The sequence below is a fragment of the Serratia sp. TSA_105.2 genome, assembly GCF_052692115.1.
On record NZ_JBQZFT010000009.1, the window covers coordinates 57,006 to 142,859 of the forward strand.

Annotated in this window: 72 protein-coding genes and 1 pseudogene (1 of these 73 cut by a window edge); 40 read left to right on the plus strand and 33 right to left on the minus strand. The window is 61.3% G+C overall.

Going from position 1 to position 85,854, the window contains the following annotated elements; genetic code table 11:
* Together ACUTSC_RS20785 and glpD are read left to right on the plus strand one after the other, a co-directional pair.
* Positions 1–232 carry the 3' portion of a DeoR/GlpR family transcriptional regulator gene (locus tag ACUTSC_RS20785; RefSeq protein WP_004930797.1) on the plus strand. 527 nt of this gene lie to the left of the window's left edge, so 232 of the gene's 759 nt are visible here — the last part of the coding sequence; its start codon lies beyond the left edge, outside the window; its stop codon occupies positions 230–232.
* A 244-nt stretch (positions 233–476) separates the two neighbouring features.
* Positions 477–1,985, plus strand: coding sequence for a glycerol-3-phosphate dehydrogenase (glpD, locus tag ACUTSC_RS20790; protein WP_107227978.1), 1,509 nt, complete (start codon positions 477–479; stop codon positions 1,983–1,985).
* A gap of 59 nt (positions 1,986–2,044) precedes the next feature.
* Here glpD and glgP read toward each other — a convergent pair.
* The 6 genes and pseudogenes from glgP to asd form a co-directional block, all read right to left on the minus strand.
* Positions 2,045–4,488, minus strand: a pseudogene (gene glgP / locus ACUTSC_RS20795) (glycogen phosphorylase).
* Between the two features lie 141 nt (positions 4,489–4,629).
* The gene (glgA, locus tag ACUTSC_RS20800; protein WP_197768547.1) at positions 4,630–6,060 is read right to left on the minus strand and encodes a glycogen synthase GlgA; all 1,431 of its coding nucleotides are present in this window, start codon (positions 6,058–6,060) and stop codon (positions 4,630–4,632) included.
* A 135-nt stretch (positions 6,061–6,195) separates the two neighbouring features.
* Entirely contained in the window at positions 6,196–7,473 is a 1,278-nt protein-coding gene (glgC, locus tag ACUTSC_RS20805) for a glucose-1-phosphate adenylyltransferase (RefSeq protein WP_197768548.1), read from the minus strand.
* 15 nt (positions 7,474–7,488) lie between these two features.
* Positions 7,489–9,471 carry a glycogen debranching protein GlgX gene (glgX, locus tag ACUTSC_RS20810; protein ID WP_197768549.1) on the minus strand — a complete coding sequence of 661 codons (1,983 nt, stop codon included), beginning with the start codon at positions 9,469–9,471 and terminating at the stop codon, positions 7,489–7,491.
* Complete coding sequence (glgB, locus tag ACUTSC_RS20815; RefSeq protein ID WP_197768550.1) at positions 9,468–11,654, minus strand: 1,4-alpha-glucan branching protein GlgB; 2,187 nt, start codon at positions 11,652–11,654, stop codon at positions 9,468–9,470. Before glgB ends, glgX begins: the two co-directional genes overlap by 4 nt.
* Before the next feature lie 443 nt (positions 11,655–12,097).
* Positions 12,098–13,201: an aspartate-semialdehyde dehydrogenase gene (gene asd / locus ACUTSC_RS20820; RefSeq protein WP_197768551.1), complete on the minus strand. Its 1,104-nt coding sequence runs from the start codon at positions 13,199–13,201 to the stop codon at positions 12,098–12,100.
* A 193-nt stretch (positions 13,202–13,394) separates the two neighbouring features.
* Here asd and ACUTSC_RS20825 point away from each other — a divergent pair, with 193 nt between their 5' ends.
* On the plus strand, positions 13,395–13,988 hold the full coding sequence (locus ACUTSC_RS20825; protein ID WP_033654449.1) for a YhgN family NAAT transporter: 594 nt from the start codon (positions 13,395–13,397) through the stop codon (positions 13,986–13,988).
* A gap of 30 nt (positions 13,989–14,018) precedes the next feature.
* On the opposite strand, the gene gntK is transcribed toward ACUTSC_RS20825, so the two are convergent.
* The 4 genes from gntK to ACUTSC_RS20845 all read right to left on the minus strand — a co-directional run bounded on the left by gntK (position 14,019) and on the right by ACUTSC_RS20845 (position 18,287).
* Complete coding sequence (gntK, locus tag ACUTSC_RS20830; RefSeq protein ID WP_033649350.1) at positions 14,019–14,546, minus strand: gluconokinase; 528 nt, start codon at positions 14,544–14,546, stop codon at positions 14,019–14,021.
* Between the two features lie 101 nt (positions 14,547–14,647).
* Positions 14,648–15,964: a gluconate transporter gene (gene gntT, locus ACUTSC_RS20835; protein WP_443016441.1), complete on the minus strand. Its 1,317-nt coding sequence runs from the start codon at positions 15,962–15,964 to the stop codon at positions 14,648–14,650.
* A gap of 340 nt (positions 15,965–16,304) precedes the next feature.
* On the minus strand, positions 16,305–17,300 hold the full coding sequence (gene gntR, locus ACUTSC_RS20840) for a gluconate operon transcriptional repressor GntR (RefSeq protein WP_445653533.1): 996 nt from the start codon (positions 17,298–17,300) through the stop codon (positions 16,305–16,307).
* Positions 17,301–17,591: 291 nt separating this feature from the next.
* On the minus strand, positions 17,592–18,287 hold the full coding sequence (locus ACUTSC_RS20845) for a pirin family protein (RefSeq protein WP_130018323.1): 696 nt from the start codon (positions 18,285–18,287) through the stop codon (positions 17,592–17,594).
* A 389-nt stretch (positions 18,288–18,676) separates the two neighbouring features.
* On the opposite strand from ACUTSC_RS20845, the gene ACUTSC_RS20850 reads away from it, so the two are divergent.
* Positions 18,677–19,192, plus strand: coding sequence for a GNAT family N-acetyltransferase (locus ACUTSC_RS20850; protein ID WP_197773630.1), 516 nt, complete (start codon positions 18,677–18,679; stop codon positions 19,190–19,192).
* Positions 19,185–20,366 (plus strand): P1 family peptidase, encoded by a 1,182-nt coding sequence (locus tag ACUTSC_RS20855; protein ID WP_197773629.1) that lies wholly within the window; start codon positions 19,185–19,187, stop codon positions 20,364–20,366. Before ACUTSC_RS20850 ends, ACUTSC_RS20855 begins: the two co-directional genes overlap by 8 nt.
* Positions 20,367–20,425: 59 nt before the next feature.
* Here the strand turns inward: ACUTSC_RS20855 and iolE are convergent, their stop codons facing one another.
* From iolE to iolD, 4 genes are read right to left on the minus strand one after another with little or no spacing between them, the layout of a single operon-like run.
* Positions 20,426–21,322 (minus strand): myo-inosose-2 dehydratase, encoded by an 897-nt coding sequence (gene iolE, locus ACUTSC_RS20860; RefSeq protein ID WP_197773628.1) that lies wholly within the window; start codon positions 21,320–21,322, stop codon positions 20,426–20,428.
* A 60-nt stretch (positions 21,323–21,382) separates the two neighbouring features.
* Complete coding sequence (locus ACUTSC_RS20865) at positions 21,383–22,267, minus strand: sugar phosphate isomerase/epimerase family protein (RefSeq protein WP_004930845.1); 885 nt, start codon at positions 22,265–22,267, stop codon at positions 21,383–21,385.
* Positions 22,268–22,307: 40 nt separating this feature from the next.
* Positions 22,308–23,321 carry a Gfo/Idh/MocA family protein gene (locus ACUTSC_RS20870; RefSeq protein ID WP_033649354.1) on the minus strand — a complete coding sequence of 338 codons (1,014 nt, stop codon included), beginning with the start codon at positions 23,319–23,321 and terminating at the stop codon, positions 22,308–22,310.
* A 41-nt stretch (positions 23,322–23,362) separates the two neighbouring features.
* Positions 23,363–25,303, minus strand: a complete 1,941-nt coding sequence (iolD, locus tag ACUTSC_RS20875; RefSeq protein ID WP_197768554.1) for a 3D-(3,5/4)-trihydroxycyclohexane-1,2-dione acylhydrolase (decyclizing) — start codon at positions 25,301–25,303, stop codon at positions 23,363–23,365.
* Positions 25,304–25,851: 548 nt separating this feature from the next.
* On the opposite strand from iolD, the gene ACUTSC_RS20880 reads away from it, so the two are divergent.
* Positions 25,852–27,783 carry a bifunctional 5-dehydro-2-deoxygluconokinase/5-dehydro-2-deoxyphosphogluconate aldolase gene (locus ACUTSC_RS20880; protein ID WP_445653534.1) on the plus strand — a complete coding sequence of 644 codons (1,932 nt, stop codon included), beginning with the start codon at positions 25,852–25,854 and terminating at the stop codon, positions 27,781–27,783.
* A 203-nt stretch (positions 27,784–27,986) separates the two neighbouring features.
* Positions 27,987–28,823 (plus strand): MurR/RpiR family transcriptional regulator, encoded by an 837-nt coding sequence (locus ACUTSC_RS20885; protein ID WP_004930856.1) that lies wholly within the window; start codon positions 27,987–27,989, stop codon positions 28,821–28,823.
* A 41-nt stretch (positions 28,824–28,864) separates the two neighbouring features.
* Here ACUTSC_RS20885 and ACUTSC_RS20890 read toward each other — a convergent pair whose 3' ends face one another.
* From ACUTSC_RS20890 to ACUTSC_RS20905, 4 genes are all read right to left on the minus strand, one after another.
* Positions 28,865–29,203, minus strand: coding sequence for a type II toxin-antitoxin system RelE/ParE family toxin (locus ACUTSC_RS20890; RefSeq protein WP_049202849.1), 339 nt, complete (start codon positions 29,201–29,203; stop codon positions 28,865–28,867).
* A 14-nt stretch (positions 29,204–29,217) separates the two neighbouring features.
* Positions 29,218–29,487: a hypothetical protein gene (locus ACUTSC_RS20895; RefSeq protein WP_004930864.1), complete on the minus strand. Its 270-nt coding sequence runs from the start codon at positions 29,485–29,487 to the stop codon at positions 29,218–29,220.
* A gap of 174 nt (positions 29,488–29,661) precedes the next feature.
* A complete protein-coding gene (gene iolB / locus ACUTSC_RS20900; protein WP_049202850.1) occupies positions 29,662–30,483 on the minus strand; it encodes a 5-deoxy-glucuronate isomerase in 822 nt (273 codons plus the stop codon).
* Positions 30,484–30,560: 77 nt separating this feature from the next.
* On the minus strand, positions 30,561–32,066 hold the full coding sequence (locus ACUTSC_RS20905; protein ID WP_197768559.1) for a CoA-acylating methylmalonate-semialdehyde dehydrogenase: 1,506 nt from the start codon (positions 32,064–32,066) through the stop codon (positions 30,561–30,563).
* 556 nt (positions 32,067–32,622) lie between these two features.
* Here ACUTSC_RS20905 and ACUTSC_RS20910 point away from each other — a divergent pair.
* Together ACUTSC_RS20910 and ACUTSC_RS20915 are read left to right on the plus strand one after the other, a co-directional pair.
* The gene (locus ACUTSC_RS20910) at positions 32,623–34,065 is read left to right on the plus strand and encodes a sugar porter family MFS transporter (RefSeq protein WP_443003280.1); all 1,443 of its coding nucleotides are present in this window, start codon (positions 32,623–32,625) and stop codon (positions 34,063–34,065) included.
* Between the two features lie 32 nt (positions 34,066–34,097).
* Complete coding sequence (locus tag ACUTSC_RS20915) at positions 34,098–34,934, plus strand: TIM barrel protein (RefSeq protein WP_197768561.1); 837 nt, start codon at positions 34,098–34,100, stop codon at positions 34,932–34,934.
* 36 nt (positions 34,935–34,970) lie between these two features.
* Here the strand turns inward: ACUTSC_RS20915 and fetB are convergent, their stop codons facing one another.
* The 4 genes from fetB to ACUTSC_RS20935 form a co-directional block, all read right to left on the minus strand.
* Positions 34,971–35,744, minus strand: a complete 774-nt coding sequence (gene fetB / locus ACUTSC_RS20920; RefSeq protein WP_033645324.1) for an iron efflux ABC transporter permease subunit FetB — start codon at positions 35,742–35,744, stop codon at positions 34,971–34,973.
* Complete coding sequence (gene fetA / locus ACUTSC_RS20925) at positions 35,731–36,408, minus strand: iron efflux ABC transporter ATP-binding subunit FetA (protein WP_197768563.1); 678 nt, start codon at positions 36,406–36,408, stop codon at positions 35,731–35,733. Before fetA ends, fetB begins: the two co-directional genes overlap by 14 nt.
* 190 nt (positions 36,409–36,598) lie before the next feature.
* Positions 36,599–36,886 carry a FaeA/PapI family transcriptional regulator gene (locus ACUTSC_RS20930; protein WP_197768564.1) on the minus strand — a complete coding sequence of 96 codons (288 nt, stop codon included), beginning with the start codon at positions 36,884–36,886 and terminating at the stop codon, positions 36,599–36,601.
* Positions 36,887–36,959: 73 nt separating this feature from the next.
* Positions 36,960–37,241, minus strand: coding sequence for a hypothetical protein (locus ACUTSC_RS20935; RefSeq protein WP_443003277.1), 282 nt, complete (start codon positions 37,239–37,241; stop codon positions 36,960–36,962).
* Positions 37,242–37,992: 751 nt separating this feature from the next.
* Here ACUTSC_RS20935 and ACUTSC_RS20940 point away from each other — a divergent pair.
* The 9 genes from ACUTSC_RS20940 (at position 37,993) to pdxR (ending at position 46,911) form a co-directional block, all read left to right on the plus strand.
* Positions 37,993–38,529, plus strand: a complete 537-nt coding sequence (locus ACUTSC_RS20940) for a fimbrial protein (protein ID WP_049209131.1) — start codon at positions 37,993–37,995, stop codon at positions 38,527–38,529.
* An 88-nt stretch (positions 38,530–38,617) separates the two neighbouring features.
* Positions 38,618–39,169: a fimbrial protein gene (locus tag ACUTSC_RS20945; protein ID WP_197768566.1), complete on the plus strand. Its 552-nt coding sequence runs from the start codon at positions 38,618–38,620 to the stop codon at positions 39,167–39,169.
* A 79-nt stretch (positions 39,170–39,248) separates the two neighbouring features.
* Entirely contained in the window at positions 39,249–41,750 is a 2,502-nt protein-coding gene (locus ACUTSC_RS20950) for a fimbria/pilus outer membrane usher protein (protein ID WP_445653535.1), read from the plus strand.
* A 30-nt stretch (positions 41,751–41,780) separates the two neighbouring features.
* On the plus strand, positions 41,781–42,524 hold the full coding sequence (locus tag ACUTSC_RS20955; protein WP_197768567.1) for a fimbria/pilus periplasmic chaperone: 744 nt from the start codon (positions 41,781–41,783) through the stop codon (positions 42,522–42,524).
* 11 nt (positions 42,525–42,535) lie between these two features.
* The gene (locus ACUTSC_RS20960; RefSeq protein ID WP_197768568.1) at positions 42,536–43,147 is read left to right on the plus strand and encodes a fimbrial protein; all 612 of its coding nucleotides are present in this window, start codon (positions 42,536–42,538) and stop codon (positions 43,145–43,147) included.
* Positions 43,125–44,069, plus strand: a complete 945-nt coding sequence (locus ACUTSC_RS20965; protein WP_197768569.1) for a fimbrial protein — start codon at positions 43,125–43,127, stop codon at positions 44,067–44,069. The genes ACUTSC_RS20960 and ACUTSC_RS20965 overlap by 23 nt, the downstream gene beginning before the upstream one ends.
* A gap of 10 nt (positions 44,070–44,079) precedes the next feature.
* Positions 44,080–44,607, plus strand: a complete 528-nt coding sequence (locus tag ACUTSC_RS20970) for a fimbrial protein (protein ID WP_445653536.1) — start codon at positions 44,080–44,082, stop codon at positions 44,605–44,607.
* A gap of 107 nt (positions 44,608–44,714) precedes the next feature.
* On the plus strand, positions 44,715–45,338 hold the full coding sequence (locus ACUTSC_RS20975; RefSeq protein ID WP_197768570.1) for a LuxR C-terminal-related transcriptional regulator: 624 nt from the start codon (positions 44,715–44,717) through the stop codon (positions 45,336–45,338).
* A gap of 79 nt (positions 45,339–45,417) precedes the next feature.
* The gene (pdxR, locus tag ACUTSC_RS20980; protein ID WP_197768571.1) at positions 45,418–46,911 is read left to right on the plus strand and encodes a MocR-like pyridoxine biosynthesis transcription factor PdxR; all 1,494 of its coding nucleotides are present in this window, start codon (positions 45,418–45,420) and stop codon (positions 46,909–46,911) included.
* On the opposite strand, the gene ACUTSC_RS20985 is transcribed toward pdxR, so the two are convergent.
* Positions 46,908–47,747 carry a DMT family transporter gene (locus ACUTSC_RS20985; RefSeq protein WP_445653543.1) on the minus strand — a complete coding sequence of 280 codons (840 nt, stop codon included), beginning with the start codon at positions 47,745–47,747 and terminating at the stop codon, positions 46,908–46,910. The two genes, pdxR and ACUTSC_RS20985, sit on opposite strands and share 4 nt — an antisense overlap.
* A 372-nt stretch (positions 47,748–48,119) precedes the next feature.
* On the opposite strand from ACUTSC_RS20985, the gene ACUTSC_RS20990 reads away from it, so the two are divergent.
* The 4 genes from ACUTSC_RS20990 (at position 48,120) to ACUTSC_RS21005 (ending at position 55,000) form a co-directional block, all read left to right on the plus strand.
* Positions 48,120–49,370, plus strand: a complete 1,251-nt coding sequence (locus ACUTSC_RS20990) for an SrfA family protein (protein WP_445653537.1) — start codon at positions 48,120–48,122, stop codon at positions 49,368–49,370.
* Positions 49,370–52,315 (plus strand): virulence factor SrfB, encoded by a 2,946-nt coding sequence (locus ACUTSC_RS20995; RefSeq protein ID WP_197768594.1) that lies wholly within the window; start codon positions 49,370–49,372, stop codon positions 52,313–52,315. Before ACUTSC_RS20990 ends, ACUTSC_RS20995 begins: the two co-directional genes overlap by 1 nt.
* Complete coding sequence (locus ACUTSC_RS21000) at positions 52,312–54,492, plus strand: virulence factor SrfC family protein (protein ID WP_445653538.1); 2,181 nt, start codon at positions 52,312–52,314, stop codon at positions 54,490–54,492. The genes ACUTSC_RS20995 and ACUTSC_RS21000 overlap by 4 nt, the downstream gene beginning before the upstream one ends.
* A gap of 94 nt (positions 54,493–54,586) precedes the next feature.
* The gene (locus ACUTSC_RS21005; RefSeq protein ID WP_089186554.1) at positions 54,587–55,000 is read left to right on the plus strand and encodes a VOC family protein; all 414 of its coding nucleotides are present in this window, start codon (positions 54,587–54,589) and stop codon (positions 54,998–55,000) included.
* Here the strand turns inward: ACUTSC_RS21005 and ACUTSC_RS21010 are convergent.
* Positions 54,997–55,680 (minus strand): cyclic nucleotide-binding domain-containing protein, encoded by a 684-nt coding sequence (locus ACUTSC_RS21010; RefSeq protein ID WP_197768574.1) that lies wholly within the window; start codon positions 55,678–55,680, stop codon positions 54,997–54,999. The two genes, ACUTSC_RS21005 and ACUTSC_RS21010, sit on opposite strands and share 4 nt — an antisense overlap.
* Positions 55,681–55,841: 161 nt before the next feature.
* On the opposite strand from ACUTSC_RS21010, the gene ACUTSC_RS21015 reads away from it, so the two are divergent.
* Positions 55,842–56,783, plus strand: a complete 942-nt coding sequence (locus tag ACUTSC_RS21015) for a nucleoside hydrolase (RefSeq protein ID WP_445653539.1) — start codon at positions 55,842–55,844, stop codon at positions 56,781–56,783.
* 39 nt (positions 56,784–56,822) lie between these two features.
* Positions 56,823–57,785: an adenosine deaminase gene (add, locus tag ACUTSC_RS21020; RefSeq protein WP_445653540.1), complete on the plus strand. Its 963-nt coding sequence runs from the start codon at positions 56,823–56,825 to the stop codon at positions 57,783–57,785.
* Between the two features lie 28 nt (positions 57,786–57,813).
* Here the strand turns inward: add and ACUTSC_RS21025 are convergent, their stop codons facing one another.
* A complete protein-coding gene (locus tag ACUTSC_RS21025; protein WP_445653541.1) occupies positions 57,814–59,013 on the minus strand; it encodes an NAD(P)/FAD-dependent oxidoreductase in 1,200 nt (399 codons plus the stop codon).
* Between the two features lie 300 nt (positions 59,014–59,313).
* Between ACUTSC_RS21025 and pitA the strand changes: the two genes are divergently transcribed.
* Positions 59,314–60,816: an inorganic phosphate transporter PitA gene (pitA, locus tag ACUTSC_RS21030; protein WP_197768577.1), complete on the plus strand. Its 1,503-nt coding sequence runs from the start codon at positions 59,314–59,316 to the stop codon at positions 60,814–60,816.
* A 77-nt stretch (positions 60,817–60,893) separates the two neighbouring features.
* Here pitA and uspB read toward each other — a convergent pair whose 3' ends face one another.
* Entirely contained in the window at positions 60,894–61,229 is a 336-nt protein-coding gene (gene uspB / locus ACUTSC_RS21035; RefSeq protein ID WP_016930435.1) for a universal stress protein UspB, read from the minus strand.
* Positions 61,230–61,668: 439 nt separating this feature from the next.
* On the opposite strand from uspB, the gene ACUTSC_RS21040 reads away from it, so the two are divergent.
* The 10 genes from ACUTSC_RS21040 to ACUTSC_RS21085 all read left to right on the plus strand — a co-directional run bounded on the left by ACUTSC_RS21040 (position 61,669) and on the right by ACUTSC_RS21085 (position 72,807).
* Complete coding sequence (locus ACUTSC_RS21040) at positions 61,669–62,442, plus strand: SDR family oxidoreductase (protein WP_197768578.1); 774 nt, start codon at positions 61,669–61,671, stop codon at positions 62,440–62,442.
* Positions 62,443–62,545: 103 nt separating this feature from the next.
* Complete coding sequence (locus ACUTSC_RS21045; RefSeq protein ID WP_197768579.1) at positions 62,546–63,454, plus strand: LysR substrate-binding domain-containing protein; 909 nt, start codon at positions 62,546–62,548, stop codon at positions 63,452–63,454.
* Positions 63,455–63,721: 267 nt separating this feature from the next.
* Positions 63,722–64,159 (plus strand): universal stress protein UspA, encoded by a 438-nt coding sequence (gene uspA, locus ACUTSC_RS21050; protein WP_004930988.1) that lies wholly within the window; start codon positions 63,722–63,724, stop codon positions 64,157–64,159.
* Positions 64,160–64,358: 199 nt separating this feature from the next.
* Positions 64,359–65,702: an NADP-specific glutamate dehydrogenase gene (gene gdhA / locus ACUTSC_RS21055; RefSeq protein ID WP_197768580.1), complete on the plus strand. Its 1,344-nt coding sequence runs from the start codon at positions 64,359–64,361 to the stop codon at positions 65,700–65,702.
* Positions 65,703–66,031: 329 nt separating this feature from the next.
* Complete coding sequence (locus tag ACUTSC_RS21060; RefSeq protein WP_033636379.1) at positions 66,032–67,018, plus strand: autoinducer 2 ABC transporter substrate-binding protein; 987 nt, start codon at positions 66,032–66,034, stop codon at positions 67,016–67,018.
* A gap of 105 nt (positions 67,019–67,123) precedes the next feature.
* Positions 67,124–68,623, plus strand: a complete 1,500-nt coding sequence (locus ACUTSC_RS21065; RefSeq protein ID WP_197768581.1) for an ATP-binding cassette domain-containing protein — start codon at positions 67,124–67,126, stop codon at positions 68,621–68,623.
* Positions 68,616–69,605, plus strand: coding sequence for an ABC transporter permease (locus ACUTSC_RS21070; protein WP_015379367.1), 990 nt, complete (start codon positions 68,616–68,618; stop codon positions 69,603–69,605). The genes ACUTSC_RS21065 and ACUTSC_RS21070 overlap by 8 nt, the downstream gene beginning before the upstream one ends.
* 1 nt (position 69,606) lies before the next feature.
* Positions 69,607–70,560: an ABC transporter permease gene (locus ACUTSC_RS21075; protein ID WP_060424425.1), complete on the plus strand. Its 954-nt coding sequence runs from the start codon at positions 69,607–69,609 to the stop codon at positions 70,558–70,560.
* A 10-nt stretch (positions 70,561–70,570) separates the two neighbouring features.
* The gene (locus tag ACUTSC_RS21080; protein ID WP_148874784.1) at positions 70,571–72,208 is read left to right on the plus strand and encodes an FGGY-family carbohydrate kinase; all 1,638 of its coding nucleotides are present in this window, start codon (positions 70,571–70,573) and stop codon (positions 72,206–72,208) included.
* Entirely contained in the window at positions 72,208–72,807 is a 600-nt protein-coding gene (locus ACUTSC_RS21085; protein ID WP_197768582.1) for an SIS domain-containing protein, read from the plus strand. The genes ACUTSC_RS21080 and ACUTSC_RS21085 overlap by 1 nt, the downstream gene beginning before the upstream one ends.
* A gap of 28 nt (positions 72,808–72,835) precedes the next feature.
* Here ACUTSC_RS21085 and rsmJ read toward each other — a convergent pair whose 3' ends face one another.
* From rsmJ to ACUTSC_RS21105, 4 genes are all read right to left on the minus strand, one after another.
* Positions 72,836–73,582, minus strand: coding sequence for a 16S rRNA (guanine(1516)-N(2))-methyltransferase RsmJ (rsmJ, locus tag ACUTSC_RS21090; RefSeq protein WP_197768583.1), 747 nt, complete (start codon positions 73,580–73,582; stop codon positions 72,836–72,838).
* A gap of 8 nt (positions 73,583–73,590) precedes the next feature.
* The gene (gene prlC, locus ACUTSC_RS21095) at positions 73,591–75,633 is read right to left on the minus strand and encodes an oligopeptidase A (protein ID WP_443003251.1); all 2,043 of its coding nucleotides are present in this window, start codon (positions 75,631–75,633) and stop codon (positions 73,591–73,593) included.
* Positions 75,634–75,751: 118 nt separating this feature from the next.
* Positions 75,752–76,213 carry an HIT domain-containing protein gene (locus ACUTSC_RS21100; RefSeq protein ID WP_197768585.1) on the minus strand — a complete coding sequence of 154 codons (462 nt, stop codon included), beginning with the start codon at positions 76,211–76,213 and terminating at the stop codon, positions 75,752–75,754.
* Positions 76,214–76,300: 87 nt separating this feature from the next.
* Entirely contained in the window at positions 76,301–77,743 is a 1,443-nt protein-coding gene (locus ACUTSC_RS21105; protein WP_443003249.1) for an amidase, read from the minus strand.
* Between the two features lie 106 nt (positions 77,744–77,849).
* Here ACUTSC_RS21105 and ACUTSC_RS21110 point away from each other — a divergent pair, with 106 nt between their 5' ends.
* Positions 77,850–78,755, plus strand: a complete 906-nt coding sequence (locus ACUTSC_RS21110; RefSeq protein WP_197773656.1) for a LysR substrate-binding domain-containing protein — start codon at positions 77,850–77,852, stop codon at positions 78,753–78,755.
* Here ACUTSC_RS21110 and ACUTSC_RS21115 read toward each other — a convergent pair.
* The gene (locus ACUTSC_RS21115) at positions 78,750–79,154 is read right to left on the minus strand and encodes an ASCH domain-containing protein (RefSeq protein ID WP_049213723.1); all 405 of its coding nucleotides are present in this window, start codon (positions 79,152–79,154) and stop codon (positions 78,750–78,752) included. The two genes, ACUTSC_RS21110 and ACUTSC_RS21115, sit on opposite strands and share 6 nt — an antisense overlap.
* 135 nt (positions 79,155–79,289) lie before the next feature.
* Between ACUTSC_RS21115 and ACUTSC_RS21120 the strand changes: the two genes are divergently transcribed.
* The 4 genes from ACUTSC_RS21120 (at position 79,290) to ACUTSC_RS21135 (ending at position 84,047) form a co-directional block, all read left to right on the plus strand.
* On the plus strand, positions 79,290–80,132 hold the full coding sequence (locus ACUTSC_RS21120) for a 23S rRNA (adenine(2030)-N(6))-methyltransferase RlmJ (protein ID WP_004931012.1): 843 nt from the start codon (positions 79,290–79,292) through the stop codon (positions 80,130–80,132).
* A gap of 130 nt (positions 80,133–80,262) precedes the next feature.
* Entirely contained in the window at positions 80,263–81,615 is a 1,353-nt protein-coding gene (gorA, locus tag ACUTSC_RS21125; RefSeq protein WP_197768586.1) for a glutathione-disulfide reductase, read from the plus strand.
* A gap of 156 nt (positions 81,616–81,771) precedes the next feature.
* The gene (locus tag ACUTSC_RS21130) at positions 81,772–82,266 is read left to right on the plus strand and encodes a molybdopterin-dependent oxidoreductase (RefSeq protein ID WP_141972010.1); all 495 of its coding nucleotides are present in this window, start codon (positions 81,772–81,774) and stop codon (positions 82,264–82,266) included.
* On the plus strand, positions 82,263–84,047 hold the full coding sequence (locus ACUTSC_RS21135) for an ATP-binding protein (protein ID WP_197768587.1): 1,785 nt from the start codon (positions 82,263–82,265) through the stop codon (positions 84,045–84,047). Before ACUTSC_RS21130 ends, ACUTSC_RS21135 begins: the two co-directional genes overlap by 4 nt.
* Here the strand turns inward: ACUTSC_RS21135 and ACUTSC_RS21140 are convergent.
* Positions 84,037–84,888, minus strand: a complete 852-nt coding sequence (locus ACUTSC_RS21140) for a helix-turn-helix domain-containing protein (RefSeq protein ID WP_197768588.1) — start codon at positions 84,886–84,888, stop codon at positions 84,037–84,039. The genes ACUTSC_RS21135 and ACUTSC_RS21140 overlap by 11 nt on opposite strands.
* Before the next feature lie 455 nt (positions 84,889–85,343).
* Positions 85,344–85,854: autotransporter outer membrane beta-barrel domain-containing protein (locus ACUTSC_RS21145; RefSeq protein ID WP_445653542.1), on the minus strand; the 511-nt coding region annotated here is incomplete at its 5' end.

Below are 85,854 nucleotides of genomic sequence, written 5' to 3' on the forward strand. Positions count from 1 at the left end.
TATGGACGGCTCGCTGCTCGAATTCGACTATCATGAAGTGCGCACCAAACGCGCGATTATCGAAAATTCCCGCTGCGTGATGCTGGTCACCGACCACTCCAAATTCGGCCGCAACGCCATGGTCAACCTGGGCAACATGAATCTGATCGACTACCTGTTTACCGATCAGCTGCCGCCGCCGAGCGTGATGAAAATCATCGAGCAGTACGACGTGCAGCTGGAGCTGTGCTGATCCGCTGTTAACCTGCGGGGCGCGCCGCCGCCCCGTTTCCCGCCCTCGCCCTCTTATCGACAGCCGTTTGCGCGCTCGTGCCATGTCCACATCATTTATGTGACTATCATCACCAAACTGTTACCTCTATCACGCCTAAATGTTTTTGTTTGGTTAAGTCTTGGCTTGCTTGTTGGTTTTTGATTACAATCATGAGCGAAAACGAACATGAAAGAGCTATTTCGAACATCTGGAGGAAGTTGACGTGGAAACCAAAGACTTGATCGTTATCGGTGGCGGCATCAACGGTGCCGGCATCGCGGCGGATGCTGCCGGGCGCGGGCTGTCGGTACTGCTACTGGAAGCGCAAGACTTGGCCTGTGCTACGTCTTCCGCCAGTTCCAAACTGATCCACGGTGGCCTGCGCTACCTGGAACACTACGAATTCCGCCTAGTGAGCGAAGCGCTGGCCGAGCGTGAAGTGCTGCTGAAGCTGGCGCCGCACATCGCGTTCCCGATGCGCTTCCGCCTGCCGCACCAGCCGCACCTGCGTCCGGCCTGGATGATCCGTATCGGCCTGTTCCTGTACGATCACCTGGGCAAACGCACCAGCCTGCCGGGCAGCAAGGGTTTGCGCTTTGGACCAGAGTCGGTGCTGAAGCCTGAACTGAAGCGCGGTTTCGAATATTCCGACTGCTGGGTCGACGATGCACGCCTGGTGGTGCTGAACGCGCAGGAAGTGGAAAAACGCGGCGGCGAAGTGCGCACCCGCACCAAAGTAACCCGCGCATGGCGCGAAAACGGCCTGTGGATGGTGGAAGCGGTCGATATCGACAGCGGCAAAACCTTCACCTGGCGCGCCAAAGGCCTGGTGAACGCCACCGGCCCGTGGGTGAAAAACTTCTTCGACGACGGCCTGAAGCTGAAATCGCCTTACGGCATCCGCCTGATCAAAGGTAGCCACATCGTGGTGCCGCGCGTGCACGATCAGCCGCAGTCTTACATTCTGCAGAACGAAGACCACCGCATCGTGTTCGTGATCCCGTGGAATGACGAGTTCTCCATCATCGGCACCACCGACGTGGAGTACAAAGGCGATCCGAAAGACGTGAAGATCGACGAGAACGAAATCGCTTATCTGCTGAAAGTGTACAACGATCACTTCAAGAAGCAGCTGGGCCGCGACGACATCGTCTGGACCTACTCCGGCGTGCGTCCGCTGTGCGACGACGAATCCGATTCACCGCAGGCGATCACCCGCGATTACACGCTGGACGTGCACGACGAACAAGGCAAGGCGCCGCTGCTGTCGGTCTTCGGCGGCAAGCTGACCACGTACCGCAAGCTGGCCGAACATGCGATGGAAAAACTGGCCCACTACTACCCAGGCTGCGGCCCGGCGTGGACCAAAAACGCCACGCTGCCAGGCGGTGACATCGGCGGCGATCGCGACGGCTACGCGGCCAAACTGCGCCGTGCACACGGCTGGCTGCCGGAAGCCCTGGCGCGCCGCTATGCCCGTACCTACGGCAGCCAGAGCGAACTGATCCTGGCCGGCGCCAACGGCCTCGCCGATCTGGGCGAAGATTTCGGCCACGGTCTGTATGAAGCCGAACTGCGCTACCTGACCGAGAAAGAGTGGGTCGTAGAACTGGCCGACGCCATCTGGCGCCGCACCAAGCTGGGCATGTGGCTGGACGAAGCGCAGCAGGCGCGAGTGCAAGCCTGGCTGGCAGAACACGCGAAAACGAAAGCGCTGTCTCTGGCTTCCTGAGCCACAGCGTAACGAAAAAGGGCCGGTTATCCGGCCCTTTGCTTTTTTCCTCTCCCGCTTTACAGCTTCACCGGCTGAATGTGCCAGATTTCGTCCGCGTATTCCTGAATGGTGCGATCGGAGGAGAAGTAGCCCATGTTGGCGATATTCAGCACCGCACGCCGCGTCCACTCGTCCTGATTGAGATACACCTCGTCCACCTTGTCCTGCGTGTCCACATAGCTGCGGTAATCCGCCAACAGCTGATAGTGATCGCCGAGATTGACCAGCGAGTCGAACAAATTGCCATAGCGTTTCGGCTCTTCCGGGCTGAACACGCCGGTGGCGATCTGCGTCAGCGCCTGATGCAGCTCAGGGTCTTGCTCATAGTACTGCCGCGGGTTGTAACCATTGCGGCGCAGTTCCTCGACCTGCTCGGCGGTATTGCCGAAGATAAAGATATTCTCCTCCCCCACGTGCTCGCGCATCTCGACGTTGGCACCGTCCAGCGTACCGATGGTCAGCGCGCCGTTCAGCGCGAACTTCATGTTGCTGGTGCCCGAGGCCTCGGTGCCCGCCAGCGAGATCTGTTCCGACAGATCCGCCGCCGGGATAATGATCTGCGCCAAGCTGACGCCGTAGTTCGGAATGAACACCACCTTCAGCTGGGTATGCACGCGCGGATCGTTGTTGATCACTTTGGCCACGTCGTTGATCAAGCGGATGATCTGCTTGGCGGCATAGTAGGCCGACGCCGCCTTGCCGGCGAAGATCACCACCCGCGGCACGCGCTCGATCTCCGGATCGTCCAGCAGACGGTTATACAGCGTGATGACGTGCAGCACGTTGAGCAACTGCCGTTTGTACTCGTGGATGCGCTTGATCTGCACGTCGAACAGCGCATCCGGGTTGACCACCACGTTGAGCGTTTTGGCGATGTACAGCGCCAGCCGCTCCTTGTTCTGCCGCTTGGCGCGCTGCACCGCCTGCAGGAAACTCGGGTAATCGACGTTGGCTTTGATCTCGCTCAGTTGGCTGAGGTCGGTGCGCCAGGTCTGGCCGATGCAGTCGTCCAACACCGCCGCCAGCGGCGGGTTAGCCAGCGCCAGCCAACGGCGCGGCGTCACCCCGTTGGTTTTGTTGCAGAAACGATTGGGGAACAGCCGGGCGAAGTCGGCGAACAGCGACTGCACCATCAGTTCGGAATGCAGGGCGGAAACGCCGTTGACCTTGTGGCTGGCCACCACCGCCAGCCACGCCATGCGCACCCGGCGGCCGTTGGTTTCGTCGATGATCGAGACCCGCGCCAGCAGGTCGTTGTCGCCCGGCGCCACCTCCTGCACCATCTTGAGGAAGTGATCGTTGATTTCGAAAATCAGCTGCAGATGGCGCGGCAAGATGCGGCCAATCATGTCCAGCGGCCAGGTCTCCAGCGCCTCGCTCATCAGCGTGTGGTTGGTGTAGGAAAACACCTGCTCCACCACTTCCCAGGCGTCGAGCCACTTGAATTTGTGCTCGTCGATCAGCCGGTGCATCAGCTCGGGAATCGACAATACCGGGTGGGTGTCGTTGAGGTGAATGGCGATCTTGTCCGCCAGGTTGTCGAAGGTTTTGTGCATCAGCCAATGGCGATTGAGAATATCCTGCACCGTGGCCGACACCAGGAAATACTCCTGCCGCAGCCGCAGCTCACGCCCGGAGGAGGTCGAGTCGTCCGGATACAGCACGCGCGACACGTTCTCCGAGTGGTTTTTATCTTCCACCGCCGCGAAGTAATCGCCCTGGTTGAACTTGCCGAGGTTGATCTCGTTACTGGCCTGCGCGCCCCACAACCGCAGGGTGTTGCATCGGTGTCGAAACCGGGGATCACCTGATCGTAGGCGATGGCCACGACCTCTTCGGTCTCGAGCCAGCGCGCCTTGGCGCCCTCCTGCTGCACGCGGCCGCCGAAGCGCACCTTGTAGCGGGTGTTATGACGCGGAAACTCCCACGGATTACCGTACTCCAGCCAGTAGTCCGGCGATTCCATCTGCTGGCCGTTGACGATGTTCTGCTTGAACATGCCGTACTCGTAGCGAATGCCGTAGCCGCGCCCCGGCAGCGCCAGCGTCGCCAGCGAGTCGAGGAAGCAGGCCGCCAGGCGGCCCAGACCGCCGTTACCGAGCCCGGGATCGTTCTCTTCCTCCAGCAGCTCCGCCAGGTTCAGCCCCATCTCGTTCAGCGCGTTGTCGATATCCTGATAGATGCCCATCGACAGCAGCGCGTTCGACAGCGTGCGACCAATCAGGAACTCCATCGACAGGTAATACACCTGCCGCACGTCTTGAGACAACTGGGCGCGGTTGGAACGCAGCCAGCGTTCAACCATGCGATCGCGCACCGCGAACAGCACGGCGTTCAGCCAGTCGTGCCGGTTGGCGATGGCCGGATCCTTGCCGACGATAAACATCAGCTTATAGGCGATGGAGTGTTTCAGCGCTTCCACACTGACCGTAGGTGAGGTGTAACTAAACGGTGAAGTCATGGCTTTTTAATCCCTTGTAGGGAGCCCAGCCATTCGCCGCGGAATAGCTGGCCCCGCTGAACATGGACGCGGTACGCCGCGCCCCGACAATCTACCCTTATGGCTGCCCGCCGTGCGTCAACCCGAGACGCGAAACGCGGGCTACAAGCGTTGATAAAGCGATAAATACTCTTTTGCCGCCACCGGCCAGCCGAAGTCCACGCTCATGGCGTGGCGCTGAACGTGGCGCCAGTGTTTCGGCCGGCTCCACAGCACCATGGCGCGGCGGATGGCGTTGCCCAGCGCAACGGCGTCGCAATCGTCGAACACGAAGCCGCTGGCGGTGCCGTCGGCCAGGTTCTCCAGCGCGCAGTCCACCACCGTGTCCGCCAGCCCACCGGTGCGGCGCACCAGCGGCAGCGTGCCGTATTTCAGGCCGTAGAGCTGCGTCAGGCCGCAGGGCTCGAAGCGGCTCGGCACCAGAATCACGTCGGCGCCGCCGATGATGCGGTGGGAGAAGGATTCGTGATAGCCGATCTGCACCCCTACCTGCTCGGGATAATCGGCGGCGGCGGCCAGAAACGCCTGTTGCAGCACCGCATCGCCGGCGCCCAGCAGCGCCAACTGCCCACCCTGCGCCAGCAGTTCAGGCAATGCCTGCAGCACCAGGTCCAGACCTTTTTGGCTGGTCAATCGGCTCACTACCGCGAACACCGGCAGCGATTCGTCCACCTTCAGCCCCATGGCCTTTTGCAGATGCAGCTTGTTTTTGACCTTGCTTTTCAGATCGTCGGCGTCGTAGCGGGCACTCAGCCGCGGGTCGTGGGCCGGATCCCAAATCTTGTCGTCCACCCCGTTGAGGATGCCGCTCAGCTTGCCCTGCCGCTGCCGCTCCTGCAGCAGCCCCTCCATGCCATAGCCGAACTCCGGCCGGGTGATCTCGCGCGCATAGGTCGGGCTGACGGCGGTCACGTGGTCGGCATAAAACAGCCCGGCCTTGAGGAACGACATCTGGCCGTAGAACTCCAGGCCATAAACGTCGTAAAACGACGCCGGCAGCCACAGCTCGGTCACGTGATGGCCGGAAAACAGCCCCTGATAGGCCAGGTTGTGTACGGTGAACACCGAACGCGCCGGGTGGCCGTTGGCGGCCAGATAGGCGCAGCTCAGGCCGGCGTGCCAGTCGTGGGCGTGCACCAGCTGCGGGCGCCAGTAGCGATCCAGCCCCTTGGCCAGCTCGCAGGCCATCCAGCCCAGCAGCGCAAAGCGGCGGTGGTTGTCGGGGTAGGCGTACATGGATTGATCGTGGTACGGGCTGCCCGGCCGGTCATACAGCCAGGGCGCATCGATGAGATAGATGCCCACGCCATGATAGGTGCCGTAACGCAGGCCGACCCGGCCGGCGAACGAGTCGATTTCCGCCACCAGCGAGGTGTCGAGGATGCCGTTGCGTACGTCAGGGAAAGCGGGCAATAGCACCCGAACATCGGCGCCTTCGGCGATTTGCGCCGCCGGCAACGCGCCAACCACGTCTGCGAGTCCGCCCGTTTTCAGCAGGGGGAACATTTCAGAACATACGTGTAAGACCTGCATTATCACTCCTGAAAGTCGGCCGAAGGCCTCTGGATAAGAAATAAAGCAGGCTTGCCGCTGTTATGCGTGCCGCGTTGCGCAAGCCATCGAACCGTTCATCAGGCGGCAGGCTATCGTTCTGCCGCCCACGTTAACTCACAATTTTGACAACATTTCGCGCGTCACCAGCACGATGCCGCCTTCCGAGCGATAAAAGCGCTTGCTGTCCTCATCGGCGTTTTCCCCGATCACCATGCCCTCCGGAATGTGGCAGGCGCGGTCGATGATGCAGCGCCGCAGGCGGCAGGAACGGCCGACGTTCACGTCCGGCAACAATACGGTAGAGTCGATGGTGCAGAACGAGTTCACTCGCACGCGCGGGAACAGCACCGAATGCACCACCACCGACCCGGACACGATGCAACCGCCGGACACCAGCGAGTTCATGGTCATGCCGTGGCTGCCGGAGCGATCCTGCACGAACTTGGCCGGCGGCAGCGGCTCCATGTGGGTGCGGATCGGCCAGGCGCGGTCGTACATGTCCAGCTCCGGCGTCACCGACGCCAGATCGAGGTTGGCGCGCCAATAGGCGTCCAGCGTGCCCACGTCGCGCCAGTACGGCGGCAGATCGGGATTGGACGTCACGCAGGACAAGGTAAACGGATGCGCCCACGCCGCCTGTTGCGTGGTGATTTTCGGGATCAGATCCTTACCGAAATCGTGGCTGGAGCCGGGGGTCGACATATCCTCTTCCAGCAACTGGAACAGGTAGGCGGCATTAAAAATATAGATGCCCATGCTGGCCAGCGACATATCCGGGTTGCCCGGCATCGCCGGCGGATCGGCGGGTTTCTCCAGGAACTCGATGATGCGGTCGCTTTCATCCACTTTCATCACGCCGAATTCGCCGGCCTCGCTGCGCGGCACCGGCAGGCAGGCCACGGTGCACTGGGCACCTTTCTCGACGTGGTCGATCAGCATGCGCGAGTAATCCATCTTGTAGATATGGTCGCCCGCCAGGATCACCACGTATTCGGCCTCATAGCGGCGGATGATATCCAGGTTCTGGTACACCGCGTCGGCGGTGCCCTTGTACCAATGTTCGGTGCTGAGGCGCTGCTGGGCCGGCAGCAGGTCGACGAACTCGTTCATCTCTTCGTTGAGGAACGACCAGCCGCGCTGAATGTGCTGTACCAGCGTGTGCGACTGGTATTGGGTGATCACGCCGATGCGGCGGATGCCGGAGTTCAGGCAGTTCGACAGGGCGAAATCGATGATGCGGAACTTGCCGCCAAAGTGGACGGCGGGCTTGGCGCGGGTGGAGGTCAAATCTTTCAGACGCGAGCCGCGGCCGCCGGCCAGGATCAGCGCTACGGATTTAATCGGCAACTGGCGCGCCAACATCAGGGGGTCTTTATTTTCAAACCTAACCATAGCGGACTCCTTTTATTATTTCCGTACCAGAACGCAAAGCGAGCGCGCGTCCTGGTGCCAGGCGGGTAACACCGCCCGTGAGCCTTCCTGAGTGAACGGAGCGACAACCTGCCAATCGCCTTCCGGCAACCTCATCTCCACCGTTTGCGGCGTGGCGTTGACCAGCAGCAGCCAGCGCTGCGACAGCAGGATCTGCATGAGCAGATCGCCCTGCTCCCACTGCTGCGCGTCGAGCGGCTGGCCTTGCGCGTTCAGCCACTGCACGCTGCCATCGTCCTGCTGCCACCAGCGATCCTGTTGCAACGCGGGGATCTGGCGGCGCAGCGCGATCAGGGCCGCGACGTAATCGGTCAGCGCGTCATCCGCCGTGGACCAGTCGAGCCAGGTGGTGGCGTTGTCCTGACAATAGGCGTTGTTGTTCCCCTGCTGGCTGTGTCCCTGTTCATCGCCGGCCAGCAGCATCGGCGTTCCCTGGGACAGCAACAGCGTGGCGAGCATCGCCCGCTGGCTGGCCCTGCGGCGTTGCACAATGGCGTCGTCGGCGACCAGGCCTTCCACACCGTGGTTGTTGCTGAAATTACGATCGCTGCCGTCGCGGTTGCCTTCGCCGTTCGGCTGGTTGTGTTTCTCGTTGAAGCTGACCACGTCCTGCAGGGTGAAGCCGTCATGGGCGGTCAGCATGTTGACGGTGGCGTATGGCGCTCGCCCGCGCTGGTTGTACACATCGCTGGAGGCGGCAAAACGCCGGGCGAACTGGCCGAGCGACACGCCGCTCTGCAGCCAGAAACGGCGCATGTCGTCGCGGTAATGGTCGTTCCATTCGGCGAAGCGGCCGGGGAACGCCCCCACCTGATAACCGCCGGGGCCAACGTCCCAGGGTTCGGCGATCAGCTTGCAGCGCGACAGCACATCGTCCGCCAGCATCGCCTGGAACAGCGGCGCATCGCGATCGAACCCCGGCGTGCGGCCGAGCACGCTGCCCAGATCGAAACGGAAACCGTCGATGTGGCACTCCCGCACCCAAAAACGCAGGCAATCCATCACCCAGGCCACGCCCTGCGGCTGATCCAATCGCAGGGTGTTGCCGCAGCCGGTGTCGTTGACGTAGTCACCCTCCGGCGTCAGCCAGTAGTAGCTCAGGTTATCGATGCCGCTCAGCGACAGCATCGGCCCGTCCCTGTCCAGCTCGGCGCTGTGGTTGAACACCACATCCAGGATCACCTCGATGCCGGCTTGGTGCAGCGCCTTGACCGCATCGCGAAATTCGTTCAGCGGCGTGCACTCGGTGCTCAGGCTGGCGTAGCGGTTGTCCGGCGCATAGGGCGCCAGCACGTTATAGCCCCAGTAGTTGATCAGCCCCAGCCGCTGCAGGCGCGGTTCGGAGGTATGCTGCTGCACCGGCAGCAGTTCCAGCGCGGTGATGCCGAGGCGTTTGAAGTGGGCGATCATCACCGGGTGCCCCAGCGCGGCGAAACTGCCGCGCAGCGCCGGCGGGATTTTCGGGTGCAGCAGCGTCAGGCCGCGCACGTGCGCTTCGTAAATCACCGTCTGCCCCCATGGTGTGGCGGGCGGGCGATCGTCCTGCCAGTCGTAGCCTTCGTCCACCACCACGCATTTCGGCATCAGCTCGGCGCTGTCGTGCGGATCCGGCCGATCGTAACCGCCGTGCAGGTGCGGGTGGTCCGCCACCGGCCCTTCCACCGCGCGCGCGGCCGGATCGAGCGCCAGCTTGTTGGGGTTGAAACGCTGCCCGCTCGCCGGGTCGAACGGGCCGTAGACCCGGAAACCGTAACGTTGCCCCGGCCTGCCGCCCGGCAAATAGCCATGCCAGATATCGCCGCTGCGCGCCGGCAGCGGCAGGCGCACCTCGCGCTGCTGGCCGTCGAACAGGCACAGTTCCACCCGCTCGGCGTGCGCCGAATACAGGGTAAAGTTGATGCCTTCGCCGTCGTAATGGGCGCCCAGCGGCGCGGCGAGGCCGGCCGTCAGCTCCGTCATGACGCCTCCCGCAGCAGATAAATGGTCGCCAGCGGCGGCAGCGTCACGCAGATGGAAAAGTCGCGGCCGTGGCTGCCGACCGCTTCGGAAGAGACCCGCCCCTGATTGCCGGCGTTGCTGCCATGATAGTGGTGCGAATCGGTATTGAGGATCTCGCGGTAGCCGCCGGCGCGCGAGAGGCCGATGCGGTAGCGGTAGCGCGGCACCGGGGTAAAGTTGCTGATGGCGATCAGCTCATTGCCCTGCGAATCGTAGCGCGCGAAGGCGAACACCGAATTGTCGTGATCGTCAACCACCAGCCACTCGAAGCCGTCCGGGCGGTAGTCACGCTCGTACAGCGGCGCCTGCTGCCGGTAGCAATGGTTCAGATCGCGCACCAGCCGCTGCACGCCGTTGTGCCAGTTATCCAACCCCTCCAGCAAATGCCAGTCGAGGCTGGTATCGAAATTCCACTCGCGCCCCTGCGCAAACTCGCAGCCCATAAACAGCAGCTTTTTGCCCGGATGCGCCCACATAAACCCGTAGTAGGCGCGCAGGTTGGCGAACTTTTGCCAGGCGTCGCCCGGCATGCGGTCGAGGATCGATTTTTTGCCGTGCACCACTTCATCGTGCGAGATAGGCAACACGAAGTTCTCGGTATAGGCATACAGCATGCCGAAGGTCATCTGGTTGTGGTGATACTTACGGTGCACCGGATCGCACTTCATGTAATTGAGCGTGTCGTGCATCCAGCCGAGGTTCCATTTGTAGTGGAACCCCAGACCGTTGGCGTCCGGCGGCAGGGTGACGCCGGGGTAGTCGGTGGACTCCTCCGCCAGCGTCACCGCGCCCGGCTGCGCCTGGCCGATAGTCTGGTTGGTATAACGCAGGAAGGCGATCGCCTCCAGGTTCTCGTTGCCGCCGTAGTAATTCGGCACCCACTCGCCGTCGGCGCGGCTGTAGTCGCGATAGATCATCGACGCCACCGCATCGACCCGCAGCGCGTCGATGCCGAAGCGCTCCAGCCAATACAGCGCGTTGCCCGCCAGGTAGTTGCGCACCTCGTGGCGGCCGTAGTTGTAGATCAGCGTATTCCAGTCCTGGTGGTAGCCCTCGCGCGGATCGGCGTATTCGTACAGCGCGGTGCCGTCGAAATTCGCCAGGCCGTAGGCATCGCTCGGGAAGTGCCCCGGCACCCAGTCGAGGATCACGTTGATGCCCGCCTCATGCGCCGCCGCCACGAACGCCCTGAAATCGGCCGGCGTGCCGAAGCGCCGGGTCGGTGCATACAGCCCCAGCGGCTGGTAGCCCCAGCTGCCGTCGAACGGGTGCTCGTTGATCGGCAGCAGCTCGATATGGGTGAATCCCATGTCCTTCACATAGTCGATAAGCTGCACCGCCAGCTCGCCGTAGCTGAGCCAGAAGTGGTTATCGGTGTGGCGGCGCCATGAGCCGAGATGCACCTCGTAGATGGCGATCGGCTGATCAAAATCGTTGGCGCGGCGGCGCGCCTGCGTCGACGGCACCACCTCCGGCAGCGGCGCCACCAGCGAGGCGGTGTCCGGGCGCATCTGCGCCTCGAAGGCGTAAGGATCGGCTTTCAGTTGGGTATTGCCGTAGCAATCGACGATTTCATATTTGTACAACTGGCCGGCCCGCACGCCGGGCAGGAACAGCTCCCAGATGCCGTTTTCACGCCGCAGACGCATCGGATGGCGGCGGCCGTCCCAGAAGTTGAACTCCCCCACCACCGAGACGCGCTGGGCGTTGGGCGCCCAAACGGCAAAGCTGACGCCGTCGACGTCATCCAGCGTGGCGAGGTGAGCCCCCAGGCGTTCATAGGGGCGCAGGTGCGTGCCCTCGGCCAGCAGCCAGCTGTCGATATCCTGCAGCAGCGGGCCGAACCGATAGGGATCCTCGACAGTCTGTTGGTGATCGCGCCAGCTGACCTGCAGCTGATAGCGGAAAGGATTTTTGCGCCGCGGCACCACGGCGCTGAAGAAGCCGCGCGGATCGTCGCAGTTCAACTGCACCAGCCGCCGGCCGGTTTGCTGTTCCACCAGCCAGACAGCGCCGGCGTCCGGCAGCAGCGCGCGCACCTGCAGACCGTTATCGGTCACATGCATGCCAAGCAGAGCAAAGGGGTCGGCGTAATGGCCGGAGATGATCTGATCAATCACGTCACGATCGGGAAGTACAGGCATAGTCTTCTTCCTTAGATTAACAGCATGATCTAAGCACGGCTTGTTGGTTATTCCTTGGCCGTTTTGGTCATCATGCAATGCATTCGGTATCCAAAGCGTGATTGCGGTCGGTTATTGACCAATCTTTACTCTGCCGACCTGAATTTCGCTCTTTATGCTTATTTTTTGAAATATTTCAGTCATGGTGAAAAATTGTTCGCCCATGCGTTAAGCATAGCCAATGTCTGTTAAAAACTGCTCAGCATTGCTCAGGAAAATTCTTCATTAAGAAAACTGCCAGCCCGGCGGCTTCTGCATGCGGCGGCCGACGAGGAGATATACGGGGTAGAGCCCGGTGAAACGAGGCTTGGGATGACGTTGCCCGACGCGGTGCGCGGCGAACAAAAAAGCGGAAAATAAGGCTTTAGGGGGCTGAAAACAGCCAGCCCCCTGAAAGCAAGGGTTTATAGCAGGATGCGCAGCATGCGGCGCAGCGGCTCGGCCGCGCCCCACAGCAGCTGGTCGCCCACGGTGAACGCCGACAGGTACTCCGGCCCCATATTCAGCTTGCGCAGACGGCCGACCGGCGTATTCAGCGTACCGGTCACCGCCGCCGGCGTCAGTTCGCGCATGGTCAGCTCGCGGTCGTTCGGGATCACGCGCACCCAGTCGTTGTGGGTCGCCAGCATCTGCTCGATTTCCGGCAGCGACACGTCTTTTTTCAGCTTCAGGGTGAACGCCTGGCTGTGGCAACGCAGCGCGCCGACGCGCACGCACAGACCATCGACCGGGATCACGCTGCCGGTGTTCAGAATCTTGTTGGTTTCCGCCTGGCCTTTCCACTCTTCACGGCTCTGGCCGTTATCGAGTTGCTTGTCGATCCACGGGATCAGGCTGCCGGCCAGCGGCACGCCGAAGTTATCGGTCGGCAGTTTGCCGCTGCGGGTGGCCTCGGTCACCTTGCGCTCGATATCCAAAATGGCGGAAGCCGGGTCCTGCAGCTCCTTCGCCACGTCGGCATGCAGCATACCCATCTGGGTCAGCAGTTCGCGCATGTGGCGCGCGCCGCCGCCGGAAGCCGCCTGGTAAGTGGCGACCGACGCCCACTCCACCAGATCGTTGGCGAACAGACCGCCGAGCGACATCAGCATCAGGCTGACGGTGCAGTTGCCGCCGACGAAGGTTTTGATGCCTTTGTCCAGGCCCTGCTGAATCACCGCGTGGTTGACCGGATCCAGGATGATGATGGCATCGTCCTGCATGCGCAGCGAAGAGGCCGCGTCAATCCAGTACCCCTGCCAACCGCTGGCGCGCAGCTTAGGATAAACTTCGTTGGTATAATCGCCGCCCTGACAGGTAATAATGATATCGAGCGCGCTCAGCGCGTCGATGTCATACGCATCCTGCAGCGTGCCCTGCTGGCCGCCGAAGGACGGCGCGGCGGAACCGTGCTGCGAGGTGGAGAAAAAGACCGGGCGAATGGCGTCGAAATCGCGCTCTTCCGTCATGCGTTGCATGAGAACCGAGCCGACCATTCCGCGCCAACCGATGAAACCAACGTTTTTCATAATATCTGTGTCCCGCCCGGATAAGGGCTTATGTAGGTGATAACGAGTTGTGTGCAATATCTCCTCACCTTACAAAATGTCGGCGCGGGCGCAAAGTGAATTTATTCGATGGCTGGGGATTTCCCAGCAATCCTTCTTATAGGCAAGGACGCGGCCGAAAAGGCCGAGGCGTTTTCCCGATCACGAGGTCACCATGACAGAGATGATTTCCGCTACGGTATTGCTGTTTTTAATTATGGATCCGCTGGGCAATCTGCCGATTTTCATGTCGGTGCTCAAGCACCTGGAGCCGCGCAGGCGCCGGGTGGTGCTGATCCGCGAGCTGCTGATCGCCCTGCTGCTGATGCTGATCTTCCTGTTCGCCGGCGAAAAAATTCTGGCGTTCCTCAACCTGCGTACCGAAACCGTCTCCATTTCCGGCGGCATCATTCTGTTTCTGATCGCCATCAAGATGATTTTCCCCACGCAGGAGGGGAACAGCTCCGGGCTGTCCGCCGGCGAGGAGCCGTTCCTGGTGCCGCTGGCGATCCCGCTGGTGGCCGGGCCGTCGATTCTGGCGGCGCTGATGCTGCTGTCGCACCAGTATCCGCATCAGCTGCCCCATCTGGTGGCGGCGCTGTTGATCGCCTGGGGCCTCTCTGCGGCCATTTTGCTGATGTCGAACCTGTTCCTGCGCCTGCTGGGCAGCAAAGGCGTCAGCGCGCTGGAACGGTTGATGGGGCTGATTCTGGTGATGCTGTCGACCCAGATGTTCCTGGACGGCATACGGGCTTACATGAAGCTGTAGGCGCCTGGCGGCGCCGACGACGGCCCGCGCTTAGCGGGCGGTGATGCGGTTGATGCAGGCGAGCGTATCGGCAACCACGCCGTCCAGCGGCTGGTTGATGTCGATCGCCTGCACATCCGGCTCCTGCTCGCCCGGCTCTTCCAGCGTGGCGAACTGCGAAACCAGCATCTGCGGTTTGAAGAAGTGGCCTTTGCGCTGTTTCAGGCGCTCCTCAATCACCGTTTTATCCCCTTTCAGGTAGAGGAAATGCAGGTTGCGATTGCCTTCGCGCAGGCGGTCGCGATAGCTTTTTTTCAGCGCCGAACACACCAGCAGCGACACCGGATTGGTGCGTTGCATGGCGAAGATGGCGTCGTTGAGCGCAGCCAGCCACGGAGCGCGATCGTTGTCGTCCAGCGCATGTCCGGCGGCCATTTTGTTGATGTTGGCGCGCGGGTGCAGGTAATCGCCGTCCAGCATGGCGGCATCGGCTTCACGGGCGACGGCGCTGGCCACGGCGGATTTACCGCTGCCGGACACCCCCATCAGGATAAATACGTGATTCTGCGGATTACTCATTGTGTCATGCCCTTATGGGAACTGGCGCGAGCGCGCCAAATGCGTCCCAACTGATAAAGATACTCTGGAACGCCGACGCCCCGCAGGGCGTCGGATAACGATTATACGACCGTCGCCAGCAGCAGGCAGCCCACCAGGCCACACACCGAGATGATGGTTTCCAGCACCGACCAGGATTTGATGGTTTCCATGATGCTCAGGTTGAAGTACTCCTTGAACAGCCAGAAGCCCGGATCGTTAACGTGCGAGAAGATAACGCTGCCGGAACCGACCGCAATCACCATCAGCTCAGGGCTGACGCCGGTGGTGGCGATCAGCGGGGCGACGATGCCGCCGGCGGTGATCGCCGCCACGGTGGCGGAACCCAGCGCCAGACGCAGCGCGGCGGCGATCGACCAGGCCATCAGGATCGGCGAAACGTTGCTGCCTTCCATCAGGCCGGCGATGTACTGCTCGACGCCGCTGTCCACCAGCACCTGTTTGAAGGCGCCGCCGCCGCCGATGATCAACAGCATCATGGCGATGATTTTAATCGAGTCGGTGATGGTACCCATCACTTCATCCATGGTGCGGCCGCGGTTCAGGCCGAAGGTGAAGATAGCGATCAGCACGGCGATCAGGGTCGCCATCACCGGGTCGCCGAAGAACTCGGCGAAGCGCAGCAGGCTGTGGCCCTTCGGCAACACCATTTCAGCCACCGCGCGCAACGCCATCAGGATCACCGGCACCAGCGACGTGGCGACGCTGACGCCAAAGCTCGGCATCTCTGCTTCGGTAAAGGTTTTCGGGTTGTACAGGCCTTCCGGCACCGGCTTGTCGATGCCTTTCAGGAAGCGGGCATAAACCGGGCCGGCCAGGATCACCGTCGGGATCGCCAGCAGCGTGCCGTACAACAGGGTTTTACCCATGTCGGCATGGAAGATGGTGGCGATGGCCGTCGGGCCTGGGTGCGGCGGCAGGAAGCCGTGGGTCACCGACAGCGCGGCGGCCATCGGCACGCCGACGTACAGCAGCGGGATGCGCGCGGAGGCGGCGATGGTGAACACCAGCGGCAGCAGCAGCACGAAGCCCACTTCGTAGAACAGCGCGAAGCCGACGGTGAAGCCGGTCAGCACCACCGCCCATTGAATGTGTTTTCTGCCGAACTTGTTGATCAGCGTGGTGGCGATGCGCTGCGCGCCGCCGCAGTCCGCCAGCAGTTTGCCGAGCATGGCGCCGAAGCCCATGATCAGCGCCAGGCTGCCCAACGTGCCGCCCACGCCGGCCTTGATGGAGCCGATGACTTTATCGACCGGCATACCCTGTGCGATCCCGACCGCCAGAGCAACCAGCACCAGAGAGATAAAGCCGTTCAGCTTGAAGCGGATCATCAGCAGCAGCAGCAGCGCTACGCCGCCTGCAACAATCACTAATGGCATAATTTTTCTCCAACCTTTTATCGCGACTCTCTTTACGATAGGCGTAAAGCGTGCGGTTGTTTTATTTTTAGGCTCTGTCCCGGTGTTTAAGAAGAGCTGTAGGTGTTGTTGAGTCAGAGGTTCAGTCTTGCAGCAAGATGACCGCACACTCGTTGTTACCGGTATCATGATACCGGTAACAGAATAAGCACCGGAACCGGGTAAGCGGCTAAAATTCGCGTTCTGGGACAGAGATCAAACTTATGCCGGCAATGAGCGGCGGGCTTACAGGCGGGATAACCCGCGCGCCTCAGGGCGCGCTGCAAAAAGAAAGGGTGTTAAAACAGAACGTTAAAATGGCTCAGATACTGCCGCCGGGGATCACGGTGAAACCGACGTCCACCATGCGCGGGCACACCGTTTCGCCGCGCAGCCGGGCCAGCAAGCGCTCGGCACCGATCTGCCCCATGCGTTCGCGCGGTGTCAGCACGCTGGCCAGCTTCGGCACCATCACCTGGCCGATATCATGGCCGTGGAAACCGGCGATCGCCATGTCCTGCGGGATCGACAGCCCCTGCCGCTGGCACTCGAAGGCCGCACCGATCGCCAGGTCGTCGTTGGTGCAGAAGATACTGTCGATCTGCGGATAGTCGCGCTGCGCCAGGCGCAGCAGCTCGCCGCCGGCGGAATAGGAGGAAGAACGCGCGGTCATGATGCTGTACGGCTCCAGGCCGGATTCGCGCATCGCCTGCTCATACCCCTGCTGCTTGATGAGGGTACGCTCATCCTGACGGGCGCCGAAATAGACCACGTGACGGTGGCCGTGCGCGATGATCTGCTGGGTCATCTGGCGCGCCGCCTCGAAGTTGTTGAAGCCCACCGCCAGATCGATGCACGGCGAGACGCAGTCCATCAGCTCCACCACCGGAATGCCCGCCACCTCGATCATTTTCATGGTGCGCGGCGTGTGATGGCGCTCAGACAGGATCAGGCCGTCGATATTGTAAGAAAGCAGCGAGGTCAGACGCTCTTCTTCACGCTCCGGCAGGTAGCCATAGTGCGCCAGCATGGTCTGGTAGTTGTGCGCGTCGGTAACGCTTTCGATACCGCGCAGCACTTCGGCGAACACCTGGTTGGTCAATGACGGCAACAGCACGCCAATCGCCCGGCTGGTGGCGTTGGAGAGGATGTCCGGCGCGCGGTTGGGGATGTAGCCCAGCTCATCCAGCGCGACGGCGATTTTTTGCTGCAGGGCGGCAGAAACCTGGTCGGGATTGCGCAGATAACGGCTCACCGTCATCTTGGTCACGCCCACCTTATCCGCCACATCCTGGAGTACCGGCCGTTTTTTCTTCATTATCAATGAACTGACTAACCGTGAATGGGCAGTCATTTTAGCAAAAAAAACGGCGGGCCGATATTGTCGGTTATGCGACGGTCAACGCAAAAAAGGGCTCACATCGTGAGCCCTTCATACGGTGACAAAGGGGAAAAAGCGTGGTTTTTCCCCTTTGTGATTGTCAGCCGAAAATCAATAAATTGATTTTCCTTGTTTTTATATGCTGCCGGCTTTCAGTCGGGCAACGTCATCAGGCTTGTCGTTAACCTCAATGGCTCACATCGTGAGCCATTGAAATTTACCGCTTAATCACACCGGCGGCAGATCGAACAGCAGGATTTCGCTCTCTTCGTCGGCCTGAATCGTCAGCGCCGATTCATCCCACACTGCGAATGCGTCGCTGATGCCGGCGGCCTCGCCGTTGACCGAGACTTTGCCGCGCACCACCTGGATCCAAATGCGACGGCCGGCGGCGATCGGATACTCACCCTGTTCGCCTTTATTCAGCGCCCAACGCGACAGCGTCATATCCTGGAACACCTTCAGCGAACCGTCGCGCGCATCCGGCGACAGCACCAACTGACGGCCCTGCGGCGCGTCGAACATGCGCTGCTCGTAGCGCGGCTCCAGCCCGACCTGATCCGGAATGATCCAAATCTGGTACAGGTGCAACGGACGATCCTGATTGGCGTTGTACTCGGAGTGACGCACCCCGGTGCCCGCGCTCATGATCTGGAATTCGCCGGCCTGGATCTGCTCCTTGTTGCCCATGCTGTCCTGGTGTTCCACCGTGCCGCTCAGCACATAGGTCAGGATTTCCATATCTTTATGCGGGTGGGTACCGAAACCCTGCCCCGCGTCGATCACGTCTTCGTTGATCACACGCAGCGCCGAGAACCCCATAAAGTTCGGATCGTAGTAGTCGGCAAATGAGAAGGTGTGCCAGCTATCCAGCCAGCCATGATTGGCGTGGCCGCGGTCTTCCGCTTTACGTACATAAATCATATTCAACTCTCCTCAATGTTTTTTTACAGTCTAGTCCTGCGGGCAGAATAAGAAAGCGTAAAAAACTCATGCCTCTGTTCAAAAATTTCGATGGAATGAAACGACGGATGGGCAACGGATTTGTTGAAGGCGGAAGCGGTGAAAAAAGGGCAAAAAAAAAGCCAGCACCCGAGCTGGCTAAGTAAACACTGGAAGCAATGTGAGCAATGTCGTGCCTTCGCAGCGAGAGTATCAAGGGTTGATGCCCTCCCCGGAACGCATCGCAATAATAATCATTATCATTCGCACCTGTAAAGCGTTTTTTTTGACCCGTTCAAATAATATTGACTCAAGGCAGTAAACGGATAAATTCAGAGGTTATTCAACCGGTAAGCAACAGGAGCAGCGAGATGAGCGAGATCGTGATACGCCACGTGGAAACGACGGATGCGCAAGCCCTGCATCATCTTTATTCTCAAACGCCCGTCTATCGCGATACGCTGCAGCTCCCGCTACCATCCGTCGAGTCCTGGCAGAAGCGCCTCGCCAATCCCGAACCGGGTACGCATAATCTGGCGGCCTTCATCGACGGGCAGCTTGCCGGCCAGTTGGCCGTCATGCTGAATCAGCGCGTGCGCCGCCGCCATGCGGCCACCTTCGGCATCGGCGTCGATCCGCGCTACCACGGCAAAGGCATCGGCAGCCGGCTGATGCAGGCGATGATTGATCTGTGCGACAACTGGGCGGCCATCGAGCGCATCGAACTGACGGTGTTCACCGACAACCCGGCGGCCATCGCGCTGTACCGCAAATTCGGTTTCGAGATAGAGGGCACCAGCCGCGCCTATGCCATGCGCGACGGTGTGCTGGTCGACGCCTACCATATGGCGCGCTTGCGCTCCGGGCAGCCGCACGGCGATGCGTAATCGTCCCCACCCGCAGGGGCCGCTGCGCCGGCCCCTGTGCATCAACCGCCGAACCTTTTTACAAGCGCTGGCCGGCCTGACCGCCGCCGCCGGCATATTCTCTCCTCTCACCCCATTAGGTGCCGCTATGCCAACTTCCGCCGCCGGGCGCCCAGGCGCCCGCAACCTGATTACCGATGTGCCGGGCCTGAAGGTCGGCGTGGCGCAGGACAGCCGGGTGCGTACCGGCGCGACGGTTATCCTGCCGGACAGACCGGCGATCGCCGCCGTGGACGTGCGCGGCGGCGGCCCCGCCACCCGGGAAACCGACGCGCTGGGTGAAGACAATTTGGTGCAGACCGTCGATGCGCTGACGTTCAGCGGCGGCTCGGTTTACGGCCTGGCGGCGGCGGACGGCGTCGCAGCCTGGCTGGGGCAACAGGGCCGAGGCTACGCGCTGCGCCCGGCCCCCGGCGTACCGGTCTCCCCTATCGTGCCCACCGCCTGCCTGTACGATCTGGCCAACGGCGGCGACAAAAACTGGCAGCTCACGCCGCCGTATCGCCAACTGGGCATCGATGCGGTCGGCAAGGCCGGATTGGACTTTCCGCTGGGCTCCTTCGGCGCCGGCTACGGCGCCATGACCGGCATGGGCAAGCTGAAAGGCGGCCTCGGCTCGGCATCTATCATTGCCGCCAATGGCGCTACCGTCGGCGCACTGGTGGCGGTCAACAGTTTGGGTGCGGTGGTCGCACCCGGCACCCGCGCCTTCTGGGCGACCCCCTATGAAATTGACGGTGAATTCGGCAACGGCGGCGCAGCGGCGCTGGCTCAACTGCGCGCGCAGGGCGAAGACTGGATGGAACAAGAGCCGCAGGGCGGCAGAAAGAACACCACCCTGGCCTGCATCGCCACCGATCTGGCGCTGACGCGGGTGGAGTTGAAACGGGTGGCCATCATGGCGCAAGACGGCATGGCGCGCGCCATCCGCCCGCTGCACAGCCCGTTTGACGGCGACGTGGTGTTCGCCCTGTCCACCGGGCAACGCGAGGTTCAGGGCAGCCGTGAACTGGCGGTGCTGCAAATCGGCGCGCTGGCGGCGGACACCCTGGCCCGGGCGATCGCCCGTGGCGTGCATGCCGCCACGCCGTGGCCGGGCAGCCAGGTCGCAACCTGGCAAACGCTCGGCGGCTAACACGCCGCCATCAAAAAAGGGGCGCCGGTGGCGCCCCTCGATCTTTCTTGACTCGCCGCTTAAATGCCGGCGGTATCCCGAATATAGCGGCGCGCTTTCACCGCATACTCGAACGGGTTGGCCAGCGCCGGATCCTGCTCGGCCTCCACCACCATCCACCCTTTGTAACCACGCTCATCCAGCAGCTTGAACACCGGCCTGAAGTCGATCACGCCATCACCCGGCACGGTGAAGGTGCCCTTCTTCACGCCATCGAGGAAGCTCAGCTTGTTGGCTTTTACTTCCGCCACCACCTCATCACGCACGTCCTTCAGATGGACGTGGTTGATGCGCGGCAGATACTTCTCCAGGATCGCCATCATCGCCTGCTGGCTGCCTTCCGAATAGTAGGCGTGTCCGGTATCGAACAGCAGGTAAACGTCGTCGTTGACCATGCTCATGTAGCGATCGATTTCGGCCGTGGTCTGAATGCCGGTGCCCATGTGGTGGTGCAAACACACCTGCATGCCTTTACCGGCGGCGATCTTCGCCAGCTCGTTGTAACCGTCGGCCACGCGCTGCCACTCTTCATCGCTGAAGTACGGCTTCTCTTCGAATACGCCTTTGGTGGTGCCCTGAATGCTCTTGCTCTGCTCGGAGCAGCCGATCACCCTGGCGCCCATGGCATGCAGGAAATTCATGTGGTTGATAAATTCATCGATGGTTTTGTCTTTCTGGCCGTCGGCGAAAAAGGTGCTGAACCAGGCATTGCAGATCTGGATGCCGCGAATGTCCAGCATCGGTTTCAGCACCGCCGGATCGCGCGGGTATTTGCTGCCCACTTCGCTGCCGGTGAAGCCGGCCAGCGCCATTTCGCTGACGCACTGCTGGAAGGTGTTTTCCTTGCCCAGATCGGGCATGTCGTCGTTGGTCCAGCCGATTGGCGCGATGGCCAATTTCACGTTGTCTTTATTCATGGTCTGCCTCGGTCCTTGGAGGGCCGCCGGTGCAAATGCCGCCCGGCGAGCCGAATAAGATTATTTGCCCAACAGCTCTCTTTCGATGCGCTCTCTGGTCGCCACCGCCTGGCTCGGCATCTTTTCCGGGTAGCCGAACAGCGAGGTGCAGATGATCGATTCTCCGCCGACCTTGAAGCTGCGGTTGGCAAATTCCATGTCGCGCAGCGTCTGGAACAGGGCGTCGAAATTCACCTCGCCTTCGCCGATGCCGACGTGCTGATGCACCGCAGCATCAACGCCCGGCGGGTTGACGATATAACGGCAATGCTTGGTGTGATTCATGGTATCGGCGATCAGCACGTGGGAAAGATCGTCCCCGGCGTACTGCAACATGCCGGCCACGTCACCCTGCCCCTTGTCGTAGTAGAAGGTGTGCGGCACGCTGTAGAGGTATTTGACGTGGTCGCTGCGCAGCGATTTCACCAGATCGGCGGTTTCGTTGCTCAGCTCACAGAAGTCCCACGGATGCGACTGGATCTCCATACGGATGCCCTCGCGCTCGACGATCGGCAGCAGCTCCTCCATCGAGCGATACCACAGCTCCTCGCAGATCTCCGGTTCGTTGGGGTTGCCCGCCAATTCGGTGTTGATCACCTGCACGCCCATTTCCACCGCGATTTCGATCATCCGCCGCCAGTTTTTGACCGCCGCCTGACGGCGATCTTCCCCCGGCCCGGACCAGCGATACACCACGATAAATGAGGAGATCTCCACGCCGGTCGCTTTCAGGGCGTTTTTATACTCCGCCATGATTTCGCGGCTGGCCTTCGGATGCTTGTAAAACGGGTTGATCTGCGGGTGCGGCGACTGCTCGATGTATTTGTAGCCCCAGTCCGCCACCTGTTGAACCATTTTGGTGACGCCCAAATCCCGTATAACGTCGACATCAAAAGCGATCTTCATGGTCACTCCTCTGCAATCGTGGGTGCGTGGTGCAAGCCGGTTATTTGTTGTAAAACGCCGGGCGCGCCGGCAGGGTCACCGGCACGATTTCGCCGCTGAGCTGGGCCGCCACGCAGGCGTCGGCGGTCACCGCGGCGGCGTAACCATCCCAGGCGGAAGGCCCGGTCAGCTTGCCCGCGGCCACGTCGTTGATGAAGCCCTGCAGCTCGACGTCATAGGCGTCGATAAAGCGATCTTTCCAATCGGTCAGGATTTCGGTCGACAGGCGGGCGCCGCTGCGCATCTGCACCGAGGACGGCTCCGGCAGTTTGGCGATGCCGGTTTCCCCCACCACTTCACACTGAATGTCGTAGCCGTACTGGCAGTTGACGAAGATTTCGACGTCGATGCGCGTACCCTTGGCGGTTTCAAACAGCACAATCTGCGGATCTTTCAGGTGCGGGAACGCCTTCGGGCTCTTACGCGGGAACACCACCTGCACCGACACGTAGTCATCGTCAAGCAGCCAGCGCAGCACGTCGATTTCGTGGATCAGGGTGTCGGTGATCGCCATATCGGTGGTGTAGGCCTCGCCGACCGTCGGGTTGCGGTGCGCGCAGTGCAGCATCAGCGGTTCGCCGATCTGGCCGCTGGTCAGCACCTGTTTCAACGCGCGATAGCCCTGGTCATAAGGGCGCATAAAGCCGACCTGCACCAGCCGCTTGCCGTGTTTCGCTTCGGCATCGACGATGTTTTTGCAGCCCTGCGCGGTCACCGCCAGCGGCTTCTCGCAGAACACCGGTTTGCCGGCGGCGATGGCCGCCAACACGAACTCTTCGTGGCTCGGCCCCCAGGAAGTGACCAGCACCGCCTGCACGTCGGCGGCCTTGATCAGATCGTGGCCGTTGTCATACACCCGCGCATCCAGCTGCAGATCGCTCACCACCTTGGCGGCGTTGTCGCGATTGATGTCGTTCACCGCCACTACGCGGGCGCCCTGCAACACTTTGCTGCAGCGACGGATATGATCGCGGCCGATGGCGCCGGTGCCGATAACCCCAATGTTCAATGTCATTTTCGCTACCCTCTGGAAAGTGTGTTGTGTTCGAAAACGAATCAGTAATCGCGCGCCTTATCGATGTTTTCCTGCAGCTTGCGCGCCACTGCGACGATTTTCTCGCTGTCGGCCACCTGAGCGCCGCCCACGCGCCACCAGCTGAGATACTTGTGCACCATGGTCTTCGGCAGCACCTTGATGTCCAGCAGCGTGGACACGGTCTGCCTGCGGGCGTCGGCCAGCGCATCGAGCAGCTGCTGCTCGGTGGTGACACGATAGGTTTTACAGCCGTAAGCCGCCGCCAGCATGGCGAAATCGACCGGCACCAGTTTGCCGTCGAGCTTGCCGCCCTCTGGATTGCGGAAGCGGAATTCGGTGGTGTAGCTGTCCATGCCGTGTTCCATCTGCAAATTATTGATGCAGCCGTTGGTCATGTTGTCGAACAGCACGACGTTGATCTTGCAGCCTTCCTGAATCGAGGTGACCAGTTCGGAATGCAGCATCATGAAGGCACCGTCGCCCACCATCGCGTACACTTCGCGCTGCGGCTCGGCCAGCTTGACCCCCAGCGCGGCGTTCACCTCGTACCCCATGCAGGAGTAACCGTATTCCACGTGATAACCCTGCTCGCCGCGGTTGTGCCACACCCGCTGCAGATCGCCCGGCAGGCTGCCGGCGGCGGCGACGATCACGCTGTCCGCCGGCAGCTCGCGATTCAGCACCCCCAGCACCCGGCTCTGGGTCAGCGCGGAATCGGTCTGGGCGATAAATTCGGCGAACACCCGCTCGCGATCGAGGTGATCGTCGATCTCCGGCACAAAGCCTGCGCCGCCGTATTCCACCGCGTAAACACGCTCGGTCTCTTCACGCTGGGCACCGCGCGCCACGGCGATGGCGTCGCCCCAGCCTGCGCGATAATCAGCCTGCGCCAGTCGCGCGCCCAGTTCGCTCAGGGCCTCGCGGGCGTCCGCCAGCACCTGCACGCCGTCGAGCTTGCCGGCGTCAAAGGCGCTAACGTTGATATTGAGGAAGCTGACGTCCGGGTGTTGGAACAGCCATTTGGACGAGGTGGTGAAATCGGTGTAACGGGTGCCGACGCCAATCACCAGATCGGCCTGCCGGGCCAACATGTTGGCCGCCAGGCAGCCGGTTTCGCCGATGCCGCCGAGGTTGAATTCATGGTCGCTCGGCACCGTGCCTTTACCGGCCTGGGTCTCGGCGAACGGAATGCCGAAGCGCTCGGCGAATTCGCGCAGCGCCCGCCCGGCCTGCGAGTATTTCACGCCACCACCGCACACCAGCAGCGGTTTGCGCTTGGCGGTCAGCAGCGCCAGCGCGTCCGCCAACATACCGTCGGTCGCCGGACGGCGATCGAGCCGATGCACGCGTTTTTGGAAGAAATAGTCGGGATAGTCGTAGGCTTCACCCTGCACGTCCTGCGGCAGACACAGCGTCACCGCGCCGGTATCCGCCGGATCGGTCAGCACGCGCATCGCGTTGATGCAGGCGCTCATCAGCTGTTCCGGCCGCACGATGCGGTCCCAGTATTTGCTCACCGCGCGGAACGCGTCGTTGGTGCTGATGCTGAGATCGTAAGATTGTTCGATTTGCTGCAGCACCGGATCCGGCTGGCGGGAAGCGTAAACGTCGCCCGGCAGCAGCAATAAAGGAATGCGGTTGGCGGTCGCGGTGGCCGCGGCGGTGATCATATTGGCTGCGCCGGGGCCGACCGATGAAGTGCAGGCGTAGATCTGCCGGCGCAGTTTCTGTTTGGCGAAACCGATCGCCGCATGGGCCATGCCCTGCTCGTTGCGGCCCTGATGCACCCGCAGATCGCCGCTATCCTGCTCCAGCGCTTGCCCCAGCCCCAGTACGTTGCCGTGGCCGAAAATCGCGAAAATGCCCGCGACGAATTTGGTTTCCACGCCATCGGCCAGCAGATACTGGTTATCGAGGAATCTGACGAGCGCCTGCGCCATGGTTAGCCTGATCTTGCCCATTTACTCTCACCCTTTAGATTGAGGGCCGCCCCGGAAAGGGCTCGCGCCGAGCCGACAATCCCGTGTTTGTATTACGCGGCGGCAGCTATTATCTTGAGCAGGCGATGCCCGCTGCTCACGAAGTCGACAACCTGAAACGTGAAGCGATTATAAACAAATATATTTTTCATAAAATCACGTTACAGAAGAAACATTTCATTTTGCGATAAAGATCGCATATTGCATGAAAAGCCCGTTTCATCTCGTGATTCAGCTTTCACTGGCTTCGCGCCGCGCACCAGCCGATAGAAGCCGTTAGCACACGAGCTGACAGCCCTTTATCCTGACCTAACCCCCCTTTTCTGCGCGCGCCCGGTCGCCGTCTTATGGCCGCTTCATCGGCTTTTCCCGTTCCCCTGCCGATGTTTTAAATGCATCACATTTTCGGGGTGTAAATTTCATTCTATATTGAAATTGAAATTTTCATTCTCCATACTGACCACATGCTTCCTGCAGGGCGCCACGCTCGGGCCGCCGCCGGAGTTTTGCTTAAACAGAAGGAAACGGGTATGGCTACACAAGAAAAACAGCTTGATGTCATTTGTCTCGGGCGCATCGCCGTCGATTTCTATGCTCAGCAGATCGGCGCGCGGCTGGAAGACGCCGGCACATTCGCCAAGTACCTCGGCGGCTCTTCCGGCAACGTGGCCTACGGCACCGCCATTCAGGGGTTAAAATCCGGCATGCTGGCGCGGGTCGGCGACGAGCACATGGGCCGCTTTCTGCGTGAAGAGCTACAGCGCGTCGGGGCCGATACCCGCTGTCTGATCACCGACAAACGTCGGTTAACCGGCCTGGTGATCCTCGGCATCAAGGATCAGGAAACCTTCCCGCTGATCTTCTACCGCGAAAACTGCGCGGACATGGCGCTGACGCCGGACGACATCGACGAGGCCTACATCGCCTCCGCGCGCGCACTGGCCATCACCGGCACGCACCTGTCGCACCCGAACACCCGCGCCGCGGTGCTGAAGGCGCTGGAATACGCGCGCCGCCACGGCCTGCGCACCGCGCTGGACATCGATTACCGCCCGGTGCTGTGGGGGCTGACGTCGCTGGGCGACGGCGAAACCCGCTTTGTGGAATCGGACCAGGTCACGCGCGAGCTGCAGGAGGTGCTGCACCATTTCGATCTGATCGTCGGCACCGAAGAAGAGTTTCATATCGCCGGCGGCAGCACCGACACGCTGGCGGCGCTGAAAAACGTGCGCCGGGCCACGGCGGCCACGCTGGTGTGCAAGCGCGGCGCGCAGGGCTGCTCGGTGTTCGAAGGAGAAATCCCCGAAGACTGGGCGCAGGTGAAGCTGCACGCCGGCGTGCGGGTTGAAGTGCTGAACGTACTGGGAGCCGGCGACGCCTTTATGTCCGGCCTGCTGCGCGGCTACCTCAACGATGAGGGCTGGGATCAAGCCTGCCGCTACGCCAACGCCTGCGGCGCATTGGTGGTCTCGCGCCACGGCTGCGCGCCGGCCATGCCGACCAAGCGGGAGCTGGATGACTATCTGCAGCGTGAACAACAGGTCACGCGCCCGGACCGCGACGCACGCCTGAACCACCTGCACCGGGTCACCACCCGCAAGCAACAGTGGCCGGAGCTCTGCGTGTTCGCCTTCGATCACCGCAAGCAGCTGGCGGACATGGCGCGCGAAGCCGGCGTCGGCGAGGAACGCATTCCGCGCCTGAAAACCCTGCTGCTCACCGCGGCGCAACAGGCTGCCGCGCAGGCCGGGCTCAACGGCAATAGCGGCATTCTGGCCGACACCACCTACGGGCAGGCGGCGCTGAACGAGATCACCGGCCAGGGATGGTGGATCGGCCGGCCGGTGGAGCTGCCCAGCTCGCGCCCGCTGCGCCTGGAGCACGGCAATATCGGCTCGCAATTGATCGACTGGCCGCAGGAGCACGTGGTGAAGTGCCTGGTGTTTTACCACCCGCACGACGCGGCGGAACTGCGCCTCGAGCAGGATGAGCTGATCGCCGACGTCTACCGCGGCTGCTGCAAATCCGGCCACGAGCTGCTGCTGGAGGTGATCCTGCCGGACAACAACCCCGACAAGGACGAACGCCATTACCTGGAGATGATTGAACACTTCTACCGGTTGGGCATTCAGCCGGACTGGTGGAAACTGCCGCCGCTGAGCGCAGAAAACTGGCAGCAGGTCGGCGCGCTGATCGACACCTACGATCCCTACTGCCGCGGCGTGCTGATCCTGGGGCTCGACTCCCCGGAGGCGGTGCTGAAGGCGGGCTTTGCCGCCGCTGCGGATGCGCGCTGGGTGAAGGGTTTCGCCGTCGGCCGCACCATCTTCGGCCAGCCTTCGCGCCGCTGGCTGCAGGGTGAAATCGACGACGCGGCCCTGATCGAGCAGGTGAAACAAAAATACCTGACGCTGATCGGTTTCTGGCGCCAGTACCGTCCGCAGGCGAGCGGCGCGCACTGACAGCGAGCGCAAGTTCACGTCCCCTTAAGGCCATTTCGCCGCTTTAAGGGGATTTTTTTGCCCCTTTTCTGTGAAGTCGCGCAATGAGCGATCGAATAAATCGCTTTTTGAGGAAATGAAATTTCCGCTCCGTCTGTTAAAATACCCTGTCAATATTTCAGGCGTCAGGCCAATGCGCCTTCACCCCACTGCGAGCCGAATGGATGAACAACCCAACTCAACTTTCGCTGTTACAGGACGAGATTCGCCACCGTTATGAAACGCTGAGCAAGCGTTTGAAACAGGTGGCGCGCTATATTTTGGATAACAGTAACAGCATCGCTTTCGATACCGTTGCCTCCATCGCCGCACAGGCCAGCGTGCCGCCTTCCACCCTGATCCGTTTCGCCAACGCCTTCGGCTTCAGCGGCTTCAACGAAATGAAGCAGGTGTTCCGTCAGCATCTGATGGAAGAGACGGTGAACTATACCGAGCGCGCGCGCCTGTTCCGCCAAACCTCCACCGACGACAACGTCGCGCCGGAGAAACCGGCGGAAATTCTCAACGTATTCACCATGGTCAACGCGCAGGCGCTGCAGCAGCTGGCGATGCAGATCGCCCCCGAGCAGCTGGATCGCGCCGTCGAGTTGCTCAACAACGCCGAAAATATCTACGTGATCGGCCTGCGCCGTTCGTTCAGCGTCGCCTCCTATCTCACCTATGCGCTGCGCCATCTGGAGCGCCGCGCGTTTCTGATCGACGGCCTGGGCGGCATGTTCACCGAACAGCTGAGCATGGTAAAACCGAAGGACGTGGTGATCGCCATCAGCTATTCGCCGTACGCCCGCGAAGCGGTGGAACTGGTGGAACTGGGTGCCAAGCGCGGTGCGCAGCAGATCGCCATCACCGACAGCCAGGTCAGCCCGCTGGCCGCCTTCAGCGACGTCTGTTTCGTGGTGCGCGAAGCGCAGGTGGATGGGTTCCGCTCGCAGGTGGCTTCGATGTGCCTGGCGCAGACGCTGGCGGTCTCGCTGGCGCTGAATAACGCCCGGGACGAGTAAGGCTGGGGTGAACGCGCCCGACAGGCTCGGGCGCGGCGGGATTATTGCAGCAACAAATAGCGGTAGAGCGCGCTTTCCAGATCCTGCTTCATGCTGATGAAAAGCAGAATCTCCACCGTCTGGCCGTCGTAGTCATAGATGACGCGGTATTCGCTATCGGGATCCAATCGCTCGTGCAACCGTACCCCCATGCCCGCCAGCACGGCGTTGAAGCGGTAGCGGGCAGGATCGTCGGCAATTGCCGCAAGGGACGATAGCAACAGATTGTCCACGAACACCCCGGCTGCGGCGGCCCCTATCGTTCCGCTCTTGTAAGACTCGATGTCTTTCAGGCTCCATTCCGCCGCCGGCGCGACGGTAAAACGTATTTCCTTGGGCATCCTGCACCTCGGGCCTATTTCCGCGCGTCGCGCAGCCGCTGCAAGGTTTCTTCGGGCGACAGACCGCGCTGATTTTTAATCTCTTGCTTCGCCATCATAGTCAGTTTCAGCAACGCGTTGGACTGGCGCTCCAGATTGCGTTCCCGAATTTCGGCCTCTCTCTCAGCCGCCGTTTGCACAAACAGCTCAGCAACACCATTTTTTGTGACGTAAACCCCGCCTTCAAACAGATCGGGCGAACCTAACCCTTCGCGCGCCGCTTTTTGGGACATGGTAGTCGTCATGGTTTTTCCTCCTGCGCATAGGCAATCACGCTGTATCACAGCGGTTCTTTGGATTCACTCAGCCGGGGAGCGATCGCGTGCGGACAGGTTATCATTTGAACAAGATGGAGGGCAAATTTAGGTCAAATTTATACCCTGATAAAAAGAAAGCCCGGCAAGCCGGGCCTCAAGCGCTTATTGCGCGGCGGGATAGGCGTCGCCGTTAATCCAGGCGTGGTCTTTTTCCCAGGTGAATTTCCACTGCCGCACCGGCCCGGCCATCACGTTGAGGTAATAGTTGTCGTAACCCGCCAGGGTCGCCACCGGGTGATAACCGCGCGGCACTTTCACCACGTCGCGATTGTAGACCGGCATGCACTCGTCGAGCGTGCGATCGTCGGTATAGACACGCTGCATGCAGAACCCCTGCTCCGGCTGAATACGGTGATAATACGTCTCTTCGAGATAGGTTTCGTCCGGCGAGTCTTCCCGATCGTGCTTGTGGCTCGGGTAGGAACTGGTGTTGCCCTCGTCGGTGTAAACTTCCACCACCAGCAGGCTGTCGGCCGGCTCGCTGTCCGGCAGAATGTTGTGCACCAACCGCTGGTTACGCCCCTTGCCGCGCCGCTCCACGCCGATATCCGCCGGCGTGATCAGCCGTGAAGGCAGGTGGCCGCTGCCGGGCGCGCTGCACACCGCCAGCTCCAGATCGGTTTCTGCCCGCACGTCGATGCGATCGTGATGCGGCACATACACCGCGTAAGGCGGCGTGCGCTCGAACGGGCTCATGCGCTTGCCGATATGCGGGTACTCGGCGCGCAGCGTGGCGACGGAGGCGATACCGGCCACCAGCACCAGGCACAGCTCCTTATCGCCGCACTCAAGCTGCAGCGACTGCCCGGCGGCCAGGCGATAAACGTCAAAGCCGACATAGCGCCAACCGGCATTTTCCGGCGTCACGTGCTGGATGCGCCCTTCGGCGTTCGGCGTCTGACATTTGGCAAGCAGTGAAGACATCTCGATTCTCCTGTTAATGATTCGTGCAAAGGCCGCTGCCCCGAAGGAGCAACGGCCTGGCCTGAATATGACAGCGCTTAACCCAGCGTCGGCATGCTGAATTCGGACACCGTCTGCTGCCCGGCCGGCCAGCGCGCGGTGGCGGTCTTCATGCGCGTGTAGAAGCGCACGCCATCGGTGCCGTGTACGTTCAGCGCGCCGAACACCGAGCGCTTCCAGCCGCCGAAGCTGTGGAACGCCATCGGCACCGGTACCGGCACGTTGACGCCGACCATCCCGGCCTGCACTTCTTGCACGAACTGGCGCGCGTAGTGGCCGCTGCCGGTGAAGATGGCGCTGCCGTTGCCGAACTCGTGGCCGTTCACCGTGTCGATGGCGGTACGGTAGTCCGGCACTCGCACGATGCCCAGCACCGGCCCGAAGATCTCTTCACGGTAGATGCGCATGCTCGGTTTCACATGGTCGAACAGCGTGCCGCCGACGTAGTAGCCTTCAGGGTAGCCCGGCACCTGATAATTGCGGCCGTCGGCCACCAGGGTCGCGCCTTCTTCCACACCCAGATCGATGTAGCCCAGCACCTTCTTCTGGTGGGCGGACGACACCAGCGGCCCCATTTCATTCTCTTCGCCGCCCTGCTGCAAGCCCGGCCCGACGCGCAGCTGCGCGATCAGTGGCTTCAATTTGGCGATCAGTTTGTCGGCGGTATCGTCGCCGACCACCACGGCGATCGGCAACGCCATGCAGCGCTCGCCGGCGGAGCCGAACGCGCCGCCCATCAGCGCGTTGACCGTGGCGTCCAGATCGGCGTCCGGCATGACGATCGCCTGGTTCTTCGCCGCGCCGAAGGCCTGCACCCGCTTGCCGTGCGCGCTGGCGGTGGTGTAGATATGTTCCGCCACGGTGGAGGAGCCGACGAAGCTCACCGCCTGAATGCGCGGATCGGTGCACAGCTGCGCCGCGTCTTCATTGGCGCAGTGCACCACGTTGAACACGCCGTCCGGCAGGCCGGCTTCTTTCAGCAGTTCCGCCAGGCGCACCGATGCGGAAGGCACCAGCGCCGGCGGCTTGAGGATGAAGGTGTTGCCGCAGGCCAGCGCGATAGGGAACATCCACATCGGCACCATCGCCGGGAAGTTGAACGGGGTAATGCCCGCCACCACGCCCAGCGGCTGCATCAGCGAGAAGCTGTCGACGCCGCTGCCGACGTCCGACGAATACTCGCCCTTGATCAGATGCGGGATGCCGCAGGCGAATTCGACCACTTCCATGCCGCGCGTCAGTTCGCCCAGCGCATCCGAGTACACTTTGCCGTGCTCGCTGACGATAAGCTCGGCCAGCTCGTCGCGGTGCTGTTCCAGCAGCGCCTTGAAATTGAACATGATGCGCGCACGGCGCAGCGGCGTGGTGCGCGACCAGTCGGCAAACGCCCGATGGGCCACATCGATAGCCTGCTTGACTTCGGCGGCGGTGCTCTGCGTGACGCGCCGCTCAACCTGCCCGCTGGCCGGGTTGTGCACGTCGACGGTTTGATTGCTGCTGCTCAGGCACACCTGCCCGCCAATAAAGTTACCCACGGTTTTCATGTCACGCCCTCTTTTCAAGTCCGCTGTCGCCTGGCCACACGCCGGCGGCGCGGCGTTAATCGTCCCGCTCGCCAAACCCCGTCGGCAAGCCGGCTAAATCCTGACCGGATGCAGCAAACTCTATTTCATTGAAAAAAAAGTTTCAAATAAATTGTTTTGAAAAATTTGTTTTTAGTGCGTGAGGTCGCAATTTTGCGGTGTCGATCGGATTAGCACTTTCATTAGCGTGCCAGGGAAAGCGCAACGACGGCGGAGAAAACAAGGGTAATACACACTGACTTTGCTACAGAAAGCCCGCGCCGCGCCAGCGCTGTCGTCGTTATCGCCCGCCCCCGTTCGCCCAAGGTGCCCGAATCGCTCGCGACGGTTTTTTTTGAACTGGATCTAAAAATCAATATTCCATTATTCACTAATTATGAAATAAATGTTCTTGTTTGTTCCAGCATTTATCGACGACATCGCCTTGATGACAGGCACGGTTCACACCCTTCCGCTCGCCCTCTTCCCGACACCCCAACCGTGCGGACGGAAGCCAGGATAAAAATCGGAGCAACACATGTCATATCAGCGTAAGCACAATACCGGCTACATATTGCGAATTTGCGGCATCGCCGCCCTGGGCGGCATTCTGTTTGGTTACGATACCGCCGTGATCTCCGGCGCGATCGAAGCGTTGAAAACCTATTTCAGTCTCAGCCCGGCCGAAACCGGTTGGGCAGTCTCCAACGTGGTGATCGGCTGCGTAGTCGGCGCCTTTGCCGCCGGGCCGCTGGCGGCGCGCTGGGGCCGTAAAAAGGCGCTGATGCTGGCGGCGCTGCTGTTCACCGTGTCCGCCGTCGGCGCAGCCTTGGCCCCGACCTTCACCTGGTTCGTCATCTACCGCATCATCGGCGGGCTGGCGGTCGGCATTGCCGCCACCGTGTCGCCGATGTACATGTCGGAAGTGTCGCCGAAGGACATGCGCGGGCGGGCGCTCAGCATGCAGCAGTTCGCCATTGTGTTCGGCCAGATCGTGATTTTCTACGTCAACTTCAAAATCGCCAGCATCGCCAGCGAAGCCTGGCTGGTGGAAATGGGCTGGCGCTGGATGTTCGCCTCGGGCGTGATCCCCTGCATTCTGTTCTGCATCCTGGTGTTCGTCATTCCTGAATCACCGCGCTGGAACGTGATGATGGGCCGCGACGATCAGGCGCTGGCGATGTTGACCAAGGTCTCGAACGCCGCCCACGCGCAGAATCTGCTGAAAGAAATCAAAGACTCGCTGCAGCAGGATCAACAGCAGCAGCACCGGAAGCTGAACTACGGCGATGTGCGGGTGCGTTTCATCCTGTTCGTCGGCTGCATGATCGCCATGCTGCAGCAGGTGACCGGCGTCAACGTGATGATGTACTACGCGCCGGTGGTGCTGAAAACCGTCACCGAAAACGCGCAGGAAGCGCTGTTCCAGACCATCTGGATCGGCGTGCTGCAGCTGGTCGGTTCGGTCATCGGCGCCATGCTGATGGATCGCATGGGCCGCATTCCGCTGATGCGCTACGGCACGCTGGGCGCCATCGCCGGCCTGCTGCTCACCTCGTACGCGCTTTACACCCAGGCCACCGGCTATTTCGCGCTGTTCGGCATGCTGTTCTTCATGGTGTTTTATGCGCTGTCCTGGGGCGTCGGCGCCTGGGTGCTGGTGTCGGAAATTTTCCCGAACCGCATGCGCGCGCAGGGGATGAGCATCGCCGTCGGCTGCATGTGGGTCGCCAACTTCGCGGTGTCGCAGTCGTTCCCGATGATCAACGACCACCCTTACCTGTTCTCGCATTTCCACGGCGCCTTCCCGATGTGGATCTTCGCCGCCTGCTGCCTGTTCAGCTACTGGTTCATCGGCCGCTATATTCCGGAAACCAAAGGCGTTTCGCTGGAAAAAATGGAGCAGGTGGTGCTGGCCAAACGCCACCGCCACCCCCTGCCCGACGGCAAGCCGCTGCCGCTGGAAAACGGCAAATCCTGATCTCTCAACCCTGACCGCTGGAGTAATGCCTCATGACCATTGCGCTGGACCGCTTCTGCATTAACCGCAAGATCGCGCCGAATCTCGATCTGGACAGTTTTTTCCGCCTGGTGAAACGCTGCGGGCTCAGCAAAGTTGAGCTGCGCAACGACATGCCCAGCGGCAAGGTGACCGACGATCTGAGCGACGCGCAGCTCAATGCGCTCGCTGCGCAATACGGCATAGAGATCGTCACGATCAACGCCCTCGGCATGTTCAATCGGGTAGACGACCCGGCGGCGCTGCTGCAGCGCGCCGAAGCATTGCTGGCGCAGGCGCAGGCCATCCACAGTCGGGCGCTGGTGCTGTGCCCGCACTGCAGCGCCGACGACATGCGCAGCGAGCAGCAAAAACGGGACGACACCCTCGCCGCGCTGCAGCTGCTGGCGCCGCTGTTTGCGCGCTATGGCGTGCAGGGATACGTCGAGCCCCTGGGCTTCGGCATCAGTTCGCTACGATCGTCGCTGCTGACCCAGGCGCTCATCCGCGATTCGGGCGCGCCGTACCGCATCGTGCTCGATACTTTCCACCACTACCTGAGCGGCGTGACGCAGGCCGACTTCGACGCGCAAATCCAGGTGGCGCAGATCGGCCTGGTGCATCTGTCCGGCGTGGAGGATGGGCGGGATAAAAGCGCGCTGAGCGACGAAGAGCGCATCATGCTGAGCGAGGGCGATCGGCTGGAGAGCCGCCGTCAGGTACAGAATCTGGAACGCCTGGGCTACACCGGCGTTTATGCCTTCGAGCCCTTCTCTTCGCAGCTGGACGGCTGGAGCGAGGCGGATATCGAACGGGAAATCCGCCAGAGCATCGCCCTGCTGCAAGAGTAAAAAAAACGGCCTCCGCGGAGGCCGTTTTTCATGGCGTTACTTCAGGTTGCCGACCACCAGTTGGTGGCGCTCGTTGTAAAACTTACGGTAGGCCAGATAGCAGGCGATGATGGTCGACAGGCTGGCGGTAGACAGCAGCATGAAGGTCACCATAATCTGGTATTTGATCGCTTTCACCGGGTCGATGCCGGCGAAGATCAGCCCGGACATCATGCCCGGCAGGCTAACCAGCCCAACGGTTTTCGCCGAGTCCACGGTCGGGATCAGCGAAGCGCGGATGCTGTCGCGGATCAGCGCCGCCGAAGCGAACTTGGGCGTCGCCCCCAGGCTGAGCATCTCCTGAATCTTCTGCTGCTCGCTTTTGAAACGCTGGCCGAGGTTGGTGTAGCACAGCCCCACGGCCACCATGGCGTTACCGGCGATCATCCCGGAGATGGGGATCACCTGCATCGGCGTAAATTCGATGGAGCCGGTCAAGACCAGCACCGCCAGCGTCAGCACCGCGCCGGTGGTGATGGCGATAAATGACGTCACGAACGCATGTTCAACGTATTTGCTGCGTTTCTTGGCGTTGTAGGCCGCGTTAAAGCAGATGAACAGCACCATCAACACGGTGAGCACCGCGTTATCCAGGTCGAAAATATACTTCAGCACGTAGCCGACGATGATCAGCTGCACCACCGCGCGGCAGATACTCCAGATAATGTCCTTTTCCAGCGCCAGCTTTTCCCGGTGGCTGATCAGGATGGCGACCACCACCAGCACCATCGACAAGCCTAAGGATTCGTTGGTGATGTTATGCTGATTCATGCTGTTGCTCCTGTTGTTCGGCGCCGTGCGTGCGCAGGGTGATCACCTCATCCGCATGCGCTATCTCTTCGGTATCGTGCGTCACCCACAGCACCGCCAGCCGGTGCTCCGCTACCAGCTGATGAACGATTTCGTTGACGTTGCGCTTGTTTTCTTCGTCCAGCGCGCTGGTGATCTCATCGAGTAACAGCACCCGGGGCATAAACTGCAGGTTGCGGATCAGGGACACGCGCTGCTTCTCCCCGCCGGACAGCTCATTGATGCTTTTGGTCAGCATGGCCTCCGGCAACCCAAAACGCGTCAGATCGGCCTGCATTTTTCGTTCATCCGGCGACTGCTGACGGATCTGGTAGGGCAGCGCCAGATTATCGTAAACCGTATTGCCGAACAGCGCCGGCGTCTGGAAGCAGTAAGAAACCTGCTTGCGATACGCCTCCGGCGACATCTCGCCGATCGCCCGTCCGTCGAAATAGAGGTTCCCGCTCGTCGGATTCATTAAGGAAGAGATGATTTTCAGCAGCGTGCTTTTCCCGCAGCCGGAAGGCCCGGTGATCAGTTTGAACTCGCCTTCACCCAGCGTGAAAGAGACGGAGTCCAGGATCACCTGGTTGTCTATTTGATAATGAATATCATCCAATCTCAGTATGTCTTTCTTTTCCTTCATTACGATGCCGGCTCCCTAAACCTGTTCCCGTCTGAGCGATAAGTATATGGCTGCAAAAAACATCTTAGCAATGCCTGCGCGGATGGCAGAGAGCGGAGAGGAGGATTGGCGGAGCAAAATGCCCCGCCAAATGATAAATTTAATTAATCATTAGCTGTAGGAATAGTCAAAAGCGACCGCCAGGGTCGAATCACTCTTTTTTTATCGATGCCTGTTCGTCGCCGCTGTACCAGCGTAGAGAATTGTTGATGCTGCGGTGGGTGCAGTGAACCTTGCCCTCCTTTTCCAGCGCCAGCAGCAGGGTTCGGGTGGTATAAATGTTTTCACCGCATTTATCCGCCAGTTCGCGCGTCTTCGGCCATTGCTCCGGCGGGGGATGATGGCCCCCGGCCCCTTCCACACGCTCCCTGCACAATCCTTGCAACACATCCAGCATCAGCGATTTTCTACTTTCAAACGTTTTCGGCACCTTGGCCATAGCATTCCTCCTGAGTGGTTACTGCTGAGCCCCCCGCTCATGGCTGCACGTCAGCGATGCGCAGGGGGATAAATCACGGCGGTGTCCGCGCAAACGGCGTTGTTCCGATAAAATAGACCTGGCGCTGTCGAACACCGCGAGAATGAATATTTATTAATGAATCCAACCTTTGCAGATAAAATGTCATGCATTGACCCTCGGATTTTTCACTAGGATTTTTCTGTGCAATTTTTTTCACGGTTATCATGGTACGAAGATGTTTAAACAATCCCATAACGAACCTTGAAGAAATAATTATCAACATCGTCAACGCATTCGCCTTACCTCTGCTAAAAGCATTAATCCCAGTAATCATTCCATTGATCATCCTTTCATTATCACTTAGGTCATTATTATATGATGAACATGGCATTTCCTGCCCTTTTCTGGTTAATCACAATGGGTTAAATAACATAAATGCGTCCAAAAAATAGCATCCGCTAAGAATAATCTTCCATCTGCTATATTGTTATTTTTTTGTTAAAACCAATTTGGCAACCCAGGAATTGGCGTTGGAACGCCATACGGACAACTAACCACACAAAATTATATAAAACAAATGCTTATGTTTTTCATTTTGTTTCATAAAGAAAATTTTTCAATGACCGTCAAAGCGTAATATTAGCAAAGCGATATTGCGCATTGTAGGGCAACAGCTATTCCAGTCGATCTAATATCTCGCATAACCTTATTTATACAGTGATTTATTCTGGATAATATTTACATACGATCTATTGGTTTTTGATCTTATATTTAACTTTTTCCTTTTGGTTTTATATTCTGAATTTGACTTATTTTAATAAAATCTATTCCCAAGCAATGCTATTGTTTGCAAGAATATTCCCAGCAAAACGCCATGCCGACATTCGGTTTTTAAAATCAAATAAAACCGACTAAACATCACATAACCATTTCGTTATTGAAAACAAATAACGAAGGGTGTGCGTATTGCCCAAAGCAAAAGGATCTGGCTCCCGTCGCAGCGCAGCTGACAAGGCGTTGCCGCTCTGCGGGGATTTAGGTGTGCTTTTCTTTTTATTTAAATACTCTCTACAGGAACCTGAGAAATGAAACTGAATAAATTAATGCTGGCGACCGTCATTGCTTTTTCCACCGCCTCCGTTGCACATGCGGCACCGACCCCGAACCAGGGCAGCGGCACCGTAACCTTTAGCGGTGAAATTATCGATGCGCCTTGCAGCATCACGCCGGACTCCGTCGATCAAACCGTCCCGATGGGCCAGATCAGCAGCCGCATCCTGGCCAAAGAAGGCAAATCCAGCGCCGAACCCTTCAGCATTGAGCTGAAAGACTGCGCGCTCAACACCATGAAAAACGTCAAGGTGACCTTCACCGGCACGCCGGATGCCGTCAACAGCAAACTGCTGGCGTTGAGCGGTTCCGCCAGCGGCGCGGGCATCGTGATTTACGACCAGTTGCACGCCAAGGACGTTGAGCTGGGCACCGCAACGGACGGCCAGGGCCTGAACGAAGGCAACAACGCCCTGAAATTCGCCGCATACCTGCAAGGCAACAGCGCTTCCGGCGCCGTCGTGCCGGGCAAGTTCACCAGCGTGGCGAACTTTACCCTGGCTTATCAGTAAGCCTCGTTGGGGATGCCGGCACGGGCATCCCCATGCTTAACGACGCCGGCTCCTGCAAAGGAACCGATCTCGACAGGGAGAAGCCAGCATGACCATCCATTGGCGAGGCGCATTGCTGATCGCGCTCAGCATCAGCAGCGCTAGCGCCACGGCGAAAACTCAGGGCCACGGCAAAGTCAGCCTGGGCGGCGAAATCGTCGAAACGCCATGCAACATCGCCGGCGACAGTCTGGATCAAACCGTTGATTTCGGGCTGGTTTCAATGAGCGACGCCGGGCGAGATGCCCAGCCGAGCCTCATCGGAAGCCGCCGCCACTTCGCCATCAGGCTGGTGAACTGCGAACTGGCCAGTCAGATAAAGCCCGATTTTATTTATCGCGCGGCCAACCTCACCTTCAGCGGCATCGCGGATAGCCAAGATCCGCAATGGCTCGCCGTCCAGGGCGAGGCGCGCGGCATGGCTATCGAGTTGCTGACCGACGCCGGTACCCCGATCCCGCTCGGCAGCACGACGGCAGATTATCTGATCGTCGCCGGCGACAACACGCTGCGCTTTGGCGCCCAGTTGCGCATTCACCCCGACAGGGCACGGGCGGGCGGTTTCAGCTCATTGGCCAAATTTACCCTGTCTTATCTGTAGCCGGTTTTCGTTAGGAACGCTGTACAGCATTACGTATTCAGGTCATACGGGATGACCTGCTATTAGGCGCGGATTTGCCATGAGTGATCATTCTATGACGTCTTTACTGACAATAAAAAAAACGCCCATCATCGTCATTCTCTCTTTTCTCTGGGCAAAACCGGTCTTTTCCGCCACGGAATTCAATACCGACGTGTTGGATATCGGCGAACGCAGCAAAGTGGACTTATCCCGCTTTTCCGACGCCGGTTACGTCATGCCGGGCACCTATCTGCTGGATATCAAAATCAACCAGAAAACGCTGCCCCAGCGCAGCATTCAGTATTTCCCGTCGCCGGATGACAAGCGCGGCAGCCAGGTGTGCCTGCCGCCTGACCTGGTGGAAAAAATGGCGCTGAAAGAAGATGCGGCCAAAAAAGTCACCCTGTGGCACGACAACCAGTGTGCCGACATTCGCGGCATCAAAGGCGCAACGGTTTCCGATCGCATCAGCGGCGGCGTATTGGCGATCACCATTCCACAGGCCTGGATGAAATATTCCGATCCCGACTGGACGCCGCCCGAGCAGTGGGACGATGGCATCCCCGGCATACTGCTGGATTACAATCTCAGCGGCCAAATAGGCAAACAGCACCACGACAACGGTACCGCCGAAAGCCTCAGCAGCTACGGTACGTTGGGCGCCAACCTGGGCGCCTGGCGCCTGCGCGCCGATTACCAGACCGACTTCAACCAACAATACGGCCGCCGCGACAGCAATTTCGACTGGAATCAGATCTACGCATACCGCGCGCTGCCGATGCAAGCCGCCAGGCTGACGCTGGGTGAAACCTACCTGAATTCGCCGGTGTTCGACGCCTACCGTTTTACCGGCCTCAACCTCGCCAGCGACGAGCGCATGCTGCCGCCCAACCTGCAGGGTTACGCGCCTGAAGTGCGCGGCATCGCCAAAAGCAATGCCCGGATCACCGTCTCTCAGGAAGGCCGCACGCTGTATCAAACCACGGTGCCCGCCGGGCCGTTCGCCATCCAGGATCTCAGCAGTTCGGTACGCGGCAAACTGGATGTGAAAGTGGAAGAACAAGACGGCAGCGTTTCCACTTTTCAGGTAGATACCGCCAGCATTCCTTATCTGACCCGCCCCGGCTACGTGCGCTATAACATGGCGCTGGGCAAGCCGTCTGCCTACGATCACCGCACGCAAGGGCCGGTGTTCTCTGCCGGCGATTTCTCCTGGGGATTGAGCAACGCCTGGTCGCTATACGGCGGCGCACTGCTCGGCGGCGATTACAACGCCTGGGCCCTCGGCCTGGGGCGTGACCTGAACCTGTTCGGCGCCCTGTCGGTGGACGCCACGCAGTCGATCGCGCGCCTGCCCGATGAACCCAGCGCCAAAGGCATGTCATTCAAGGTCAACTACGCCAAACGTTTCGACGAACTCAACGGCCAAATCACCTTTGCCGGCTACCGCTTTTCGCAGCGCAAGTTCATGACCATGTCGCAGTACCTGCAGGCGCGCTACGGCGACATTGACGATCGCTACAGCGGCCGACAAAAAGAGTTGTATACCGTCACCGCCAGCAAAACCTTTATGGCGGAGGACAGCGCTCAGGCGATCACCGCTTATCTGACCTACTCACACCAGACTTACTGGGACGCCGGTGCGCAAAATCGCTACGGCATGTCGACCAGCAAGCTGTTCGACTTCGGCGGGATCAGCAACATCACCGCCTCGTTGGCGGCCTATCGCACTCACTATCGGGGCCGCACCGACGATAGCGCGATGCTCAATTTCACCGTGCCTATCGGCGAGCATAACCGCCTGGGCTACGCGCTGCAGGTCAATAATCACGACGTGACCCAAACGGCGACCTACACCGACAACAGCGATATCAACAATACCTGGCAGGTCGGCAGCGGCGTCACCCAGTCCGGCAAACCGACGGCGAGCGGTTACTACACCCATAACGCGTCGTTCGGCACGCTCAACGCCAACGCGTCTTATCAGCAGGGCAGTTACTCCTCGATAGGCGGAACTTTCCGCGGCGGCCTGACCGCTACCCGGCACGGCGTCGCCGCGCACCAGAACGCCGGCAACGGCGGCAGCCGCATGATGCTGGATACCAACGGTGTCGCCGGCGTGCCGATCAACAACGGCCGCGCTTACAGCAACCGCTTCGGGTTGGCGGTGATCTCGGATATCACCAGCTACTACAACACCGATACGCGCATCGACGTCAACAAGCTGGCGGACGACGTTGAAGCCACACGCGCGGTGGTGCAGGGCACGCTGACTGAAGGCGCCATCGGTTATCGCCACTTCGAGGTGGTGAAAGGCAGCAAGCTGTTGGCCACCATCAAGCTGGCGGACGGCAGCGAACCGCCGTTCGGCGCCACGGTGCTGAGTGCGACCGGACGGGAGATCGCGGTGGTGAACGACGGCGGATCGGTATATCTGACCGGCGTCCAACCGGAAGAACGGTTGGACGTCGCCTGGGAAGGCCGCCGTCAGTGCCGCATCGCCATCCCAGGCGCCGCCAAACCGCTGGACCGGCTGCTGTTGCCGTGCGCCAAACCGTAATCCGCAACACATTGAGAGTAGACGAATAACATGAACAAACATTCGATAGCAGTAACCGCGGGCAGCCTGGCGTTGATGACGCTGGCTTCGACGGCCGACGCGGCGATCGCGTTGGATCGCACGCGCGCCATCTATGTGAGCGACGCCAAATCGATCAGCCTTAACATAACCAATGAGAACAAAGAGTTGCCATTTCTTGCTCAGGCCTGGATCGAGAATGCGCAACATCAAAAGATCGTTTCGCCGCTGGTGGTATTGCCGCCGTTGCAACGGGTGGAAGCCGGAGAACGCAGCGTCGTGCGCATTACCAAAACGCCGGAAGCCGAGCTATTGCCGCAAGATCGCGAATCGGTGTTTTATTTCAATTTGCGCGAAATTCCGCCCAAAAGCAGCAAAGCCAACGTGATGCAACTGGCGTTGCAAACGCAGATCAAACTGTTCTTCCGCCCGAAGGCCATCGTCGCCCCGCAGGGTGAGGTATGGCAAGAGCAGCTGGTGTTCCACAAAACCGTCGACGGTTTCACCATCGAAAACCCGACGCCGTTCCACATCACGCTGACCGGCATCGCCCGTCAGACGCAGAAGCAAGGCGGTGGTGCGATCGGCGATTTTAAGCCGGTGATGCTGTCCCCCAAATCCAGCGAAAATGTGCGTTTGCGCGACAATGGGTTCGACGCCTTCGTCGTCACCTATATCAATGATTTCGGCGGCCACCCCGAGCTGCGCTTCACCTGCAGCGCTAGCCTCTGCACCGCCGCACCCGGAAAAAAATAAGGAGATACGGCATGGCTGACTTCACCGGCCGCCTGCGGCCTCTGCTGATCGGCGCCTTGCTGCTCGGCAACGGCGCCGCAATGGCCTCTCCGCCGGGAGAGGTTCAGGGCACCAGCGGCACCGTCGGTTTTCAGGGCGCTCTGCTGAGCTCCCCCTGCAGCCTGGCGCCGGATAGCCGCGATCAGTCGGTCGATCTCGGTGAGATCGGTACGATCGCCTTCCGGCATGTCGGCGATCAAAGCGAGCCGGTACGTTTTCGTCTCGCCTTTAACCATTGCCTGCTGGGCGCCAGGACGCTGGCAGACAATCCGGCCGGGATGCGCAATGGCGATGCCGGCCTGCTCTACCTGCGGGGGGAGCAGGCCGCCACGCTGGTGTTCCTCGGTGAAAGCGATCCCGACAATCCGCAGTTGCTGAAGCTGCACGGCGGCGTACAAGGCGTTGGCCTGCGGCTGAAAGATCAACGGGGCCGCGCATTGTCCCTCAACCAACCCGGCGCCCCCTATGTCTTGCAGCCCGGCGGCAATACGTTGTGGTTCAGCGCTCAGTTGGAATCAACCCGTCAGTTCATCGAAGCAAACCAATTCAAAGGAGTGGTGCATGTCCAGTTGGTCTATTTATAAACGCCTGGCGTTGCTGGGTTGCCTGGCGACGCCATTCGGCGCTCAGGCGCTGGAATGCCACCTGAATACCGAGAACGGCATTACCGAAGAGAGCGAGGATATCGGCCGGTTGACAATACCGGCCACCTTACCGGTCGGCAGCCGGCTTTGGACCTCTAAACCGATGAGCCGCGACGTTATGTGCTGGGCGCACTCCAGCAAACCCAAAGGGGAATGGGTTTATTTCTATCCCAATCCGGACAACCGGCAATTCGCCGCCGGCATCTCCATGGGGGTGATTTATAACGGCCAGGATCTTGGCCTGATCAATTCCCGGGTACAAACCGATATGTTTCGTACCCCCAAGCAACGGGAGCTCGGTCACGTCAATTACCAGGTGTATTTGCAAAAAACCGGCGAAATCATCGCGGGAGGCGCCAGCCAGATCGCCGTTTTTCAGCTCGATGGCGTAGGCGGCATCAACGTCCACCCAGGGAAAAATTACCGTTTCACCCTAACCGGGCTGGATAAAATCAAAGTCATCCAGTGCGCCGCGTCGGTGGAGCTTTCAACCCCGGAAGGCGTTGATTTCGGTGAAATCCCCACCTGGAAACCCAATGCGGGCACCGTAGCGAGCAAGGATTTCAGCATCTTGATCCGCAAAAACGGCTGCAGCGACAGCTTCGCGCTGGACGCCAATTTCATGGTGAAAAACGGCACGCTGACCGACGCTACCGGCTTGAATATGGATAATGGTTCAACCTTGCGCATCCACGATAATTCCAACCCCAAATGGATTAAATACAATCAGTTCGACAGCTTCGCCGACATGAATGGTCGCAATCAGGTGCAAAAATCCTACAGCGCCTCATTGCAGGCCACCGGGGAAGGACAGGAAGGCAATTTCCGCAAGACCGTAATCTTGCTGATTAATTATATTTAAGGGGGTGATGATGAATAGCTATCGGACAATCACCGCTCTGTGCGGCATCGGTTTTCTATTTTCCTCCGCAGTCGCGGCGGAAAATAAGGAAATAGACTTTTTCGGTTCCGTGGTAAGCAGGCCCTGCAATATCGACCCGCAGTCTCTTCACCAAACCGTCGAGATGAATACGGTGTTGATCAAAACGTTGTACCGCTACGGCCATACCAACCCCGTGTCATTTTCCATTCGCTTAACCGACTGTAAAACCGCCGTTTTCAAATCAGTCACCGCCACCTTTACCGGCACTGAAGATGCCGAACTGCCGGGCAAACTGGCGATCAACAATGGCGCCAACGGCGCCGCCATCGCGCTGTTCGACGGTGCGGGCAAAGCGATTGATCTGGGTACGCCGGCTGATGCGGTGACATTGCAAGACGGACCCAATGCCCTGAGGTTCAGCGCCTATGTCCAGGCGCGGTCGAGCGCGATTAAAGATAAAACCCTTACCGAAGGCGCATTCAGTTCAGTCGCCAATTTTGTGCTGGCGTACCAATAAGCTCGCACTACCCCAGGGAAATCAGGAAAACGCCGGCGCCCCTTGCCGGCGATGGGTCGTTACCGTTCGCCACGGCCCGGTACGACGACCTTTTAAAGGAGCCCTCCATGCCAGATATTCGCTTCACGCTGTTCGACAGCGATAACTTCTACCGGCAGGGGTTGCACCTGCTGCTGCAGGATTATCTGCACTCCCTGAACGAATGCCATCGCCTGTACCCTCAGTTCGCGCCGTTGGCGCTGCAAGCGTTGGATAACATCGAAATCGTGTTCCGCACGCCGGAAGAACGTTGGGGCTGCGCCTGCTGCTACCAGAGCCCCTACGGCATCCCGCTCCAGCGGCAGCTGACCCTGCTGATCCTCGACGATGCGACCCAACAACAGGCGAAAAACCTGCCGCAGTTGTTCAGTATCCATCGCCGCGATTCGGCTTACGCCATCCGCCTCAAGCTGCAGATGGCGCTGGAAAAGTTCATCCAGCATCCGTGGATGGCGCTGCATGCCGCCGGCGTGTGGAAATGCCAGGCCTGCCGCATCGCTGCGCTCAGCCACTGCGAAAAAAAGGTGTTGGGGTTGATGAGCAGCGGCATGTCCGCCTGCCGCATCGCCGGCCTGCTGCAGCGCAGCCAGAAAACCATCAGCGCCCATAAGCGCTCGGCAATGCGCAAGCTGAACGTGCGGAAAAACAGCGAGTTGAATAAGGTGCTGCTGAATCAGCGGGGGCTTGGCTGAGCGACAACAGGCTCGCGAGTAACACCAGAGTGGTTTACTCTGAATACTCATTCTCACCCTATCAAGCGAGCCGGAATCCATGCCAAGAACAGCCAAAGTCGTTGACGTCCCCGCCCTCGGCGAGCTCGATCGCCTGGCGGGCCAGCTTAGCCACCAGCTGGCGCAGGCCCTGCGCCAGGCCATCCACCGGGGCGATCTGAAAGCGGGCGACCTGCTGCCCTCGACGCGCCGGCTGTCGGCGGCGCTGAATCTGGCGCGCGGTACGGTATTGGAGGCATTTGCTCAGCTGACGGCGGAAGGCTTTCTCGAACCGCAGCCCGGCTCCGGCACCCGGATCGCTCACTATCAGGCGCCGCGCCGCACGCCGCACGCCAACGTGCAGGCGAGTTCGGCGGTAGCGGTGCCGCTTTCTCCACAGGCGCAGCATCTGGCCCGCTTCGCTGCCCAGGCGCGGGCGCTGCCGCCGGTGCCGTTCACCGTCTCGGTGCCGATCGGCGATACCGCGCCCGACGATGTCTGGCGGCGGCTCGGCAACCGCATCCGGGCGCGCGGCCCCGGCGCCCCGTCGGGCTACGGCGATCCGCTGGGCGCGTTGCCGCTGCGCGAAGCCATCTGCGACTATGTGCGCCGTTCCCGCTCGGTAAACTGCACGCCGCAGCAAATCCTCATCACCTCCGGCACCCAGCAGGGGCTTTACCTGGCCGCGCAGATCCTGTTGGACGCCGGCGACAGCGCCTGGGTCGAAGATCCCGCCTACGCCGGTATTACCGCCATTTTCGACAGTCTGTTTCGCGATCGGCGCATGATTAGGGTGCCCGTCGCCGACGACGGCATCGACGTCGCCGCCGGCGTGCGTCTGGCCGCCGACGCCCGCGCCGCCTTTGTCACGCCGTCGCATCAATATCCGCTGGGCATGCCGATGAGCATGGCGAAAAGAAGCGCCCTGCTGGCCTGGGCCAAAGAGCGACAGGCCTGGATCGTGGAAGACGATTACGACAGCGAAATGCGCTACGCCGGCCACCCGTTCCCTTCGCTGCAGGGGCTGGCGCCCGAGCGGACGCTCTATCTCGGCACCTTCAGCAAGGTGCTGTTCCCTTCGCTGCGGCTGGGTTACGCCATCGTGCCGCCACCGCTGGTCGACGCCTTTTGCGGCGCCAGGATCCTGATGGATCGCCATCCGCCCAGCGCGGATCAACACGTGCTGGCCGCCTTTATCGCCGAAGGGTATCTCGACCGGCATATCCGCAAAATGCGCGGCGTCTACGCCGAGAAACGCCGGGTGCTGATCGAGGCGATCAACACGCACATCCCCGCTGAGCTGGCGGTAGTGCAGCCCTGCGATCAGGGCATGCACATGGTGCTGTGGCTGAGGAAAGATCTCGACGACGTGCGGGTCGCCCAATGCGCCAACGAAGCCGGATTGGCGCTGCGGGCGGTGTCGCCGATGTATGCACCCGGCCACGGTGAACCGGGCCTGGTGCTGGGATTGGGCGGTTACGCCGACCGCCAGGTGCAACAGGCGGTGGAACGGCTTGGACAGGTGATCCTGGCCTGCGCCGGCAGCGGCGCCTAACGGGAAAAACGTTTGGCGCCGAACACGCAAACCACCACGCCGGCCATCACGGCGATCATCATCGGCTGGACGGTCTCATGCAGCAGCCAGCCCGCCAGCGCCAGGCCGAAGAACGGCTGCAGCAGCTGCAACTGCCCGACGGCGGCGATGCCGCCCTGCGCCAGGCCGCGATACCAGAAAATAAACCCAATCCACATGCTGAACACCGAGACGTAAACCAGCGACAGCCAGGCGGCGCCGCTGATCATGGGCCAACCGGCCGGCGCCGCCAGCCAGGTGGCCGCCAGCGTCAACGGCAACGCCCCCACCAGCGCCCAGGAGATCACCTGCCAGCCGCCGATCCGACGCGACAGCACCGCCCCTTCGGCATAACCCAGTCCGCACAGCAACACCGCCCCGACCATCAGCGCATCCCCTTGCCAGGCACCGCCGCTCCCCTGGCTCAACGCGAAAGCGCCCACCAGCACGGCACCGACGCCTGAAAAAGCCCAAAAAGCGGGCTTGGGTCGTTCTCCGCCGCGCAAAACGCCAAAACCGGCGGTCGCCAGCGGCAGCAGGCCGATGTACACCAGCGAATGCGCCGACGTGGTGTGCTGCAGCGCCAGCGCCGTCAGCAGCGGAAAACCGATGACCACGCCGAGCGCCACAAACAGCAGCGGCGGCAAATCGGCCCGCGTCGGCCGCGCCTGCCGGGTGATCAGCAACGCACACAGGGCCAGCAAGGCGGCGATCGCCGCCCTGACCGCCGTCAGAAACAGCGGATCGAGCTCCAGCACCGCCACTCGCGTGGCGGGCAGCGAGCCGCTGAAGATCATCATGCCGAGGAAGCCGTTCATCCAGCCCTGAGCCGAATGCCCGGCGGCGGGATGTGCAGGGGGAATAACGAGAGTTTTTTCAGACTGACTGTCCGTCATGTGAACGCTCCGCACGCCTGAGGCATACCGAAATCGGCAACCCGCGAGGCGATGTCATAGTGAAAGAGAACATCGTTCCCCGGCGTCGCTTGCCGGGGCCAGGTTCTATTTTTCAGATAAAGCGGTTCACAGACAGGTCCAGATAGCGAAATTTTCACTGTGCCGGTTAGCAAAGCGCGCCGCTAACGCCAAAGAAGGGCGTTTTTCGGGCTGTCCTTGGCCGTTTGGCGGCTCTGCCTGCGGGGTATCATGGACTTTTATGCGTTTTTGCAGAACAGGACAAGGTGCGGTGCCGTGGTGAAACCCTTCTTACGCAGTGGCAGTTTGGATGATGTGCTGGCTTTAGGCGAAAACGGGCAACCGGTCTACGCCTGCGCGCAGCAGCTGCGGGAAACCCTGCGTCTTCGCCGGCAGCAGCAGGCCGCCGACTGTCTGGCGATCCCCCAGCCGAACGAAAGCGGCACCCGCATCGACTGGTATGCGCCCTTCCCCGGCAAGGTCACCTCCTGGCTGGCGGCGAGCGATGCCCAGCGCGCGCAGGCGGTGCGCCACCTGGAACACTGCCTGACGACCTTCCGCAGCCTGACGGAACAAGCCCAGGCGACCGATCACCCCAGCCATCGCCTGTTTGGCGCGCTGCTGGCCAAAGCGATGCACATGCCCGATCCCAACCACGTTTATCTGGTGGACGACCGGCCGGTGCTGACCTTCTGGGGCTTTATCAAGCCGCAGGCGCAGAGCCCGGACGATCCGTTGGCCGGCCTGCGCCCGATCGAAGCAGAGATGAAAGTCGAAGTGGAAAAACCGGCGCCGATCGCCGCCGCTCCGCGTAAACCGGCCGTTGTCGAACCGGTAAAACCGGCCCCGGTCGCCGAGCCTGAACCGGTGCCCGCTCCGGCGGCACCCGTCGAATCCCCAGCCGTCGTTCGCCCGCGCCGGCGCCACGCGCTGTGGCTGTTGCCCGTACTGCTGCTAGGCAGTGCGGCGCTGGCCGCCTGGCTGCATCGCTCACCACCGCCGCAACCGGCGATGCCGACTGAGGTGCAGCATCCGGCGCCGCCGGAAAAAACCGCCGCGCCGTTGCCCAAGCTGCGCTTGCCGCTGGCGCACGCGACGCTGATGCCGCCGCCACCGGCGCCGGTCATCCCGCAGCCGGCGGACAAAAATGCGCTGGTGCTGCCGCCCGAGGCGGTAAAGGCCGGTTCCACCCGTTTCCTTAACGGCAAATGGCGCGCCACGGTGGCGCTGAAAGACCCGATCACCGGCAAACGCCCCGGCCTGCAATACCGTCTGAACGGCGGCAAAGGCAACGCCATCATCGCCTACGGCGACGGCGTCAGCTGCCGGGTGGCGGTCGAAGCCGGGCTGATGCAGTCCGGCAATCTGGTGATCAACAGCCGCACCAAGGCGCGCTGCAGCGACGGCAGCCGCTACCAGATCCCGGAGATCGTTTGCCGCCAGGGCGAAACCGGCGCGGCGGAGTGCACCGGCCGCTACGATGCGGACACCACCTATCCCATGACGTTCAAGCGCGAGAGTAAATGATGCTGGCACCCCTTACGGACTACAAACACGGCATTACGCTGATTCAGGACAGCGGCATTCAGTTTCTGGACTTTGCCCTGACGCCGCTGCTGGACGCCGAGTTTCCCGGCAAATTCGTGCGCAAGACCGCCAGCGGCCCGCTGCTGCGCCTGCAATGGGAGGCCGAGAGCGGCAAATACCAGTTGCCGGCCGCGGGCGACCAGGCCGCCGAAGTGGTGCGGCCGGAGTTCAGCTATCCGCTGCAGCAGTCGCTGCACCTGCTGGATAAGCTCTGGCTGCCGCTGCCCTTCTTGCGCCACACCCCGGCGGGCCTGTTTTTGTCGGGCCCGGACAACTGGGCGCGCCTGCAGGTGGTGCAGCTGGATGAACCGGATCAGGACGGCAACCTGCTGCGCGTGGTGCTGGCCTTCGACACCCGCGCCGCCGCGCCCGGCCAGGAGGCGCTGGCGCCGGGCGAAGGCGATCTCGGCACCGGGCTGAACTTCACGCTGGCGCACCGCAACCACGAGCTGGGCGAATTTCTCGATCTGACCTGGGTAGACGGCTGGCTGCGCGAAGCGTTCAGCCAGCGCGCCGCCGAGCGGGAGCAGCGCGCCGAAGTGGAGATCAACGCCGGGCTGAAAACCTTCGAGTATCAGGCGCACTACCTCAACCTGCTGCACATGCTCGGCCACCAGCTGGCGGTGCCGCAGATAAAGATGGTGGCGGCGACGCTGCAACAACCGGCGATCGACGTCGATCTGGTGCTGGACGTCGGCAACTCGCACACCTGCGGCGTGCTGGTCGAAGACCACCCGGAAGAGAGCAACGGCCTGAAGCAAACCTACGAGCTGCAGCTGCGCTCGCTGTCCGAACCTCACCGCGTCTACAACGAACTGTTCGAGAGCCGGGTCGAGTTTTCTCAGGCCGGCTTCGGCAAGCCGCATCTGTCGTTCCAGAGCGGGCGCGACGACGCCTTCCAGTGGCCCTCCATCACCCGCGTCGGCCGCGAGGCCGCGCAATTGGCGCAGCGGCGAACGGGCCATGAAGGCACTACCGGCATTTCCAGCCCGCGCCGCTACCTGTGGGATGAGGAGCGCTATGCGCCCGGCTGGCGCTTCAACGAGCGGCGCGAACCGATGGCCGCCGCCGCACCGTTGACCACCCTCATCAACGACGAAGGCGTGCCGCTGTCCGCCCTGCCGACGGCGCAACGGCTGCCGGTGTTCGCCGCCCATTACAGCCGCAGCGCGGTGATGACGCTGATGCTGAGCGAGCTGCTGGCGCAGGCGCTGATGCAGATCAACAGCATCGCCCAACGCAGCCGCATGCCGAACGCCGCCGCGCCGCGCCGTTTGCGCGCCATCATCCTGACGCTGCCTTCGGCCATGCCGAAGCCCGAGCGCGAGATCTTCCGCCGCCGCATGCAGGAGGCGATCGGGCTGGTGTGGAAGGCCCTCGGCTGGCACCCGCAGGATGCGCCGTTCGACGGCGCGCACGCCCGCTTCCCGGTGCCGCAGGTGCAGATGGAGTGGGACGAGGCCACCTGCGGCCAGATGGTCTATCTGTACAACGAAACCCAGGTGAACTTCGCCGGCCGCACCGATGCCTTTTTCGCCGCCATGGCCCGGCCCGACCGGCCGCTGGCGCCGGGCGAGCAGGCGGGTAAAACGCTGCGCATCGCCTCCATCGACATCGGCGGTGGCACCACCGATCTGGCGATCACGCACTATTCGCTCGACGACGGCGTGGGCAACAACATCAAAATCAACCCGCGCCTGCTGTTCCGCGAGGGCTTTAAAGTCGCCGGCGACGACATCCTGCTGGACGCCATCCAGCAGTTTATCCTGCCCGCCGTGCAGCAGGCGTTCGAAGCCGCCGGCGTGAGCGCCGCCCCGGCGTTGATGGACAGGCTGTTCGGCAACGAAGGGCGCATGGACGGGCTTTCCACGCTGCGTCAGCAGGCCGCGCTGCAGATTTTCATGCCCGCCGGACGCGCGCTGCTCGGCGCCTATGAAGAATACGACCCGCTGGACAGCCGGGCGGAAATCGCCGCCAGCCTCGGCGATCTGCTGCCGCAGCCACCGACGCCGCAGGTGCTGGCGTTTATCAACGGCGAAGTGCAGCGCGAAGCCGGCAGCGACGCCTTCGATATTCTGCACACCCCGCTGGTGATCCGCCTGGCCGACCTGCACGCCGCCTTCTTGTCCGATCGCATCGGCATCGGCCGCTGCCTGCGCCTGCTGGCCGAGGTGGTGGCGCTGTATACCTGCGACGTGCTGCTGTTGACCGGCCGCCCGGCGCGTTTCCCCGGCGTGCAGGCGCTGCTGCGCCATCTGCAGCCGCTGCCCGCCAGCCGCATTCTGCCGCTCGAGGGCTACCACACCCGCAGCTGGTACCCGTTCAACAAACGCGGCCGCATCGACAACCCGAAATCCACCGCCGCGGTGGGCGCCATGCTGTGCCTGCTGGCGATCGACCTGCGGCTGGAGAGCTTTTACTTCAACGTCGGCGATTTCCAGCCCTACTCCACCATTCGCCATCTGGGCATGCTGGACGGCAATAACATGCTGGCGGACGATAACGTCTATTACCGCGACATCGATCTGGATCGCGCCGACTTCGCGCTCGACCCCGCCGGCAGCTTCCAGCTGCGCGGCCCGCTGCGCCTGGGCTTCCGCCAACTGGACAACGAGCGCTGGCCGGCCTCGCCGCTCTATACGCTGACCATCAATGATGCCCAGCTGGCGCGCAAACTGGCCGGCGATGCGGTGATCAGCCTGCGGCTGGCCATTACCGCCAGCGCCGAACAGGGCGCAGAAAGCGTCAAGATCGCGCAGGCGTTGCTGGCCGACGGCAGCCCTGTCCCGGCGCACCACCTGCAACTGAAACTCAATACCCTGGCTGCCAGCGCCTCCGGCGCGACCCACTACTGGATAGACAGCGGGAGCATTTACCCACGATGAAAGCTACCACTACCGCCAAATCGGCCCCAAACCACGCACTCAGCACCGGCATTCTGCAGGCGATCGCCTGGGTGGACGCCGCGCGCCGGCAGTCCACCCGTTTGGAACAGGAGGCGGATCGCCTGACGCTGCGCCTGCGCCGTTGCCATAACCGCGCGCTGCAATTGGCGAATGCGCAACCTGAGCAGGTCGCTATCGGCCTGTACGGCCACAACGCCGCCGCCAAGGCTCACCTGCTGGCGGCGCTGGCCCCCGGCGCAGAAAGGCTGCACGCAGACGCCGCGCTGGCGGTGCGTTACTGCGCCGCCGCGCCGTCGCCGTGCGCCGAGTATCCTCTCGCCCTCGCGCTGCTCGATGAAGCGCAGTGGCTGGCCATCACCCTCGATGCCGCCGCGATGGACGGCTTCCGTCTGGACTGGGACGCCCGCGCGATCGCCGGCCATCTGCAAGCGTTGGCACGCCACCGCCAAACCGTCGCCCTCGACGGCCTCAGCGACAGCGATGTGCTGACGCTGTGGGATAGCCAACGCCGCCACGGCGACAAGGGGCAACAGACGCTGGACAGGCATTTCTGGCCGCAGGCCGTGGCGCTGGCACCGCAGTTGAGCATCGACGACCGCGCGCGCCTGTTTGCGCCGCTGTGGGGAGAGGAAACAACGCTGACGGCGCGTTATCGCCAGTTGGCACACACGCTGCATGCCCTCGGCGGCAGCCGACAGGTTCATGCCCCGCACCGCGCCTTGCCGCTGTTGACCGCGAGCGCCACAGCGGAAAACGCGACGATCGTCGTGATGGCCGAACACGGCGGTGAACGGGAAATCGCGCTGAGCGATCTGACCTGGCTGACCGCCGAAGTCACCACCGTTCTGCCGCAAACGGCGCAGGCGGGCCTGCCCGCCGACGTGGCGCTGATCGACCTGCCCGGCAGCTGCGCCTGCCCGCAGGCGGAACCGACGCAGCGGCTGCAACAGGCGAAACGCGCCCATTTGCTGACCCGCTGCGCAGACGGCCTGCACGCCAACCTGCTGCTGGTAGCCGATGCCGCCGCCGCGCCGCAGGACGCCGCCCGCATCGGCCAGGCGCTCGCCAACTGGGTCAACCAGACTCAGGGGGAAACCCCGGCGCTGCGCCAGCGCCGCAAACCCGGCCTGATCTGGGCGATCACGCCGTTCGATCAACGTGGGGGAGGCAAAGCGCGCCCCGACGACGCCGTACAGCGCCAGGTCGGCGAGCCCGGCGACAGCTGGGCCACGCTGCTGGCGCTGGATGAACAGGACTGCCGCCGTATGGTGAGCTACCTAGCCGCCCAGGCGCGCCCGGCCCAGAAGCAAGCGCGCCTGCTCGAACAGCGCGAAGAGTTGCAGCGCGAGCTGACGGAAAGCCTGCTCGGCAACTGGCTCACCGCCGCCGATCCACACGCGGCGCAGCAACGCGGCCAGCAGCTGCTGCGCGCGCTGCAGGCGCAGGCCGGCCGCCACGGCGAACTGCTGGAACGGCTGTTGCCCCAGCGCGATACGTTGCGCCAGCTTTATCAGCAACAGCAGCACGCCGTACCGGCCCCGGCGACGACGCCTGCGCCGTTCGGGCTCGATATCGATCTGTTCGGCACACCGGAAACCCCGGCGCCCGGTGAGCCCCCCGGGTCATCCTTTGCCGCGCGGGTATTCGCGGATTGGATCAACCATCTGCGCAGCCTGCCGGACACCCGCCGGTTGCTGGAGCTGCTCGGCGTCGAAAAGCCGCACCTGGAACTGCTGGTCGATGCGCTGATCGGCGCCGCCTGTCGCCTGCGGCTCGATGATGAGCTGGAACGCGCGCTGTGCGCCGGTGGCTTGCCGGAACAGAGCGAAGATCGGCAAATCAGCCAGGCGCTGGCGCTACTGGGCGACTTCGTCGCCTGGCTCGGCTTCCAGCGGCGCGATGCGGCAACGTGCCCCGAGAGCCGCGTCAATCCCGGCCAGCCGATCTTTACCCCGCCGCCGCAGCCGGCGGTGGACTGGAGCGGCCAGCAGCGGTTAACCCGGCTGGCGCCGACGCCGACCAAAAACACCGCGTTTTATATCTATGACTGGCTGATCGGCCTGCAAACCCTGCTGGCGGAGAATGCAGCGACGGAAAGCGCGCTCGGCGAGGCGCAGCGCGCAGCGTTGGAAGAGATCGTGGCGACTCTGCGATAAGCGGCGGCTCTGGCAGCAATAGGGGGCGAAAACAGGATAAATCGGGCGTTGCCGATTATGCTGATGAGTAACGCAGCGATTCTGGGAGAAAATCATGCCCCCTTTCAGCCTGAAGACTATCGACCATGTGGTTCTGCGCGTGCGCGATATGCAGAAAAGCCTGCATTTTTATACCCAGATCGTCGGTTGTGATATCGCCAAACGGCGACCGGATTTGGGGCTGATGCACCTGCGCGCCGGGGCGGCCATGATTGATCTGGTCGACGTTAACGGCCAGCTTGGAAAAAAAGGCGGCGATGCGCCCGATCCTCACCGGCAAAATGTCGATCACCTCTGCCTGCGCATCGATCCTTTCAACGAAGACGAACTGCTGGCCTATCTGCGATCGCAGGGGATCGCCGTCGATCCTGCTGAATCGCGCTACGGTGCGGAAGGCGACGGGCCATCGGTTTACTTCAGCGATCCGGACGGCAATCGCATCGAGCTTAAGGGGCCGGCGATCGGCTAGATCCTGACGCTCCCGTTGATGTCGGCCAGCCGTTGGCTATCCACCACCCGCAGCGATTTGTTTTTAAACTGAATAATACCGTCCGCCGCGAGCTGCGCCAGCGCGCGGCTCAGCTGCCTGACGGAGATCCCTAATCTGCCCGCCAACAACTCCCTGTTTTCGAGCTGAATCTGTACGCCTTCCTGCTTTATTTTAAATAACAAAAATTTGCGCAGCTTATATTCTGCCGTTAAGCCGCCGCTCGCATGCAGCAATGAAGCGTTAAGCAGCTTGTCGCTCAACTGCCGGCACATAAAGGCGAGGAAAACAGGATCGTGCATAGCCCGCTCTTTGATGACGTCGATAGGCAGCGTGAAGATCAGCGCGTCCGTGACCGCCTGAACGGTGCTGAACACCGCCCGCTGCGCCCGGGAGAACAGCTCCAGATCGCCTATCACCGAGAAATCCGTTTCGAAGGAAAAGACGATGTGCATGCCGTTCACATCGTAATTCTCAACCTGCAATTTTCCCTGCACGAGAAAAAACAGGTGGGTCAACCGATCGCTTTGCGTCACCAGGTATTCACCGGCCTCGACCCTGACCAGACGCAAGGCGGCCAGCAGCGGGGGCGAAAGCGCCGTTCGCAGATCGTGAGCTTCGATAAACGCTTCTTTTAGCTTGCTGTCACCGACAGTTTTCACGGCGATTCACTCCCAGGGCTTATCCGTTAACGTCTTGCATCCTATCTTTTCGGCTGCGCCCAGAATAGCCGGCGCGCTTCAGAACGAAACAGGACATCTGACCTTTTTTGCCTCGGACCGTCTGGGTATTTTCTCCGCAGACCCCACCCAAGGAGAGTGCCATGCGACATATTTTGATAGATACCGATACCGCCTCCGACGATGCCGTCGCCCTGCTGATGGCATTGCGCGAGCCTGACGTGAGGGTGGAAGCGATCACCACGGTCGCAGGCAACTGCCCGCTTGAACAATGCGTCAAAAATGCACTTATCTGCGTGGAAAAAGCGGGAACCTATACGCCACCGGTTTATGCAGGCATGGCGAAACCGCTGTTCCGAACGCGTTATCACTCGCACCACATTCACGGTGAAGACGGCATGGGCGACATGGCCTTGCCCGATCCACAGCTGACCGCCGCACCCATGCATGCCGTAGACGCCATCATCGACTGCGCCGCACGGCTCAACGGCGAGCTGGAAATCGTCACCCTCGGGCCGCTGACCAATCTTGCGATGGCGGTGCTGAAAGCGCCCGCGCTGGCCGAACAAGTGAAAAGGGTTTATGTCATGGGCGGTTCCGGGCTGACGCCCGGCAATATCACTCCGTTGGCCGAATTTAATTTTTACGCCGACGCCGAAGCCGCGCATGTGGTGCTCACTGCCGGGCTGCCCCTCACCCTCGTCGGTTGGGAGATCGGGATGGGGGAAGCGTTTATCGACCAACGTGATATAGCACGATTGAATGATCTCAGCGATCTGGGGCGCTTTGCCGTGCGCTGCAATCGCACGCTGATGGCGTTCAACGCCGGGCGCACCGAGCGTAAAGGCTTTGATTTGCCCGATCCGACCACCATGGCGGTGGCGCTCTACCCGGACATCGTCGAGACCAGTCTGGAGGCGTATTCCTGGGTAGAATATAAAAGTGAAAGGTCTTACGGCCATTACGTCATTGATTCCACCCATCTGACCGGCGAACCGGCCAATGCCCGCGTGATCACCCGCATTAAACCCGGCCGGTTTAAAGAAAAACTGTTTTCGTTGTTATCTCAGCCGTTAATGAAATAAGTGGCCCGTATGAAATTAGATCCAAGAAAATTGAAGAAAGTGGAATTACACGTCCATTTGGATACCTGTTTAAGCTACCACTATGTCAAAAAGATCGACCCGCAAATAACCAGAACGGCCTTTAATCGACAATTTATCGCGCCGAAACGATGCGCCGATCTCGGAGACTTTTTAAACAAGATCGCACCGCAAATAGACCTCCTGCAGACGCGCCAGGCGATAGCGCTGGCCGTCGATGACTTGTTCGCGCAGCTGGCGGCGGATAACGTCATCTATGCGGAAGTGCGCTTTGCCCCGCTGCTGCATACCCGGATGGGGTTGAGCGGTGAAGCGGTGGTCGAGACGGTGCTCGCCGCGATGCGTGACGCCGCGCAAACTTACGGCGTCGCCGCCGGGCTGATCCTGTGCACGCTGCGGCATTTCGATGCGGCCGCCAGCCTGCAAACCGCCGGGCTCGTGGTTAACTTTCTGGGCCGCGGCGTGGTCGCGCTGGATTTGGCCGCCGACGAAGCGCGTTACCCGCTGGCCAATCACATAGCGGCCTTTCGGGCGGTGCGCGAAGCCGGCGGCAACGTCATCGCCCACGCCGGTGAGGCGAAGGGCGCCGACAGCGTACGGGAAACGCTGGATAGGCTGCAGGTGTCGCGCATCGGCCACGGCGTCAGGAGCATCGAGGATGCTGCGCTTATTGAGCGCCTGGTAGCCACCGGCGTCCTGCTCGAGATCTGCCCCAGCTGCAATCTCGTCTGCAATCTGTTCGACAGCATCGACAGTCACCCGATAGATCGGCTGAAAAGGATGGGAGTGCGGCTGAACGTGAATACCGATGCACGCACCGTCGCCGATACCACGCTGAACAAGGAGTACCGGCTGTTGCATGACGCCTTCGGCTGGCAGGATGACGATTTTAACCGCAGCAACCGACAGGCGCTGGAGGCGAGTTTTCTCGACGGCGACACTAAAATGAAATTAATGAATCAGCTCAAGGCCGGGCCAATGTGACCCGGCACGTTTCAAGGCTGAGCGGGTTTTAACGCCCCTGCGCCGCCAGCGCCTGGGCGCAGGCCCAGGCAGAGCTCCACGCCCACTGGAAGTTGTAGCCGCCCAACCACCCGGTCACATCCACCACTTCACCGATGAAGTAGAGCCCCGGCGCTTTGTGGGCCTCCATCGTCTTGGAAGAAAGTTCGCTGGTGTCGACGCCGCCGAGCGTCACTTCCGCCGTGCGGTAGCCTTCGGTGCCGTTCGGCTGCACGCGCCAGTTCTGCAACAGATCCACCAGCGCCGCCTGCTGCGGCGCATTCAGCTGCTTCAGCGTGGCCTCCGGCAGTTGTCCCAGGGTCTGCAAGCACTCCACCAGCCGCTTCGGCAATTGCAGCGCCAGGGTGTTTTTCAGGCTTTGGTTCGGGTGCTCTCGGCGTTGATCATCCAGGAAGGCCGCCAAATCCAGCTCAGGAAGTAAGTTAACGCTCACATACTCACCCGGCTGCCAGTAGCTGGACAGCTGCAACACCGCCGGGCCGGACAGGCCGCGATGGGTAAACAGGATGCTTTCACGGAAGCTGACGCCGTTCTCGGCGGTGATCACCGCCGGCACCGAGACGCCGGACAGCGTCTGCACATGCTCCAGCAGCGGCTTATGCAGGGTAAAAGGCACCAGCCCGGCGCGCGTCGGCAGCACCTTGAGGCCGAACTGCTCCGCCAGCTTGTAACCGAACGGCGAAGCGCCCAGCCCCGGCATGGACAAACCGCCGCTGGCCACCACAAGTGAGCGAGCACTCACTTTTTCACCATTCAGCGCCAGCGCGTAGCCATGTTCGGTTTTCCCCACGCCCAACACTTCGCTGCGCAGGCGCATCGTCACCTGGCCCAGCTCGCACTCTTTGATCAGAAGATCCACCACCTGCTGCGCCGAGTCGTCGCAGAACAGCTGTCCCAGCGTTTTTTCATGGTAGGCGATGCCGTAGCGGTTGATCAGATCGATGAAGTCCCACTGGGTGTAGCGCGCCAGCGCCGACTTGCAGAAGTGCGGGTTGTTCGACAGATAGGCCGCCGGTTCGGCGTACATATTGGTAAAGTTGCAGCGCCCGCCGCCGGACATCAGGATCTTGCGGCCCGGTTTTTTGCCGTTGTCGAGCAGCAACACGCGGCAACCGAGTTGCCCCGCCTGCGCGGCGCAAAACATGCCGGCGGCGCCCGCCCCAATCACTACGACATCAAACTGTTCCACCTGAGCCTCACTTATCAAAACCACAATCGCGACAAAAGAGCGCCATATTACGCCGTTTCGCCGCCGGTCACCGCCAAATTCACGGCGGCAGATTGTAAAGTCCCGGCGGCGCCAACGCCATAGTAAGAAAATATTACAGAGGTCAGAGGAGATTAACGCGTTGATATTCCATATTTTTGTTATAGGCGCGTCATCGTTTCGTCATGTCCAAATCAAAAAAACGTCATATTTTCCTTTTCCCCGGCACCGGTTGTCACTGATAATGCGCGGCGTTCATGTCCACAAACTGGCGTAACGCTTATGCTGCATTTGTTCGCTGGCCTGGATTTCCATACCGGCCTGATGTTAATTCTCGCATTGTTGTTCGTGTTGTTTTATGAAGCCATCAACGGTTTTCATGATACGGCCAATGCGGTCGCTACAGTTATTTATACCCGCGCCATGCGCTCGCAACTTGCGGTCGTGATGGCAGGTTTGTTCAACTTTCTTGGCGTAATGCTCGGCGGTTTGAGTGTTGCTTACGCCATCGTCCATTTGCTGCCTACCGATCTGTTGTTGAACGTCAGTTCAGCACACGGATTAGCCATGGTCTTCTCCATGCTGTTGGCGGCAATCATCTGGAACCTCGGCACCTGGTATTTCGGTTTGCCGGCCTCCAGTTCCCATACGCTGATAGGCGCAATCATCGGTGTCGGTTTAACCAACGCCCTGATGACCCACACTTCGGTGGTGGATGCGCTTAACGTCCCGAAAATGATTGGCATTTTCCTTTCTCTGCTGTTCTCGCCGCTGGTCGGCATGATGGTGGCGGGAGTGATGGTGTTCGCCTTGCGCCGCTATTGGAGTGGCACCAAGAAACGCCAGCGTATCCACATGACCCCTGCGGAACGTGAAAAGGTCGACGGCAAACGCAAGCCGCCGTTCTGGACCCGTATCGCACTGATCCTGTCGGCGATTGGCGTCAGCTTCTCGCACGGCGCCAACGACGGCCAGAAAGGCATCGGCCTTATCATGCTGGTGCTGATCGGCGTTGCGCCGGCCGGCTTCGTGGTCAATATGAATGCAACCGGTTATGACATCACCCGTACGCGTGACGCCGTGACCCACCTGCAGCAATATTACCAGCAGCACGGCGACGCGCTGTCGCATGCGGTGTCGTTGACGCCACTGGTGCCAAGCCCGGATGACGAAGCTGCGCCTAACAAGCCGGCCGAGTTCCACTGCGACAGTTCGCGCGCCATGCCGGCGATCGAGCTGGCTCAGGGTATGCTGACCAACCTGCAAAGCTACGATCAACTGACGGTTGACCAGCGCAGCCACCTGCGTCGCCTGCTGATGTGTGTGACCGACACGGCGGATAAAGTCGCCAAGCTGCCGGAAACCTCATCCGCCGACCAGCGCTTCCTGAAGAACCTGCGTCAGGATCTGCTGCAGACCGTCGAGTACGCGCCGATGTGGATCATCGTCGCCGTCGCGCTGGCACTGTCACTCGGTACTATGGTGGGCTGGAAACGCGTGGCCACCACCATCGGCGAGAAGATCGGCAAGAAAGGCATGACTTATGCCCAGGGCGTATCGGCCCAGATGACCGCGGCGCTGTCGATCGGCGTGGCGAGTTATACCGGCATGCCGGTCTCCACCACCCACGTCCTCTCTTCGGCGGTTGCCGGGACGATGATCGTGGACGGCGGCGGCGTGCAGAGCAAAACCGTGAAGAACATCCTGTTGGCCTGGGTACTGACCCTGCCAATCTCGATTCTGCTTTCCGGTGCGCTGTATTGGGTTGCGTTGAAGCTGATCTAAGCGATAAGAGCGATAAGCATGAGAAAGGCGGCCCCAGGGCCGCCTTTTTTGCCTGCATCAAGGGAAACAGAAAGGCATTAATACCAGATCATCAGCGCTATCAGGCTGATGACCACCAGGCCGCACAGGGCCGAGGTCAGCATAAACTGCCCGCGCACCCGCTCGCAGCGGCGAATAAACTCCGGATCGTGGTGCTCGACATAGCGCTGCGCGAAGATATAGCGCACCAGCCTCAGCTGCTTGCTGGGTTGCCCGTGGGCGGTGAAAAAACCGCCGCCATCGACGTATTGGTACAGCAACGGGTCACAGCCGCGCAATACCACCAGCAGCGCGCGCAGAGAAGAGTAATACCGCACCATGTTAACCACACACACCACACATAAGGCCCAAAACAGCGCGACGGTACTGATCATGATTGCCCCCTCAAGGCGTTGTTATCCTCGGCCATCCGCCGGGTCCAACCGCCCTACCTCATTACCCGATACTCTGCTGGAGCTTACCGCTCTCATCCCCTTTTTTGCCTGCACGGGCCACGCCCATAACCCACCACCTCCGGAGACGTTACCGCACCGCACAGAGAGATTTGCACAGCGTGGTTCCACTCAGAGGGGAAATGATGAGGCCCATATCCATCATTGTAGGTTAATGAAACACAAACTGGCCTGATCAGTGGATAAAATTTACCGCCCCGCGCTGGGAAGTCACCCACCGGGCCGTTATAAGTGATAACCGTCCGTCTGCAATTAGTCGTTTTTCCTGGATAGTCTATCCCGCCCCACGCCGCTGATCTTTCGCCCAACGCTGGTTAGACTCAAGTTTCCGTTACATTCACCCGCACCCAAGGAAACTGTTATGGCCAACCATTCAATCAAAGGAAAAACCGTCCTGATCGCCGGCGGCGCCAAAAATCTCGGCGGGCTGATCGCACGCGATTTAGCGGAACAAGGCGCCAAAGCGGTGGTGATCCACTACAACAGCGCCGCCTCCAAAGCCGAGGCGGATAAGACCGTCGCCGCCATCCAGGCCGCCGGGGCGCAAGGCGTCGCGCTGCAGGCCGATCTGACCACCGCGGGCGCCGTCGAGAAGCTGTTCGCCGATGCGGTCGCCGCCGTCGGCAAGCCGGATATCGCCATCAATACCGTCGGCAAAGTGCTGAAAAAACCGATGACTGAAATCAGCGAAGCCGAGTACGACGAGATGACGGCGGTCAACGCCAAAAGCGCGTTCTTCTTCCTGAAAGAGGCGGGCAAGCATCTCAACGACAACGGTAAAATCTGCACCTTGGTCACCTCGCTGCTCGGCGCCTTTACGCCGTTTTACGCCGCGTACGCCGGCACCAAGGCGCCGGTGGAACACTTCACCCGCGCCGCCGCCAAAGAGTTCGGCGAACGCGGCATCTCCGTGACCGCCATCGGCCCGGGCCCAATGGATACGCCGTTCTTCTATCCGGCCGAAGGCGCCGATGCGGTGGCATATCACCAAAGCGCGGCGGCATTGTCACCGTTCAGTAAAACCGGCCTGACCGACATCCAGGATGTGGTGCCGTTCGTTCGCCACCTGGTCAGCGACGGCTGGTGGATAACCGGCCAAACCATCCTGATCAACGGCGGCTACACCACCAAATAAGTTCGACGGGGGCACTGATGCCCCCGCACCTGCTCGCGCGCAACCGCGCCATGCGGCTACACTCTCTGTCAGAAACGGCGCCAAGGAACAGCAGGTCAACGAGATGGACAGATTCAATCAATACCGCGTATTCGTACAGGTGGCGGAAATGGGCAGCTTTATCCGGGCGGCCCATGCGCTGGAGGTGCCACGCGCCTCGGTGTCCGCCGCCGTGCAACAGCTGGAAACGCAGCTGGGCGTGCGCCTGCTGCACCGCACCACGCGGCAGGTGCGGCTGACCGCCGACGGCGAACAGCTGCTCGAGCGGCTGCGCCCGCTGTTGGCCGAGGTGGAAGACATCGATCAGTCGTTTCAGGCCAGCCAGCGCCAGGCCTCCGGCCGGCTCAGCGTCGACGTGCCGAGCCGCATCGCCCGCCGGCTGATCGCCCCGGCGCTGCCCGGCCTGCTGCGGCGCCACCCTCATCTGCAGCTGCTGCTCGGCTCCGCCGATCGCGCCATCGATCTGGTCCAGGAAGGGGTCGACTGCGTGGTGCGCGTCGGCGATCTGCACGACAGCAGCCTGGTGATGCGCCCGCTCGGCCATATCGCGCTGATCAACTGCGCCAGCCCCGCCTACCTGAGCGAATTCGGCCATCCGCGCCAACCCGGCGATCTCGTCGAGGGGCACTGGAGCATCGGCTACGCCTCGCCCAAAACCGGCCGCGAATCCCCCTGGGAATACCTGACCGACGACGGCCATACGCAACGGCTCGAATTGCCCAGCCGGGTGGTGGTCAACAACGCCGAAAGCTACATCGCCTGCTGCCGCGCCGGGCTGGGGCTAATGCAAATCCCGCGCTACGACGTGCAACACCTGCTCGACGCCGGTGAACTGGTGGAAGTCCTGCCTGGTTACCGCGCCGCCTCCATGCCGATCGCCCTGATCTACCCCCATCGCCGCCAGCGATCGCGCCGCCTGGCGGTGTTTCATGAGTGGTTTGAAAGCCTGCTGCAGCCGCATCTGGAGCGCTGATTGCACATTTAGCGCTATACTTTGTTTAATAACGCTTATAATTCAAGCGGTCAGACCGTCAGCATCCGCATAACCCATAGGCTTTTACGCCGCGCGGGTGTACAACGAAAGGTATCGGGCGGAGAGATTTTCGATGCGGCGCAGTGTGATCGCCCCAACATATCATTGCGTTATCCGAATGATACTATGGAACCAAAAGCGCCAGGCGGGTAAACGGAACGCCTGCTAACCCTTTTTAATCGGCATGTTTATGGAAGGAGTATTCTTATGGCTTACAAACACATACTGATCGCGGTGGACCTATCCCCGGAAAGCAAGATCCTGGTAGAAAAAGCCGTCTCGATGGCGCGACCGTACAACGCTAAAGTTTCTCTGATCCACGTCGATGTCAACTATTCCGACCTCTATACCGGCCTTATCGACGTCAATCTCGGCGACATGCAAAAACGCATCTCCGAGGAAACCCACCAGGCGCTGACCGAACTGTCGCAGAACGCCGGCTACCCGATCACCGAGACCCTGAGCGGCAGCGGCGATCTGGCGCAGGTATTGGTCGATGCCATCAAGAAATACGACATGGACCTGGTGCTGTGCGGCCACCACCAGGACTTCTGGAGCAAGCTGATGTCTTCCGCTCGCCAGCTGATCAATACCGTGCACATCGATATGCTGATCGTGCCGCTGCGCGATGAAGAAGACGAATAAAGTAAGCACTTGCTAACTTAACTACCCAACGCCCGCGCCCTGCGGGCGTTTTTCATGCCGCCACGCCGATTAATCGCTTGATAATCAACCGCCCTCCGATGATATAGTCGCTAAAGACACAACATCCTCCCCCGGGCATCGCCTATACCCATATCTATAAGAAATAGCGGGGGAAATTTAATGCGAAAAGGAGTTATCCATGGAATATGCCGTATCGGTAGAGTCTTTCCTGTCCTCGTTACAACGCCATAACCCCCACCAGCCGGAATATTTGCAGGCGGTGCGCGAAGTATTCACCTCGCTGTGGCCGTTTATCGAACGCAACCCGCGCTATCGCGAACATGCGTTGCTGGAGCGCCTGGTGGAGCCCGAGCGCGTCATTCAGTTCCGCGTCAGCTGGGTGGATGATAGCGGCCAGGTGCAGGTCAACCGCGCCTTCCGCGTGCAGTTCAACTCGGCCATCGGCCCCTACAAGGGCGGCATGCGCTTCCACCCGTCGGTAAACCTGTCGATCCTGAAGTTCCTCGGTTTTGAGCAGACCTTCAAGAACGCGTTGACCACCCTGCCGATGGGCGGCGGCAAAGGCGGTTCCGATTTCGATCCCAAGGGTAAAAGCCAGGGCGAGATCATGCGCTTCTGCCAGGCGCTGATGACCGAGCTGTACCGCCATCTGGGGCCGGACACCGACGTGCCGGCCGGCGATATCGGCGTCGGCGGCCGCGAAGTCGGCTTTATGGCCGGCATGATGAAAAAACTGTCCAACAATACCGCCTGCGTATTTACCGGCAAGGGTCTCTCCTTCGGCGGCAGCCTGATCCGCCCCGAGGCGACCGGCTATGGCCTGGTGTACTTCACCGACGCCATGCTGCAGCGCCACGGCCTGGGCTTTGAGGGCATGCGGGTGGCGGTGTCCGGCTCCGGCAACGTGGCGCAGTACACCATCGAGAAAGCGCTGGAGCTGGATGCGCGCGTGATCACCGTGTCGGATTCCGGCGGCACCCTGGTGGACGAAGACGGCTTCACCACCGAGAAGTTGGCGCACCTGGCGGAGATCAAAAACCAGCGCTACGGCCGGGTGGCGGACTACGCCCGCGAACGCGGCCTGACGTATCTGGCGGGCCAGCAGCCGTGGAACGTGCCGGTGGATATCGCCCTGCCGTGCGCCACCCAGAACGAACTGGATCTCGAGGCGGCGCAGACGCTGATCCGCAACGGGGTGAAGGCGGTCGCGGAAGGCGCCAACATGCCGACCACCATCCAGGCCACCGACGCCTTCCTCGACGCCGGCGTGCTGTTCGCGCCGGGCAAGGCGGCCAACGCCGGCGGCGTGGCCACCTCGGGGCTGGAGATGGCGCAAAACGCCGCGCGCATCGGCTGGCGGGCAGAGAAAGTGGATGTACGTTTACAACATATCATGGCCGATATTCACCACGCCTGCGTGGAATACGGCGGCGAAGGCAAGCAAACCCACTACGTGCACGGCGCGAATATCGCCGGTTTCGTCAAGGTCGCGGACGCCATGCTGGCGCAGGGCGTGCTGTAATCCGCCTTAAAGGTGATCTTGTTCACACATCGATTAAATGCTTCAATGCCGGCCTCTGCGCCGGCATTTTTTTATGCTTTCCCTCCATCCAAATGATGCCAATACGTTAAATAAAAGTTAATAAAAGGTTTTTTATTGCTTATTAATCGGTAGTAAATTTACCACCACCAAATAATTAAACATTTATTTAACACTAAATACGCCATTATTTTACTTAAATGTGCGCAGATCACATTTCATTAACTTCAGCTACGCCCCCTCTTCCATTCCTTTGTAATCTGCAGCGGTGGAAAAACCGCCACCCCTACAGATAAAAAAAGGTACAGCTAATGAAATTTAACCTCGCATTATTAAATGCATGTGTGGTTTCTGCGTGCATGTTATCGACAACACCTGTGTTCGCCGCTGATAAGTATGAGATTGCCGTGGTCGCTAAAGTGACCGGCATTCCGTGGTTCAACCGCATGGAAGTGGGCGTCAACGAAGCGGCGAAAAAACTCGACGTCAACGCCTACCAGACCGGCCCTTCTACGCCGGATCCGGCCGCGCAGGTCAAGGTGATTGAGGATCTGATCGCCAAGAACGTCAACGCCATCATCGTGGTGCCGAACGACGCCAAGGTGCTGGAGCCGGTGCTGAAAAAAGCGCGCGACAAAGGCATCGTGGTGCTGACCCATGAATCCCCGGACCAGCAGATCGGCCAGTGGGACATCGAGACCATCGACAGCGAGAAATACGCGCAGGCCAACGTCGATGAGCTGGCGAAAGACATGGGCGGCAAAGGCGGCTATGCGATCTACGTCGGCTCGCTGACCGTGCCGCTGCACAACGCCTGGGCCGACTCCGCCATCAAATACCAGAAAGAAAAATACCCGGACATGTTTGAAGTCACCTCGCGCCTGCCGGTGGCGGAAAGCATCGACAAATCCTACGCCACCACGCTGGATCTGATGAAAACCTATCCGCAGATGAAGGGCATCATCGGCTTCGGCTCGCTCGGCCCGATCGGCGCCGGCCAGGCGGTGGCCAAGAAACGCGCCAAGGACAAAATCGCGGTGGTGGGCATCGCCATGCCGGCGCAGGCCGCCCCTTACCTGATGCGCGGCGACATCAAAAAAGCGCTGCTGTGGGATCCGAAAGACGCCGGTTATGCGCTGGTGACGGTGGCCGACCAGCTGCTGCAGGGCAAGGAAGTGAACAAAGACCTGTCGATCGAGGGCCTTGGCAAGGCTGACGTCGACATGGAACACAAAGTGATTCGGTTTAATAAGATTTTGGAAGTGACCAAAGACAACGCCCAATCGCTTGGATTCTGATTTTTCGCGTAATTTCGCCACACCGGGAAAGTAGTTAAACCCTCGTAGGGGCGCAGCATTGCTGCGCCCAGGGCTTCGGCCGCTACGCAAGCACAGGTTAACGTTATGACAGCCTCCCCCGCATTTATCACCCTGGAGAATATCAGCAAGCGATTCCCAGGCGTGCTGGCATTAGACCAGATCGACCTGACGCTGAATAAAGGCGAAGTGCACTGCCTGGCCGGGCAAAACGGCTGCGGCAAAAGCACCATCATTAAAATCATCTCCGGCGTCTATCAGCCGGAAAAAGGCGCCAACATTTCGCTGGAAGGCAAACTCTTCCACGCCCTGACGCCGCAGCTGTCCGGTTATTACGGCATACAGGTGATCTACCAGGACCTGTCGCTGTTCCCCAACCTGACGGTGGCGGAGAACATCGCCATCCACCGTTACCTGCCCGGCGGCCATTTCTGGGTGCGCAAGCGGGTGATGCGCCTGACGGCGCTCGACGCCATGGCGCGGGTCGGCATACGCATCGATCCCGATAAAAAGGTGGAAAAACTGTCGATCGCCGATCGGCAGCTGGTGGCGATTTGCCGCGCCATCGCCGCCGAGGCGCGGTTGGTTATCATGGATGAACCGACCGCCTCGCTGACCCGCCAGGAGGTCGACGGCCTGCTACGGGTGGTCAACGAGCTGAAGGCGGCCGGTATCTGCGTGGTATTCGTCAGCCACAGATTGGACGAAGTGATGGAAGTCGCCGATCGCATCAGCGTGATGCGCGACGGCAAGCTGGTAGGCACCTGGCCGGCCAGCGAACTGGACAGCCATGAACTGGCGTTCCTGATGACCGGCCAACGCTTCCACTACAGCCCGCTGCCGCCGCTGCCGCCGGCCGAACAGGCACCGCTGCTCGAGGTGCGCAACCTCAGCCGCAGCGAGAAATACCGCAACGTCAATCTGGCGCTGCGCGGCGGCGAGATCGTCTCTATCGTCGGCCTGCTCGGCGCCGGCCGCACCGAACTGTGCCTCAGCCTGTTCGGCATGACGCGGCCGGACAGCGGCGAGATCCGCATCGAGGGCCGGGCGGTGCAACTGCACAACAACCGCGAAGCGGTGCGCCACGGCATCGGCTATGTGTCGGAGGATCGCCTGACGCAGGGGCTGATCATGGAACAATCGATCTACGACAACACCATCGTCACCGTCTTCGATCGGCTGCATACCTCGCTCGGGCTGCTGGATCACGCCAAGGCGACCGAGCTGGTCAACCGGCTGATCCGCGATCTGAACATCAAGGTGTCCGACAGCGCGTTGCCGGTGAAAACCCTGTCCGGCGGCAACGCCCAGCGCATCGCCATCGCCAAATGGGTGGCGACCCAGCCGAAGATCCTGATCCTCGACTCACCCACCGTCGGCGTGGACATCGCCAACAAAGAGGGGATCTACCAGATCGCCCGCGATCTGGCGCAGTTGGGCATGGCGGTGCTGATGATCTGCGACGAGATCCCGGAAGCCTATTACAACAGCCATCGGGTGATGGTGATGCGCAAGGGCGAACTGATCGCCGAGTTTGCGCCGCACCAGAGTACCGAGCAACAGATCGCCGAGGTGGTGAATGGATAAGTCATTATTGGCCCGCCTGGCCGGGCGGCACGAGTTTTATCTCGGCCTGTTGGTGCTGCTGCTGGCGATCGGCCTGAGCGCCGGCACCGACGAATTTCTGACGCTCGGCAACCTGACCGACGTCGCCACCAGCTACGCCATTCTCGGCATCCTGGCCTGCGGGCTGTTCGTGGTGCTGATCGCCGGCGGCATCGACATTTCGTTCCCGGCGGTCACCGCCATCGCCCAGTATGTGATGGCCAGCTGGGTGATCCAGCACGGCGGCAGCTTCCCGCTGGCGTTCGCCCTGGCGATCGGCGTCGGCCTGCTGCTCGGGCTGGTGAACGGTTTCCTGGTGTACTGGCTGAAGGTGCCGGCGATCATCATCACCATCGCCACCCTTAACCTGTTCTACGGCCTGCTGGTGTACGCCACCAACGGCACCTGGCTGTACGGCTTCCCGGACTGGTTCATGAACGGTATCAACTGGTTCTCGTTCCAGGGCGCCGACGGCTACGACTACGGCCTGACGCTACCGCTGCTGTGCCTGCTGGCGACCATCGTCGTCACCGGCGTGCTGATGAACCGCACCCGGCTGGGGCGCCAGATCTACGCCATGGGCGGCAACCGCGACGCGGCGTCGCGCCTGGGGTTGAACCTGCTGCGGCTGCATTTTTGCGTCTACGGCTACATGGGCATACTGGCCGGCGTCGCGGCGGTGGTGCAGGCGCAGATCACCCAGTCGGTGGCCCCCAATTCGCTGCTCGGCTTCGAGCTGACGGTATTGGCGGCGGTGGTGCTGGGCGGCACCAGCATGAGCGGCGGCCGCGGCTCGTTGACCGGCACCCTGCTCGGCGTGGTGCTGCTGGCCTTCCTGCAAAACGGGCTGACGCTGCTCAGCGTCTCGGCCTATTGGCACCAGGTGTTCAGCGGCGCGATCATTTTGATCAGCATCAGCACCACCGCCTGGAACGAAAAACGCAAGCTGCTCAAGGAGATCTGACATGACGCAGTTAACTCGGTTGATCCCAAGCGATCGGATCATTCGCCTGCAGGGCGCGATCATCATCGCGGTGGCGCTGCTCTTCGCCGGGCTGCTCGGATCGCGCTTCTTCAGCCTCGGTAACTTCCAGTCGATCGCCTCGCAGCTGCCGATCCTCGGCCTCCTGGCGCTCGGCATGGGCATCACCATGCTGACCGGCGGCATCAACCTGTCGATCATCGCCGGCGCCAACGCCTGTTCGCTGGTGATGGCGGCGATCATCGTCAGCCATCCCGACCAGCCGCTGTTCCTGGCGCTGGCGCTGTTGGCCGGCCTGCTGGTGGCGGTGGCGATCGGCGCGCTGAACGGCGCGCTGGTGGCCTGGATCGGCGTCTCGCCAATCCTCGCCTCGCTCGGCACCATGACGCTGATCACCGGCCTGAATATCCTGCTGTCCAACGGCGCGGTGATCTCCGGCTTCCCGGCAGCGATTCAATTTCTCGGCAACGGCGCCGTGCTCGGCGTGCCGGTGGCGCTGATCCTGTTCCTGCTGGTGGCGGCCGGGCTGTGGCTGCTGCTGGAGCACACCACGCTGGGCCGCAGCCTGTACCTGATCGGCTCCAACGAACAGGCCACCCGCTTCAGCGGCGTGAACACCGCACGGGTGCAGATCGCGGTGTATATCCTGTCGGCGCTGCTCGGCTGGGGCGCCGCCCTGCTGATGATGGCCAAGTTCAACTCGGCCAAGGCCGGCTACGGCGAATCTTATCTGCTGGTGACCATTCTGGCCTCGGTGCTGGGCGGCATTAACCCGGACGGCGGTTTCGGCCGTATTCTGGGGCTGGTGCTGGCGCTGATCGTGCTGCAAATGTTGGAAAGCGGCCTCAATCTGCTGGGGGTCAGCAGCTACCTGACCATGGCCCTGTGGGGCGGCGTGCTGATCCTGTTTATCGCGTTACAGAATCGAAAAGCCTGAGGAGAAAATAATGGCGAGCTATTTTATTGGCGTAGATGTGGGCACCGGAAGCGCGCGCGCGGGCGTATTCGATCTTAATGGCCGCATGGTCGGCCAGGCCAGCCGGGCCATCGATCTGTACCGGCCGAAGGCGGATTTCGTCGAGCAGTCGTCGGATAACATCTGGCAGGCGGTGTGCAATGCGGTGCGCGACGCGGTCAACCAGGCCGACATCAACCCGATCCAGGTCAAGGGGCTGGGCTTCGACGCCACCTGTTCGCTGGTGGTGCTGGATAAAGAGGGCAAGCCGCTGACCGTCAGCCCCTCCGGCCGCACCGAACAGAACATCATCGTGTGGATGGATCACCGGGCGATCGCCCAGGCCGAGCGCATCAACGCCACCAAACACCGGGTGCTGGACTTCGTCGGCGGCATCATTTCTCCGGAGATGCAGACGCCGAAACTGCTGTGGCTGAAACAGCACATGCCCACCACCTGGGCCAACGCCGGTTACCTGTTCGATCTGCCGGACTTCCTCACCTGGCGCGCCACCCAGGACGCCACCCGTTCGCTGTGCTCGACGGTGTGCAAGTGGACCTATCTCGGCCACGAACAGCGCTGGGACAAGAGCTACTTCCAGCAGATCGGGCTGGAAGACGTGCTGGAACATGACGCGGCCAAGATCGGCAGCGACGTCAAAATGATGGGCGAGCCGCTGGGCCACGGCCTGACCCAGCGCGCCGCCAGCGAGATGGGACTGATCGCCGGCACGGCGGTGAGCGTGTCGATCATCGACGCCCACGCCGGCACCCTCGGCACGCTGGGCGCCACCGGCGTCTCCGGTGAGGTGGCCGACTTCAACCGCCGCGTCGCGCTGATCGGCGGCACCTCCACCGGCCACATGGCGATGTCGCGCACCGCGCGCTTTATCGGCGGCGTCTGGGGGCCGTATTACTCGGCGATCCTGCCGGAATACTGGCTGAACGAGGGCGGCCAGTCCGCCACCGGCGCGCTGATCGACCACGTCATCCAGTCGCACCCGTGCTACCCGGAGCTGCTGGCGCAGGCGAAAACTCAGGGGCAGACCATCTATGAGGTGCTGAACGCCATTCTGCGCCGCATGGCCGGCGAGCCGGAGAATATCGCCTTCCTGACGCAGGACATTCATATGCTGCCGTATTTCCACGGCAACCGCTCGCCGCGCGCCAACCCGACGCTGACCGGCATCCTGACCGGGCTGAAGCTGTCGCGCACGCCGGAGGACATGGCGCTGCACTACCTGGCCACCATTCAGGCCATCGCGCTCGGCACCCGCCACATCATCGAAACCATGAACCACAGCGGCTACAGCATCGACACCATCATGGCCAGCGGCGGCGGCACCAAGAACCCGATCTTCGTGCAGGAGCACGCCAACGCCACCGGCTGCGCCATGCTGCTGCCGGAGGAGAGCGAAGCGATGCTGCTCGGCGGCGCGATGATGGGCACCGTGGCGGCGGGCGTGTTCGACACCCTGCCGGAGGCGATGAGCGCCATGAGCCGCATCGGCAAGACGGTCACGCCGCAGACCAACCGGATAAAAAGCTACTACGACCGCAAATACCGGGTATTCCACGAGCTGTACAACGACCACATGAAATACCGCCGGTTGATGCAGGAGGAGGCGTGATGCAGCAGGAATGGCGGCAGGCCGTGCAGGGTTGGCAAACCTACAGCCAGGAGCTGGCGCAGCTGGGCGAGCGCCTCGACGCGCGCACCTGGCAACGGCTGCTGGCGCTGCTGGCCGACTGCCGCGGTAAAATCGCCGTCACCGGCGTCGGCACCTCGGGGATTGCGGCGCGCAAGATAGCCCACATGCTGGCCTGCGTGGAACGGCCGGCGATCTATCTCGACGCCACCGGCGCGGCGCACGGCGATCTGGGCTTTCTGCGTGCCGACGATCTGCTGATCCTGATCTCGCGCGGCGGCAATTCCGACGAGCTGACCCGCCTGCTGCCGACGCTGCAGGCCAAGGGCGTGACGCTGATCGCGGTGACGGAAAACCCGCATTCCGCCATCGCGCAGGCGGCGCAGCTGACGATCGCCACCGGGGTGCAAAAGGAGATAGATCCGCTGAACATGCTGGCCACCACCTCAATTGTGCTGGTGTTGGCGATCTTCGACGCCGCCTGCGCCTGCCTGATGGCGCGCAGCGGTTACGACAAGGACACCTTGTTGGCGGTGCATCCGGGCGGCGGCGTGGGGAAAAGCTTGCGGGAGGAAAACTGAGGGCCCGACACCTCGGGCCCGGCTGACATTACAGCGGCATGTAGATATCGAAACGGTGGCTTTTGGTCAGCGTGGCGGCGTGCGCCGGCACGTCGGCCAGCGGCGGCGCGTAGTCCGGGCGTTTCACCACCACGCGCTTGGTCGCCAGGCGGCGCGCCGGCTCCAGCAGGCCGTCGGCGTCATCGTCGCTGCCCACCAGCGATTGAAACACCCGCATCTCTTTTTTCACCAGCGCGCTTTTTTGCTTGTGCGGGAACATCGGATCGAGATACACCACCTCGGGGCGCGGGCTGAGATCCGCCAGCGCCGTCAGGCTGGAGGCGTGCAGCAGCGTCAGGCGCTCGCGCAGCCACGGGCCGATTTCCGCATCCTGATAGCCACGCTGCAGACCGTCGTCCAGCAACGCCGCCACCACCGGATTGCGCTCCAGCATCCGTACCCGGCAGCCCAGCGCCGCCAGCACGAAGGCGTCGCGCCCCAGCCCGGCGGTAGCGTCCACCACGTCCGGCAGATAGCTGCCCTTGATGCCGACCGCTTTGGCCACCGCCTCGCCGCGGCCGCCGCCAAAGCGGCGCCGGTGCGCCATGGCGCCGGTGACGAAATCGACGTAGATCCCGCCGAGCTTTGGCTCGTCGCGCTTGCGCAGCTCCAGCCGCTGCGGGGTCAGTACCAGCGCCATCGGCGCGTCGTCGTCGGACGTCAGCTGCCAGCGCTGCGCCAAAACAGACAAGGCGCCGGGATCGGCGCCTGCTTCACACAATAAACACACGCTCACGTGTCGGGTTATCCTTTAATGCCGTAATGGCGCAGCATAGCATCCAGCTGCGGCTCGCGGCCACGGAAGCGTTTGAACAGCGCCATCGGCTCTTCCGAACCGCCGCGCGACAGGATGTTGTCGAGGAAGGATTTGCCGGTTTCGGCGTTGAAAATCCCCTCTTCTTCGAAGCGCGAGTAGGCGTCTGCCGACAACACTTCCGCCCACAGGTAGCTGTAGTAACCGGCCGCATAGCCGCCGGCGAAGATGTGGCTGAAGGCGTGCGGGAAGCGGCCCCAGCTCGGCGAAGGCACCACCGCCACCATTTTCTTCACTTCCGCCAGCGTCGGCAGGATCTGCGCCCCTTTTTCCGGGCTGTATTCGAAGTGCATGCGGAAATCGAACAGGCCGAACTCCAGCTGGCGCAGGATGAACAGCGCCGCCTGGTAATTCTTGGCCGCCAGCAGCTTGTCGAGCATGGCCTTCGGCAGCGGCTCGCCGCTCTGGTAGTGGCCCGAGATAAACGCCAGCGCTTCCGGCTCCCAGCACCAGTTTTCCATAAACTGGCTCGGCAGTTCGACCGCATCCCACGGCACCCCGTTGATGCCGGAGACGCTGGCGGTATCGATCTGCGTCAGCATGTGGTGCAGACCGTGGCCGAACTCGTGGAACAGCGTGGTCACTTCGTTATGGGTGAACAGCGCCGGCTGGTCGCCCAGCGGGCGGTTGAAGTTGCAGGTCAGGTAAGCGACCGGTTTTTGCAGCGTGCCATCGGCCTTGCGCAGGCTGCCGACGCAGTCGTCCATCCAGGCGCCGCCGCGTTTGTTTTCGCGGGCGTACAGATCGAGGTAGAAGCTGCCGCGCAGCTCGCCGTTAGCGTCGAACAGATCGAAGAAGCGCACGTCCGGATGCCAGGTCTCGACGTCTTTACGCTCTTTGGCGGTGATGCCGTAGATGCGTTTCACCACTTCGAACAGCCCTTCCACCACCCGCTGTTCCGGGAAGTACGGGCGCAGCTGCTCGTCGCTGATGGAGAACAGGTGCTGCTTCTGTTTTTCGCCGTAATAGGTGATGTCCCAGGCTTCGAGCTCGTCCACGCCATAGTGCTGTTTGGCGAAGGCGCGCAGCTGCGCCAGCTCCTGCTCGGCCTGCGGGCGGGCGCGCTTGGCCAGATCGCTCAGGAAGCCGATCACCTGCTCCGGGCTCTCCGCCATTTTGGTCGCCAGCGACTTGTCGGCGTAGGTGTCGAAGCCCAGCAGCTGAGCCAGCTCGTGGCGCAGCGCCAGCGTTTCCGCCATCACTTCGCTGTTGTCCCATTTGCCGGCGTTCGGCCCCTGATCGGAGGCGCGGGTGGCGAAGGCGCGGTACATCTCTTCGCGCAGCGCGCGGTTGTCGGCGTAGGTCAACACCGGCAGGTAGCTCGGCATGTCCAGCGTCAGGAGCCAGCCGTCTTGCTCTTTGGCCTGCGCCATCGCCTGTGCCTGCGCCAGGGCGCTCTCCGGCAGACCGCTCAGCTCGGCTTCGTCGGTAATCAGTTTGCTCCAGCCCATGGTGGCGTCGAGCACGTTATTGCTGTAGGTGGAACCCAGTTCGGACAGGCGCGCGACGATCTCGCCGTAGCGCTGCTGTTTATCCGCCGACAGGCCGATGCCCGACAGTTCGAAATCGCGCAGCGCGTTGTCCACCGCCTTGCGCTGCGGCACGCTCAGCGTCTCGAACGCCGCGCCCTCTTTCAGGCTGCGGTAGGCCTGGTACAGCCCTTCGTGCTGGCCAACCCAGGTGCCGTATTCAGACAGCAGCGGCAGCGCCTGCTCATAGGCGGCGCGCAGCTCCGGGCTGTTTTTCACCGAGTTCAGGTGCCCGATCGGCGACCAGATGCGCGACAGGCGATCGTCCGACTCCGCCAGCGGCTGACACAGATTATCCCAGGTGAACGGCCCCGGCTGCGCGACCACGCGCTCTACCGCGGCGCGGCAGTCCACCAGTGCGGATTGCACCGCAGGCACGATATCTTCAGGGCGGATCGCCGAGAACGGCGGCAGGGAAAACGGGGTCAGCAACGGATTTGTCATAGGGCAGTCCTGATTAGCGTTGGGGCCCGCCGCGGGGGCGAGCCTTAAAATGCGTATGAATCTCTAACATGGAGCCAGACAACAGGAAAATCAATGCCCGGCGTTGATCGTTCGTGCCTTAAACGGCGCGTTGGCGGATGCGGGCGGCCAGCGCCGCCAGTTGCTCGTCGTCGGCGCGCGCGGCGTCGTGGGAGGAGATATAGCCCTCGTAACGCGCGAAAAACTTCGGCGAGGTCGATTCGATCGGCCGCCACTGATCCAGCGACGCGGTGCCGTGCAGCGGGATCAGTTTGGCGTGCACATGGTCGACGCCGTAACCTTCGAACACCATGCCGCAGCGGCCGACGTCGTCGAACGCGCGATCCAGCTGCTTCGCCACCCGCTTGGTCGCCAGCATCAGCGCGCTCAACACCTCGTCCGGCAGGTCAAAGGCGTAGCTCGGGTGGTGCGCCTTGGGGATCACCACGCTGAAACCGTCGGTGTTGGGAAAGATGGACAGGAACGCCAGATGGTCGTCGTCTTCCCAGATTTTATGGCACGGCGCCTTGCCCGCCGCGATGTCGCAAAAAATGCAGCTCATATCGCCTCCAGGGTGCAGCGTCGAGCCGACGGCCCGCCATCAAACACCTCTCGGCAACATAGCGGATATTTTGCTTTTTTACCGCTATTAAACGGCATTCCCCGCCCAAATCGCCGGACGCCGCCCATGCCAGGGCGCGGCGCGTTCCAGCTGTCCGGCCAGCTGCAACAACCGATCCTCACGGCCAAAACCGGCGACAAACTGCATGCCTATCGGCAGGTTGTGCTGCGCATCCTGGGCCAGCGGCACCGACATCGCCGGTACGCCGGCGACGTTAAATACCGGGGTGAACGGTGAATGATCGAACAAATGCGCCGTCCATTCCAGCCCGTCCATATTCGCCGCATTCGCGCCATAACGGCCAAGCCGCCAGGGCAGGTCGGGTAGCGTCGGCGTCAGCAGCAGGTCGTATTGCTGGAAATAGGCGCCGACTGCGCGAGTCACCCGGTTGCGTACCTCGAGCGCACGCACCATATCCACCGCCCTGGCCGCCTGGCCGTAGCGATAGCAGGCCAGCGTTTCCGGCTCCAGCGTTTCGCTTGAAATAGCCCGTCCGCTCGCTTGGCTCAGACCATCGACCCAGCCGACCAGATTGGCGCACCAGATTTGCGCATTGGCGAACACCAACTCTTGCCAACTGACGCCGATCGCCATTTTCGTTTCGCTGACCTGATGCCCCAACGCCGCCAATAACACCGCCGTTTCCGCCGTGGCGCCGGCGATGTTCGACTCGGTTTTTCCGCCGTTCCACGCCTCGGTCATCATGCCGATGCGCAGCCTGCCCGGTTGCCGCGTCACCTGCGATAACCAGCTGTGCGCCGGCGGCGCCGTGTAATACGGCTCGCCAACGTGAGGACGCTGCATCGCATCCAGCAACGCGGCGCTGTCACGCACCGTGCGGCTGAGCCCCAGCTGGACGCCAAAGCCGTTGAAGACCTCATCCATCACCGGGCCATGCGGCACCCGACCGCGCGTAGGCTTGAGACCAAATACCCCGTTTGACGAAGCCGGTACGCGAATCGAGCCGGCGGCGTCGGTGGCGTGAGCGATAGGCACCATACCGGCGGCAACCGCCGCACCGGCGCCACCGCTGGATCCACCGGCGCTGAAATCCAGGTTCCAGGGGTTGCGCGTGGCACCGTAAAGCACGGCCTCGGTGGTGGTGCTGAACGCCATTTCCGGCGTGCTGGTGCGGCCAAAGGTCACCAGCCCGGCCTGGCGGATATTGCTCATCAGATGGCTGTCGGCGGCGGCGACGCTGCCCTGCGCCAACCGGCTGCCCAGCTCAACGCGCTTGCCTGCCATGCTGATGGCGATGTCCTTGATCAGGAAAGGCACGCCCGACAAAGGCCCGTCGTCTTGTTCCGGCGGCTGCTCCCAGTGTTCCACCACCGCGTTAATCGCCGGGTTCACCGCCTCGACGGCGGCCCGCGCCGCCTGTTGCAGCGCCGCTGCGCTGACCTCGCCACGCCGCACCAATTCGGCCAATCCCAGCGCATCGTAGCTCACGTATTCGCTCAATTTCATCATCGTCCCCCTCTCCGTTGCGGTTTCACCGGTCTGTTCCGGCGTCCGTTCCACGGTAGGGAGATCGACGCTATAGTTGAAATTGATAGATTTAATTCGGGGAATAGTTATCAACAATTTAAAGCGGCTCGATCTCAATCTTTTGGTCACATTGGAAGCGTTGCTCAGCGAGCGCAGCGTGACGCGGGCGGCGGCGCGCCTCAATCTCAGCCAGCCTTCGGTCAGCATTCAGCTTGCCAAGCTGCGTGAGATCTACCGTGACCCGCTGCTGCTGCCGAACCCGCGCGGCATGCTGCCGACGGCGCGCGCGCTCGGCCTGTTGGCACCGCTGCGCCAAACGCTGGCCGATGTGGGCCGTCTGGTCGCGCCGGAGCAGCCGTTTGATCCGCGGCAGGCGGAAGTCACCTGGCAGCTGGCCGCCGCCGATGCCGCTGAATACGCAATTTTGCTGCCGATGCTGCCCCGCCTGCGGCTGGCGGCGCCGAAATCCCGTCTGGCGATCCGCGAAGCGGCGCCCAAACGCATGAGCCGCGATTTGGCGGACGGGGTGATCGATCTCGGTTTTCTGAGCCGGGAAGAAGCGCCGGCGGAGCTGCGCCATCGGCCGCTGTTTCACGAGAACTACCTGCTGGTCGGCCGCCGGGATCACCCGCTGTTGCAACGGCCGCCCTCACTCGAACAGTTCTGCCAGCTTGAGTTTGTGATGGTTTCGCAAGATGGCGGCGGTTTTCGTACCCAGATCGATACGCTGCTGGCCGCACAGGGGTTAACCCGACGGGTCGTAATGTCGGTGCCGCACTTCCTGTTTATTCCCGCGTTGCTGGCGAAGTCCGATATGGTCGCCATGCTGCCTTCGCGCATGCTGGGGGAACTGTTGGGGGAATTGCGCACCTACGCGGCTCCGCTGGAGATGCCGGGTTACGACATGGTGATGGTATGGCATGAACGCTCCCATCTCGACCCGGCCCACAGCTGGCTGCGCGAGCAGGTGGTGGCCGCGCTGGGGCCGCTATAAAATCTCCACCAGCGCAAACTCTTCGAACACCAGCCACATATCCGCCGCAAAGGTGCCTTCGCGGGTGAAAAACTCCCGATGCCCCCGCCGCCAAAACGCCAGGCTTTTGTCGCCTTCGCCCTCTTTGGCCGCCATCTCGGCGGTCACCTGGTCGTAGCGCACCAGGCGCAGCGCCAGGGTTTTGATCACGCAGGCCGGTTCGCCGCGGCCGTCGAGAATAATGTTATCGTCGCCGATCATCGGCGTTTGCTCCCGGCGATAGCTCGCATAGGAGCTGCAGGTGGCGGTCTTTTCCCCGCTCAGCACCAACTGCAGCAGTTCGTCGGCCAACTCGGGGCCGTCGCCGAACGCCCAGCGCGCCGCGTCGGGGTAGTTCGCCAAAATCGCCTGTTTGCTCATCGTCCTGCCCCTTTCTGTGAACGTCTGCGGCAACGGAGTCCGGTTTTTCCCGGCCAGACAGTTTATACTGTGCAGATTATAAGCCTTATTGCATTGAATGCTCCGTCTGCGGAGCACAAGGAATCGTCACCCGTCATGTTAAGTTATCGCCACAGTTTCCACGCCGGCAACCACGCCGACGTGCTCAAACACACCGTTCAGAGCCTGATCATCGAGTCGCTGAAGGAAAAAGAGAAGCCGTTCCTGTATCTGGATACCCACTCGGGCGCGGGCCGTTATCAGCTCAGCGGCGAACACGCCGAGCGCACCGGCGAATACCTGGAAGGCATCGGCTTGCTGTGGCAGCGCGACGATCTGCCGGAAGAGCTGGCGGCCTACATGAGCGTGGTGCACAACTTCAACCGTTCCGGCACGCTGCGCTACTACCCCGGTTCGCCGCTGATCGCCCGCCAGCTGCTGCGCCCGCAGGACAAAATTCACCTGACCGAGCTGCACCCGAGCGACTACCCGCTACTGCGCAGCGAATTCCAGAAAGACGAGCGCGCCAAAGTGCAGCGCGCCGACGGCTATCAGCAGCTGAAATCCCAGCTGCCGCCCCTGTCGCGCCGCGGCCTGATCCTGATGGACCCGCCGTATGAAATGAAGACCGATTACCAGGACGTGGTCAAAGGCATTCAGGAAGGCTACAAGCGTTTCGCCACCGGCACCTACGCGCTGTGGTACCCGGTGGTGATGCGCCAGCAGATCAAACGCATGCTGCGCGATCTGGAGGCCACCGGCATTCGCCGCATTCTGCAGATCGAACTGGCGGTGAAACCCGACAGCGATCAGCGCGGCATGACCGCCTCCGGCATGATCGTCATCAACCCGCCGTGGAAGCTGGAACAGCAGATGAAAAACGTGCTGCCGTGGCTGCACAAGGTGCTGGTGCCGTCGGGCATCGGCCACCATCTGGTGAACTGGGTGGTACCGGAATAATCCCCAGCAGGGCGCGGTTCACCGCGCCCTGCGTCCACCTATCGCAGCCATCGACGCAATCTTTGCGACAAACCCCGGTCAGGCGTTAAACTCTTACCCTCTTCAAATTCACAACTCATGGAAATCCCAGATGACGAAACATTACGATTATCTAGCAATTGGCGGCGGCAGCGGCGGTATCGCATCGATCAACCGGGCAGCCATGTACGGCCAAAAGTGTGCGCTGATTGAAGCCAAAGAGCTGGGCGGCACCTGTGTAAACGTGGGTTGTGTACCGAAAAAAGTCATGTGGCACGCGGCGCAGATCGCCGAGGCCATCCATCAGTACGGCCCGGACTACGGCTTCGACACCACCGTCAACGCCTTCGACTGGAAGAAGCTGGTCGCCAACCGCACCGCCTATATCGACCGCATCCACAACTCCTACGATAACGTGCTGGGCAAGAACAAGGTCGACGTGATCAAAGGCTTCGCGCGCTTCGTGGATGCGCACACCGTGGAAGTGAACGGCGAGATCATCACCGCCGACCACATCCTGATCGCCACCGGCGGCCGCCCGAGCCACCCGGCGATTCCGGGGGCGGAATACGGCATCGACTCCGACGGCTTCTTTGAGCTGGACGCCATGCCGAAGCGCGTCGCCGTAGTCGGCGCCGGCTATATCGCCGTGGAGATCGCCGGCGTGCTGAACGCGCTGGGCGCGGAAACGCACCTGTTCGTGCGCAAGCACGCGCCGCTGCGCAGCTTCGATCCGATGATCGTCGAAACCCTGGTGGAAGTGATGAACACCGAAGGGCCAAGCCTGCACACCGAATCGGTGCCGAAAGCGATCGTCAAGAACGCCGACGGCAGCCTGACGCTGCAGCTGGAAAACGGCAAGGCATTCACCGTCGACTGCCTGATCTGGGCCATCGGCCGCGAACCGGCGACCGACAACCTGAACCTCGGCGTTACCGGGGTGAAGACCAACGATCAAGGCTACATTGACGTCGATAAGTTCCAGAACACCAACGTCAAAGGCATCTACGCGGTGGGCGACAACACCGGTGCGGTAGAACTGACCCCGGTCGCCGTGGCCGCCGGCCGCCGCCTGTCCGAGCGCCTGTTCAACAACAAGCCGGACGAGCATCTGGACTATAGCAACATCGCCACCGTGGTGTTCAGCCACCCGCCGATCGGCACTATCGGCCTGACCGAGCCGGAAGCTATCGAGAAGTTCGGCGCGGACAACGTGAAGGTGTACAAATCCTCCTTCACTGCCATGTACAGCGCCGTGACGCAGCACCGTCAGCCGTGCCGCATGAAGCTGGTGTGCGCGGGTAAGGAAGAGAAGATCGTCGGCCTGCACGGCATCGGCTTCGGCATGGATGAAATCCTGCAGGGCTTCGCGGTAGCGGTGAAGATGGGCGCCACCAAGAAGGACTTCGACAACACCGTGGCGATCCACCCGACCGCGGCGGAAGAGTTCGTTACCATGCGCTAACCGCAGCGGTTAGCCCATTCTCAGGCCGGTAGACACCGGCCTGTTCTTTTTGTGCGGTTTACTATTCCCTTCGCACCCGCCTGCTTTTTCTGCCATTATTCTGCCTGATAAATTAGCGGGACTGATACAACCTCCCCGCGCCTCTGGAGAACACCGATGCTGTTCAAACTATGCAAAACCCTTGCGATGGCCTGCGTGGCGCTGATTATCGCCCAGAGCAGCGCGCTCAGCTTTACCCTGGAAGTGGCGGGCAAGATCGACAACGTGACCGACCCGGTCAAAAAAAGCTATCTGTTCACCGACAAACAACTGTTGGCGATGCCGCTGCACAGCATCACCACCTCCACCTCCTGGACACCGCAGAGAAAGTTTGAAGGGATTTCGGTGGCTGACATCCTGGAGCGCGTCGGCGCCAAGGGCGAAACGCTGACCTTCTACGCGCTGAACGATTATTACATCGACGTGCCGCTGTCCGACGTCAAGAAGTACAACATGATCCTGGCCTACAAGATGGACGGGGAAATGCTGAAGCTCAGAAACTTCGGCCCGCTGTTCCTGGTGTACCCACGCGACGCCGCCGGGCCTGAGCTGAACTCGCCGTTGTACAACTCGCGCTTTATCTGGCAAGTCGACAGGATCGTGATCAAATGAAGCTGACGACCTTTAAGAACGGCAGCAGGCTGGCGATCCCGGCCATCTTCGCCGCGCTGTTTTTAGTGGCTTCGACCGTCACGCTCTATTACTACAGCGCCACTCTGTCGAAGAAAGGGCTGTATGCCATCGCCGGCACACAGGAGAACTACTCGTGGTCGATCGCCAAGTTCTCCATCAAGTTGGCGGAGTTCGACACGCTGGTCGAGCAGCAAAGCCATGCCGCGCAGGTGGACAACGACAACCTGCGGCTGCGGTTCGAAATCCTCTATTCGCGCTTTTACGTGCTGGAAACCGTCTCCGAATCGACCCAGCCGCTGTACGCCGAGCCGGGTTACCCGGAAGTGGTCAAACAGATGCGCCTGCAGATGGATCGCATCGATAAGCTGCTGGACAGCCCGAAAATCGACTTCACCCAAGTGTCCGCGGCCATGAGGTCCATCAAGCCTTACGCCATCGAAATGGCCAACCTGACCGACCACGCCGAGGTGAAGCAGCGCACCGCCGCCTATGAGGACTACATCGAGAAACGGCACATCATTTTCTATGGGTTGGTGATCGTCATGTTCTCGGTGATTGCGCTGATCGCCATTACCCTGATCGTGTTCCGTCAGCAGCGGCTGACCATTCGCCAGCAGGCCAAGGCCATCGAGGCGGAGAAAGCGACTCGCACCAAAAACGCCTTCCTCGGCGCCATCGGCCACGAGCTGCGCACCTCGTTGCAGAGCGTGATGTCGGCCATCGACGTATTGGTGAACACCCGGGTGTCGGCGGAGCATGCGGACACTTTCCAGCGGCTGGAGACCGCCGCGCAGCAAATCGAAAGCCAGATGAAAGATCTGACCGACTATGCGCACCTCGACAGCGGCATGATGGAATTGCGCATCGTGCCGTTCGACGCGCAGAAGCTGATCGCGGAGACCGCCAACGAAATCGCCACCCTGACCCGCAAAGAGCAGGTCAAACTCAGCTGCGAAGTGGAGTGCAGTCACCTGCTGGTGCACTCCGACCCGCTGCGCATTCGGCAAATTATCGTCAACCTGCTGACCAACGCCTACAAATACACCGAAAGCGGCAGCATCACGCTGCACAGCTGCCTGCGCCGCCAACCGGGCGGCAGTTCGTTGATTATCGAAGTGACCGACACCGGCATCGGTATCGAAAAAGACCAGCTCGATCAGATCTTCAAACCCTTTACCCAGCTGGATCAGTCGCATACCAAGCAGTATGCCGGCGTGGGGATGGGGCTGGCGATCGTGCACGGCCTGGTGACGTTGCTCGACGGCACCATCACGGTGTACAGCGAAATCAAGAAGGGCAGCACCTTTATCGTCAGTATTCCGGTGCAGATCAGTGAAGACGAACGTGCCGACGAACCCGCCGCCGCCAATGCCTCTTTGCAGCAGAAGCCGCAGCAGGTCCTGGTGGTGGATGACAACAAGTCGGTGGGTGACGCCTTTGCGGCGCTATTGGACAAGTTGGGCTATCAGCACGAACTGTGTGACTCGCCGGAACGTGCGCTGCAGAAGCTGCTCAGACGCCCTTACGACGCGCTGTTGCTGGATCTGCAGATGCCGGGCATCGACGGGGCCGCCCTGGCCAGGCAGTTGCGCAACCGTCGCGGCCCCAACCGCCATGTGCCGATCATCGGCATCAGCGCCTATACGCCTGAGCAACTGACGGCGGACCAGCGCGCCCTGTTCGACAACTACCTGATGAAGCCGGTCCGGCTGGATGCGCTGTCGAGCGCGCTGGCCGAGGTGTTCCCCGCTAAAGATTAAAACAGCGTTGCAGTGCGGCTTCGATCACATGGAGCCGCACCGGCTTTTCATAAGGGCCGAGCACGTCGTACTCGCGCATCGCCTGAGCGATCTCCGACTCACGTCGGTCGGTCCCCAGCTCGCCGGTCAGCACCAGTACCGGCGCGTCCGGGTTGTCGGAGGCGCGGATGGTGGCGATACAGCGATCCGCCGTTTCCTCACCGATCAGCCAGTCCACCACGTAGCCGTCGAACAGGCTTTGCTGCAACGCCTGACAGAAGCTGTCGACGTCGTAAAACGCCACCGCGTTGAAGCCGCAGCCGCCGAGATACTTGGCCAGCTCATCGGCCGCCTGATGCGAATCGTCCAATACCGCGATGCTCAGCCGCTCGTCGTCACCGCAGCCGGGCCGGATTTCGATCAGATCGACGCCGTAACGCGGGCCTGCCGGCGCCTCATCGGCGCGATAGATATGCCACTGCCCTTCCACGCGCAGCGCCACAAATTCCGCCGGCCGCCCGGCAGGAAGCGCGTCGCCGATGTGCCCGACGCAAGGTATCGCCACACCCGCCACGAAAAAGATGGCATCGCGCGCCATGTTTGGCTCGGTGGGTTCGTGTTCGGCGCTCAAATCGGCGATCGCCGCCGGCGTTTCTCCCAACGCGGCCGCGACGCTGTTGATCTGTTCCAGCGTCCAGGGGCTTTGCCCTTTCAGTTTGCGATGCGCATGTGAAAAACTCAGATCCAAGATGCGGCTGAGTTCGCGGGCATGCTGACGTTTTCCAATTCCGTAATGTAAAAACAGCTCCCTGACCCGATTGGCAATCGACTGTGAATCGAATTTTTGGTGATTGTTATCCATTTGTTCCTTCGATTTTTTTTACTGATTTATCAGTCGTTTTGATTATTTCCGCTGAAAAAGCCACATCTAAAACTAGCATCCCATGCAATTATGCGTTAAAAACGTTGCTTGACATACCATGTTGCATCGTCAAACATGGTATCAAAAGAGACATACAGCAATACACTATAAAAAATAACACCAGCACGTTTTTTAATAATAACCATAGAAACACCAGGGAAAATTTGTTCCGTTGCCGCTACTGAGACGATGAGCACATCGCTTGGACTGCGCAAATCAAACGGGGCTTGAGCCTTTAGCGCTAATCTGTTTTACCCACTTTTAAGCCGGGATCCGTCAGGGTCCCGGTTTTTTATTGCCCTGGCGCCGCGCCATCATACGGACTTACCCCGCAGCCGCAAATAAAAACGGAGCCGGCATGCCGGCTCCGTTGTCCTTGAGATTGCCGCTGAAGGTCAGAAGCGCCAGGTGAAGCCGGCGTTGACGCTGTTGTCCTGGTGGTGCTGCGACAGCAGCCCGCCGTAGCCCAGCGACAGCGTGGCGTTTTCGTTCACCGCCACTTCCGCCCCCGCCTTCAGCACCATCCCGTCGCGCGAGACCGGCACGCTGTCCACCACGAACGGCGCATTGCCGCCGTTGAACCGCAGCCCGGTGCCTCGCTCCAGCCCGCCGTACTGGTGCTGCCACCCCAGCTCGCTGCGCAGCGCCACCGTCGTGCCCGCGCTCACCTGCCAGGCGGTGTCCGCACGCAGGCCCAGCGTCGACACCGTCGCATCCGTGTGCTGTTTATCCCCGCGCAGTGCCGCCGCGCCGCCGCTTTCTGCGATGCCGTTGTTCTCGAAGTTCACGTACGCCAGATTCACGAACGGCTCCAGGTTCAGCCACTCACCCTGCACGCTGTAACCCGCCTCCGCGAACAGCTGCTCGGTGCGCGCGCTGTACTTCGCCGTGTCGCGGTCCGACTGC

Bases quoted from the DNA above. Each gene is read 5' to 3' on its own strand.
- glgA (WP_197768547.1), bottom strand. From the start codon at position 6,060: ATGCAGGTCTTACACGTATGTTCTGAAATGTTCCCCCTGCTGAAAACG.
- glgC (WP_197768548.1), bottom strand. From the start codon at position 7,473: ATGGTTAGGTTTGAAAATAAAGACCCCCTGATGTTGGCGCGCCAGTTG.
- glgX (WP_197768549.1), bottom strand. From the start codon at position 9,471: ATGACGGAGCTGACGGCCGGCCTCGCCGCGCCGCTGGGCGCCCATTAC.
- glgB (WP_197768550.1), bottom strand. From the start codon at position 11,654: ATGCCTGTACTTCCCGATCGTGACGTGATTGATCAGATCATCTCCGGC.
- asd (WP_197768551.1), bottom strand. From the start codon at position 13,201: ATGAAAAACGTTGGTTTCATCGGTTGGCGCGGAATGGTCGGCTCGGTT.
- ACUTSC_RS20825 (WP_033654449.1), top strand. From the start codon at position 13,395: ATGACAGAGATGATTTCCGCTACGGTATTGCTGTTTTTAATTATGGAT.
- gntK (WP_033649350.1), bottom strand. From the start codon at position 14,546: ATGAGTAATCCGCAGAATCACGTATTTATCCTGATGGGGGTGTCCGGC.
- gntT (WP_443016441.1), bottom strand. From the start codon at position 15,964: ATGCCATTAGTGATTGTTGCAGGCGGCGTAGCGCTGCTGCTGCTGCTG.
- gntR (WP_445653533.1), bottom strand. From the start codon at position 17,300: ATGAAGAAAAAACGGCCGGTACTCCAGGATGTGGCGGATAAGGTGGGC.
- ACUTSC_RS20845 (WP_130018323.1), bottom strand. From the start codon at position 18,287: ATGATTTATGTACGTAAAGCGGAAGACCGCGGCCACGCCAATCATGGC.
- ACUTSC_RS20850 (WP_197773630.1), top strand. From the start codon at position 18,677: ATGAGCGAGATCGTGATACGCCACGTGGAAACGACGGATGCGCAAGCC.
- ACUTSC_RS20855 (WP_197773629.1), top strand. From the start codon at position 19,185: ATGCGTAATCGTCCCCACCCGCAGGGGCCGCTGCGCCGGCCCCTGTGC.
- iolE (WP_197773628.1), bottom strand. From the start codon at position 21,322: ATGAATAAAGACAACGTGAAATTGGCCATCGCGCCAATCGGCTGGACC.
- ACUTSC_RS20865 (WP_004930845.1), bottom strand. From the start codon at position 22,267: ATGAAGATCGCTTTTGATGTCGACGTTATACGGGATTTGGGCGTCACC.
- ACUTSC_RS20870 (WP_033649354.1), bottom strand. From the start codon at position 23,321: ATGACATTGAACATTGGGGTTATCGGCACCGGCGCCATCGGCCGCGAT.
- iolD (WP_197768554.1), bottom strand. From the start codon at position 25,303: ATGGGCAAGATCAGGCTAACCATGGCGCAGGCGCTCGTCAGATTCCTC.
- ACUTSC_RS20880 (WP_445653534.1), top strand. From the start codon at position 25,852: ATGGCTACACAAGAAAAACAGCTTGATGTCATTTGTCTCGGGCGCATC.
- ACUTSC_RS20885 (WP_004930856.1), top strand. From the start codon at position 27,987: ATGAACAACCCAACTCAACTTTCGCTGTTACAGGACGAGATTCGCCAC.
- ACUTSC_RS20890 (WP_049202849.1), bottom strand. From the start codon at position 29,203: ATGCCCAAGGAAATACGTTTTACCGTCGCGCCGGCGGCGGAATGGAGC.
- ACUTSC_RS20895 (WP_004930864.1), bottom strand. From the start codon at position 29,487: ATGACGACTACCATGTCCCAAAAAGCGGCGCGCGAAGGGTTAGGTTCG.
- iolB (WP_049202850.1), bottom strand. From the start codon at position 30,483: ATGTCTTCACTGCTTGCCAAATGTCAGACGCCGAACGCCGAAGGGCGC.
- ACUTSC_RS20905 (WP_197768559.1), bottom strand. From the start codon at position 32,066: ATGAAAACCGTGGGTAACTTTATTGGCGGGCAGGTGTGCCTGAGCAGC.
- ACUTSC_RS20910 (WP_443003280.1), top strand. From the start codon at position 32,623: ATGTCATATCAGCGTAAGCACAATACCGGCTACATATTGCGAATTTGC.
- ACUTSC_RS20915 (WP_197768561.1), top strand. From the start codon at position 34,098: ATGACCATTGCGCTGGACCGCTTCTGCATTAACCGCAAGATCGCGCCG.
- fetB (WP_033645324.1), bottom strand. From the start codon at position 35,744: ATGAATCAGCATAACATCACCAACGAATCCTTAGGCTTGTCGATGGTG.
- fetA (WP_197768563.1), bottom strand. From the start codon at position 36,408: ATGAAGGAAAAGAAAGACATACTGAGATTGGATGATATTCATTATCAA.
- ACUTSC_RS20930 (WP_197768564.1), bottom strand. From the start codon at position 36,886: ATGGCCAAGGTGCCGAAAACGTTTGAAAGTAGAAAATCGCTGATGCTG.
- ACUTSC_RS20935 (WP_443003277.1), bottom strand. From the start codon at position 37,241: ATGATTACTGGGATTAATGCTTTTAGCAGAGGTAAGGCGAATGCGTTG.
- ACUTSC_RS20940 (WP_049209131.1), top strand. From the start codon at position 37,993: ATGAAACTGAATAAATTAATGCTGGCGACCGTCATTGCTTTTTCCACC.
- ACUTSC_RS20945 (WP_197768566.1), top strand. From the start codon at position 38,618: ATGACCATCCATTGGCGAGGCGCATTGCTGATCGCGCTCAGCATCAGC.
- ACUTSC_RS20950 (WP_445653535.1), top strand. From the start codon at position 39,249: ATGAGTGATCATTCTATGACGTCTTTACTGACAATAAAAAAAACGCCC.
- ACUTSC_RS20955 (WP_197768567.1), top strand. From the start codon at position 41,781: ATGAACAAACATTCGATAGCAGTAACCGCGGGCAGCCTGGCGTTGATG.
- ACUTSC_RS20960 (WP_197768568.1), top strand. From the start codon at position 42,536: ATGGCTGACTTCACCGGCCGCCTGCGGCCTCTGCTGATCGGCGCCTTG.
- ACUTSC_RS20965 (WP_197768569.1), top strand. From the start codon at position 43,125: ATGTCCAGTTGGTCTATTTATAAACGCCTGGCGTTGCTGGGTTGCCTG.
- ACUTSC_RS20970 (WP_445653536.1), top strand. From the start codon at position 44,080: ATGAATAGCTATCGGACAATCACCGCTCTGTGCGGCATCGGTTTTCTA.
- ACUTSC_RS20975 (WP_197768570.1), top strand. From the start codon at position 44,715: ATGCCAGATATTCGCTTCACGCTGTTCGACAGCGATAACTTCTACCGG.
- pdxR (WP_197768571.1), top strand. From the start codon at position 45,418: ATGCCAAGAACAGCCAAAGTCGTTGACGTCCCCGCCCTCGGCGAGCTC.
- ACUTSC_RS20985 (WP_445653543.1), bottom strand. From the start codon at position 47,747: ATGAACGGCTTCCTCGGCATGATGATCTTCAGCGGCTCGCTGCCCGCC.
- ACUTSC_RS20995 (WP_197768594.1), top strand. From the start codon at position 49,370: ATGCTGGCACCCCTTACGGACTACAAACACGGCATTACGCTGATTCAG.
- ACUTSC_RS21000 (WP_445653538.1), top strand. From the start codon at position 52,312: ATGAAAGCTACCACTACCGCCAAATCGGCCCCAAACCACGCACTCAGC.
- ACUTSC_RS21005 (WP_089186554.1), top strand. From the start codon at position 54,587: ATGCCCCCTTTCAGCCTGAAGACTATCGACCATGTGGTTCTGCGCGTG.
- ACUTSC_RS21015 (WP_445653539.1), top strand. From the start codon at position 55,842: ATGCGACATATTTTGATAGATACCGATACCGCCTCCGACGATGCCGTC.
- pitA (WP_197768577.1), top strand. From the start codon at position 59,314: ATGCTGCATTTGTTCGCTGGCCTGGATTTCCATACCGGCCTGATGTTA.
- uspB (WP_016930435.1), bottom strand. From the start codon at position 61,229: ATGATCAGTACCGTCGCGCTGTTTTGGGCCTTATGTGTGGTGTGTGTG.
- ACUTSC_RS21040 (WP_197768578.1), top strand. From the start codon at position 61,669: ATGGCCAACCATTCAATCAAAGGAAAAACCGTCCTGATCGCCGGCGGC.
- ACUTSC_RS21045 (WP_197768579.1), top strand. From the start codon at position 62,546: ATGGACAGATTCAATCAATACCGCGTATTCGTACAGGTGGCGGAAATG.
- uspA (WP_004930988.1), top strand. From the start codon at position 63,722: ATGGCTTACAAACACATACTGATCGCGGTGGACCTATCCCCGGAAAGC.
- gdhA (WP_197768580.1), top strand. From the start codon at position 64,359: ATGGAATATGCCGTATCGGTAGAGTCTTTCCTGTCCTCGTTACAACGC.
- ACUTSC_RS21060 (WP_033636379.1), top strand. From the start codon at position 66,032: ATGAAATTTAACCTCGCATTATTAAATGCATGTGTGGTTTCTGCGTGC.
- ACUTSC_RS21065 (WP_197768581.1), top strand. From the start codon at position 67,124: ATGACAGCCTCCCCCGCATTTATCACCCTGGAGAATATCAGCAAGCGA.
- ACUTSC_RS21070 (WP_015379367.1), top strand. From the start codon at position 68,616: ATGGATAAGTCATTATTGGCCCGCCTGGCCGGGCGGCACGAGTTTTAT.
- ACUTSC_RS21075 (WP_060424425.1), top strand. From the start codon at position 69,607: ATGACGCAGTTAACTCGGTTGATCCCAAGCGATCGGATCATTCGCCTG.
- ACUTSC_RS21080 (WP_148874784.1), top strand. From the start codon at position 70,571: ATGGCGAGCTATTTTATTGGCGTAGATGTGGGCACCGGAAGCGCGCGC.
- ACUTSC_RS21085 (WP_197768582.1), top strand. From the start codon at position 72,208: ATGCAGCAGGAATGGCGGCAGGCCGTGCAGGGTTGGCAAACCTACAGC.
- prlC (WP_443003251.1), bottom strand. From the start codon at position 75,633: ATGACAAATCCGTTGCTGACCCCGTTTTCCCTGCCGCCGTTCTCGGCG.
- ACUTSC_RS21100 (WP_197768585.1), bottom strand. From the start codon at position 76,213: ATGAGCTGCATTTTTTGCGACATCGCGGCGGGCAAGGCGCCGTGCCAT.
- ACUTSC_RS21105 (WP_443003249.1), bottom strand. From the start codon at position 77,743: ATGATGAAATTGAGCGAATACGTGAGCTACGATGCGCTGGGATTGGCC.
- ACUTSC_RS21115 (WP_049213723.1), bottom strand. From the start codon at position 79,154: ATGAGCAAACAGGCGATTTTGGCGAACTACCCCGACGCGGCGCGCTGG.
- ACUTSC_RS21120 (WP_004931012.1), top strand. From the start codon at position 79,290: ATGTTAAGTTATCGCCACAGTTTCCACGCCGGCAACCACGCCGACGTG.
- gorA (WP_197768586.1), top strand. From the start codon at position 80,263: ATGACGAAACATTACGATTATCTAGCAATTGGCGGCGGCAGCGGCGGT.
- ACUTSC_RS21130 (WP_141972010.1), top strand. From the start codon at position 81,772: ATGCTGTTCAAACTATGCAAAACCCTTGCGATGGCCTGCGTGGCGCTG.
- ACUTSC_RS21135 (WP_197768587.1), top strand. From the start codon at position 82,263: ATGAAGCTGACGACCTTTAAGAACGGCAGCAGGCTGGCGATCCCGGCC.
- ACUTSC_RS21140 (WP_197768588.1), bottom strand. From the start codon at position 84,888: ATGGATAACAATCACCAAAAATTCGATTCACAGTCGATTGCCAATCGG.